The organism is Bacillus tequilensis KCTC 13622, assembly GCF_000507145.1.
In the GTDB taxonomy this organism is placed as follows: Bacteria; Bacillota; Bacilli; order Bacillales; family Bacillaceae; genus Bacillus; species Bacillus tequilensis.
The window spans coordinates 1-115,343 of record NZ_AYTO01000029.1 but is presented as its reverse complement, the minus strand read 5'-3'; the positions used below and the strand labels follow the sequence as shown (position 1 = coordinate 115,343).

At 40.8% G+C, this 115,343-nt stretch carries 127 protein-coding genes (1 of these 127 running past the window's edge); 53 read left to right on the top strand and 74 right to left on the bottom strand.

All coding sequences use genetic code 11. The annotated features are described in order from the left end of the window. From V756_RS0109150 to V756_RS0109015, 27 genes are all read right to left on the bottom strand, one after another. On the bottom strand, positions 1 to 1,014 hold the 5' portion of the coding sequence (locus tag V756_RS0109150; protein ID WP_024714404.1) for a DnaB-like helicase C-terminal domain-containing protein. Its footprint begins 276 nt before the window's first position; only the first 1,014 of its 1,290 coding nucleotides appear in the window; the start codon lies at positions 1,012 to 1,014; its stop codon lies beyond the left edge, outside the window. Positions 1,015 to 1,581: 567 nt separating this feature from the next. Continuing rightward, positions 1,582 to 2,046: a replication protein gene (locus V756_RS0109140; RefSeq protein ID WP_024714402.1), complete on the bottom strand. Its 465-nt coding sequence runs from the start codon at positions 2,044 to 2,046 to the stop codon at positions 1,582 to 1,584. 223 nt (positions 2,047 to 2,269) lie between these two features. Beyond that, the gene (locus V756_RS0109135; protein ID WP_024714401.1) at positions 2,270 to 3,040 is read right to left on the bottom strand and encodes an ATP-binding protein; all 771 of its coding nucleotides are present in this window, start codon (positions 3,038 to 3,040) and stop codon (positions 2,270 to 2,272) included. Further along, positions 3,040 to 4,116, bottom strand: a complete 1,077-nt coding sequence (locus V756_RS1000000123065; protein ID WP_024714400.1) for a helix-turn-helix domain-containing protein — start codon at positions 4,114 to 4,116, stop codon at positions 3,040 to 3,042. Before V756_RS1000000123065 ends, V756_RS0109135 begins: the two co-directional genes overlap by 1 nt. Before the next feature lie 114 nt (positions 4,117 to 4,230). Next, positions 4,231 to 4,617: a hypothetical protein gene (locus V756_RS0109125; RefSeq protein WP_142675231.1), complete on the bottom strand. Its 387-nt coding sequence runs from the start codon at positions 4,615 to 4,617 to the stop codon at positions 4,231 to 4,233. A gap of 31 nt (positions 4,618 to 4,648) precedes the next feature. Next, positions 4,649 to 4,774, bottom strand: coding sequence for a hypothetical protein (locus tag V756_RS1000000124365; RefSeq protein ID WP_255210025.1), 126 nt, complete (start codon positions 4,772 to 4,774; stop codon positions 4,649 to 4,651). Between the two features lie 42 nt (positions 4,775 to 4,816). Next, positions 4,817 to 5,179, bottom strand: a complete 363-nt coding sequence (locus V756_RS0109115; RefSeq protein ID WP_024714398.1) for a hypothetical protein — start codon at positions 5,177 to 5,179, stop codon at positions 4,817 to 4,819. 55 nt (positions 5,180 to 5,234) lie between these two features. Next, positions 5,235 to 5,546, bottom strand: coding sequence for a hypothetical protein (locus V756_RS0109110; protein WP_024714397.1), 312 nt, complete (start codon positions 5,544 to 5,546; stop codon positions 5,235 to 5,237). A 1-nt stretch (position 5,547) separates the two neighbouring features. Continuing rightward, entirely contained in the window at positions 5,548 to 6,315 is a 768-nt protein-coding gene (locus tag V756_RS0109105; protein ID WP_024714396.1) for a nucleotidyltransferase domain-containing protein, read from the bottom strand. A 43-nt stretch (positions 6,316 to 6,358) separates the two neighbouring features. Beyond that, a complete protein-coding gene (locus V756_RS0109100) occupies positions 6,359 to 6,577 on the bottom strand; it encodes a hypothetical protein (protein WP_024714395.1) in 219 nt (72 codons plus the stop codon). Positions 6,578 to 6,605: 28 nt separating this feature from the next. Further along, entirely contained in the window at positions 6,606 to 6,860 is a 255-nt protein-coding gene (locus V756_RS0109095) for a hypothetical protein (protein WP_024714394.1), read from the bottom strand. 86 nt (positions 6,861 to 6,946) lie between these two features. Beyond that, on the bottom strand, positions 6,947 to 8,659 hold the full coding sequence (locus V756_RS0109090) for a DEAD/DEAH box helicase (protein ID WP_024714393.1): 1,713 nt from the start codon (positions 8,657 to 8,659) through the stop codon (positions 6,947 to 6,949). Between the two features lie 82 nt (positions 8,660 to 8,741). Then, complete coding sequence (locus V756_RS1000000123860; protein ID WP_155906209.1) at positions 8,742 to 8,906, bottom strand: hypothetical protein; 165 nt, start codon at positions 8,904 to 8,906, stop codon at positions 8,742 to 8,744. Positions 8,907 to 8,964: 58 nt separating this feature from the next. Then, on the bottom strand, positions 8,965 to 9,489 hold the full coding sequence (locus tag V756_RS0109080; protein ID WP_024714392.1) for a hypothetical protein: 525 nt from the start codon (positions 9,487 to 9,489) through the stop codon (positions 8,965 to 8,967). Further along, positions 9,489 to 9,770, bottom strand: a complete 282-nt coding sequence (locus V756_RS0109075; protein WP_024714391.1) for a helix-turn-helix transcriptional regulator — start codon at positions 9,768 to 9,770, stop codon at positions 9,489 to 9,491. Before V756_RS0109075 ends, V756_RS0109080 begins: the two co-directional genes overlap by 1 nt. Before the next feature lie 18 nt (positions 9,771 to 9,788). After that, entirely contained in the window at positions 9,789 to 10,190 is a 402-nt protein-coding gene (locus V756_RS0109070) for a hypothetical protein (RefSeq protein ID WP_024714390.1), read from the bottom strand. A gap of 53 nt (positions 10,191 to 10,243) precedes the next feature. Beyond that, positions 10,244 to 10,807, bottom strand: a complete 564-nt coding sequence (locus V756_RS0109065; protein WP_024714389.1) for a hypothetical protein — start codon at positions 10,805 to 10,807, stop codon at positions 10,244 to 10,246. A gap of 174 nt (positions 10,808 to 10,981) precedes the next feature. Continuing rightward, positions 10,982 to 11,254 (bottom strand): helix-turn-helix transcriptional regulator, encoded by a 273-nt coding sequence (locus V756_RS0109060; RefSeq protein WP_024714388.1) that lies wholly within the window; start codon positions 11,252 to 11,254, stop codon positions 10,982 to 10,984. A 138-nt stretch (positions 11,255 to 11,392) separates the two neighbouring features. Further along, positions 11,393 to 11,674, bottom strand: coding sequence for a hypothetical protein (locus tag V756_RS0109055; protein WP_024714387.1), 282 nt, complete (start codon positions 11,672 to 11,674; stop codon positions 11,393 to 11,395). Then, positions 11,671 to 11,919: a hypothetical protein gene (locus V756_RS0109050; RefSeq protein WP_155906207.1), complete on the bottom strand. Its 249-nt coding sequence runs from the start codon at positions 11,917 to 11,919 to the stop codon at positions 11,671 to 11,673. The genes V756_RS0109055 and V756_RS0109050 overlap by 4 nt, the downstream gene beginning before the upstream one ends. Positions 11,920 to 12,071: 152 nt before the next feature. Further along, entirely contained in the window at positions 12,072 to 12,593 is a 522-nt protein-coding gene (locus tag V756_RS0109045) for a hypothetical protein (RefSeq protein WP_024714385.1), read from the bottom strand. 13 nt (positions 12,594 to 12,606) lie between these two features. Beyond that, entirely contained in the window at positions 12,607 to 12,939 is a 333-nt protein-coding gene (locus V756_RS0109040) for a hypothetical protein (RefSeq protein WP_024714384.1), read from the bottom strand. A 61-nt stretch (positions 12,940 to 13,000) separates the two neighbouring features. Continuing rightward, complete coding sequence (locus tag V756_RS1000000123855) at positions 13,001 to 13,138, bottom strand: hypothetical protein (protein ID WP_155906205.1); 138 nt, start codon at positions 13,136 to 13,138, stop codon at positions 13,001 to 13,003. 242 nt (positions 13,139 to 13,380) lie between these two features. Beyond that, positions 13,381 to 14,496, bottom strand: coding sequence for a M20/M25/M40 family metallo-hydrolase (locus V756_RS01000000122155; RefSeq protein ID WP_024714383.1), 1,116 nt, complete (start codon positions 14,494 to 14,496; stop codon positions 13,381 to 13,383). Between the two features lie 227 nt (positions 14,497 to 14,723). Continuing rightward, positions 14,724 to 15,965 (bottom strand): hypothetical protein, encoded by a 1,242-nt coding sequence (locus V756_RS0109025; RefSeq protein WP_024714382.1) that lies wholly within the window; start codon positions 15,963 to 15,965, stop codon positions 14,724 to 14,726. 163 nt (positions 15,966 to 16,128) lie between these two features. Then, on the bottom strand, positions 16,129 to 16,545 hold the full coding sequence (locus V756_RS0109020; protein ID WP_024714381.1) for a hypothetical protein: 417 nt from the start codon (positions 16,543 to 16,545) through the stop codon (positions 16,129 to 16,131). A 72-nt stretch (positions 16,546 to 16,617) separates the two neighbouring features. After that, positions 16,618 to 16,884, bottom strand: coding sequence for a hypothetical protein (locus V756_RS0109015; RefSeq protein ID WP_024714380.1), 267 nt, complete (start codon positions 16,882 to 16,884; stop codon positions 16,618 to 16,620). Positions 16,885 to 17,538: 654 nt separating this feature from the next. On the opposite strand from V756_RS0109015, the gene V756_RS0109010 reads away from it, so the two are divergent. The 6 genes from V756_RS0109010 (at position 17,539) to V756_RS0108980 (ending at position 22,497) form a co-directional block, all read left to right on the top strand. After that, a complete protein-coding gene (locus V756_RS0109010; RefSeq protein ID WP_024714379.1) occupies positions 17,539 to 18,900 on the top strand; it encodes a DnaJ-like cysteine-rich domain-containing protein in 1,362 nt (453 codons plus the stop codon). Positions 18,901 to 18,956: 56 nt separating this feature from the next. Continuing rightward, positions 18,957 to 19,403: a hypothetical protein gene (locus tag V756_RS0109005; protein WP_024714378.1), complete on the top strand. Its 447-nt coding sequence runs from the start codon at positions 18,957 to 18,959 to the stop codon at positions 19,401 to 19,403. 1,310 nt (positions 19,404 to 20,713) lie between these two features. Next, complete coding sequence (locus V756_RS0108995; RefSeq protein WP_024714376.1) at positions 20,714 to 20,929, top strand: hypothetical protein; 216 nt, start codon at positions 20,714 to 20,716, stop codon at positions 20,927 to 20,929. A gap of 78 nt (positions 20,930 to 21,007) precedes the next feature. Further along, positions 21,008 to 21,664: a hypothetical protein gene (locus V756_RS0108990; protein ID WP_024714375.1), complete on the top strand. Its 657-nt coding sequence runs from the start codon at positions 21,008 to 21,010 to the stop codon at positions 21,662 to 21,664. Positions 21,665 to 21,756: 92 nt separating this feature from the next. Next, the gene (locus V756_RS0108985; protein ID WP_024714374.1) at positions 21,757 to 22,170 is read left to right on the top strand and encodes a deoxycytidylate deaminase; all 414 of its coding nucleotides are present in this window, start codon (positions 21,757 to 21,759) and stop codon (positions 22,168 to 22,170) included. An 84-nt stretch (positions 22,171 to 22,254) separates the two neighbouring features. Further along, complete coding sequence (locus tag V756_RS0108980; protein WP_024714373.1) at positions 22,255 to 22,497, top strand: hypothetical protein; 243 nt, start codon at positions 22,255 to 22,257, stop codon at positions 22,495 to 22,497. Between the two features lie 49 nt (positions 22,498 to 22,546). Here the strand turns inward: V756_RS0108980 and V756_RS0108975 are convergent, their stop codons facing one another. The 6 genes from V756_RS0108975 to nrdE form a co-directional block, all read right to left on the bottom strand. Next, entirely contained in the window at positions 22,547 to 23,131 is a 585-nt protein-coding gene (locus V756_RS0108975) for a DUF5626 family protein (RefSeq protein ID WP_024714372.1), read from the bottom strand. 647 nt (positions 23,132 to 23,778) lie between these two features. Then, positions 23,779 to 24,867 (bottom strand): FAD-dependent thymidylate synthase, encoded by a 1,089-nt coding sequence (locus tag V756_RS0108960; protein WP_024714370.1) that lies wholly within the window; start codon positions 24,865 to 24,867, stop codon positions 23,779 to 23,781. Further along, the gene (locus tag V756_RS0108955) at positions 24,864 to 25,106 is read right to left on the bottom strand and encodes a hypothetical protein (RefSeq protein ID WP_024714369.1); all 243 of its coding nucleotides are present in this window, start codon (positions 25,104 to 25,106) and stop codon (positions 24,864 to 24,866) included. The genes V756_RS0108960 and V756_RS0108955 overlap by 4 nt, the downstream gene beginning before the upstream one ends. 270 nt (positions 25,107 to 25,376) lie before the next feature. Continuing rightward, positions 25,377 to 26,357, bottom strand: coding sequence for a class 1b ribonucleoside-diphosphate reductase subunit beta (nrdF, locus tag V756_RS0108945; protein WP_370444922.1), 981 nt, complete (start codon positions 26,355 to 26,357; stop codon positions 25,377 to 25,379). 18 nt (positions 26,358 to 26,375) lie between these two features. Next, positions 26,376 to 26,513, bottom strand: coding sequence for a hypothetical protein (locus tag V756_RS1000000123850; protein ID WP_155906202.1), 138 nt, complete (start codon positions 26,511 to 26,513; stop codon positions 26,376 to 26,378). Then, positions 26,501 to 28,603: a class 1b ribonucleoside-diphosphate reductase subunit alpha gene (gene nrdE / locus V756_RS0108935; RefSeq protein WP_024714366.1), complete on the bottom strand. Its 2,103-nt coding sequence runs from the start codon at positions 28,601 to 28,603 to the stop codon at positions 26,501 to 26,503. The genes V756_RS1000000123850 and nrdE overlap by 13 nt, the downstream gene beginning before the upstream one ends. Before the next feature lie 1,041 nt (positions 28,604 to 29,644). Between nrdE and V756_RS1000000123845 the strand changes: the two genes are divergently transcribed. The 4 genes from V756_RS1000000123845 to V756_RS0108910 are packed head-to-tail and all read left to right on the top strand — an operon-like array spanning position 29,645 to position 32,856. Beyond that, complete coding sequence (locus V756_RS1000000123845) at positions 29,645 to 29,797, top strand: hypothetical protein (protein ID WP_155906199.1); 153 nt, start codon at positions 29,645 to 29,647, stop codon at positions 29,795 to 29,797. Next, a complete protein-coding gene (locus V756_RS0108920; RefSeq protein ID WP_024714365.1) occupies positions 29,797 to 30,390 on the top strand; it encodes a hypothetical protein in 594 nt (197 codons plus the stop codon). The genes V756_RS1000000123845 and V756_RS0108920 overlap by 1 nt, the downstream gene beginning before the upstream one ends. A 1-nt stretch (position 30,391) precedes the next feature. Continuing rightward, entirely contained in the window at positions 30,392 to 31,165 is a 774-nt protein-coding gene (locus V756_RS1000000123060) for a thymidine kinase (protein ID WP_024714364.1), read from the top strand. After that, the gene (locus V756_RS0108910; protein WP_024714363.1) at positions 31,162 to 32,856 is read left to right on the top strand and encodes a terminase large subunit domain-containing protein; all 1,695 of its coding nucleotides are present in this window, start codon (positions 31,162 to 31,164) and stop codon (positions 32,854 to 32,856) included. The genes V756_RS1000000123060 and V756_RS0108910 overlap by 4 nt, the downstream gene beginning before the upstream one ends. Here the strand turns inward: V756_RS0108910 and V756_RS0108905 are convergent. Continuing rightward, positions 32,853 to 33,203: a BRO-N domain-containing protein gene (locus V756_RS0108905; protein ID WP_050585652.1), complete on the bottom strand. Its 351-nt coding sequence runs from the start codon at positions 33,201 to 33,203 to the stop codon at positions 32,853 to 32,855. The two genes, V756_RS0108910 and V756_RS0108905, sit on opposite strands and share 4 nt — an antisense overlap. A gap of 450 nt (positions 33,204 to 33,653) precedes the next feature. Between V756_RS0108905 and V756_RS0108900 the strand changes: the two genes are divergently transcribed. The 32 genes from V756_RS0108900 to V756_RS0108745 all read left to right on the top strand — a co-directional run bounded on the left by V756_RS0108900 (position 33,654) and on the right by V756_RS0108745 (position 79,353). Then, the gene (locus tag V756_RS0108900; RefSeq protein ID WP_024714361.1) at positions 33,654 to 35,114 is read left to right on the top strand and encodes a hypothetical protein; all 1,461 of its coding nucleotides are present in this window, start codon (positions 33,654 to 33,656) and stop codon (positions 35,112 to 35,114) included. 78 nt (positions 35,115 to 35,192) lie between these two features. After that, a complete protein-coding gene (locus V756_RS0108895; protein WP_024714360.1) occupies positions 35,193 to 36,629 on the top strand; it encodes a synaptonemal complex protein 1 in 1,437 nt (478 codons plus the stop codon). Between the two features lie 14 nt (positions 36,630 to 36,643). Beyond that, entirely contained in the window at positions 36,644 to 37,045 is a 402-nt protein-coding gene (locus V756_RS0108890; RefSeq protein WP_024714359.1) for a hypothetical protein, read from the top strand. A gap of 15 nt (positions 37,046 to 37,060) precedes the next feature. Then, complete coding sequence (locus V756_RS0108885; RefSeq protein WP_024714358.1) at positions 37,061 to 38,074, top strand: hypothetical protein; 1,014 nt, start codon at positions 37,061 to 37,063, stop codon at positions 38,072 to 38,074. Between the two features lie 98 nt (positions 38,075 to 38,172). Then, a complete protein-coding gene (locus V756_RS0108880; protein WP_024714357.1) occupies positions 38,173 to 38,637 on the top strand; it encodes a hypothetical protein in 465 nt (154 codons plus the stop codon). Between the two features lie 9 nt (positions 38,638 to 38,646). After that, a complete protein-coding gene (locus V756_RS0108875; protein ID WP_024714356.1) occupies positions 38,647 to 39,102 on the top strand; it encodes a hypothetical protein in 456 nt (151 codons plus the stop codon). After that, positions 39,095 to 39,718 (top strand): hypothetical protein, encoded by a 624-nt coding sequence (locus tag V756_RS0108870; RefSeq protein ID WP_024714355.1) that lies wholly within the window; start codon positions 39,095 to 39,097, stop codon positions 39,716 to 39,718. Before V756_RS0108875 ends, V756_RS0108870 begins: the two co-directional genes overlap by 8 nt. Before the next feature lie 4 nt (positions 39,719 to 39,722). After that, positions 39,723 to 40,340, top strand: coding sequence for a hypothetical protein (locus V756_RS0108865; protein ID WP_024714354.1), 618 nt, complete (start codon positions 39,723 to 39,725; stop codon positions 40,338 to 40,340). A 4-nt stretch (positions 40,341 to 40,344) separates the two neighbouring features. After that, positions 40,345 to 40,794, top strand: a complete 450-nt coding sequence (locus tag V756_RS0108860; RefSeq protein ID WP_024714353.1) for a hypothetical protein — start codon at positions 40,345 to 40,347, stop codon at positions 40,792 to 40,794. 6 nt (positions 40,795 to 40,800) lie between these two features. Continuing rightward, on the top strand, positions 40,801 to 41,892 hold the full coding sequence (locus tag V756_RS0108855) for a YomU family phage tail tube protein (protein WP_024714352.1): 1,092 nt from the start codon (positions 40,801 to 40,803) through the stop codon (positions 41,890 to 41,892). Between the two features lie 261 nt (positions 41,893 to 42,153). Continuing rightward, the gene (locus tag V756_RS0108850; RefSeq protein WP_370444921.1) at positions 42,154 to 42,543 is read left to right on the top strand and encodes a DNA polymerase III subunit gamma/tau; all 390 of its coding nucleotides are present in this window, start codon (positions 42,154 to 42,156) and stop codon (positions 42,541 to 42,543) included. A gap of 185 nt (positions 42,544 to 42,728) precedes the next feature. Continuing rightward, on the top strand, positions 42,729 to 42,875 hold the full coding sequence (locus tag V756_RS1000000124360; RefSeq protein WP_250635414.1) for a hypothetical protein: 147 nt from the start codon (positions 42,729 to 42,731) through the stop codon (positions 42,873 to 42,875). Between the two features lie 63 nt (positions 42,876 to 42,938). Then, positions 42,939 to 48,233, top strand: a complete 5,295-nt coding sequence (locus tag V756_RS0108840) for a phage tail tape measure protein (protein ID WP_024714350.1) — start codon at positions 42,939 to 42,941, stop codon at positions 48,231 to 48,233. 59 nt (positions 48,234 to 48,292) lie between these two features. Next, the gene (locus tag V756_RS0108835; RefSeq protein ID WP_024714349.1) at positions 48,293 to 48,910 is read left to right on the top strand and encodes an S-layer homology domain-containing protein; all 618 of its coding nucleotides are present in this window, start codon (positions 48,293 to 48,295) and stop codon (positions 48,908 to 48,910) included. A gap of 1 nt (position 48,911) precedes the next feature. Further along, positions 48,912 to 49,985: a hypothetical protein gene (locus V756_RS0108830; RefSeq protein WP_024714348.1), complete on the top strand. Its 1,074-nt coding sequence runs from the start codon at positions 48,912 to 48,914 to the stop codon at positions 49,983 to 49,985. Between the two features lie 11 nt (positions 49,986 to 49,996). Then, the gene (locus V756_RS0108825; RefSeq protein WP_024714347.1) at positions 49,997 to 53,485 is read left to right on the top strand and encodes a M23 family metallopeptidase; all 3,489 of its coding nucleotides are present in this window, start codon (positions 49,997 to 49,999) and stop codon (positions 53,483 to 53,485) included. An 87-nt stretch (positions 53,486 to 53,572) separates the two neighbouring features. Further along, the gene (locus V756_RS0108820) at positions 53,573 to 54,355 is read left to right on the top strand and encodes a hypothetical protein (RefSeq protein WP_024714346.1); all 783 of its coding nucleotides are present in this window, start codon (positions 53,573 to 53,575) and stop codon (positions 54,353 to 54,355) included. 3 nt (positions 54,356 to 54,358) lie between these two features. Next, on the top strand, positions 54,359 to 54,817 hold the full coding sequence (locus V756_RS0108815; RefSeq protein WP_024714345.1) for a DUF8551 domain-containing protein: 459 nt from the start codon (positions 54,359 to 54,361) through the stop codon (positions 54,815 to 54,817). 4 nt (positions 54,818 to 54,821) lie between these two features. Next, on the top strand, positions 54,822 to 57,371 hold the full coding sequence (locus tag V756_RS0108810) for a hypothetical protein (protein WP_024714344.1): 2,550 nt from the start codon (positions 54,822 to 54,824) through the stop codon (positions 57,369 to 57,371). Positions 57,372 to 57,386: 15 nt separating this feature from the next. Next, entirely contained in the window at positions 57,387 to 57,686 is a 300-nt protein-coding gene (locus tag V756_RS0108805; RefSeq protein ID WP_024714343.1) for a hypothetical protein, read from the top strand. A 12-nt stretch (positions 57,687 to 57,698) separates the two neighbouring features. Continuing rightward, a complete protein-coding gene (locus V756_RS0108800; protein ID WP_024714342.1) occupies positions 57,699 to 59,258 on the top strand; it encodes a hypothetical protein in 1,560 nt (519 codons plus the stop codon). Between the two features lie 160 nt (positions 59,259 to 59,418). Continuing rightward, positions 59,419 to 61,104 (top strand): hypothetical protein, encoded by a 1,686-nt coding sequence (locus V756_RS0108795; protein ID WP_024714341.1) that lies wholly within the window; start codon positions 59,419 to 59,421, stop codon positions 61,102 to 61,104. A 120-nt stretch (positions 61,105 to 61,224) separates the two neighbouring features. Beyond that, complete coding sequence (locus V756_RS0108790; RefSeq protein WP_024714340.1) at positions 61,225 to 63,360, top strand: hypothetical protein; 2,136 nt, start codon at positions 61,225 to 61,227, stop codon at positions 63,358 to 63,360. 22 nt (positions 63,361 to 63,382) lie between these two features. Next, on the top strand, positions 63,383 to 65,272 hold the full coding sequence (locus V756_RS0108785; RefSeq protein WP_024714339.1) for a hypothetical protein: 1,890 nt from the start codon (positions 63,383 to 63,385) through the stop codon (positions 65,270 to 65,272). An 80-nt stretch (positions 65,273 to 65,352) separates the two neighbouring features. After that, positions 65,353 to 68,979: a hypothetical protein gene (locus tag V756_RS0108780; protein WP_024714338.1), complete on the top strand. Its 3,627-nt coding sequence runs from the start codon at positions 65,353 to 65,355 to the stop codon at positions 68,977 to 68,979. Positions 68,980 to 68,991: 12 nt separating this feature from the next. Beyond that, a complete protein-coding gene (locus V756_RS0108775; RefSeq protein WP_024714337.1) occupies positions 68,992 to 70,116 on the top strand; it encodes a hypothetical protein in 1,125 nt (374 codons plus the stop codon). Between the two features lie 11 nt (positions 70,117 to 70,127). Further along, positions 70,128 to 70,859: a hypothetical protein gene (locus V756_RS0108770; RefSeq protein ID WP_024714336.1), complete on the top strand. Its 732-nt coding sequence runs from the start codon at positions 70,128 to 70,130 to the stop codon at positions 70,857 to 70,859. Between the two features lie 113 nt (positions 70,860 to 70,972). Beyond that, positions 70,973 to 71,419, top strand: coding sequence for a hypothetical protein (locus tag V756_RS0108765; RefSeq protein WP_024714335.1), 447 nt, complete (start codon positions 70,973 to 70,975; stop codon positions 71,417 to 71,419). Between the two features lie 77 nt (positions 71,420 to 71,496). Then, positions 71,497 to 71,988 (top strand): hypothetical protein, encoded by a 492-nt coding sequence (locus tag V756_RS0108760; RefSeq protein WP_024714334.1) that lies wholly within the window; start codon positions 71,497 to 71,499, stop codon positions 71,986 to 71,988. A gap of 43 nt (positions 71,989 to 72,031) precedes the next feature. Beyond that, positions 72,032 to 72,637: a hypothetical protein gene (locus V756_RS0108755; protein ID WP_370444918.1), complete on the top strand. Its 606-nt coding sequence runs from the start codon at positions 72,032 to 72,034 to the stop codon at positions 72,635 to 72,637. Beyond that, positions 72,622 to 75,456: a hypothetical protein gene (locus V756_RS0108750; RefSeq protein WP_024714332.1), complete on the top strand. Its 2,835-nt coding sequence runs from the start codon at positions 72,622 to 72,624 to the stop codon at positions 75,454 to 75,456. Before V756_RS0108755 ends, V756_RS0108750 begins: the two co-directional genes overlap by 16 nt. A gap of 144 nt (positions 75,457 to 75,600) precedes the next feature. Next, on the top strand, positions 75,601 to 79,353 hold the full coding sequence (locus V756_RS0108745; protein ID WP_217996153.1) for a DNRLRE domain-containing protein: 3,753 nt from the start codon (positions 75,601 to 75,603) through the stop codon (positions 79,351 to 79,353). A 63-nt stretch (positions 79,354 to 79,416) separates the two neighbouring features. On the opposite strand, the gene xerA is transcribed toward V756_RS0108745, so the two are convergent. After that, complete coding sequence (xerA, locus tag V756_RS0108740) at positions 79,417 to 80,274, bottom strand: site-specific tyrosine recombinase/integron integrase (protein ID WP_024714330.1); 858 nt, start codon at positions 80,272 to 80,274, stop codon at positions 79,417 to 79,419. A gap of 119 nt (positions 80,275 to 80,393) precedes the next feature. On the opposite strand from xerA, the gene V756_RS0108735 reads away from it, so the two are divergent. From V756_RS0108735 to hag, 5 genes are all read left to right on the top strand, one after another. After that, positions 80,394 to 80,747, top strand: coding sequence for a sbcc family protein (locus tag V756_RS0108735; RefSeq protein WP_024714329.1), 354 nt, complete (start codon positions 80,394 to 80,396; stop codon positions 80,745 to 80,747). A 1-nt stretch (position 80,748) separates the two neighbouring features. Further along, complete coding sequence (locus tag V756_RS0108730; RefSeq protein ID WP_024714328.1) at positions 80,749 to 81,060, top strand: hypothetical protein; 312 nt, start codon at positions 80,749 to 80,751, stop codon at positions 81,058 to 81,060. 15 nt (positions 81,061 to 81,075) lie between these two features. Beyond that, the gene (locus V756_RS1000000123055) at positions 81,076 to 82,281 is read left to right on the top strand and encodes a LysM peptidoglycan-binding domain-containing protein (protein WP_024714327.1); all 1,206 of its coding nucleotides are present in this window, start codon (positions 81,076 to 81,078) and stop codon (positions 82,279 to 82,281) included. A 140-nt stretch (positions 82,282 to 82,421) separates the two neighbouring features. Continuing rightward, positions 82,422 to 82,652: a carbon storage regulator gene (locus V756_RS0108720; protein WP_024714326.1), complete on the top strand. Its 231-nt coding sequence runs from the start codon at positions 82,422 to 82,424 to the stop codon at positions 82,650 to 82,652. After that, entirely contained in the window at positions 82,642 to 83,559 is a 918-nt protein-coding gene (gene hag, locus V756_RS0108715) for a flagellin Hag (protein WP_024714325.1), read from the top strand. The genes V756_RS0108720 and hag overlap by 11 nt, the downstream gene beginning before the upstream one ends. Before the next feature lie 43 nt (positions 83,560 to 83,602). On the opposite strand, the gene V756_RS0108710 is transcribed toward hag, so the two are convergent. From V756_RS0108710 to V756_RS0108685, 6 genes are all read right to left on the bottom strand, one after another. Beyond that, positions 83,603 to 83,893 (bottom strand): hypothetical protein, encoded by a 291-nt coding sequence (locus tag V756_RS0108710; RefSeq protein ID WP_024714324.1) that lies wholly within the window; start codon positions 83,891 to 83,893, stop codon positions 83,603 to 83,605. 1 nt (position 83,894) lies between these two features. Further along, positions 83,895 to 84,197: a hypothetical protein gene (locus V756_RS0108705; RefSeq protein WP_024714323.1), complete on the bottom strand. Its 303-nt coding sequence runs from the start codon at positions 84,195 to 84,197 to the stop codon at positions 83,895 to 83,897. Between the two features lie 24 nt (positions 84,198 to 84,221). Further along, complete coding sequence (locus tag V756_RS0108700; protein WP_024714322.1) at positions 84,222 to 84,593, bottom strand: nucleoside triphosphate pyrophosphohydrolase family protein; 372 nt, start codon at positions 84,591 to 84,593, stop codon at positions 84,222 to 84,224. A gap of 60 nt (positions 84,594 to 84,653) precedes the next feature. After that, positions 84,654 to 86,066, bottom strand: coding sequence for a PcfJ domain-containing protein (locus tag V756_RS0108695; protein ID WP_024714321.1), 1,413 nt, complete (start codon positions 86,064 to 86,066; stop codon positions 84,654 to 84,656). Positions 86,067 to 86,080: 14 nt separating this feature from the next. After that, positions 86,081 to 86,947, bottom strand: a complete 867-nt coding sequence (locus tag V756_RS0108690) for a sigma-70 family RNA polymerase sigma factor (protein ID WP_255210024.1) — start codon at positions 86,945 to 86,947, stop codon at positions 86,081 to 86,083. Between the two features lie 96 nt (positions 86,948 to 87,043). Continuing rightward, a complete protein-coding gene (locus tag V756_RS0108685) occupies positions 87,044 to 87,655 on the bottom strand; it encodes a host-nuclease inhibitor Gam family protein (RefSeq protein WP_024714319.1) in 612 nt (203 codons plus the stop codon). 170 nt (positions 87,656 to 87,825) lie between these two features. Here V756_RS0108685 and V756_RS0108680 point away from each other — a divergent pair, with 170 nt between their 5' ends. Next, on the top strand, positions 87,826 to 88,050 hold the full coding sequence (locus V756_RS0108680; RefSeq protein ID WP_024714318.1) for a hypothetical protein: 225 nt from the start codon (positions 87,826 to 87,828) through the stop codon (positions 88,048 to 88,050). 21 nt (positions 88,051 to 88,071) lie between these two features. On the opposite strand, the gene V756_RS01000000122130 is transcribed toward V756_RS0108680, so the two are convergent. The 26 genes from V756_RS01000000122130 to V756_RS0108515 all read right to left on the bottom strand — a co-directional run bounded on the left by V756_RS01000000122130 (position 88,072) and on the right by V756_RS0108515 (position 107,603). Continuing rightward, on the bottom strand, positions 88,072 to 88,371 hold the full coding sequence (locus V756_RS01000000122130) for an HU family DNA-binding protein (protein WP_024714317.1): 300 nt from the start codon (positions 88,369 to 88,371) through the stop codon (positions 88,072 to 88,074). Positions 88,372 to 88,447: 76 nt separating this feature from the next. Further along, entirely contained in the window at positions 88,448 to 89,230 is a 783-nt protein-coding gene (locus V756_RS1000000123050; protein ID WP_155906197.1) for a 3D domain-containing protein, read from the bottom strand. Positions 89,231 to 89,239: 9 nt separating this feature from the next. Next, the gene (locus V756_RS0108665) at positions 89,240 to 90,016 is read right to left on the bottom strand and encodes a deoxynucleotide monophosphate kinase family protein (RefSeq protein WP_024714315.1); all 777 of its coding nucleotides are present in this window, start codon (positions 90,014 to 90,016) and stop codon (positions 89,240 to 89,242) included. Between the two features lie 92 nt (positions 90,017 to 90,108). Beyond that, the gene (locus V756_RS0108660; RefSeq protein ID WP_024714314.1) at positions 90,109 to 90,435 is read right to left on the bottom strand and encodes a hypothetical protein; all 327 of its coding nucleotides are present in this window, start codon (positions 90,433 to 90,435) and stop codon (positions 90,109 to 90,111) included. An 18-nt stretch (positions 90,436 to 90,453) separates the two neighbouring features. Then, positions 90,454 to 91,191, bottom strand: a complete 738-nt coding sequence (locus V756_RS0108655; RefSeq protein WP_024714313.1) for a sigma-70 family RNA polymerase sigma factor — start codon at positions 91,189 to 91,191, stop codon at positions 90,454 to 90,456. Between the two features lie 79 nt (positions 91,192 to 91,270). After that, complete coding sequence (locus V756_RS0108650) at positions 91,271 to 92,005, bottom strand: ricin-type beta-trefoil lectin domain protein (protein WP_024714312.1); 735 nt, start codon at positions 92,003 to 92,005, stop codon at positions 91,271 to 91,273. Between the two features lie 12 nt (positions 92,006 to 92,017). After that, positions 92,018 to 93,049: a hypothetical protein gene (locus tag V756_RS0108645; RefSeq protein ID WP_024714311.1), complete on the bottom strand. Its 1,032-nt coding sequence runs from the start codon at positions 93,047 to 93,049 to the stop codon at positions 92,018 to 92,020. A 78-nt stretch (positions 93,050 to 93,127) separates the two neighbouring features. After that, on the bottom strand, positions 93,128 to 93,448 hold the full coding sequence (locus V756_RS0108640; protein ID WP_024714310.1) for a thioredoxin family protein: 321 nt from the start codon (positions 93,446 to 93,448) through the stop codon (positions 93,128 to 93,130). A gap of 1 nt (position 93,449) precedes the next feature. Next, complete coding sequence (locus V756_RS1000000124130; RefSeq protein WP_167330629.1) at positions 93,450 to 93,620, bottom strand: hypothetical protein; 171 nt, start codon at positions 93,618 to 93,620, stop codon at positions 93,450 to 93,452. Beyond that, positions 93,620 to 94,012 (bottom strand): hypothetical protein, encoded by a 393-nt coding sequence (locus tag V756_RS0108630; RefSeq protein ID WP_024714309.1) that lies wholly within the window; start codon positions 94,010 to 94,012, stop codon positions 93,620 to 93,622. The genes V756_RS1000000124130 and V756_RS0108630 overlap by 1 nt, the downstream gene beginning before the upstream one ends. 624 nt (positions 94,013 to 94,636) lie before the next feature. Further along, entirely contained in the window at positions 94,637 to 95,854 is a 1,218-nt protein-coding gene (locus tag V756_RS0108615) for a P-loop NTPase family protein (RefSeq protein ID WP_024714306.1), read from the bottom strand. A 51-nt stretch (positions 95,855 to 95,905) separates the two neighbouring features. After that, entirely contained in the window at positions 95,906 to 96,655 is a 750-nt protein-coding gene (locus V756_RS0108610) for a hypothetical protein (RefSeq protein WP_024714305.1), read from the bottom strand. 231 nt (positions 96,656 to 96,886) lie between these two features. Then, positions 96,887 to 97,423: a hypothetical protein gene (locus V756_RS0108600; RefSeq protein WP_024714303.1), complete on the bottom strand. Its 537-nt coding sequence runs from the start codon at positions 97,421 to 97,423 to the stop codon at positions 96,887 to 96,889. A 10-nt stretch (positions 97,424 to 97,433) separates the two neighbouring features. Beyond that, positions 97,434 to 97,820: a hypothetical protein gene (locus tag V756_RS0108595; protein ID WP_024714302.1), complete on the bottom strand. Its 387-nt coding sequence runs from the start codon at positions 97,818 to 97,820 to the stop codon at positions 97,434 to 97,436. Positions 97,821 to 97,822: 2 nt separating this feature from the next. Beyond that, on the bottom strand, positions 97,823 to 98,377 hold the full coding sequence (locus V756_RS1000000123045; RefSeq protein ID WP_024714301.1) for a crossover junction endodeoxyribonuclease RuvC: 555 nt from the start codon (positions 98,375 to 98,377) through the stop codon (positions 97,823 to 97,825). A gap of 544 nt (positions 98,378 to 98,921) precedes the next feature. After that, complete coding sequence (locus V756_RS0108575) at positions 98,922 to 99,971, bottom strand: hypothetical protein (RefSeq protein WP_024714298.1); 1,050 nt, start codon at positions 99,969 to 99,971, stop codon at positions 98,922 to 98,924. A gap of 322 nt (positions 99,972 to 100,293) precedes the next feature. Then, the gene (locus V756_RS0108565) at positions 100,294 to 101,151 is read right to left on the bottom strand and encodes a RecB family exonuclease (RefSeq protein ID WP_024714296.1); all 858 of its coding nucleotides are present in this window, start codon (positions 101,149 to 101,151) and stop codon (positions 100,294 to 100,296) included. Positions 101,152 to 101,162: 11 nt separating this feature from the next. Continuing rightward, positions 101,163 to 101,405: a hypothetical protein gene (locus V756_RS0108560; protein WP_024714295.1), complete on the bottom strand. Its 243-nt coding sequence runs from the start codon at positions 101,403 to 101,405 to the stop codon at positions 101,163 to 101,165. Positions 101,406 to 101,418: 13 nt separating this feature from the next. Further along, positions 101,419 to 102,072 carry an HD domain-containing protein gene (locus tag V756_RS0108555; RefSeq protein ID WP_024714294.1) on the bottom strand — a complete coding sequence of 218 codons (654 nt, stop codon included), beginning with the start codon at positions 102,070 to 102,072 and terminating at the stop codon, positions 101,419 to 101,421. Positions 102,073 to 102,096: 24 nt separating this feature from the next. Then, on the bottom strand, positions 102,097 to 102,513 hold the full coding sequence (locus tag V756_RS01000000122115; RefSeq protein WP_024714293.1) for a hypothetical protein: 417 nt from the start codon (positions 102,511 to 102,513) through the stop codon (positions 102,097 to 102,099). Beyond that, the gene (locus V756_RS0108545) at positions 102,500 to 102,898 is read right to left on the bottom strand and encodes a hypothetical protein (protein WP_024714292.1); all 399 of its coding nucleotides are present in this window, start codon (positions 102,896 to 102,898) and stop codon (positions 102,500 to 102,502) included. Before V756_RS0108545 ends, V756_RS01000000122115 begins: the two co-directional genes overlap by 14 nt. Positions 102,899 to 102,912: 14 nt before the next feature. Beyond that, positions 102,913 to 103,278: a hypothetical protein gene (locus V756_RS0108540; RefSeq protein WP_024714291.1), complete on the bottom strand. Its 366-nt coding sequence runs from the start codon at positions 103,276 to 103,278 to the stop codon at positions 102,913 to 102,915. A 79-nt stretch (positions 103,279 to 103,357) separates the two neighbouring features. Continuing rightward, entirely contained in the window at positions 103,358 to 104,035 is a 678-nt protein-coding gene (locus tag V756_RS0108535) for a hypothetical protein (protein ID WP_024714290.1), read from the bottom strand. Between the two features lie 46 nt (positions 104,036 to 104,081). Next, positions 104,082 to 105,167, bottom strand: coding sequence for an ATP-dependent DNA ligase (locus V756_RS0108530; RefSeq protein ID WP_024714289.1), 1,086 nt, complete (start codon positions 105,165 to 105,167; stop codon positions 104,082 to 104,084). Next, complete coding sequence (locus V756_RS0108525) at positions 105,160 to 106,167, bottom strand: DNA cytosine methyltransferase (RefSeq protein ID WP_024714288.1); 1,008 nt, start codon at positions 106,165 to 106,167, stop codon at positions 105,160 to 105,162. Before V756_RS0108525 ends, V756_RS0108530 begins: the two co-directional genes overlap by 8 nt. A 302-nt stretch (positions 106,168 to 106,469) precedes the next feature. Then, on the bottom strand, positions 106,470 to 107,603 hold the full coding sequence (locus V756_RS0108515; RefSeq protein WP_024714287.1) for a response regulator aspartate phosphatase: 1,134 nt from the start codon (positions 107,601 to 107,603) through the stop codon (positions 106,470 to 106,472). Positions 107,604 to 108,288: 685 nt separating this feature from the next. On the opposite strand from V756_RS0108515, the gene V756_RS0108510 reads away from it, so the two are divergent. Both V756_RS0108510 and V756_RS0108505 read left to right on the top strand, forming a co-directional pair. After that, positions 108,289 to 109,086, top strand: a complete 798-nt coding sequence (locus V756_RS0108510; protein WP_024714286.1) for an SMODS domain-containing nucleotidyltransferase — start codon at positions 108,289 to 108,291, stop codon at positions 109,084 to 109,086. Between the two features lie 11 nt (positions 109,087 to 109,097). Continuing rightward, positions 109,098 to 109,889 carry a hypothetical protein gene (locus tag V756_RS0108505; RefSeq protein ID WP_024714285.1) on the top strand — a complete coding sequence of 264 codons (792 nt, stop codon included), beginning with the start codon at positions 109,098 to 109,100 and terminating at the stop codon, positions 109,887 to 109,889. A 19-nt stretch (positions 109,890 to 109,908) separates the two neighbouring features. Here V756_RS0108505 and V756_RS0108500 read toward each other — a convergent pair whose 3' ends face one another. From V756_RS0108500 to V756_RS0108475, 5 genes are all read right to left on the bottom strand, one after another. Next, complete coding sequence (locus V756_RS0108500) at positions 109,909 to 110,112, bottom strand: hypothetical protein (protein ID WP_024714284.1); 204 nt, start codon at positions 110,110 to 110,112, stop codon at positions 109,909 to 109,911. After that, complete coding sequence (locus V756_RS0108495; protein ID WP_024714283.1) at positions 110,112 to 110,633, bottom strand: metallophosphoesterase; 522 nt, start codon at positions 110,631 to 110,633, stop codon at positions 110,112 to 110,114. The genes V756_RS0108500 and V756_RS0108495 overlap by 1 nt, the downstream gene beginning before the upstream one ends. 36 nt (positions 110,634 to 110,669) lie before the next feature. Then, positions 110,670 to 110,969, bottom strand: coding sequence for a hypothetical protein (locus V756_RS0108490; protein WP_024714282.1), 300 nt, complete (start codon positions 110,967 to 110,969; stop codon positions 110,670 to 110,672). 351 nt (positions 110,970 to 111,320) lie between these two features. Beyond that, complete coding sequence (locus tag V756_RS0108480; protein WP_024714280.1) at positions 111,321 to 111,725, bottom strand: hypothetical protein; 405 nt, start codon at positions 111,723 to 111,725, stop codon at positions 111,321 to 111,323. A 60-nt stretch (positions 111,726 to 111,785) separates the two neighbouring features. Then, complete coding sequence (locus tag V756_RS0108475; protein ID WP_024714279.1) at positions 111,786 to 112,604, bottom strand: methyltransferase domain-containing protein; 819 nt, start codon at positions 112,602 to 112,604, stop codon at positions 111,786 to 111,788. A gap of 137 nt (positions 112,605 to 112,741) precedes the next feature. Here V756_RS0108475 and V756_RS0108470 point away from each other — a divergent pair, with 137 nt between their 5' ends. Beyond that, positions 112,742 to 112,930 (top strand): hypothetical protein, encoded by a 189-nt coding sequence (locus V756_RS0108470; RefSeq protein WP_024714278.1) that lies wholly within the window; start codon positions 112,742 to 112,744, stop codon positions 112,928 to 112,930. A 27-nt stretch (positions 112,931 to 112,957) separates the two neighbouring features. Here V756_RS0108470 and V756_RS0108465 read toward each other — a convergent pair whose 3' ends face one another. Then, the gene (locus V756_RS0108465; RefSeq protein WP_024714277.1) at positions 112,958 to 113,188 is read right to left on the bottom strand and encodes a helix-turn-helix domain-containing protein; all 231 of its coding nucleotides are present in this window, start codon (positions 113,186 to 113,188) and stop codon (positions 112,958 to 112,960) included. 234 nt (positions 113,189 to 113,422) lie between these two features. Between V756_RS0108465 and V756_RS1000000124355 the strand changes: the two genes are divergently transcribed. Continuing rightward, positions 113,423 to 113,545, top strand: coding sequence for a hypothetical protein (locus V756_RS1000000124355; RefSeq protein WP_255210023.1), 123 nt, complete (start codon positions 113,423 to 113,425; stop codon positions 113,543 to 113,545). Positions 113,546 to 113,733: 188 nt separating this feature from the next. Then, positions 113,734 to 114,501, top strand: coding sequence for a hypothetical protein (locus V756_RS0108450; protein WP_024714276.1), 768 nt, complete (start codon positions 113,734 to 113,736; stop codon positions 114,499 to 114,501). Between the two features lie 24 nt (positions 114,502 to 114,525). On the opposite strand, the gene V756_RS0108445 is transcribed toward V756_RS0108450, so the two are convergent. Next, positions 114,526 to 115,056: a group I intron-associated PD-(D/E)XK endonuclease gene (locus tag V756_RS0108445; RefSeq protein ID WP_024714275.1), complete on the bottom strand. Its 531-nt coding sequence runs from the start codon at positions 115,054 to 115,056 to the stop codon at positions 114,526 to 114,528. Between the last annotated feature and the right edge of the window lie 287 nt (positions 115,057 to 115,343).

Below are 115,343 nucleotides of genomic sequence, written 5' to 3'. Positions count from 1 at the left end.
CCCTGGAATCCCTGTACCTAAAATCATTTCCCTGACTTCTGCGGAAACATCGAATAACCTTTGTCGAAGATCCCCGCCCCCGAATGAATTATTCAATCTGACTTTTGATAGCTGGTCTAAAACAAATCGGTTGTGTCCTTCTGATTCGAGAATACGCTGGATTTCTGCTACAGTGTACGGCCGGCCTCCGTTTCTTTGGACATCATAAACTACCATGTCCTTTTGCTTCTGTTTAAGACGGTCAAGAAAATCAACATATTTGTCTTTTTGTTCTTCCGACATAGTCCCACGCTGCATTGCTAAATTAGATACTCCGGCTAGGACGTTGTCCCAGTTTCTTGCGATCTCCTCAGCTCTTTGTTCAAGTGCAAAATATGCAGGGTAATCCCAATCTAACGAACTATTCCACTGTGATTGCAACATGAAGGAAGTCATCAAAGTCTTACCCATGTTAGAAGGGGCGAAGACTAAGAAATAATCTGTTTCCTCTCCACCGCTCACCATCCCATTGGTGGCTAAATCTAAGGGAGCAAAGCCTGTTGTGTAGCCTAGGATCTCATCCTCATTTCTCCCGTGAATGGAGAGGTATTTTTCTTTGCGTTGATCTGCCATTCCTATGTATGAATATCCTTTACCCTGACTGCCAACCAACTTCAAAAGGTTGGTGGCCTGGATTTTCATTTCTTGGAGGGCGTCAATGGTTTTCTTTTCTGCTACTAATTCAGCCGACTTTTTCAAGACAGGTTTATACTGTCTATGTAGCCAATCTTCTTTTAAAGAATCAACGACAACATCGATTTTCTCTATCTCGACAGGTTCAAATTCTTCGAACTTGTTCATAACAGTTTCAAGGGTCGGTAGCTGTCCATTGGATTTTTTAAAGCCATTTATGAAATTAAAAGCGTCTTTGTGGACCGGAAAATGTTCTTCATTAAAGCCATTCCTATCCACTACATCCCAATCTTTTGTTTCGAGGGAATAATTCAATAACTGTAATTCTTCAATACTCGGCATAAGGCTATCCTCACTCTCTAACTGTGATCACACTAGTTATCGTAGGAGGTACCTGGTTAGTTGCGAAAAATATATAATTTTTTTTTGTTCTTTTATTTTTATCGAAAAAAGAACGTACGTTTGGTTTTTGGGTTAAAAAGAAGAAGGTGGCCATTGTAGGCGAGAATTTATGTACGCACTGTGCCTCGGTTTGTATTCTTATGTAGTCCATAAATACAGTCTGATTTGAGTGGGTGTAACTCTCGCTATTTGTGCTACCTTCCATTAATAATCCTTTTAAATTGTACTAAGTCGGTCTATTAGCATATGTGAAATGAAGAGTCTGTTCGTTGAAGTGGTTCGTATACAGTTGGTGAAGTCGATCCAAAGATTATCTCTCCTTTGTAACTAACTTGATGAATTAATTATAACATATAAAAATAGTATTGTAAATACTAAATAGGTATGTTTTAATGGTTCCATTTTCCTACCTGTTCAATGCACACTAAGTCCATACCCTGTATTCAAAACTTGTCTTTACTATATGGGTTTCTTTTTTGGGAACCACACGTAAAAAAGAGAAGGCTCTTACCTGAGCCTTGATATAACTGTAGAAATATCAACTCCTGCGTGATCTAAGTTCTCTATAAACATTTGCTGGTACCTTGTATCTGAAACCCCTCGATTAAACGGGACCTCCCAATAATGAGGGTCATTTATTGAAAACTCTTTTGTTCCTTTATCCCATTCAATAACCCTTAATTCGGCTAATTTATCTAGTTCTTCGCTTATTTTTGTCTTGCTTACCCCACATAACTCAAAATCCTGCATGTTTTTTATAAGTGCGGCTTCTTTGTTGTAGGGGAAGGAGAACGTATAAATAAAAGTTATTATCTTTAGCTGTCTTTTTGTAAAATCTCTTTTGAGCATTTCCCTACTTACATGCATTTCCAGTGCCACGATATCAGGACTTCTGTTCATGTAGTAATCTTCTACAATTCCTTTATAGACCCGATCGATTTTTTCATAGGTTTCATATGACCACTTCTGCAATACTTACCACCCCTAAGTTTTATTCGTTGTTCTATCTAGGACTATTTGGGTGATACTATTGAACTAGAAGATAAAGGAATGACCCAATTTAAACAAAATTTCGAATATTTGTCAACTATAATTTTGAAAAATGTGTAAATATATTTAAACCCCCTAATCTATACAGCAGCTAGCTTTGTTTAGGGGCTTGCAGTGCTTTAGAGAAGGGGATCAGGGATATATTTTAAGGAATTATGATTGTTTTTTCTGTCCGTCTGTTTCGGCCACCCAACTGAAAAACAGTGGTATTGTATAACAGTCGGGAAGTGATAATATCTCCTAAACAGTCTTCGCTCTCCAATTGCGGGATACCTAAATTAGAAGTAAAGAAGGTGGAGAGTTTATTCTCTTTTCGATAATCAATAAGGTCATAGGTTAAGTCTCTCACGTATTTAGTGAGCCGGCCGCTGCCAATATCGTCGAGAATTAACAAGGGAACTTCTTTCATTTTTCGCATGTCCCTTAGAATTTTTAAACTGTAATCCTCGTCGTTCAGTTGGTATACCTGACGTAACTCATTGGCCCAGGTACCGTACTTGATGTAGAGGACAAGCGGATTTTCAAAATCAAACATTGAAGGATTCATCACATTGTTTAATAAAAATTCCATAGCGAATGAGATAGCTGTGTAGGTTTTTCCTGTACCTTTCTGAGGGTGTACAAAACCTATGTTGTTACCTTTGCTCACTTGTTCATTAATAGTATCGAAAACTCCTTCGAAGTATGATTTGAAGCGTTCATTGTCTTGGTCGTACGCAAACCTCCCACGATTTGCATTTCGGTATTCAGGAGGAATACCTGATAAGGAAAATGCTTGTTCTAACAAAACATACCCATTACATTCAGGGTTGACATCATAATCAGAGGGGAGGGGGGTTTTTCCACTTCTTCGGCCGCACCAATCCTTCACTAGGCAGGAAGCACATGTGGTATAAGGCTCTTTTTGTTGAATCATTAATCGTTTCCTCCTAACATCTTTTTAAGCATTTCTTCACTTGAGAGTGTCTCTGTAGGCTGTACTAGAACACTTTCGGTTTCTCGCTTTTTCGGTTCCTTCTTCTCGATATAGAATGGCTTCTTGCCGTTAAGTAGGTAGGTCTGAACCTCCCCAATCCGGTTAGATGAAAGGTAATCAAGAGTTAGGTTGTCATACCCAATATCAAAAACACCGTCTATATATTTTTTTAGAAGCTCTTTGCCACCAGTGTTTCGGATAACGTTTCTCATCATTCCGGTGTGTTTCTTTATATTACGTGGGTGGGCATGGCCGGTTTTATCTAAATACTTGTCGTAATAATATTCTTTAAACTGTTCGACGCCCCAGTCGGACACCGCCATTAACCCCCAATGGTTTTTCTTGTCTCCTACAGGGACATTGCGTTTTTTTCTTGAATTCTGTGCATTTTCTTCCTCCGCTGCTGTTGAAGAAATTGTTTGTTCTTCTTTAGCGGTAGGTTTTTGGTATTTCATGTTTCTAGGAAGTAGACCCACTTCTAAATCTCCCCCTCTCAGGACATGTTTTAAAAGCTCGATTAGCTGTTTTTCAGAGTCCTCATCCGTACTCATATCTTGCAACCGATAGTTGTTCTCCTCCATGAACTTTAGAATTTTATCTTTCGCCGGAAGGATTTTTCTCCAACCGTAGAGATGAGTCAGCTTAGACATGCTTCTCCAAAACATCTCAGACACGATTAGGAGGGGAACCTGGTGAACGTCCTTTACGTGATAGTGATTACTTCTCCCTCGACCACGAGTCTCTTTTTCGATTAGCCCTTTACTGACTAGTTCGTTTATATAAGAGACGACACTGTTGACGGAGCAAGAACTCGAAATAGCAAGCTTATAAGTGCTAGGAAAGGCGTAATGTCCTTTCTCATAAATATGATTTAGGATATTAGAGTAAACAGTTTTTGCGTCATTGCTTAGGTTGAGACAGTTCTCGACCATACTGGGTGTTTGAATATGCCCTTTATTAAAAGAGTCACGGTATATGAATTGTTTTTCATCAGATACGCTTACTTTGGTTGACAACAGTTTCACCTCCTCGATTTATTTATCGTGGTAGGGAGGGGGATAGTTGCGATTAAAGTCACCATATAAAATAAGGCACAGCCTATGGGCCGTGCCTTCCGATTAATTTCTTCATCAACTTTGTTGTACAACAGGAGCGGTTATTGGGTTGTATCTCTGCCTTGCTTCCTCGATAAGATCAAGAATTTCTCTCTTAGTCATATTACTGCTGATGTTATCGAGGGTGGAGAGAAGGGAGGACATCTCACTTAATTTAGAAGTCAGATCATAAATCTTCTCTAGGGCAAGATCTAGTTCGGATTTTCCTTTTTGCTTCCTTTGCCAACCCGCTGCTTGCTCAAGATCTTCAACGTAAAGAAGATCATGGTGGATTTTACTCAGCACTTCTAACCGTTTGCTGTCGTCTTCTCCTTTGTGTATCTCATATCGAATTAGTCCAAAAATATAGTCGATAAATTTTCTGCGCTCTAGATGTGTTTCGTCTTTAATCCATGCACCCAACAAAACCAAACCTTTCAAAAAGTGGTGGTAATTATTTAACAATAAACTGAGGATTCACTTTCACGTACGTCACAAGTGATGAATACTTCTCTCCTGCGCTTACTGGTATAGTAACATCCTCAGAACCGCAATTATTACATTTGATTAGAAAACCCATTGCTTACCTCCTTGAGAATTAAGTGGGGGAATGAAGAGTTATTTATTCAATCTTTTCCACGCACACCTTAGCCCCCTCATACAACCAAAGGTCTTTAGGTTCAGAATAGAGCAAGGCACCCTCTAGGTTATTCTTTTTGCACCAAGCTGTAGCAGCGTCCGCTTCATCGGTGGCCGCTACCGTAGAGTTGAGTTGTTTTTCCTGCCCGTTTATAAGGAACACTTTGAAGTTATGTAGAGGGGGTAAGCCACAACGTTTCCTAAACTCATCCTCATCTTCATAACCATCACTAAAATCCGATGTATGGTCTTGGATTTTATTAAGAAGGACACTAAATATCTGTAGTTCTTCTTTGTTGAGTGCGTCCTTAGCTTCATCCAAATCGATAGTGTAAGTTGTTTTCATAAATAGTGCACCCCTCTGCTAATTTGTCCGAAGAAGTTTTTCAGACCCTTTGTAGTCAACCTACCTCAGATAATTTTAACTCGAATGTGATTCCAGTACCGTTGATATCCAGGGGTTTGGCTCCACCCTTAGACATGGTAATCCAGTAGTCCATTTGCCAACCATTATAGTTATGCTCTGAACTCTCGTAACCTAGACTCTTTAGTAACTTCTCTAGCGTGTAAGGATTTAGGGCGGTGTCACTTAAATCGATTTCTAATAACTCCTCAGTGTCTTGTGGGTTAGCTGCTTCCACCTTATCTATAAACTCTTGAACAATTGGAGTATACTGATCCTTCACTTCATCAGTTAAAACCCACGTACTCATTTTAAATTCCCTCCCTGGTGGCTTTTTTGTTTATTTCGATAAGTAGGTTGTTAACCTTTCGGTAGTCGGGTTTATCGGGCAAAGGCGATCTTTTAGAAATTTGCTTTAAGTTACTGTCTAAGTCCTCGATCATTTCCAATGCTTCCTCAAAAGTATATGCTCCGTTCCTACAGTCCAAGAGCAATTTCCTGTTTGGTCGGTGGGTGCTGAAATCACAAGTTTCTAGAATTTCAATAGCGCTCGTTAGCAAGCGGACACTGTGCATAAAGAATTTTGTATCGTATCCAAACTTTTCGATTAAATCTTGCCTACCTACGCCATTTGAGTTTTTTGCTTTTAATTTCTGGATTTGTGAGTAGGCGTAACCACCGAACTTTTTCTGTATGTTTTTAGAGAGGAACAGGTGGCGATTATCTACTAGAAGTTCACCCAAAGAGGACATCTTAATATAATCCTCACGGTCAATAAAAAGAATTTCAATGTTGTTAGGGACACCTTGCATGGCGTCTCTAACAAATTTGTTAATGTGTATAATACTGATATCTACATCATCTTTTGTGTTTTTGAAATTCTTTCCTCCGGTATTGTTGTACTCGTTGAATGACTCTAAGCCGAAATAATACTCAATAGGTGGGACACAGATCCCTTTGAAATCTCTGTCAGAAGAATCGGTATTTGTCCCGTAAGCATGACTACCTGTAGGTGATAGAAGAATGGTTCTCTCCTCTAGCCACTTTAAGTTGGGTTGGTGTAAATCTACTTTAGTCATAATGGTCCTCCTTCTTTCGAGCTTAACGGTGCAATCAAATAGGTTATATTTTCACGGGTCTTGAAATAGCCAAATCGCCTTGAAGATAGAAATCTATACCGTCGTCAACTGTCTTGAATGGTGGTTTCATCTTATCTTCGATACCCCATAGATCAAGTTCTCCAACAGCTTCGACCATAGCAGTTATTTCATGGGGGGCATTGACAATTACAACTTCAAGGTCTTTCTGAAATCTATCGACAGCTACCGCATACTTACTCATAGTAATCTCTCCCTAAAGTAAATTCTGTTTAGTTATTTTGATTGGACCGCCTGACGTTAGGCACACTTGCAATTTCTAGTTTTCTATGGGACTTTCTAAAAATGTAATCTAGGTTTTCACCTTTCTTTATGGTCCCATCCTGTTCAAGGTGTTTGTTAGGTATCCATACGTTTTGGTTAGTGCCATTAATTAAAAATCGCTTCGCTTTATACTGTTTGTAATTACGCTTAATCAGTCGCAGCGGGATACCGTTATAACTCTGTTGTTCTGTATTCAGTTTCATAGTGTACCTCCGAGTGAAAGGGGAGTTAGCCCTGTGGTGAGTTGATACGGCCGCCTAAAGGCCTTTTGGTGAAGTGGATCGCCCGCCTAAGCGGAGGCACCATCAAGAACACTAAGGATTTTCTGTGTTCCTAACGGTTGTTCTACTGTGCTATCAATAACAAACTGCTTTTCCTCTAGGAGCTTTTCGATTCTTTCGTCGATAGTGCCCCGGCTAATGAGGGAGTAGACGTTAATTGACCCTGTAGCTCCTCCGGTTTGCCCGAACCTCCAGGCCCTACCAATACATTGAGAAATGTAGCTTGGAGACCAAGGCTTGCTAGTGAAAATGACATTGTTGGCCTTGGTACCAGTCCAGCCTTCCCGGCTTGCAGATTCAGTGCAGATAATTACTTTACAGGAGTCATCTTCTTGAAATTTATCGACCATCATTTGTCTCTCTGATACATCCTGATTGCCTTTAGCCTGGGTATCGACATCCCCGGTGATATAGGAGGGGTTATATTGAGAGAAGTAATCCACCATTACGTGAGTCATCCGTTTAGATCTTGTAAACACTATAGCTTTCTCTCCACGATCTGTAATTTCTTCAAGAAGATTTTCCAGCTCCACAAGTTTACCGCTACCTTTTTTGCCTGAATCTCCGCCAACAATTTCAGCTGATTCTGCAACCTGAGCTAACCGAGCGTGCTTGGCTAATTCAGACGGCACGTCTTCAAAGAACATATCCTCAAAGTCAATACCCTCATAATCACCTTTTTCGATAGCTTTATATAGCTTTCTTTGTGGGGAAGTCATCTCAACATAGATAGGTTTAGAGACAACAGGAGGGAGGTCTTTAAGTACATCTGTCTTTAAACGCCTTAACATGTTCGATTGCAGGATCGTTTTAATTTCCCAAAGATTTTTATATCTAGCCACATTACCCCAACCGTCCAACTCACAGAATTTATTTCGGAAGCGGAAGTAGTTGTACTGAATAGCCCCCATCCAATAAAGCATGTTATACATATCTATGATTTCATTTATAACAGGGCTGGCAGTTATTGCGTATCTTTGTTTGGGGCCTATTCTGTGTATGAGTTTACCTAAAGAGGAGTTAACATTCTTAATTTTGTGACATTCGTCGATATACATAATGTCAAAAGGCTTAGCTTTATTGATGGAGGTGAAGTGTTGGATGTCTGTGCGGAACGTCTCGTAAGAAACCACAACTAGTCCGACGCTATCATCTCTTTCTAATAACTCATACTTTTTGATTCTCTGTTTTGCCGAACCTTCAATTGTCACGACATTTAAGTGCGTAAACTTTTCTGCCTGGTTTTTCACATCGTAGATGAGGCCGGCTTTAGTTACATACAAACCCCACTTAGCAATACCGTTTTGAATTTTTGCGTCATGTTGGCAAAGTATAGGCGGTGTTTTTCCTACACCTTCTTGATCCGAGATTAAAAGAAAATCCCGTTGTAACATAAGATTAAAGGTTACGATCTGATGTTCTCTGAGAGGCAATTTTGGTTCATAGTCGACTATGAACTCGGTAGGTATATCTCTTGTGTCAATACCTCTAGCTAGTGTACCCATGCTATCTGCATGACTTTTCCAAACAACCATGTAATCCTTAGTCTTCTGAAAAAACTCACCTAAAGCGGAGTAGGGGAGGCCGTAACACATAGGCTCCTGAGCTTTGCCCCAACCATCTATCGACATAATTATGTTTACGATTTCGGGGTCTAACTTTCTCAACTTTATTTTTAAATAGTCTTGATCCTGGTTTGTAAATTTAGATACCTCGATCATATAATCACCTCACCTACAGTAAATGGTCGCTTTTAAGCTGAGCTGAGTTGCGATTTTTAGGTCTTATCACTATCTAACTTTTTTAATAAGCTTGTTGTAAGCTTGTTGTGACTGTTAGTATATCGCCTTCTGCATTACTATCTACATCAAACATGATCACTGATTCATTCTCAAATGTTCCATAGGACAAAAACACGCCCTTTCCTCTATTTTTGTGTTCCACTCGATCGCCTTTAACAAAAACCATCATCTAAATCTCTCTACAAGTAATTTTCTGTGAAAAATATTGAAATTATTGCAACGACTTATTCGTAATGGTATCCAAGTGTTTCAATATAGTCTTTGAAAGATAACCCTCCTTTTTTTGCCTGGTGGGAAATAGCCATATAAAGTTTTTTATCACGCTTATACAGCCCTGAAATTTTTTGCTGTCCCTCATAAAGTGCGCCTAATAGCTCCTTGAAATGGTTTGGAGAAATGGTGCTGCTATAGGTATAGTCAAGTCCCCAACGAAGGAGGACCTCAGAAGGTGGGCCGTAAGTTTGCAATTTCCTATACCTGCTCGGGTAGTCTTCTTTTAAGATTGAAAGATTAATCCTAAGTCCAAACTTCCTCTGTAAAGATCTTTTGAACTGCTTCTCAGGATTATCTACCTGTCTAGGCACCAGTAATTCCAGTTGAGGGTCGATGTCAGACAATGCAGATCGTATCTTATGGTTGATTGTCTTGTCCGTTGCTAGACGGCGAAGAGCGACATCTAATATTTCGTCAGCATGTATGACTTTATTTTTGTCAGCGTACCTGACAAGGCGACTAGCAACGTGCTTCATTATTCAGTGTCCTCTTTTTTACGCTCAATTTGGAATATATCTTCAACAGCTACTCCAAGGTATTCAGCAATTGCCATGGCAACAATCAGAGATGGATTGTAGTTTTCTGACTTGATAAAAGCCATAGCGCTACGGGCAACACCTATGTAGTCAGCCATTTCTTTATGCACCTCTTGCAGGGTAACGGGCTTGTCTCTTTCGATTGTCAACTGTGCTTGTTTGATTCTTAGATAATGCCCTAATTTGTTTGATAATTTGAATGGGTATTCTTTTCTAACCAATTTGACTTCCTCCTATAGCTATTCGAGACTAACCGACCTAACAAAGTCAATTACAGCTTCGTTTAGTTCTTCGAGTACAGTCTCGCCAAACAGCTTTATGGCTGTTTCGTTAAATATAAATTCTTTTTTGCTATAATAACCTAATAATACTTGAAGGTCGTATTCATAACCCCAATAATATTGTTCGCCGATTTGTCTATCGTTATATACACTAGAACTTATGTAATCGTAATAAAATTCTCTGTGGTAGGGGTTCTTTTGGGTAGCGATTACATCTCCTTCTTGGCTGACGATAACAAGGATGTCATTTCCTTTTAAGTCTTTAATGTCACCTTCTAGAGCGAGCACGGAACCGCCAGCATTGACCACACTTAGTCTTCCTTTGCCGGCTATGCCGAATACTTCACCTTCTAATGTCATTCTGTATCCTCCAACGAAAGTTAGTCTGTAGGTTGAATCAGATAATCGAATATTTACATAGAGCTGTTTGCTTTGTCCGACTCACTTAAAACGTCTGTACTGTATTCATTATCCATTAGCTCTTTTAAATGCAACATCAAAACAAGTCCCAAATCACTTGCATTTTCTAAGTTGCCTATCATCCTAGTTACTTTGATGATTCCATACTTACCCATGAGATTTTGAATTACACTGCGAGCCTGGTGCTTGACTTCGAAACCAGTAACCTCTTGGAAATAGTCAACCAACTCGTCTTCTTCCTGATTGGGGAGGTGTCCGAACCCGTTCTTCATCCAAGAGCGTAACATACCTACGCAATAAGCAAAGGTACGCTTTTGTTTCTCTTTTTTGGCGGTTACATGAAGACACTCAGCGATCCAAATATAAGCGTCCAACTCACGACTACACAGAATTCTGTAATATTCTGCTATACCTTCCTTAACTTCCTGTTTTGGAATTTCATCAAAAAGGTCTCTATACATGGCAACTAGTTTACTGATGGCGTCACTAGGGCTTGTAGGTGTTCCGTACTTCTCAGTGTAGTAAACAGACATTGTTGAAATTTGATCTTTTGTCATAACTTTTTTGCACCTCTTAAATTATGGTCTTTTACCAGAGTAATTATCGTTATGGGACCGAGATTAGTTGCGACCCTAACTGATAATTTTATTATACCATATGATAATAGTATTGTAAATACTATTATTTGTGAAAGATTAAAGGAGAAGGGCGGGCCTTCTCCTAAAGATCGATCATTCATTGTCTTTTAGTTCAAATATCTCTTCGACAGGTAAGTTTAAGTATTCGGCTATTTTCATGGCTACTTCGAGGGATGGCTGGTTCACGTTTCTTTTGATTAGTCTAATCGTATCAAGAGATACCTCGCAGTATTCAGCCAACTCATTTTCGACGTCTGCAATCTTAACCTGTCTACCGGTCTCCAGTGCTTTTTCGGCTTTTCTGATAGAGATGAAGTGTTTTAATTTATTTTCAGTTCTATAGCTGTATTTTTTTATTTTGGGCATGTAAGTTGACCTCCTATCGTCAATAGGTGACTTGTAACCATCTTTATATGTTTTAACATACTTTAATAGGTACTGTAAATACTACAAAGTAAGGGAGATCTGATTTTGATCTCCTTACGGCAAAAAAAAGAAGGGCAGTCAGCCCTCGGTTTTAATTAACTCTTTCCTGTAAGTAGCTTGGTAAGCCTCAAACTCTTCTACTGTTGAAAGGATGGTCCTTATTTGATTGCATAGCAGGTCGACTTGCTGTCCTCTACCTTGAATCTCGCCTGATGAGTTGATTCTATCCAATGCACCGTCAGCGATATATTTCCTAACACGTACTAAGTCTTGCACAAGGCCTTCTACCTTTTTGTCAAGTGTTTCAGTCAGCAGATTCACTCTAGATTTTTGAATATCAACAAAAGACATTTCACTCACTTTATTACCACCTTTATTATTCCGTTGTATACCTGCACCATGCGAGCGGCCTTAATTTCATTCTCCCCGTCTGTAAAAATCTGATTAACTGGGTCGAACATTACACCGGTCCCGTCACTGATGTTCAAACGCTCTACTTCAATAATTCCCTTGTAACGGCCTTCCAAGGTAGGGAGGCCGCCAATTAACTTGAAATTGACATTATGTAAGTAAACGCCGACGTTGTCTTGTAGAGTGTACCCCACAAGGTCGCCTTCTTTATTTATGATTTTGTAAGGTGGTTCGTTAGTTACCAAGATGTCGACCTTTGTATCTCGTTTAAGCTTTGAGCGCATAGGTTTGCTCATCCTCTCTACCTCAATTTTTATTCGCTGCTAAATGTCTTCATTAACACGACCTAGTCCATCAACCCCATTGCCTGTTTCTTATCCATCTCAGTTAGGATAATACTCAGCAATTCGTGGCCTGGTTTTCCGGTATAGTATTCAATATCATTTAGGCATTCTTCAATGTCCATTGGTTTTTTACGGATAAGTCTCATGTGTTGATATGAAGGGTGTTTCTTAGGGTACTTGTTTTTCGTAACAGGGAGGAAGAGACGTTCATGGTATAGACGACTAAGGTCAATCAATAACCCTTTACGTTCCTTCTTATTAACTCCGTGTATCCAAGCGTGGTTATATTTAACTTTCTTCCCGTTAACGATGTCGGAGAAATCACCGTCCCAAACCGTCCAGGTATACTCAGGCAGTAGGTACCGAAGTATGGCGGCCCCGAAGATAGCTGTTTGACGACATGCATTACCGCCCCATTTTTTATAAGCTTGTGGGTTAGCCTTTTGAAGTATACTGTGAAGAGTGGGTACGAATAATTTCTCCATTAGATTCTTTGTCAGTAATTCTATTTGATTTAATTTCACAAACACCACCCCCTCAATCTTCGAAGAACTCGTCATGAGCTTTTTTAAGTTCTTTATAGATATGTGCAGGTAAGTGGGGTTTGAAAAATTCTACGTCCATTGTATCACAGCTAAGGATTGTATTTTCATGCAGGTTTGCCCAATCTTCGTCAATAACTAGGTCATCCAAGTGATACGCCTTTACTGAGATAGGCTCGACGGAGAAGTCATCCATGTATATTGTCAGGGGTTGTCCTTCGTGTATGAAGGTCTTTAAGTATACCCAATAAGCGTCTATGTGTTCTAGATGGACCCAGCCGTTAGGTAAGTAGGTTACCTCTGTGTTTTGATCGTTATTTTTAAGCATAGCTACCAACTCCAAATTTGAATTTAAACAAGGTCTATTTGATATAATATTGGGAATGTTGTTATGAGGTCTTTATGGTCACTTTCTTTGTAGGCGGTAGATCGTATTCAATACCTTCCGATAAATCCTTACGTAAACCTTTTAAAAATACTTGAAACTCTCTTACTGTTCCTTTAAACGATAAGATACCTTGCTTCAAATCAACATTCCTCCACACTAAAGTAGTATTTATAATACTAAAACCCGCCGTATCCCTGACGCTTACTGCGTTCGCTTGTCAGGGATACCATCTTGTTTGGGTACTTTGGGTAGGTTTTTTGTTGCACATCCATAGGAGCGCCTAATAAGAGGTTCAAAAGCAAAACCATAACAGATAGGACAACACAGCTCAGTCCATTAGAAAGAATATTCAGACTACTGTTGCAGCGGAAGTGTTAGGGATCAAAAAGTTCCTATCTTACCGTGCTTTTCGATTACTACTTTCTCCGCTTCGCTTAGTCCACCAGCAGAAGGGAGGGTATTATCTGTGAGGTAAGAGGTGTACGAATTAGCTACCTTGTTTCTTTCGTAGGCTCTTATGATTTTTTCAAACGTAGCTGTGGAAATGTACACTTCATCTAACGCCTCACCTACACGTTGAGTAATACAGACGTTTCCATCAACTATAGAAGAGGAAACCGTTCCGTATTGGTCTCTTCCTTCCCATAGGTCTTCGTAATCGTCGGCGTAGTCATTCCAATCATTGTAATACGCCATACCATCATAACCTTCTACCCAATTGTTACTGAGCGGCACATCTCCGAAACCTCCAGCGAAATCGTTAACTGACGCCAGGACTTGAAGGATCAGTTTAACGGTCTTCTGCATGTCCTTGTACACTACGTACTCTTTTTCTGTGTGTTCATTTTGGTAGCCGGCTGAGAGATTCACAGCATTCACATTTAACTCGGCGAATGTACAAGCGTCTGAGATCCCGCCTTCGGTTGCTTGCCAATTCATATCCTGGAGGGCGGAACAGTCTTCGAAGAATTTTCCCACTTCGTTTGAACAGAAAGCCTGACTGTAGTTGCCTACTACAATATCGTTGTTCCCTCTGCGATCCACTACAATAGCCAAATCAGAACCTTTAATCCATTCAGGATCAATTTTTTGAGACCCTACGCAACCAATCTCCTCTTCACGAGAGAAAGCAACTTTGATGGTCCCTTCAAAAGCTGTTTTTTCCACGTTTCTAAGTACGGCCAATAAAATTGCAATCCCGGCTCTATCGTCGGCCCCGAGAATACCTTTAGTGGAGTAAAAAGTTCCGTTTGATTCATAAACAACCCGGTCTTTAATTATGTTGCTGACACTGTCCATGTGTGCTGATAGGATGATTGTTGCGCCTTTGCCTGAGCCTACTTTCTTCTCAGCAAGGAGGTTTTTATAGTCATCTAACCAAACTTTATCGCAGAGACTTTGCAAGATTGGTTTCACGTACTTTACAACTTTGTGCTCTTCTCCCGATGGGGCCTGGATGTTTAATAGTTTAACTAGTTGTTTTTTCATTTTTTTCATTGAGCATGTCCCCTTAAACGTTATCTTATCAACTATATTAATTATACCATATAATAATAGTATTGTAAATACTATTTTATTGTTATATTTGTGGGTTTCGTAACCCTTGGAATATCGATCTCTCCAATTCTGAGAAATCTACTGATACAAGTCTTGGGCCTGATGGAGGGTTAGGTCTTGAGGCATTGAACCTAAATGTCCTTGTCCCTTGAAGGCTGTATGGTTCCTCAGCTAGCGAGACTTGCTGTCGAGGGTGACACCTCTTTCTTAGGTGCTTCCATATAACCTTTAGCTATCAGGTACTCTTTTGGTAACGATATCTCTACACGATCTTCGAAGAATTCAAGGAATTCAGGATCATCTACGTAAGGATAGAAAGGGTCGTCGTCGTAACTTGAGACGTAGCCTGTTCCCTCACACGTACTGCATTCTTCATCGTCCCAATCAGTACCGTCTCCGTCACAATCATCGCAACTAACCTTGATACCTGTATGAGACCACCCCACCTCAGTGTACATTGAGAAAGAAGACATATGAGACCCGTACAAATCAGAATATTCACTTCTAAGGTCGTCGCATTGGACGAAGTTATCGAACTTGGCTTTAAGACCTTCGATTAAATAGTTTTTAGTTGTATTATTCGTATAGAAGGGGCGGAACCCGACCAGTAAGTAATCATTATCTGTTACTTTAATAACACGCACAAGAAGTCTTGCCTCATAACGAGGAGAAAATAGTTCATCATTTTCAGACGTAGTAAGGTACGCAACAGCAAGGGTGGAATCGAGCAAGTTAGGCGGTAACTGGTTAATGCAGTCACCTGAACCGTTTCTAGATGTGTCCATGCAAGATGTGTTGCGCCAGCCGGTAACCCATTTCTCGCCACCCCAGTTATAGGGCGCATAGTAAGACATACCTGCAATATGGTGCGGTAAGATCGAAAGGTGAACTTTATAGTTTTTGATTACACCTTTCTCTAGTTTTTTAGGGCATTTATTTGTATACCACTTGACAACTTCACTAGTTTCGCCAAAAATCTTTACGAGTAACTTTGAAAGTTTTGGAGAAGACAGGCCTTTTATATCCCTTCTTTTGATGAACGTAGTTACCTCTCCTGGAATAGTGTTGTTTAAAAGATGTTCGTTCGTTACATCATCCAACAATTTACTTGCTATCGAATAATCGTTATAAGCTCTTCTTTCTTCTTCATAACGGTGTTCATTCAAGTAAATATCATGTTTTTGTGAAACCAATGGCTGTGCTTGTTTTTGAAAGTCTGCTGTCAAATCTTTTTCGACGTTGGGATGAAAAGAGATATACCCTTCCTCTCCTAGCAGGTCTTTAAGATACTGCTCCCGCTCTACATAAAGAGATGAGTCAACACCCGCTTCACGGATTAGTCTGGATTTATTAAGGATTTTGATTGCTTCTTCCATTGACTGTTCCATAAGATTATTAGTAAGTATCATGTTTAAATTTCCCCTCTCAGTTTATCCTTCGATCACTCTAATGATCGTGGCAACTTCTGAGATAGTTGCGAAGTTTTTAAATAGTTTTTATAAATGGTATTTTAAATACTATTTAGTGAACAAAAAAAAATCCTCCCACTTGGCGGTGAGGAGAGGGAGAGGCCTAATGGCCTCTCAGCACTTTGGATAAACCTGTGTTAAATTTTCTCCATGATTCACCTATAGCTAACATTGTTTTACGATCAAATACATCATTAGGGAGAGGTTCGATAACTTCGTTGTCATCGTCGTCCCAGGAGATGTCATTAGATGTGAGGATAACCTGTTCGTGTTTTTTGAAAGTTTCGTCCTCATCCTCAGCCATTAGTGATTCATTTAATCGGTGATAATCCTCTTTCGAAAGATATTTGCTATCATTACTGTAGACAATGACTGCTTCTTCCCAAATTAATACCCCAGCCAGACTTCCATCCTTTGAGGGGAATTCCATGAATAAGTTAAAGCAATTTCCGCCAGTATCTAAAAGAAGACCCTGAGGGAAAAGTGATTGAAGACGATTAAAGACTGTTGTCGAACTCATTTAATTACCTCCGATTTGATTGTTGTCCGTATATTAATATATAATAATGGTATTTTAAATACTAATCTAAACTCACTCGATATCGTCAGCATAGATATGGATGAATTCGTTGATAGCGTTAATGTCTTTGCCTCTTTCAAACACTACAAAAGTTAAACTATCAATTTGGTGGCCGAGTTTGTTCAGTAGATTGGATAGGCCTACCCAAGGCAGTGAATTTTGAGGTACAAACAAATCTGCAATCCCGGCTTCGCATTCTTCGTTACTTGTAACCTTATGGTTGTTATAAAAATAAATGCCCTTTTGATCCTTGAATAAACAAATAAAACTATTAGTCATTTTAATTCCTCCTTGGTAGCCGTCCGGTAACTTTATCTTTAAGTGGTAAGGTAATTCTATTATAATAGATTACAGGTGAGTAATTATTAGGTCATTACTGCACCATTCGCTCATCAGAGTGGCGTCTTACCTTCCTACCCAAAGACATGAAAGATATTAGCGGTCACCTATTGGCGGGCTATTTGACCCGCCTAATAGGTATCTCCTGAATTTTTTGTGGTAACCTAAACGGCCCGCCTAATAGGGTATGTGTAAGAATTGCTGCAACAGTCAGGATCATGAAATTCAAGCTGTTGTCATGGTTAGTGGAGGAAGGATATGATCCTTAAAACTAATAATCTATATCTTAAAGACTTTAATTAGTTATCCACAACCATACATAAATTATAGCATATTTATCCACAGGTGTCAAGGTTATCCACAACCCTGTGGATAACTGTAGACGTTCGGCAAATCGCTGAGCGTCTTTTTTTTTACCCTTATATAGAAGGAAAAATAAATCATAACACCATATAAAAATAGTATTGACAATACTATTCTATGGGTTTATAGTAGATGACAGAGCAAGACGAAAAACGTATTTACTAGTTTTCCCGCACGGGTTTTGTACCCCTACAGTGCTAGACCAAAATAAAAGAAAAAGAGGTAAGAAAAATGAGTATCGTATCTATTTTAGACTGGGAACAATCATTGCAAAATTCAAAATCGATGTACCGTACCATACTATCTCACAAAAGGGATGTTCTACACCGTATCAAAGAGTACAAACGTTTAGGGATTTTCAACGGCTCGGATAGAGACAATTTACTCTACTACTACGAGCGGGACAACTTGAACATCACACACCATAGAAAAAATGCGTTAAGGTATTCAATTAAATTAAGTATATTCAATTCTATATTTTCAGGCGAAAAGGTTAACCGTGCAGTCGTAGGAAAAAGAATCCCTTTAACTGTTGAACAAGACTATTCGGAAGCTGATGAAATTTTGGAGAGTGGGGACGTTACCGCCCAATATGCAAATAGTGAAATTTATTACAGTGACAGAGTTGAAAATGATTTTATCGGTACTTACCCCGTAACTATAGAACGTACGGAGGATTACGGGGACTTCTTGAAAATTCTGGTGGACGATATTGTTTTAATGGATAAGCCTATAAACTTTTCTATTAGTTACGAGGAATGGAAAACAGGTTACAAGATGGACGGAAAAAGACACGTAAAGCTAAATAAATTTTTAAGGAAACAAGGGTTTTCCCAGTACACTCTAGACTATTATAGTCAACAAATTAAAACAGAAAAGTGCCTTTATTTAACGGTATCCGATAGGGTTCAACATATTACAGGGATGGCTTTCTATAGTTCAGGTGACTGGCATAGTATGAGCGGAACATCATGCCAAGACCCTCGAAACGAATATGAAGAATGTCTCGATTTGCTACCTAGCTTGTATGATAACAAGTTATTTATAGCCTTTCTCCACGAGAATATGGAGGACGTGGAGGACACAGAGGAAAAAATGTTAGCCCGCACAATGTGCAGACTTATAAACGTAAACGGAAAAAAATTTTTAATAGGTTCACAACTTTATGGGAATAATGAAACTAAAGACGAACTAGACAAGGCATTAAGTCTATTAAATTCATATAATATTTTTAGTTTGCGCCAAATGAGTGAAGGCACAACAAACCACAAAGAAAGAACAAACGGACAGTTTTTACTAGAAGAAGAGGACGAAATACATTTATGTAATGATTTTGAAGAGCTTGTAAATTGTGAGTGTCCGGCTTGTGGTGGTAGTGGTGAGTATACAGTGGAAAACAATAGAGGAAGGAACATAGACATAAATTGCCCAGTTTGTGGCGGTAGCGGTGAGTATGAAACATTTGTTTATGCTTCTGTAGATACTTACGTAACTATTGACGATGGAAAAGAATTAGAACCATATGACGAAGGGTACACCCATTACGGAGACTTTATACTAATTCGGATAGATGAAAAAGTATTGGGGCTTTAATAGCCCCGATACCTTCAGTAGATAAAGAAAACAAATGATAAAGGATGGTAAACAACATGAATAAATTAACATTAGACCAAGCGGTTAAAAAATGGGTTTGGGAATTTAATGCGCTCCCGTTACAACTTATAGAAAAAGCTTACCCAAACTTTATAGATGAGGTTGAAATACTTACCACAAATAAAGTATGCGGGCATTGTGAAAGTGAGGATATTGTAAAAAATGAAGACGGTGAACCATATTGCCAACATTGTAACAATGATGATATATACGATAAGTATGGGCTTCCTATGTGGGGTACTATGTGGACGTTCGGGGACAGTCTTGACAATGATTGGATAAGAAACAATATTGATGTTGTGGCTGACTGTGGTATCTGGGTTTATGAATCAGAGGAACTAGGCATATTCTTTGGAATTGACGGGGCGGGCTATGATTTTTATGAGCAACATTGGAAACCTCTCTATAAGGCTAGGGGCTTAAAGTGGCATAGTGAGGAATAAACAAAGGAAAGAGGAGACAAACATGGATACTATAAATGATGGTTTTATATTCCCTATCAGTTCGGGCGGGAGTGTCACATACTACATGACAGACGCCCCTATAAGTGTATTAGCTCAAGCAAGGAAGGTAATACACGAACTAACGGACTTTATAGAGTACGTAGAAGGACACGGATATTATTTACAGGAATACAATGCAGGTTTTACAATAATGTTTGATTGAAGCCCTCCAGGGGCTTTTTATTTTGCCTTCTTACCTTATCCGGCGGGCTGTCTCCTCCTGGACTCACAATAACACTAATAGTATAAGAGATAGTAATAGTAGTATAGGAGAACAATACACAAAGAACCCTATAGACATATACGAATAACCCCATAAATAAACCCCATACAAAGAGATATAAACAACCTCATACAAATACACCTATACACTTTAAGACCCCTTAAAACGAATATAAAGCACTTTAAAATAGATGTCCTATAAATAAGAAGAATAAACACATACACCAAAACAATACAAGTGCAGACATAACAAGCCCTTTTTATTGTATTCGATATGGTTAGATACCTTTATTATCTGATGAATTTTATATACGTTCGCCGTCCCTCTTTGCTCCGATAAAAATAAAACATTGCGTACAAATACGGAACAAGAAAAGCGAAGGACAATAAACACCGCAGAAAAGGGACAATAATAAATAATTTTAAAGTCGGTGACGTTGTGCAGCGGAACTAGGGTACAAATAAAATCGCATATCATGGGCTGTCACCCACTTTATTTCTTTTGGTTGGTTGGATGTGGTCAATTGATCGCATATTGAGGGGAAATACACGCCTTTTTATACTGTTTGACTTAACATAATTAATTATTATGATAAGTCGGAAGGGGAATAAACCCCTACCCGGTGCCGAATGAATCGCATTTTCACCGCTGAGCGCCGGTATGGTTCGTAAGATCTGCGAGAAATTTTTTCGAATGTTTCTGTGCGTACATGGACTGGCTGCTTATGGCGTAAGTGCTGGGGAGAATAAGGTCATCAGGGCTGCCTATGTGGTGGTCTTCTTTATTGGGAGGGGGGTTCTGATACATGGAGCTTTAAATCTAATAGGGGAGAGGTTGCTAAAAAATTCCTGAGAGATTTTTTGTGAATACTTAGTGTGCGTACACCGGGGAAATCGCAATTCTACCAAGGTTTAAAGCGATTACTACATTGGTTACTTATATTATCAAAAGAGAGGTGATTCAGAGATTTTGGGAAAGAGAGGCTTACGGGCCATTAAAAAAAGTGTCTACTTAGGAGGAGATTAATATGGAGAAAAACTATGATCCACGTCCACTCGCTGAGTTAGGTGACTTAATAGGTCAAGCGATCCTCATTGTATGTGAGCACGGAGCTTTTGAAGGTGGTCTAAAGGATATCTCCAAGGAAGATATTCATATCGAGGTCGGGGAAGGCCGGGTTATTGCTGTTGACCGTTCAGTATTAGATGAGGATTTAACCGAGCTTTATGCTGTTGAAGTCTAGATCCTCTATTCGGCAGAACCTCTCATCGAGAGAATTACGCACGGTAACTTTACTAGACAGTCAGGAGGTGAATTGTTTATGACTATGCCAGCATTGACTGAGGAGACCATTAGTCGCATAAGTGTTGAAGCTGCTCCGCTACCTGGTCCTCATCCTGACCCTAACATCGGAAAGAAAGCTAAACCCCTAAATGGAGTTTATTCCTCACTAACTGGGATAATTTATCCACCAGACGAGAGGTATTCAGGTTTATCTGTAGACCCTAAAAGTGCTAAAGACTACTTGATTATGTTCTTTTATGACGATGGATCATTATTTTGTGCAATTGAGGCAGATATCAGCGATATGCATGTTTTAGACGGTGTGCAACCTGTACCTAGCGGTGAAGGGACTCCCGCAGCTCCGTTCGGCTGCAATTTACTAGTTTCGAACAACACTATCGATGGGTTAGGTGATAGTAGTCAAGTTATTTACCACACATTACCTAATCAAGTAGGTACTGTGGTAGTAACTTACGACTTTTATGATCAACCTGACTCGATGTCTATTTATTGGAGCGGAAAAGAGGACACTCCAATAGCTTCGACAAAAGGTAAAGTCTCTAATAAAGGGGACCTGATTTTTTATTACGACCCGGCGTATAACCCTACTAAAGTGGTTGTGAAAATCAATGAGGAAGGTGCGATTAACACCACTAGTTGGAAATATATTATGTCATGTCCCCGGGAGTTGTAATTAGGTTTTGATTAGGTAGCGCCTTGCTGATTAGCAGAGAAAAAATTTTTCGGCAAGGCGTGTTTTACATACATTCGGGGAGGTTTACTGAATTGAGGGATTGGAATAAATACTTTATGGACTTAGCGATCCAGGCGAGCACCATGGCTACCTGCGATAGACTACATGTCGGCTGTGTGTTGGTAAAAGATAAGAGGGTAATTTCCACCGGTTTTAATGGCAGCATTAGCGGCCACCCGCATTGCGATGAAGTGGGTCATCTCCTTAACGATGAAGGGAGATGTATAAGGACGGTCCATGCCGAACAAAATGCCATCCTGGATTGTGCCAGGAGAGGTGTTGTAACTGAGGGTGCTTGTGCCTATGTTACCCATGAGCCATGTGAACACTGTACTAGATCTCTCGCCCAGGCGGGAATAAAGACTGTATTCTTTCAAGAAGGTTATGAAAATAAATGGAATGCTAAATTTAATACAGATATGCACTGGATACAACTGGAGAGGTGATAATACCTCTCTTTTTTATTGCCGTTATTCCTTGCTGCTTTGTCCTTATAATGTAGGCACATTGTTGTTAGGAGGAATTAAAAAATGAATTTCGATAACCTTTTTACCCTTATTGATGGGATGATAGGGGATAAATCTGACTTTAAGGGTCTGACATTCAGTCTAGACCAAGGGATTTTCAATATTGATTTACATGAGCCAGGGGAAGGAGACCTTCCGGCCTTTATTTGTGAATTCATCCCCAATAACGCCATCGAGCCTATTTATTTCTCTGCTGTAGGTGAGAACGAATTAAAAGAACAGATTGATTATTACGTACTTAAATAAAAAAGCACCCACGAAGGGTGCTGAGGGCCTATGTAAGGCCCTTTATTTTTTATCCGAAACTAGAAACAGAGGTATACAAATAATGCTTACTTACTCTTGATTTCAAATCATAGTGAATAGAACCTTGACCGAGCACACCATATTTCAGTCTATATCGTGCAGAAGCCGACGCTTTCGAAGTTTCTTGCGCCCTCGTAATCTTCAATTCGTCATCTTGAACAGTAAATGGCGGCGCTACGAAATGCCATTCATCCCACGCCTTTGTGATTTTACTGTAGGAAATTACTTTCTTTGGTTTTGGTCTATTGACTTTGATACGGTAGCTTAGGTTTACTACTCCAGTATTCCAGTAGATTTTAAAGGTTGTTGTACCAACTGGGACAGGGTATGTACCCATAGTGCTGAATTCATCCTCAGTTTTTTCTGGAATAATCCCCATAGTTCCAACATACTTTCCATTATCGTCATAAATTTTTTGCTCCTGAGGTTTCGTCGAATCCATATCAAATGCGACTTCTTTCTCAGGTAAAACCGGTTGCTGCGGCATTTCCGCAGCCTTTGATGTGTTTTCAAATGTTGTTGACAAAACGAGAGCTAACACCGTGGCAATAACGACTGTCACAAACTTTTTCATGCTACTCCTCCTATCAAACTTTTTCGAAACAATACCATATTAACACAAATATACAAATAAATACATACATTACTATATTTATCCCTACAAAAAAATATGTACAATGACACTTGAAATCTACAACAGCTTATAGGTTACACTAGGGGAAAGCTTAAAAAGAAAGGTTGATGGGTTTGAACTTGTATTTAGCAACAGCCCTTGTAATATCAGTAGTATTAAATGTAATCTTATGTATTCAACTAGGAAAGTTCAGAACAAGTCGAATATCCAAATGGAAAGAAGGTATGGGAATCAATACGCCATTCGCTGCGTTAGTCTGGGCTTTCCTTGCTATAACAATTGTTTTGAGTCTTATAGGTTTATTGGCGGGCATTAGCGATTTATAAAAAGGGGGAACTAAAGTGGAAATGTTTCTGACTTGGGTCACAACTATTATACCTTTTATCTTTTTGTTTATAGGGATTAGCGTTGTTTGGTGGGTAGTGAAATATTTAATGACGATTAGGAGAAATTCTTTTAAGAAGATTGATCAAAATAATGAAATCATCAGTATACTGAGGAACAGGGAATAACCTTCCACAAAACAATGAAAAATTAATTGCCCCTTACAGGGGCAACTTGGCACCCGTCATGGGTGCTTTTTAGGTTTAATTGTACGCTATACCGGCTTCCTCGAATGCTATTTTTATTGCCTGAGCGTCCGCTCTTATTTCTTTCTGTGCATGGTTAGTGTCTCTTAGGTTTAGGAAGTGTTTCCATTGACGTAATGGCCGGCAGTTGATTATTTTGGTAGTCATAGCGTTAGGTAACATAGAACGAGCTATCTCTTTTGCTCGGCTTTTACGAACACCGAAACTTACAAGTCTATCCCTCAATTCAGCATAATCGGAAATAGACCCTTCGATGTTTGAGTACACTTCTTCCACTAAATTGTCATAAGCAAATTGAGCTAGTCGATCTGATTGTCCTGTAGCAGCAGTGAATTTTTCTTTCAGGTTCTCAGGATAAATTCCTTTTCCGAATCCCAACATTTTGCGGTATTCTGCATTTGTACGGTCGACATAACGTTGAGATAGTTCAGTCCCTCCGGCCATATCTGCATGACGCCAAATCTGTAGGCCGGTTGCTCTATCGACCTTCAAGTTCATCGTCACAGTAGCGTGTACGTCTAGCTCATAATCTGTGAGACCTTTTTCTTTTAATGCTGTATAATCTTCTGTAAGGATGATAGGTTTGTAAAGCTGAGGCTCACCTTTTGCAGTGAACTGATTTTCTTTAGGTTCAAGTTTTGTCTTATCATTGATGAACCAACCCATTTCAGGTACACGGTTCACAAGTCTTTTGAATAACTCAAACAGGTTAGTGTTTAGTTCATAGTCATTGGCCTGATTATTAATGTCCAGGAAAGTAAGCATGTTCATTGAGACGATTACGCCAATCTTACTATCGGGGTTTTTCTTAGGATCGGGGGAAGTCCAACGGATGTAGTTATTAATTTCCTTCATGGTCATGAGGTCCGACATAGCATTCATATACTCTTCTACACCTGTAAATCCAGCTATACCGAATACGATGTTCCCTGTGCTGGCGATTGATATGTGGCCAGCTGCCATTATACCTTTAATAAAAGTATGAGATTCCTCACCAAGTTTGTGATATGACTGGTAACATTCTCGGGCCGCCATCTCAACTAACTTGTGATAATCTTCCGTATGGTGGATCAATCCGACTTTCATTTCTTATCACTCCCATGCTCTTTTAGCCATTCCGAATACTCGTTCTTTGCTATTTCAATCCTCTCTATGTGGGCTTTCAGCTGGATTTCATTTAGTTCGGAAATTTTTTTATGGTTGTCAGATAGATCCTGATGGTATGTGACCGCTCTCTCTAATTGTTTTTCTAACATTTCTTGCTCTGTTAGCCAGCTCTCCATCTGCGAAATGTAGAGATCTTCTTCACTACGGTTCATGCTCATTAAATATCCCCCTTGAATGTTGTGTTTGAGACAATAGCTAAAGTTACCTTCTCATCAAATTTGTCAGCCATATGCATGACTCCTCCAGCTAAGAACTTTAATGTATAAGCAACAGGAGTCATCCATAACTTTGATATAAATGATAGCTTACTTACCCGGTGCCTACTTGAGAAAAATACCATTTTATTCACTCCAAATCTTAGTTTCGGTTTACACAATAATGATCGTACTACCTTGTATGTTAGTTGCGAAAAGAAAAAAGAGCAGAAATTAAATCTGCTCTTTTTTGTCAATGAAATAGAAATCTTCATCTTTAACTGGCTCTACTGTTGCTTTCTTATAACCGTTACCCTTCATTGAAAAGAAATCATGGGATTTGGTTTTTGTGTTTAATCCGTTGAGGACAATTGGGTTAATCTCCTCCTCTTCGAAGTATGGGTCAAAGCCTAAATTCATTAGAGCCTTATTTGCGTTATAGCGGATAAACTTCTTTACGTCACTTGTTAGGCCGACCTTGTCGTAAACATCCTCAGTATACTCTAATTCGTTTTCATAAAGAGTTAGCAGAAGATCTTTTGCAAACTTATTTAGTTCCTTTTTTGTCTCTTCATCCTGCTTGTTGTATATCTCTTGAGCGAGAAGCCCTACATATACTCCGTGGATGGCCTCATCCCGAATAATCAAGTTTATGATCTCGCCCGCTTGCATGAGACGTCCCTGACCATAGAAGTAAAGTGGATAGTAAAATCCACTATAGAACAAGAAACTTTCCAGATAGGTGGAAGCAACCATTGCTTTGTAAAGGGAGAGTTCATCACCTTTCCTTATGTTGGTATAAATCCCCACAATTATTTCAGCCTTTTTCTGCAAATACTTGTTATCTTTAACCCACTCGAAAACATCATTAATTTCTTCGGTTGTCGCTAAAGTCATGAAGATATTGGAGTAAGACTTAGCATGGACTGCATTTTCCATCATAGCCATGAAATTCAGGACAGCTTTACGTTGATGTCCGTCGACGTTCTCCTGGATTAGTGGCATACCTGTATTACCTTGTTCTGTATCTAAAAGAGTGAGTCCAGCTAATACCTTCATGTAGGTGTCCTGCTCATTCTTTCCGAGGTATTTCCATGTAAGCAGATCTCCGGTTAAAGATATTTCTTCGGGCAACCAAAATTGCTTTACGTTTTGGTTATAGAACATTTGGGTAAAGTCGTCTTCGTGTCGAGACCAATCAGCCGCCGTGTAGATTGCGTTAGCCTTCGTCAATTATTCGTCCTCCATATCTTCTATATTTTCGCATGCGATATCGCAGTACGTTCCTTTTTCGCTGATGATTACGTACGTCGGGTTATAATCTAAATCCCGACCGCACGTCTTAAATGCCATATCACTTAAACTACGCATGATAAGCACCCCTCTTGCGTTGTGTCCTTTGTCCGCGCATAGTAAATTGTCTTGATACCCTTATGGTGGGCGTATAGGTCAATTTTGTTGAGGTCACGTGTTGTCATCGTATCTTTTAAGAAAAGTGTTAGGCTAATGCCCTGATCGACATGCTGCTGGATAGTGGCAATCATGTCCACCACTTTAAACATATCCATGTCATAGGCTTCTTTATATAAGAACCAGTTGCTAGGTGACAGTCCCGGCATTGGATAATAAGTTTTTGAATTACCGTAAGTTCTTTCTTCGATACGCTCCATGATAGGCATAACCGAAGCTGTTGCAGATTGTACGTAAGAGATTGAACCGGTAGGGGCAATACATAGGCGATAGCTATGGTACATCCCGTGCTGGCTGACGAAATCCTTCAACTCTTTCCAATCACCCTTCGTAGGAATTTCCATACCGCCGAATAATTTTTTGACCTTGTCTGACTTCGGAGTGAAATCATTTTCAAGATATTTATTAAAGTATTCGCCCGTTGCGTAGGTCGAACCCTCATAACCATGGTAGGTCTCACCTTCGTCCCTTGCAATCTCGGAAGATCTTTGGATAGAGTAGAAGTTAACCATCATGAAGAAGGTATTGGCAAAGTCCCTGGCTTCTTCACTCTCATAAGGGATACCGTTTTTAGCCAGGTAGCCGTGAAGATTCATTGCCCCTAATCCGATAGATTTCATAAGTTTATTTGCACGTCTGACTGCTGGTGCATTTCGGATGTCTGTAGAAGTTGCTACTTTTGTTAGTGCGTCTGTAGCTAACCTTACCGCTGATTTAATCGACTTTCTCTCCATTACGTTGAGGATATTCAGCGACCCTAAATTGCAAGAAATATCTAAACCAATCTCGTCTTCTTCGTCGTAGTCCGTGTAAGTAGAAACATTGGACGCTTGTAATACTTCCGAGCACAGGTTTGAAAACTTGACCTTAGAAATATGGTTATTAGCGTGTTCTCTGTTCACATTATCTTGGAACATGATGTAAGGGTAGCCCGACTCATATCTAAGCATGGCAAGTTTCTCTAATAATTTACGAGGGTTGATTTTCTCTTTTTTGACCTTAGGGTTTTCAACAAGTTTTTCGTACATCTCGCTCATGTCCATCTCGTCCATATGTTGACCATACTCTTTATAGACTGTGTGGGGATAGAATACGTACGTTTCTTTATCTTCTCTCGCCAATTCAACGAACTTGTCTGGAATGACAACTCCAATGGAAAGAGTCTTAACACGTACATCCTCATCGGCCGATATTTTCTTAGTATCAAGGAAATCGTTAATATCTCTATGGAAGATGTTTAGGTAAGCGGCACCCGAACCTTGACGTTGCCCCATCTGATCTGCATACCTAAAGGCATTATCTAGAAGCTTCATTACCCCGACGACGCCTTTTGTCGCATTCTCCACATCTTTAATTGCTTCACCTTTTGCCCTTACTTTCGATAGGTTGAGGGAAACACCTCCACCTAACTTAGACAGTTGCATTGCTGTTTCAATTGCTTTTGAGATATCGTTAAGTGAATCTCCAACCTCTAATAAAAAGCAACTGACTAGTTCACCACGTCTTGTTCTTCCGGTATTGAGGAATGTAGGTGTTGCAGGTTGATATTCTTGGTTGATCATTAAGCGGACATAGTCTTTTGCTTTTTCAGCGTCACCGTCTGCAAAAAATAGTGAGACAATTACGACACGGTCCTCATAACGTTCTAAAATTTTCTTTTTGTCATTAGTCTTGAGAGCATAGTCGTTATAGAATTTGAACGCACTCATAAAAGAGGGGAAGCGAAACTTCTTTTCATAGGCTAGGTTGTAGATATCAACCAACTCATCCTGCGTATACATTGAAAGTATGCTTTCCTCGTAGTAATCGTTTTCCACTAAAAAGTCGAGCTTCTCTTTTAGATCGTGGAAGAAAACAGTTTCTTGGTTTACGTGATCTACGAAATAGCTTCTCACAGATTCTTCATCTTTGTCGAATTGGAACCGTCCATCCTTCTTGACCATAATCTCGTTGTTGGATCTAATCCAACTAGGTACTTTATCTTGCGTCAACTTAATGCCCCCTTTGAAATTTAAGTACCAATATTATAAGAAAGCAACACGTAATATTAACAAATTAACTGCAACTTGTCTTATACGTTGTATTGATCGTTACGTGTTGGCTGTTTGTTGCGGTAAATAAAAATGCTCTATTACAGTAGCTGCGAGCAACACTGTAATAGAGCATTTTCTTTGTTTATTGAAAGGAGGGGCAGACAGCCCCTTGAGAAGGGAAATGGTGGTTAGATGTGGAGTCGAACCACTTGGCAGGGAAGCGAACCACACTTTAAACGGAATTGAACCGTCACCCCTGCTTTACACCGTTGACTAACCAGGAAACAGTGCACTAGGGTGAAAGGAGTAAACCCCTAGTGCACTCGAAAATATAGGAGAACTTTTTGAGAGTTACACCCCTCACTCAGACTCCCCTCCAAGGGCACCTCAGATAAACCGTTAACGGTGCTTTCGGAATCGAACCGAAGGACTGAGGGAATATCTATCGCCGTACCCCGTGCACTTTAACGGATTCGAACCGCAAGCGATAGCAGAGCCTTAGTCAAGGGTGAACACCACTAACAACCTTTAGATAGGTTGTATTTATTGGTATACCACCCTGCATTTCTTTTACCCAATTATTTCAGATTTTTTGTGAAAAGGTTCAGGTAATATGCCGAAGAACCTACAAGGATAGCAAATGGGACAAGTGTTAAGTCAAAACCAAATACGATCAGGTATCCGAATAACCCTGTCCAAAAGCCGTTACAGAATGGGCAATCCAAGAAAATCTCAAATAACTCATGACTCTCACGAAGTAAATTCCGAGTATATTGAAATTTAATTTCGAAAAGGAAAGCCCGAACGGCCAATGCTATAAGTAACAAGACCACTAACTCTAACCCTAAGTTCAAACTAATCACCTCCCACAACCTAGTTATCGATGTATGCCTGGCCAAAGTTGCGGCAGTGACGTACAAAAGTTAAAAAGACGCACAATTTTCTTATATTGATTGTGAATAATCATTAAAGTAATCTAGATAGGGGGTTTTGGTGGCAGTGGGAACTAAGGATGAAAGACTCTATATCCGAACAACTGCAACAAAGAAACAGTTTGTAGAACAGCTTGCAGAAAAATATACAAAAGGAAATGTTAATGCTCTTTTTGATAAGCTGGTCGAAGAACTTATGGAAGAAGAAGGTGAGGATTGATGGGAGAGCTAAGAAAACGTGGAGCGCAAAGTAAAATTGAAAAGTATGGTCTAGTGACCCATGCGATCAACCTTCTAACAGTTACTCCGAAAATGAGTTATAAGGCTGTTGCAGAAGAATTAAATACTATTGGCGATGTGCCTGAGAGCGACCTCATCTCCGTCCAAAACGTTTCAGATTTTGCAAAGAATTACCCGGAGGTAAGAAAAGAGATTCTTTTAGCTAATCGCCAACATATGAGAAAAATGGTTATGGAAAGTGCTGAATTTGACATGCTAGGTACGCTAAAAGACATGGCTGCGAGGTTGACTTTTATGATCGACTCTGCGGAGATGATGGCATTAGAAGAAGGTATGCTCCCTGACCCTAAAGGATATAAGGCCCTTTCAAGTGAATTGAGAGAGACCTTGAAGCAGATAGAGGGAATTCATAAAGAAGTGTATGACATGGAGGTAGTTAGAGAATTTCTTGTAGAAGTGATCAAGACTTTGAAAGAGGTTTCTCCCGACGCTCTCCCCTCTTTTATAGCTAAAATGAAAGGAAAACGTGAGAATAGCCACATCGTAAGTGAATTGCTTAAAGGAGGATTATAGTATGGCGGGAAAACTAGTAACTACCGTAGGTGTAATGGGTTCAGGAAAGACAAAAAAATTGATTCATTTGTACAGGAGATTGAGAAAGAGTGGGATGGAGGTCAAAATTTTCAAACCGACTAAAGACATCCGTTCAGGTAATTTTAGTGTTGAGTCAAGGGACGGAGAAATGGCACCAGCCCAACCAATACAAAATATTGAAGAGATTTTTGAGTATGGAGGTGACATGCAGCAAGCTATCCTCATAGATGAAATTCAATTCTTTGATCAAGCGGACTTGGTACATTCCCTGGTATCTATTTGTCTATTGGGGATTGATGTTTATTGCTTTGGATTGGACCTTACATCCGAGGGAACTACGTTTGGGTTAGTTGGGGATGTTATGGCTAAGTCGGATGAAGTCATTAAATTAAAAGGGAAATGTACAAGATGTGGGAGACCAGCTAGGATATCTAGATACAAAGGTCAGGACAAGACTACCGATATCAGAATAGGTGATCTAGATGTATACGAACCTGTTTGTATGGATTGCTTTTATTCATCGGATGTCAGATGTAAGAAAGGTAGCGATACGGACTTTAATGACCCTATTTATTCCTTTAAAATTGCTGACGAAGAATCAGGGTTTTCGATGGAACTGCAAGTTAAAAAAAGTAGGTTGGAAAAGGCGGGCTACACCTACGAAGACGTAGCTGACATAGTTACAGAAGAGGGGGCTGACAATCTGCTTGTTGATCTAGGGATTATAGATGAAGGGGAGGTAGGTGGCAGATGAGTGATTTTCTAAGCGGTCTTTTCGATGACGTCATTGCAATGGCCGAGTCTGAAAACAACTCTATGGGCCTATGGCGTGAAAAGCCAGTAGGACTCGTAGAGTTTTTTATAGATTTTCTAGGAGAAAAACCGTTCGACGGTAAGCAGACTGAACTCTTGCATACCGTGGAAAAGATACTGGCTAAAGACGAATTGCCGGAGAATGACAAATTAAAGAAAGTCACAGAAATTGCAGCCATGTGGGGCAAAGGCTCAGGTAAAGACTTTATCATCTCAGGGATTGTCTCTTATATCCCTTACAGACTGAACTGTATGAATAATCCTCAAGCGTACTTTGGTTTCGGACAAGGGGAACCAATCGATATAATCAACCTCGCAAAGAACGCCAAACAAGCAGAGAATGTATTCTTCACTAAGCTCAAGGCTCGACTCAAATCGTGTAAGTGGTTTAAGAAGGTCGACCGCAAACCTTTAGCCTATAACGAATACCAAGAGAAAAAGGATACAATCGTATTTTACAATGAAATACGGGCTTTCTCAGGGCACTCAGAAGCTGGTTCTTTTGAAGGTTTCAACCCCCTCGTTGGAATTTTTGACGAAGTGGGTGATTTTGAATGGGAGCTAGCGGAGTTCTGTTATGACACTATTAGATCGTCTGCCATGTCACGTTACGGTAAAAGGGCACTATTGATGTTCATCTCTTTCCCTCGGTCCAGTGAAGATTTTATGATGTATAAGTACGACCAAGGACAGGACGATGATTTTGAAGAGGTAATTTCATCACGTGGGGCTTCCTGGGAAATTAACACTAACATTAAACGAGAAGACCTAGAGATGGATTATAAAAAAGATCCTGAAGGCAGTAGAATGCGTTACGAATGTATCCCTCCTAAACAACGGGGAGGCTTCTTCCAGTACCCTGAACGAATTGACGATTGTGTCAAAGTCGGTAAAGGAGATCCATGTATCTTAGAACAAACTGTTCTTACAACTACATTAGATAATGGTGAGGAACGTCATTTTGTCGGATACAATGTAGAGCTGTTTAAGGGAACGCTGGAGTTAGACCAATCAAAAACATACTATTTAGGTCTCGATGGCGGTATAGATAAGGATATGTACACACTTTCCCTTTTCCATGCAGAAACTATCTACGATGAAGTGATAGAGGGTGGGGAGTCTGTCCTTAAACCAAGAAACAAACCCGTAGAGGATTTACTGATTAAATGGAAACCAGACACGGTAAACAAATTGCCTGTAAATGTACAGAATACTATTGACGTTGTTGAAGCCATTTGCGAGATCGTATATGTAAAAAAAGCACTCATGGACAAATTCAACTCAGGAGCTATGGTTCAAAAGTTAATGGAGTTTGGAGTTGAAGCTGAGGATAAGGTGTTCTCCAATCCGTTCCAACTGGCTATATACACCCAGCTGAAAAATCTCGCCTACACAGGTCACTTGGAACTTCTTGATTTGGATGAAGAAGGTAAGGATAAAATGGATAATCCTAATGATAACCTAAAGCACATCCTACTAGTAAACGGTACGAAAATAGATCATGAAAAAGATCGTGAAAAAGATACATGTGACGCTCGGGCTACAGCGGTGTATCTATGTGCGACTGATGACCCGGCCGATGACACGAATTATTCAATGCCTGCAATAGCTGGAGCAAGTAGAGCGTATTAATTTACGCTCTTTTGCTTTACCCAATTGATAAAATCTAGCCTGTTGACCTCACTGCTTCTTGCCCTGTAAACCATACAACGCAAGCCTTCAAGATCCACTAGGATATATCTTTGTGGGTTCTGTCCCTCTGTAAAAGTAAGCACTAATTCTACTTTGCTCCTGTCGTCAACAGACCTAGTTAAGCTGAATGGGTTACTGACTCCAAGTACGTGTTTTGCAATATCGTGGGCAAGGAATAAAACGGAGCCGTCGACAACCTCTACTGCCCTTATAGAACGGACCTTTCCACACTCGCTTTCGTAAAAAAATTCCCCAACCTTAGATACCTCTAAATTTTCCGAATTCAAAGTCATCGCTCCTTCTACTCGAATTACCTAATTAATGATCGTTACAAAATAGCAAAAGTTGCGAAATAGACATTTTAAGTTTAAAGCAGTTACTGAATACAAATTTTTTGGTACCTACTTTTTAATTTAAAAGCAGTAGCTGATTACAACATTTTTGGTACCTACTTTTTAAGCTTAACTTAATTGCAGTTACCCAAAATTTGAGGCCGAAGTATATTAATTAAATAAAATATAAAAAATTAAAAAGATATAAATACTAAATAAACAATATTACAGACTTTCTAGGTTAAACGTAAAAAGTGTTGGCTGCGCCAACGAGACTTCGCTTCGCTCGTCTCTTTTACGTGTCTTGTTAATTTGTACGTCATCGTCCTTATAATGAACTCTGCCAAGTAGTTTACCGATTAGTATTAAACTTCTAGGTATTTGTAAGAAAGGTGGTGGAGAAGTTTGTCATTTTTAAATAGAGTAAGAAATTTCTTTTCGAAGGCTGCTACTGTAGTTTCCGCTCCCTTTGTGTCTAATTTATATAGTTCTAGTCAAGAGAGTTCGACTACAGAGAGGCCTACTCCAAACAAGGCGTTTGGTGGTAGCAGGAAGACAGAAACTCTAGATGAGGGGAGCGTGTACAGGTACGGTAAGTACACGAAGTTAAGCGAGAGCGTTTTTACAAGATACTCCCCCAAGCGTCTTTTGTCTATTTTAAAGCACAATCACCCTGACGTATCCCAAGCGATTTGGAACTTTAAAATTATAGGTAACTCAGGATACACTGCCAGGGTAACTAAGCTAGACGGGAGATCGGAACATGAATCAGGACAAAAACTAATTGATAATTTCATAAGAAAGCTGGATTTCTACAGCAGTGATGGTTTTGAAAAGTCTAGGAGCTTAGATAGGCTTATCGATCAAATGTTTGATTCCGCTTTAGTTCGAGGGGCAATCTCCTTGGAAATGGTAATGGACAGTGAATTTACAGATGTGATGTTTTTAGCCAACGTCGACCCTGACACGATTGATTTCAAAGTGGAACAGGGCAGACTTATTCCGTACCAAAACAATGTAAAGCTAGATATACCTACCTTTTTCCATGAAGGTTTAGATGAATCTGAGGTAGATCCTTACGGAACGTCCCCCTTTCTATCAGTGATACAGACTTTAGCTTTTCATCAGCAGGTTATGGAAGACATAAAAATGGTCATCCATAATCAAGGTTACGGGAAATATGATATAAAAATCGTTGAAGAGGTTTTATTAAAACGAATGCCTATCCAGATCCGTAACAACGAAAAGAAAAAGCAACAGTGGCTTAATGAGCAATTAGACTTGATCATCAACATGTACCAAGAATTAGACCCTGACGCTGCATTCGTTCATTTTGATAGTGTTGAAGTTGATATGGTAGACGGGGCAAACGCAACGCTTGATCCTCAAAAAATAATGGCTGTCATTGATACGCAAATCCTTGGTGCCTTGAAGCAGTATTCAACGTTGATGGGTAGACGATCCCAGGGTCAGACGGAGCAATACGCTAAACTTGAAATTAAAATCTTCATGAAGTCAGTAAAACGAGTTCAATTTATGATTGAATCTATTCTATCTCGTGCTTTGACAAAGCTTATTAACATCCACGGAATGCAGGGATTTGTATTCTTTGAGTTTAATGACACAGAGATCCGCACAGAGCTGGAGAAGGTTAATTTCGAACAGATAGCGATTCAAAACGCACAGAAAAAACGGGATAACGGATGGGTAACTCAAGACGAGGCCAGTATTGAAGTGACCGGCACTAAGGCTGCGTCAGATCCTGATAAAGAAATGCTGGGGGTCACTACATCGGAACCTAAAGGATCTCCTGATGAGCGGCAACCAAATGATCCGCAGAGCGGTGACAACACTTCTAGCGACTAGTACGCACAGTTGTTAGAAGTGTTTTATTTATTCCTTATAATTCTGTCAGGTCGGTGACAAATACCAGGAGGTGTTAAAATGCCAATGCCAACAAAAGAGCAGTTGAGGAAAATTAATAAACTTTCTCATTCTGCTTTAGATGAAGACCAAGTATATGTTTTCCGCAGTCTGTCCGCTGACACGTTACCTGTACAGCGCTTCGGATGGTTCGGAGAGTATAGTATTATCATGAATGGTAATATGCTCAACTCCCTAAAGAAGGATTATAAGGCCGGTGTGGGTTTGCTGGCTTCTCATGATAACGGTAGGTTACCTTTCGGACGTACTTTTGACGCTGAGGTGACGGTTGATCATGTTAATGGGGAACCAGTAGAGACTATGTATGTCGATCATTACATAGTGACTCATGTGAAAGACGGAGAAGGAAATAAAGTACCTTTGCGAACAGAGATCAATGGAATGACTACTCAAGATATAGTTAACCACATAGATGTGGGCCATACCTTCGATACCTCGATAGGTTTTGCTATGACAGAGCCTAAATGTTCAATTTGTAACCATGACATACGTGATTACGAAAAATGTTCTCATTTGCCTGGACGAACTTACGATGTTCAGGTGGGGGAGGAAGTTGAGCAACGCCGCTGTGACATTGTAGCCAACAAAGGTGAAGGTTTAGAGAATTCCCTAGTTTATGCAGGTGCAGTCAATAGAGCGATAATCACACACGGCCAATTTGCTGCGGAGGGTCAAACATTTTCAGAAAGATTACAAGGGTCTGTTAAAGAAGATGAAACTACTTTCTATAATGTAGATGACATTAAGACAGTCCCTTTACATTCACAGATATTGTGTAGGATGTCAAAAGGAAATATGGAGTTGTTTACTACGACTTCCGAACGTAAGGATATTAACTACCTGAAAGGAAGTGAAGAAATGCCTACTAATAACCAATCATTATCGGTGGCGGACGAGTCAAAAGATGTTGTCTCACTGGCTGAGTACAACAAAGTTGTAAGTGAAAAAGAGGATTTATCGGTGAAGCTGTCAGAGGCTGAGGGCAAACTCACTAAATTTGAAGATAAAGTTGAGGCTTTAGAAGAAAAATTGAGCGCAACTGAGCAGACGAATGTCGAACTAACGGCTAAATCTGAATTAGCAGATAAATTCACTAAAGATTTGATTGATTCTGTAGTTGAGGCTGGAGTTAAGGCACGAGGGAATGCGTTTAATAAAGACCGTTACCAAAAATACGCTGAAACTTTAAGTGTCGATGAGCTAAAAGAAGAACTTACAGCTTTTCAATCGGAATTCCCAGGTTCTGTTGAAGAAGCTAGAGTAACCTCTGTCGAACTTCAAGAAAATAACGATCAGACCGAGATTCTCTCTAAAACAAGAATGCGAGAATTAGCGGCCAAGAACGCTATGGAGATTTACCGAACAAAAGGCGGTAACTTAGAAGAACTGACTCGAAACGAATTAGCTAAGTTGCAGACAAAATCACAATCAGAGTGAGGGGGAAATAGGAGATGGCAGGTAACGTAACTGGTTTTCAGAGACCTTATACATTCCGTGCTAACGAGACATTTACAACAGTTGGCATTGATCAAGCTGTTGTTTATAGTGGCAAAATGCGTGAGGTAGAGGTCCCTAAGGAAGATAATTTAATCCCTGTAGGGATTGTCTCTTATCAATATGAGGACCGAGATGGCGGGACAGTAGCTGTTCAGTTAGACCGTATTGCTCAAATCGAAGCTGTAGAGCCAATCGCCTTCGGTGAAGAGGTTATTGTAGCCGCTGGAGGAAAAGCAAAACGGGCCGCAGGCCTAACGGAAGGAACTGTCGCAAATATTCTAGGTGAAGCACAAAATTCAGTGAATGCGGGGGATAAAGTCCAAGTCTTGATTCGTCCTCGTGCTAAAACTGTTTAAGGGAGGTAACAATTAATGCCAACACATGGTCAGCATAATATTAAGAACACACACTACGATCAGTTTTTGACCAACATTTCTGTTTCTTATACAGATACACAGAACTTTATTGGTGAGCAGGTAGTACCGATTGTCGAGGTCCAGAAACAATCAGACAAGTACATGGTTTTTGATTATCAGGACCACATGGTTGCGGATGACGACATCCGAAGAGCGCCTGGTACAGTCGCTTCTGAAATGCGTACTGGATGGAGTGAGGACGCCTACTACGCAGAAGGCTATGCAAAACGTTACGCACTATACGATGAAGAGATCGCAAACGCTGACGAAGACGCTATCTTCAACTTGAAAGAGATGGCCGCAAAACAGGTTAAAGCGAAGTTGCTTCTAAATAAAGAGATTAATACGGCAAATCTGATGACAAATCAAAACAATTTCCATAAGGACCTTAGGGTATCTGTTGGTGAATCCGCAACAGCTGACTTGATTAAATGGTCTGACTATGAAAATTCCGATCCAATGAAGGATGTCTTTAAACTTCGAGAGAAGGTAGAGCGTCTCGGCGGTATGGACATGAATACACTTGTATTATCAAAACCTGTGTACAACATTCTAAAATTCCATCCGAAGTTGAAATCTACCTTGGCTGGTTTTACATCTCCTGAGATGGTATCTGATGAAGCTATCAAACAGTTACTTGGGGTAGACAACCTAATTGTAGCTAATGCCCGTAGAGCGACAAGCAACCAACGTCGAGTTGGGCAAGGTGGTATGACTAACTACATTTGGGGCAACAATGCCGTTCTTATGTACTTACCGAAGGGAGCAGCACGTGATATCCCTGCCGCTGCCTATACGTACCAATGGACAAACCCGCAAGCCAATGTTGTAGGTAATCAAAAGACTCGTGAATACTACTCAGAAGATTCTAAAACCCTATGGATTGAGACTGAGGAATGGTACGGTCAAAAGATTACATCCGATCTTGGCGCTATCGTACTACCTGACATCGTTAACCCATTAACGTAATAGAATACGACATTCTTTTGGCATGAAAGAGGTGGGCAAAGGGTAGACTCCCTACCCACCTCTTTTTTTAATAACGATTGAATAAGGAGGCACAACAAATGGCGACAAAAACAGAAATGGTTGAAGAGCTTTATAAAGCGGGAGTAGATACTAAAACAAACCTAAAGAAATTGGAGACTGAGGCTTTAGAGGAAATGGTGCAGGAGCTAGAGTCGTCGACAGAGGTTGGTGATGAATCAACTGAAACTAAAGAGGTTTCTGAAATCACCGAAGACGCCCCTGCGAGTGAAGAAAGTGAAGAATCCAATGACAAGGTTGTAACTGAAACAGTCCATCAGCTGGGTATCTTTACAGAATTTATTTACCATGCAAAAAACGAAAATGTCTCATTGAAGGTTGAAAACTTAGGTAATGGTGATGTTTACGTAAATGCAGGTGAAGTTCAGGTGGGAGACAAGGACCAACGCCTTCTTAAAGGTGAGGGGAAAGTCTTCAAAGATGTTGCTGTAGTCAATTTAATGGCCGCAAGTCAACCTGAGGTGAAAATTTCCGAATTAGAGTAGGTGATTTAGATGGCTTTAAACATTGTCATAGATCCCGTGACTGATCTAGCCTTCATCGAATCGGTCCGTAGGTTGTTAGGAGGAGTAGATTCTGAGACTTTGTCTGATGAAGATATCTTAGATCCGGCATTCTTCGATTTAGCGGAATTGGAGGTTCTAAGTCTAGTCCCATGCCTGGACCGTACTGATGTACCCAAGGCCGATAAAGAAAAAGCACGAATTGCCATGATCCACTTAATAGCTTCAAAGCTATGCTCTACTGTCAAAGGTCGTGTCGAGTATGAAGTGAAGACAATAGACGTTACCTGGAGACGATCTCCTGTTAAATATGACGATTTACAGGACGATCTCCTTACTACAGCGGACAGTCTTTTAAATAGTATTGAATGCTACACAGGTGCCGGAACCACCAATACGTTTGTGGTTGCTCCTTCAAAAAGGGCGGTGAGAGAACGTTATGAGTAAAGGTTATAAGTCTACAATAATTCGAAAATACGGAACCGCTGTTCAAGTTCAACGGTATATTGACGGTTCACCTGAAACACTCATGGAGACTAAAGCGCTTTTAGGGAGAGCAGCACGATCAAACTCTAATTTGAAGATGTCTGAGAGCCAAAAAGAAGGAATTTTTCTTCCTGATTTTGATATTGATTCAGGAGACTTCGTCCTTAATAAAAACCACAGAGAAGATTATGTCGTAGTCACTACACATCAAGAGTACGACGGCAACAGGTCTTTATCTGTAGTCGCTAACCTCATGAAATGTAATCACAAGATAACATTGAGAGGGAATTCTAAGATTGCTGATGATAGAGGGAACATTAAGACAAGTTTCGGAGAAAAATACACGGACATACCGTGTTACCTAGAGGATGTGGGGAGTGAGTTAAGACAGTTTGACCCTGGACTTAATCCTGAAACCGAACATCGTATATACACGACCGCTTTAAATATAGATTTGACTGATCAAATTACGATTGGTTACAGATCAAAGACCCTCTCACTAAAAGTAGTGTCTTTAGACTACACCTCGTTCCCTAATTTAGTGGTCATTGAAGTTGCAAAGGATATTAGGAAGTGATTGTATGGGTAGGTTTGTAAGTTTCAACCAAGCTGATTACATCAGAGCAATAGAAGCGGCCGTAAAGCTAGCCTTAGATAAAGTGGAGAAAGAAGTATTTGAATCTATCCTAATGAATTTTGGGGCACTTACTTTTAGGGAGCTGGATTCGAAATACGTAAGTGCAATGAAGAGTTCTATTAGATTTGCGTCTGTTAAAACCTCGCACTCAATAACCTCTCAATTTAGGGCTGGCTACGAAAGCCAGCCCAATCAATCTTTTAGATTAGTTTACTACGAATACGGTACTGGCTCCTTAATGAACCCTCCTAAGAGCTACAGCCCAACTGATGATCCAAATTGGAATATCGCTCGTCCTAAGCGAGTGGGCGAGAGAGTGTGGACACGACCTTTCGGAAAGTGGAAGGACGCTGGAGGAAATGAACACTTCTCCAAGACGAAAGGGAAGCCCAAACCTTTATCTGCCATGTCCAGAAGAGGGGAGCCGGTAAAAGCTAGCCACTGGTTTGAACGAGGTTTTTGGACAGGTGCTAAGCATTTGGATGAGTATGTTCTCGAAGCTGTTAAATCTGTGCCGATCTCTTCTTATATTAGTGTTGCAAACATCTACAAAAGGATGTGATTGGATGGCCTTCTTGTACATCTCTGATGTCTATGCTTGTATCCATAAGACATTGAGGGAGGATGAAGTCATTCGGAAATTGATGGGGTTTGATGAATCAACCACCTCTACAGACATGGCTTTACGAATTCAAAAAAGAAAGAATCCTGTTGAACTGGTTGACGGTAAATTACCATTAATCACGTTTTACAAACTGCCGGGGCAAAGAGAGTTAACGAATTACTTATCTTACGTTACTGCATTTGACTTCGACATTTACACAAATGATGACGTAGAGTTAGCCATCGAGATAGCAGATCGAATTAACTATCTCTTTGATGGCAAATACCTACCGTTGTCTAAAGGAAGCAGTTTCAAAGGTCATTTTGTAACCTCAGCGGAGGATGAGACTGACCTTGAAAACACCTATAAGTATTTTACACAAGTAGAATTTACATTCGGAATTGAGGGGTGAGACAAATTGTCACAGTTTGATAAGTTCTCCGGTAAAAATAAAAAGATGATTATTAAGGGTGCAGGTAAATTCATGGCTAAAATCCCAGGTTGTGATGACTTAATCACATTGGGGCACATGACTAATATGCGATTAGATATTCAGTTAGACATGGTCGATGTTGAAGGTGGAGATACATCCGCTCCAATCGACACACTTTTGCGTAAAAAGGTCATTGACATTACAGCCGAAGACGCTAAATTTGACATGAATATGGTCCGTCTGGTGTTAGGTGCCAAGCTGCGAGAAGGTGTAAGTGGCCTACCTTACGAACTTAAAAACGAAGCTGTTACAGCTACTGACGATGGAGAGGGCAAAATCACAGTTACCGTGTCTAACCCTATCCTAACTAGCTCAGGGGCACCAAAAGTACAGGCGTTCAACCAAACAGCAGGATCTTTTGTATCAGAGAGCGATGTTAAATCTTCCGGCTCTACAGTTACACTGTCTAGTGGTGCTGTAGCAGGTGATGAAATTGTTGTTTATTACCCGGTATCTGCTTCTTCTATTGATCCTGATGGATTTGTGTGGGTCTTAGAAGAGAAGCATGACGTCAAAGGAAGCAAAGTTCAATTGAAACACCCTTTGTTTGGTGGAGCATTAGGGTCTGCTTCAAGTAAAACTGAGCACGTCTCTATCCGCTTAACCAAAGAGAACAAACTACTAAAGAAAGTAACAGGTAACCCTGGTGAAGGAGAGTACGTCATCGATCCATCGACTGGTGAGGTAACCTTTAATGACTACTTGGATGGTGAGCAAGTATACGTGAACTATAAACGTCCTGAGGTGGTCGACGTAATGGCTATTGGAGCGAAAGATTTTCCTCTCACTGTTTCAGTAGTGCACGATGGTCAATTTGAACAGAAAGACGGTTCTATTCAAGGGTATCAAACTGAGTTGTACGCTTGCCGTGTAAAATCCAACTTTACATTGGACGCTGCCCGACAAACTGCTGCTACTCATTCGGTAACGCTAACAGTAATTGATCCCGAACGTTCTGATGAACGTCTTGGTTCAATGAAACGTTATCAAATCAATGCGGATGGGGACATCTGCTAAAAATAATCAAACCCTGCACTTGGTGCGGGGTTTTTGCTTTTCTTGAGGGTGTTACGATTTGTACGTACTTCCTTATATTGATCCTGAGAGCATTTGAGATTCCCCTGCTTTTCGCTCTTTGGTGATAGATAGGGGATTAATTAATAGGAGGGAATAGATATGGCTGAACATCGTAATATTGCAATTCCTAACAGGGCCGGAGAACAACCGGTTGTAGAAAGTCAACAAAAAACAGTTGATATACAGAATCAAGAAGGCGACATGCAAGCAACACAAGTTAAAGAAGAGACTCCTGCGCCTCTATCCAAAGAAGAATCAGAGTTCATCGAAAAGGTATTCTTTGAGGAAGACGAATCAGTACGACTTAGGGACGGTATCAGTTATAAAATTCCTCCGCTAGGGCTACTTGACGCTAAAAATTTAATGAAGAAACTAAACACTATCGATACAGGTGTGATTATTGCTAACTTAATTGCGGACGATGAGGGGAAAGATAGTTATGAGGAACTGCTTGATGTACTGCTTATGGCTTTTAAACCTTACTACCCCAACATGACTGCTGAATATCTTGGGAAATATGTTGACATTGTTTCTGCTAAAGAGATTATCGACATCATGATTGGTCTGAATGGGCTAAAAAAGTCGTTATAGACTCTGAGGAAGAAGAAAAAAATTATGATGAACAAGCCCATGTCGACTGGGCGGAAATATTCTTCAACTTAGGTCATTACTTAGGTTTCAAAAAACAGGATGTTTGGGAGCTAACCCTACCTCAGCTGAATTACTACCTTAAAAAGTGTCGTAAACATATTGAGTTTACTGTGAAAGTCAACTCTATGGCTTTTTCAGGACTGTTTGGTGGAGGTTCTTCAAACTCCAGCGAACAGACAGGAACGTATGTCAATGAGGATGGAAAACAAGTTATTGACGGGTACGAAGTAGCTGATGTCGAGGACATGGAGTGGTTAGCGAGTATCTTGTAATTATCCCTGCTTTTCTAGCTACTGGAAAGGCAGGTTTTAGTTTATAAACAGGGTGGTGAGGAAATGAGTGATGAAGTGCAAGGAAAAGGAATGGGTATTGGGGCAGATGTTGTCCTCGAGTTCCATAAGTCTATTGCTAACATACAAGCATTTGGTGAGCAGATGGAGTTGCTTGACGCTCGTTTCGGAAGACTAGACCAACGTATCGACTCCATGAAAAATTCCCTGTCTGCTCTTTCTACTCAGGCCTCCAAATCTACAGGGAGTAATCTTAGGAAGCAGCTTGAACAAGAACTAAGCAACATCGTGTCCACTAACGGAGCAGCTTTATCTTCTATAGGTACAGCACCTCTCAAAATTAGGCAAGACACAGTCCGTAACTTGTTTGCGAGAGTGGACGCTGAATTGAATCGGGCAATCCTAAAACAGATTGGGAACATAAATGTAAAAATAGACCCGAACTACAACACTGGAACAATCCCAATTGGAAAAGATGAGTTCGATGAGTTAAATAAAGAGATCGCTAGGTTAGTGAAGATCCAAGTTAAAAACCTAGTCTCGTCACTTCGGAAGAATGGCGGGGAAATGATCAATAAAGATCATTTATCAGGTCTTGAATTGGACGTTTCCAAAGAGACTGTTAAACATATTATACTTAGTATAAAGGAACAGCTAAAGCCTTTGTTGCTAAATCCTGATGTAGATATTGATGGACAGACATTGAAGATCTCACAGCGAGACATCTCGCAGATGGTTTCGAAGATAAAGGACAAGGTTAAAGAATCTTTGAATTTCAACTTTGATGGGGTCGGTAAGAAGGACAACAAGATAGAGGATGAGATTCTAAGGACAACTAAGAGAATCGACAATGTCGTTGAGAGCTACGCTAAATCCATGCGTAGTGGTATCGAAAGAATTGATCCTCGTACAGTAGAAGTCCCGATGAAGACTCTGTCTAAGAGATTGCAGCAGTATATTGCTGATGACTTGAAGGTGTCGCCAGCAGAGTTAAATAAGACACTGGGGACAATCGATACAGGATCTGCACGCAGCTACGAGTTGCAGAGACAGTTTGGGAGTTTGGAGAAAACTATAAACAGTAAGATAACATCAGGCACTAGTAAACTGATGAGTCAATTAAAGCAATCAGTCCGTGCTGTAGAAATTGAACCAAGCGACAGCATTAAACATTATCTGATCCATGAGATTAATAAGTTGAATAACGACATTGTCAAAAAGATTAGAGAGTCTATTGACAAACAATTCGAGTACATGAGATCTGAGGTAGGTTCCGTTACTGCTGAGCCAAGAGCGATTAACCGGAATGGACGTTTACGCTCTATGTCTAACAGCGGCAGTGGCGGCAATGTTTACAATAACACGGTGATAAACAACAACAGCACTAAGAAGGATTCCGCTCCGACATATTCTGACCCATATGCTCGTCGGGACGACCACTTTAATAATTTTGGTTTAGAGGGGGCAGTGACAAACACTGTTCGTCACATAGTAGCAGGTTCGATGGTAGGTGCTCCTATGATGGCGATGTATCAGGCTGTTGAGACATTCCGAACATCCCAAGAAGAGCAACTTAAAATCATGCAGAACATGTCCCTAAAGGACGCATACACAAACAGTAATGGACAAACAGACTGGGGTTCAGTTGACACGGACCTGAAAGAAATGATGGGCGACGTCAAACAAATGTCTAATTTCTATGCGCTTGATTATGGGAAGATGTCTCAGGTAGCGGCGGTTGCTTCTCGTCTAACAGAGGATAAAGAAGAGGCCAAAATGTTTACTGACCAAGCAGCAAAAATTTATCGGTTAGATAATGAGTCTGATTTGGTTGGGACTATCGCACCGGGTTTAGAGGCAATAATGGCACAGTTTAAGTTGTCTGTGTGGGAACTTAACGATGTCGTATCAGCTTTTGCAGTCGCTACAAATAAAACTAAATCTACTTCCGACGAAGTAATGAAAGCAATGACACGTTCAGGATCTGCTTTAAATGCTTCGGGAGTATCCGCAGATCAAGCGGTAGCTTTAAATGCCATTGCTATTCAACGGTCGGGACAAACAGGTGAAGTAGTAGGTAACATGTTTAAAACACTTGCTTCTCGTGTAACATTGCCTACTGTTGTAGACGATTTACAAGGTAAAGGTATTGACGTCTATAAAACTAACGATCTCGGTTTAAAAGAACGTAGAAGTCTTATTGATATTCTTAAAGATACTGCTAAGGTGACTAATGGTGGCCGTACCGGTGAAGATGAAATTGCTAAGATTATGCTAGACGAAGGTGGCGGTTACCACTACTCCAAAATTATGTCATTTTTAGATGATATGAATGCTATGGGTACGGGTGATTTGAATTTCTTCAACATGATGAAGCAAATTGAGGATTTTCAAAAGAACCCTGATAAGCTAGCAACCATGTTATCGAAAACGATGGACGCCCCTACTGTAAATATGGAACGTGCCGGAATTTCTATGGACAACGCTTTAACTTCTATCCTTGAGGAGATGAGTCCTGAAATTCAAATGTTATCAAAAAATATCACCAACTTGGCACACGGATTGGAAGATAATGCTGAAACTATTGCTAATGTAATAGGTGTTTTAACCAACGCTCTTATTGGCTTCGGTGCTATGTACGGAGTGAAGAAATTAGGGCAGTGGGGGAAATACGATGAGCATAAAACCAATGCAGAGATGAGACGTAACTATTTTGGTGAAACTGGGCTGTCAGGTAGACAAAAGTACGGTGCGACCCGGTTTATGGATGAATACATTCTGGATAAGTCTGACACTGGAAAGAAAGCCTCACAAAACATGTCAGATCGAAAATTCTTTAATACTGCCATGAAGAATGATACCTTACGACCTTATTTCGAAGAGCTGGCTAACTTGGATAGGGATAGACAAAGGGAGATTAGGCAGTATGTAAAGGATAAGGGCAGGGCCGGCAATGTAACGGACCTGTTAAGTATTATGGATGAATCAAGAGGCTACCGGCAAAACAAACCTGGAATGACTGTGGATGAGGTACATCAACGTTCCTCATTCAATGCGACCAATCTGATGAATTCAAGGGCGTTAGAGGCTGTCTTCGATAGAGAGTTTGCAGCTGAGTTAGTAAATTCTCTACAGGATCGTAATAAATTTGACAACCTCGACAGTAAGGATCGAAACACTGCTGGGAAACTGGCCGATATGGATGACAATAAAAGAAAAGACTTCGAGTCATTCCTTAATCAAAATTATAGTGGCACAGGGAAAGCTATCAAGGACATGGATGAGTTGAATCAAGCCATGCAGAAGTATGAAGAAAGGACCCGGAGAAATGCCTCCGCAACTAGACAGGGTACAGAATCCTACAGAGATCTTAGTCGAGCAGTTCGAGATGTAGGAAATGAGGCTGAAAGAGCTTCTAGAAATAGAATGGACTCTTTCTTGAATTTGCTTGATTCTATTCCCGATAGAGCAAGAGGAGCCGGTGGCGCAATTATGGGCATTGCCCGTAATATCGGAAGCTTTGCCAAACAGCTAGGTGTTGCTTTAGCAGTCGGAGATGTTATTGGAGAGATTAGTCAGAACTCTCTGCTTACTGATGGTCAGAAAGACATCCGGGATTACAGGAACTCGAAGAATGAGGCAGCAAAGGAGTATGCTTCCTTTGAAAAAGGTGGCGGGTTGTTGGGAGAGTTTACGAGTCTCCAGCAATTTAGTAAAGGTACCGTGTTGTACTGGAATCAACTAAAAGATATGTTTCTTGGAAACACCTCTGTAGGTATGGACGATGTCCAAAACTTTAAAGGTGAATTCGAAAGTTGGATGAAGGAGAAATATGGGACATCAGACTGGAAAAAAGCCGTCAATAAAGCGAATGAAGAGGCGAAAGCTAAGGACAAGTATGCTGATCCTGTCACTCTAGACGATTTGACTAAGAACTATTTAGATGAATCCGGTTCGAACAACAAATTGCAAAAGATGGAAGAGAAGGAGTTCATAAAACAGTACAAAGAGTATGCTATTTCAGAGGCAGAGCAAGCTGAGCGAAAGAGGAAAGCTGAGGAAGCCAGGAAAGCATGGGAAAATCAAATGTACGACGACGGCCAGTTACAATGGTTCTCTGTAGATCAGATGAAAACTCGGATAGAAGAGAGGGTTCAAGATGTACAGAGCCAAAACTCTTTAACTCAGATGAGTGCGCTACTTAACGGGATGAAGTCTGATTCCGAAGAGTACCTGCAAATCAGACTCGAAGCTATCCGCAAAGAGAGAAAAGCATACCAGGAAGAGATTGACGCCCTTAACCAATTCGTTAAAGAGCGGGAGGAAGCCCTTCGAGAACTCCAATCCAAAGGAAAAGGTAAGGGGTCTAAGGAGTACGCATCTGCAAAAGACGCTCTTGATGAGGCCAAGTCTAAACAAAAAGAGGTCAATAAAGAATTTGAACCTAAAATGAAGGAGCTGGCCCTTGAAGAACAACGTACAAAAGTTGATGGGTATCTAACTATTATGCAGAACAATGTGTCAAGATCATCGGCTCAAAAACAATACATGGATACCTTAAACAGTATCTCTATGAATACGGATACGCCGCAGTTCTATGACGCTCAGATTGGAAATGACCAGTCTTTAATATCTTCCTTACAATCTGAATTGTCCAACTTAGAGGCTCAAAATATGGCCGATCCTGACAATAAACTTGGTGACGCAATGCAGAGTTTACGTCAACAAATTGCAAGTGCTCAATTAGAAGTGAAAAATCTAAGACTCCAAAGGCTACAAGCTTGGAAGAATCCGTTTAATAACTCAATGGATGACATGGAGATCAAGTACATGCAGGAACGTGTCAATCTTGGTCCAGGTGTGTCGGACGACAGTTTCTTGGCTAGAGATTTGAGAATTAGAGAACTACAAGAGCGGAAGTCTCTTGTGGACAAGACTCTTGCACAAAGAAGGGCAGACCTAGGAAATTATTCAAAAGGTTCGTCTGAGTATGAGCAAGTTATGAAAGACATCAGAGATCTGACAAAACAGTCACTCCAAGCTCAACTCGGTATCCATCAAGAGCTAAAGTCTCAAATGGGTGGGACATTTAACCTGCCTGACGGTGTCAGCGCAATGTCCCAATATGATTACATGGCTCGTAAAGGATCTCACTCTAACTTCACGGTTCAGTCAGGAGATATGTACGTCAACATAACACTCCCTAATGTAACTGACAAAACGGGTAGCAAGCAGCTGTCTGATTTAGGTCGTTCATTGGGTCAGGGTTTAGCTGACGGCCGGTCGCAAGCCTTGCGTACACAGTTGAATAGTGGCCCTTTAGGTTACAGGAGTTTTTAGATTACAAGACCCCATCTAATTTTAGGTGGGGTTTTCTTATAATGCTTAGGGGTGATTTGATGGCTCAACAGAAACCTAATAAAACAAATGACGATGTTTTTAAGCGAAAGCTATTTTACGATAACGGGGTTCGTTTCATCCAGGTTAGAGGTAGACCTACAGGAGAGTACAAACCCCCAGTACCAACAATGCTTTCAGGAGTAAACACGAACGTACAATCCTCAGCAGGTTTAGTGGGAAAAGGGACGTCCTATTATCAGACAACATTGCAATTCCTTTTTTACAGTAAAGAGGAATTTGCTGACTGGTTACAGTTCATTGGAGCAGAACACAAATACTATGATGAAAAAGGAACAATATATGTAGGAGTGGTGACCGGAGAGCTTGACATAGAATCAGTCGAGTTTGAATCAAAGTACCTTGTGACTGTCAGTTTAGCTCTTATTAGAAAACAAGACTTTGAATTTAGGCATGAGTATCCATATATCGATATAGAGAATCATTGGGCGCAACAGTATATCGATGAAATGCAGCAAAGGGGCTTGATTGCTACTTATGCTAGTGACGGTACAGAGGTCCAGTTCTTCCAGCCTGAGGTTTGGATAACAAGGGCGCAAACAACCGCCTTTATGACAAGGACATACAAATATATAGAGAAAATTCTTAGGGGGTACTGATGTGACAAAGAAATGGTTAGATGTCAGCCCTAAAGATTGGTTTTACAGATCAGTGTTGGAAGCTGACAAAATATTCTTAGATTCCAAGAGAGAAGAGACTTTATTTACTCCGAAACGGTACAACAAGTTTGTTACAGGTAAATCAAGAAAGGTTTATAACTTTACCACTACAGGTGGGCAGACGAAGTTCCACATAAAAGGGTACAAGCCTGATTCTAGAGAGACTGTCGTTGTTTATGTGGACGGCATTCCATACAACCCGACTAAACTGGAAAAGGACTATGTCCATGTTGGATTCCCTATGGCAGGGAATAAACAGGTGAGTATTTGCCTTTCAGGGGTTGTGCAAATGCACCAGGGAGACCACACACCAAAAAACTGTCAAACGTATCCACTGACTAGCACTTGCTCTTTAGCATACCCGAGTAAAAAACTTGAAATGTACAAAAAATATGTTTTTGATTTGCGGTACTCACTTAATGAAGTGGCAGTCTGCATGAGTAAAAAGTTAACAAGAGTGAATGTCGATAAGGCTGAGGGAGAATCAATACAAGCAGCCCTTACTCGAACAATAGGGGACCAGGATGATTGTTTTACAATCATTAACGGGGTTCTCTACGTCTCCTATAACCTTAACCAATTCCCGATCTATGTCAACTACAACTATAAGTCGGGTGCTGTAGTGAAAAATAGACAGAAAGAGAAGGTAGTCCCTTCTTCGAAATGTGTAATGAACAGTGATAGGTTTTTCCCAAACATCACTGTTTCAAGAGCAGAATTCTTTGTCATTCTGCAACGAATGAGAAAAAGCCTTTATGGGAAATACACAGACCGTGGGTATCATCCAAATAGTGTAGATAAGACAGAGAGGCACATTTCGGACAGGAAGAAAATTGTCGGTAAATGGTACTCAGAAGATGTTTTAAATATATTAGATGAGAAATTCAACGACGGGTGTTACGTTTTTCCTCTATATGAGGATAATTCTTTCCAGCCCGAGGTCTGTGTAACTAAAGCGGAAGCTGTAGTTTATCTCCATAGATTTTCTGAGTGGGCTTTAGAAAGATTCAGATAGGGGGAATTTAAGTGACAAACGTCTTCGATAAAGATACTCCTGCAAAGCAGTTATTGCATGATGTTATGAGGAAAGTTAACGCACTCGGTCATGAGCCGAGAGTTGTAATTGAGTTAGATAAAGTATCGTACGTACCCGGTATGCGAAGCAAGTTCGAGGTATGGGATAGAATACGATCAGCCTCTCTTGAAAAAGTGCAATCGAACGCTGAGATGACATCCCCCTTAACAGAAGAACCTACAAAAGTTACCTCAGGGGGAGAATCAGGAGACCGCTTCGAGTACATTAAATGTGCTTTTAATAGGTGGGCGAAAGCATACAGATTACCGACTCAAGCCTATTACTTTTTTCTAGCTGTAGCTAAACACGAGACAGCCTTTGGAACATTAGGTCAAGGTAAACCTGAAAAAGGTAGTTTCATTGTGGGGTATGGGTGCCCTGGTGCTTGCGACTACACTTATTCAGGTATAGATACTCAGGCAAAATTTGCAGCTAAAAGATATGCTGACGCAATGGGTAGTAGATTTTCTAAGATAAACTCCAGCAATAATATGACGGCAAGTGACATTGATTACTTTCATGAAGGTGGGGATAAAGGGTACGGGAAATGGGTATGGTCCGCTGACGGAGCAAACTGGAAAGTAAGAGTAAAGCAGTATTACGACATAATCAGAAGCCAGGCTCTACAAGGTTCGAGTAAATGGAACTGTAGAGAAGCTGGTTCAATAGGGTCTTCTAGCAGTTCTTCTATAAGTGCTAATATAGCTAAGGAAGAATGCTCGGCATGCGGGGAAGAAGAGGTATATTCTATAGAAAATAAAGGCATAGAAATCTACAATTCTACATCTGACTCGTCCAAGCCAGTGTTCCCTATTGAGGGTATGAGTTTCTCAGGAGACGCAAAGCTTTCATCTCCACATGGACTTCGTGGAGGTCGAATGCACAAAGGAATTGATATTACGAGTAAAAGCAGCGGATCGGCAGGGGTAGATGGCCGATGGGTAGTGGCGGCCTGGGATGGTACTGTCCAAAGAGCGTATAAGAGTACCACTTACGGGAATGTCGTAATGATGAAGCACCCCAACGGATATGGGACAGTCTATGCACACATGAAGGATGGCTCTCTGCAAGTACGTTCAGGCCAAAAAATCAAGGCTGGAACGAGAGTTGGGAGAGTAGGTAATACGGGTGGGTCTTTTGGTTCTCACTTACATTTTGAAGTTTGGAAGAACCAATGGGTCTACGGAGGAAACGGACACCTTGACGGATACCCTATACTAACGGGCGCCCAGAAAATTGCTGCGGGAAGTTCGGGATCTTCTACAGTAGAAAAAGAAATTGTCCATAACATTAAATTTAATAAATGTTTTGATAAGAATGCCGACCTTAGCAGTAATTGGATTGGTAAAGAAAATATAAAACACTTTACATCGCTTACAACAGGAGAAAGGTATATAGGTTTTAGCGGGAACATAAAAAAGGGACAGGTTAAGGACTTTGGTTATAAGCATAATTTCTCTGCGGACGGATACTACGAGTACGCTTATTTTGCAAACTTGAAGGACGAGGATTCAGTAACCGTCACCTATGATGGGTTGGTTGTCAAACGGTATACCAAATCTAACAATACGGTCAAACCAACTTACGAGTCACCTATTTACGGTAAATATTCAGTAAGTGACCAGGCGGGAGTGAATTCCCACATTCTTGATTTCACCATAGATAACGTAAGTGGAGAAGCAGAGTTCGGCATTAAGTGCTTTAAAGTGGTCGAGGTGGAAAATGCGTATGTAAAAGAAAGCATTGTTGCTCGCAAGAGAGACGTGTGGTTAGATACTGGAGCATTTGTATATGAGACCACCTTTGCTATAGAGAAAGATATTACTGAATGGGAAGTAAGCACCCATTTTGACAGCAGGGTAGGTACGGCGAGATTTACGTTAGATAACAAATTAGGTACGTACTCCCCAACTTACACAAGAACGACAGTATTCCCTGAGAACAGAAGAGATTCAGACATGTCTTATTATGAACAGGGAGCGGTAAGACACGTTCTAAGTGAAGCAACTCCTGTACGGATCTATGCTGGATACGGTGAAAACTTAGTAAGGGTCTTTACGGGACGAATTAAGGGGGAAATAGAAGAAGACTCAGAAGCAAGTACAATTTCAATAAATTGTGTAGATATGTACGATGAGTTGGAGGAACACGTCTTTGATAGGATTTTAACATTTCCTAGGAGGGATGAAATCCACGGGGATGAAAAGGAGCCTGTCGTCATGTGGGTAAAATCTGCAATCGTGCATAACATCGTTAACGAGTCAGGACTCATAGGTTGGAGGGTAGTTGAGGATGACTTAGAGTACCCGGACGCAGTTATAGAAGAAACCTACTATATTGATATTGATCGTGGAGGTAAAACTGCCGTTGTATGGGACTCTAAGAAAAAAGAGTACGTCAAGAAAAAAATATCTACTGTCAAAGACGCCTATGGATATAAAAATCCATACGTACAGGCGATAGACTTTACAGAAGGTACAAGAGCCTCTGACGCTATTCAAGAGTTGATTGGTGATCTAATGTACCGAGCTTACTGCGATAGGTATGGCACATTTCGTTTAGAGAACATAAGAAATCTAACAGCTGTAGACGCAAAGTGGGAATTTATTGACAGTGAGAATCTTCACTCTCTAACCTCTTCTGTAGACCATTCTCGTGTACGAAACCATCTTATGATTGTCGGTAGTGGGGGGCAGATTGAGCATTTTGTTGACAAGGATTTGTTAATATCAACAAAAGGTAAGATGAGAACTGCAAAGGTAGTCTCTGAATGGGTAGATGAGAGCTATGGGTCTAACGCAAGAGGGATGAAAGAGGATATCGCAGAAAAATTGTTTTTTGATATGAAACGGCAAGCTAGGACTTACAATGCTGTAGTAAAAGGTAATCCTATGATCGAAGTGTTAGACGGGGCCTATGTGTACGATCAAACAACGTCAACCGCAGGGTACTACATCGTTAAAGGTAATAGGCTTGTCGGCAATAAGGAAGGTATGGTCAACTTTTTAGAAATGACTTGGCAAGATACAAATTCCTATTATAAGGATAAGCCGATTTACAATATCCCTCCTGAAACTTCTCCTGAGGATGTAGAAGGTGAAAACAAAGTCGCATGTGGTCAGACTGTAAAATCGGGCAACGGTTCTTCCTCATTCACACACAAGGTGACAAAAGCTGGCTATGTTTATGTTGAGTGGGAGATGTATGAAGCAAAGGATAGAATAGCTATCTACACCGGCAGTAAGAAAAGATTTGCACTTGATAAACCTGTTAGTCATGGTGACGGTGGACCAATCGGATTTTATTACAGACCGTCAGATGGGGAAATTAAAGTTAAAATTAATGAAGGAGGCGTCAGTTACGGGACCGGGTGGAAATACACTTTGTATTGCCCTGGGACTGCCCCTAAGAGTGTTGTAAGTAAAGCAAGGATAGTTTAATAAGGTACTGTCTAATCAGGTATTCCTACATTCTGTTAGGAATACCTTTGTTTTTTCTTATAATGCTTGGAGAAAGTTGGTGAGTAGATGACTCAAAGTAACTACATGAATGTAAACGATGTGTACCCGATTCTGGACTTAATAAATAGAAAGTTAAATCAAGGTAAAGGGGTATCCCATCAATTTGAAAGCCCTCTGTTGAAAGGAGAGGTAGACGGAAGTATTTCAGATTCAGCGGCCTTAAATCCTTATCAATGGCAAGTAGAATCATTTCAGGTTGAACGGGATACTTCGAACATTATTGACCCTAGGGTTATAAAGAAAGTGTTCATAGTATACCGAAATGGGGCAATTGATACCATTTCTTTAGTTCGTGGGTTAGATCCGCCTGTACCTGAAACAGTCCCTGATCATGAATACATCAACAACTTAATGATTGTCCAAGTGGATATAGCTACGCAATTCCTGGAGAGGACTCAGGGTATAACTGCCAACATTGTAAGAGAAGGCGGCTACGGAGATTTTAAAAAAGTTGACCTAACATATTACGAAGATAACCAGTGGATCGATTTAGATGTAGAACAGGACTATACTGAAACATTCGATGATCCTAACGAGTTTTATGACGGTGGTGGATCTGACCAAGGGTATGATACAGAAGTCGATGAGGCTGAGGATTATGCAGATACAGAATACCTCCCCGAAGACGACATCGAACCTCCTGAAAACGGTTGGGCTGACGGATTCGATCCCTCTGAACCCGAGGACATACCTTTAGATGTCGAAGTTGAGGTGACTGAGGATTTTGCTGGTTCTGAGTACGAGGAAGACCTATACGAAGAATTCGATGAAGAAGAAAGTGAGGTGTAACCAATGTCCTTTGGTGCAAATATAGTTGTTGGTGGCGAGTTAGATAGAGTAGGGCAGGTCGGACACCTTAATGGAGGACGTTTAGATTACCCATTCATGCCAACAAAGACTGTACCCTACACTGAGGGGATTTTACTGGAGATCCCGGGGCAAGTTGGGGAATTTGTTGCAGAATACACACCTCCAATGGATATAGAATTGACTAGCATTGCAGTAGGTGCAAATAGATACCATCCGACCGATAGTTGGAGTGTTTTTGTTAAGGATGATCAACCTATCAATTACATCTGCAAGAATATCTATACCAAAGATGTACCGGAAGGAATTCAGCTAATGGCTGTAAAGTCAATTAAAGCGGGTGAAACCATAACTTTTAAATTCAATAATCGTGGCGGGCAGTCTAAGTACGCTTGGGTCAATTACCAAGGACTCAGAGATAATACAACCGCACAAGGGGGTTAATTCTATGCCTTTTGTCGAAGAAACACTTAGACATGATAGTTTCTTAGATGACTTGTTTGATAAAGTGTTTAGACGCTTTAAAGATAAATCAGGTAACTATTGGTGGCAAGACTTCAATAAGAACGCTGCTAAAGTCGACCTTTATAAAATCAGCTTTGAAAAAGGTCTGTTTGTAAAAACAAGTAAAGGATACACTTCTCCTGAACTTCCGACCGAAGGAATGCTATGCATAACAAGACACCTTATTTTTAGACGATGGGACAATCAGTTACTTGCTTTTGCTCAATCGACAGGAGCAGTGAAAATTTCAACAAAGGACCTACCAACAAATAAAAAGGATTTACTTAAATGGTTTGTTAATTTTTATAAGGACTTTGTAGACTATACTACCGTTTATGCATACACCTTAGATAAGTATGAGGGTTATACCCATTTTATTAGCGGAGGAAAGGCAACTCCAGTAACTGTTTTAGGTGATGACAGTGGTGTTGGGGTCCATAAAGCAAGTTTAGATATTGAGTACCATAACAAAAATGACTACCACCCTGATATGAAACAGTCACCTATAATCACTATGAAACTAAAAGGAGATACTGGAGAACATGTAGCGTCCATCGGTAAATTGAACTACAAGACCAACACAAACTGGTGGGCCGATTCTTTAATACAACTTAGAGGTGTTTTTGATGAAACCAGTGCCTTCTTTACATTGAAAGTTGACTCTGCACCAATGTGGGAGGATAACGGAGTAACCTTAGTCCCTTTCTTTTTCGGAAACCTTGTAACCAAAAACACAACTAAGCCAAATGAAACTCCGATAGCTATGTTAGGGGGTACGCAAGTCGGGAAATTCTTCGACTTCGATAATGTAGAAGAAAAGACTGATACGCTACAACCTATTACTCGCAATTACGTTCACCATCCTTCAAACGGAATTGATTCAGTGATGGTGAAAAAGACAAAGTACGGTTCTAGATACCAGGAACATTTTCTTCGTTGGAATGCCCCACCTAACCAAATGCCTCCTACTAGAGAAGAGTTAAGAAAGGTCAAAAAATCTTTAGGGACTGACAAAGAAGAAGAGTTTGCAAGAAAATACCCTAGAGCATGGAACTACCTGCGTTACGGTTACTATAACTACGGCTTTCATCCGTCAAGGTATAGTGAAAAAATCCACTCATCTAGGGCGACAGTTATGCACCCTGAGGACGGCGTCATAGGGTATATACCTAATATTGTATTAATCCCTCTCATCAATTTAATGGAAGGAGATAGGCTGAAATTCCCTCACTGGTGTGGGGATTGTGATGAATTGCCGTACAATCCTCAGCCGCCCACCGAATCTACCCGAAGTCCTTGGAGTCCCCAGCCGAATGATGAAGAACCTACCGACGATCAGGGAGACCAGCCGGCGGAATACCGGTTCAATTATTTATGCGACGGGTCAGTGCCAGTAAATACAATCAGCGATGTTTATTGGAAACCTTCCCCCGCTACTCAGGAGTATATGCTAAATAATGAGGAAGGTATTGGCAGGGAATTGAGCGTCACTTTTTGGGAAGGGCGAAACGATTGGCTAGACTTCTTTTATGACGCTTCTTCAAAGTACAAGCTTACCAACTCAAAAATAAACGTAGAAGATTATCACAAACTTCTATGGAAGACCATCTCCGACGCCCAAGCCGGAAAAATAAATCTAAATAAGACGTGGACAGAATTTAGAGACTGGTCTGCTGATAATTTATCGTGCTTGTCAGATCTACAAAGAGCCTCGATCTATATGTCAGTAAAGCTACAAAAACCAGTGAACTTTTTCCCTGGTTCGGAGGGATTTTTGTCAGGGGATACATTAGATAAGATGATCCCTCTAATCAGCAAAGTACCGAGTGAGGTTTACGACTGGATGGATTTCAACAACGTATATGAAGAAGATGAATCTGACAGTGGGGTAGTAGGTGCTTGGGTTTTGGATAATGTAGTAACTGTTTCTTACACAGATGGTACAAAAGAGAACATTCTTTCTACATTCAGGTCACTAGTTAATTTCGAGCCTCAACTCTTAAACTATTCCTTATCAGCAGCCAAGGCACACAGACCTTATGACTACATCAAATCGGCAAATGGTTTCGGGAATCCTGTAGTTGGTGGTGAGTATTTAACCTACTATAAAGAAGAGATGACAGACGATAACTTTGTTCCGTATGTAGCAGCAGAGGTAGCAATTCACGAGATGGGCCACGCTGTATCCAACTATGGCTTTGATAAGTTAGGAGTCAAGCTGCACGAAATGGAAGAATGGTTAAATATCAGCGGTTGGGTTAGAAAGTCTGATGGTACTTTCGATGAACTTACCAAAAGCAGTTCAGGGACTGTTTTAGACAATGGCAAGCTAGCTCCCGTATCTGACTATGGTTGTTTTGGGCCAGCTGAGGATTTTGCGGAGGCATTTATGATGTACGCTATCAACCGTCCTTTCTTACGTGACAAGTTCACAGCAAAGCATGACTTTATTATGAATCAATTAAAGGCAATGGGAATAGACCCTAACCTTTAGAATAGGGGGTATACGATGATACTTAAAATCACAAGAGGTAAGAACTTCGCTTTCATTGACAATGATGGCGAAGTCCTACATCAAGTGAAGATAAGCGGTAATAACGATGTGATTGTGAAGTCTCTGAATAACATTATAAATGTAAAGACGAGTGTTCGATTTAAAGGCGAGCTTGCGGGAATTCCCGATGAACTGGTTTTGAGAAAGGAAGGCCAACCTGTCGAAGTAAATAAGGCGAGTAATACCTATTTATCGGAGTATTTGACGAGAGATTTAAAGTTACAGGGTTTTAGTGTAGAAGTAATAAAAGAATAGAGGTGGAAATCTATGGCGATTACTCCAATCCCTGATTTAACTATTCCGCAAAATGTAGGGTATACAGATACCGACCAAAACCCAATCATTCATTCCATAAGATGGAGACATCTTCCTTCAAGACACATATTCCCTGATGTGCATGATGTAATAACTTACCATCAAAAAGGTCCGCTCGTAATAGATATACAACTTCATAGTGTATCGTACCTTGATATTTATTGCTTAAAGAGTGCGGGAATTGTGTCTGCTAAGGCCTTCTTGCGATTCGTTACAGAAACAGATAATACATTGGTCGAAGAACCCTACCTCACAGGAGAGGGTGGTAAATCAATTTCTCTAGAGAGTGACCCCAACAATCCCGACCTCCTTGTAATGAGAGGTATTGCCTTTACTCAGAAGGATCTAGGCGACGGTACCCCGATGTACGACTTCATGAATATGACCAAAGAAGGTATATACGAGGTATGGTTAAAATGTGTTACAGACACAGCCAAGGAACTTCACGTCCGAATCCCATTCCAATGGGCTAACCTTTATGGTGAAGACCCAAGTACAGGGGGAGAAGAGGTTCCGACAGAACCAAAAGATCCACCGAAAGTAGAGGGACCTCTTCATGTACAATATGACGAATACTACTTAACTATAGTTGAGGGAGACTCCCCATTTACAAAAAGACCGTCTACGCAATTCAGGATGGCTGCAATCGGTGTTTTGCAAAACGCCTATTGCTACGAAAGGATTTCAACACCTCCGTTGGAATTTATAGATAAACCTGCCGAAGTCCCTTTAATTGGCGATGAACCTTCGGAACCATGCGGATTAAAGATATCACCATCTCAGTATTTAGAAGTCAAAGTCGGGGAGAAAGGTAAGTTTTCATTAGTTCACTCAAACACATCGGGCGTTCTGAAAATTGCTGTCAAAGTTGATGAAACAGCTATAGATGACCTAGGGAATGGTGAATTTAAGGCTCTGCGGATCGGGACGTTTCCGATAAAGTATGTTGTAACGTATGAAGATGGTCAGCAATGTACGGTAACTTCAACTGTTGTTGTAAAATCCAAGCCTACCGGAAGTGATGGTGACGGTGGTAATGGGGGAACAGGCGGAACAGGGGGAGATGGTGGATCTGGCGGATCTGGCGATACTGGAACCGGGGGCACCGGTGGAGATGGAGGTACCGGCGGGGGTGGCACTACAGACCCTGAGCCTGACCCAGCACCTAATGACCCGGCTCCGACAGCGTATTGCAGCGATGTTATTAACGGGGACTCGGGGTACAATAGCAGAAAGTTTGATGTCACTGAATCAGGAGTATACTACATTGAGTACAATTTCTTTAGCGAACCTGACGAGATGTTTATTTATGTGGGGGGAGTATTAAAACATAGAACTGGATTCCATGCGTACTCAGAAAAAAGTCCGTTCGGTTTTAAGTACAAACCTTCTGATGGGAAGCTGAAAATTGCAATGAACAGGAAAAATGAAGGAACTAGGTGGTCTTACACACTGTATTGCCCTAGTTCGGTACCGGATGAGGTTAAAGCTAACGCCCCAATCGTATTTTAACGAGCAGTCGTTAAACAGTTCCTTATGGAAACTATAATGATTGAGGAAGTTGCTCGCAACTCGGGGTTAGTCCATAACGATAAATATTGGTGAAAGGGGGCGAGGACACAACTTCCTCGCCCTTTATGTATTACAAAAATTACTGAAAGTAGGTGTGTGTATGCCTTATATCGATAACGCTCCTGCTCTCTCCCCCTACAAAATTCGAGAAGGGGAGTTACAAAAGGGCTTCAAAGACCTGCTGCTAAAGCATGGTTGGACTAAGGCGTTAGAGTTTAAAAAAATGGTTACATCCGTCCATTTTGTAACAGAGCATGACGTAGCAGGTCGCCATGATGACAGATTCCTAGTAGCCAATCATGTCATTCTAAGGAATGCTAGAGGAGACTTGTTAGGGTTAGCTGTAGTCGCTGACTGGGGAGACTATACAGACCATGCCAATGGATTCCCGTATTACAATGTCTTTAATTCAACTGACTCAGAAAAAGAAGCCCTAACAGCCTACATGTCAAGAGAATTCTACAAACGCAAAGAAGAAACCACCCTTTATTTCTATATGTTAGATAGGGTACCTAACATTAAAGAAGGGAGTAACGTATTCACCCCTTGGGGAACTGAATCAGAAGGTGAGAAACGGTTAAGGATGGCGCTCGACGTAGAGGTTACAAGTATAGATTTTAAGTCGACAAATGCTGGGTCAGAGTTTGTGAAGTCCGCTGATCCTTTAGTCATGCAATCCCCTATTGTAGAGTCTTCTCTTCGTGCAAAGTTTTTAGAGAATCTTGAGTTTCCTTATATGGACACTAATTGGTGGGGAGATTCTGAGATAAGTATTAGGGGCCACTTGGATAGCAAGAGCATGTTTTTGATTCTACAGGCCGATGTAACGCCGATGTGGGAGGACAATGTTGTTCCATCTGTACCTTTCTACTTTGGTGACATTGAAGCAGTGGATGAAGGAGATCCAGCAGTTGCGATGTTTGCAGGGACAGTGCCGATGGGTTCTTCGTCTACCGAGGTATCCCACTATGATTTTGACGATATTACGTTAGAAGGCGGGAAACGTATAATGCCCGTGCTTAAAAAGTATCCGTCAAACCCGTCAAATGGGATAGATTCTGTCATTATAAACAGAACCAAGTTAGGGGCAAGGTACCAAAGCTACTTCCTTTCATGGAGTACGGCGGCTCAAGACATGCCTCCAACCAGAGATAACGGAAACTCTGATGATTTGAAAGATTACCCACGTGCATGGGGAAGAAACGGATACCAATTCAATCCTTCTAGATATTCGGGAAAGGTTCAAACATCTCACATTTACCTTATCCATCCCGAAGAAGGGCTGCGAGGACATCTAAGTAAAGCAGTTGGATTAAATGCAACAAACCTAAATTCTAGTGAACTACGTATCCTAAGAGACGGTTCATCTGAGACAGTGTACGACGTGTACCAGTGTGTCTCTATAAGCGCAGTATCCCCACTGACAAAAAGACCAGCAACTCACTTCCGGCCTATGGGTTTGGGGATTTATAAAGAAGGATTAAATCAGAATGGGAAGGTTAGACCTAATCCCACAGACGAAGAGGCTCCTGGAAACGTCAACGAGCTTAAACTGAGCAATCCTCAGCCGGGTCAAGTTAAATTGTCGTGGGTTGACCCTAGCGATACCGATTTAGCAGGGGTAGAGATACTCCTTAACGGTGAGAAGTACGTAGAGGGCGTCACAGGTGTTACTGAATACGTCTTCAAGGGGTTAAATGCAGGAGAAGTTACTTTTAAAGTTGTTTCTGTAGATTACTCAGGGAATAAATCAACAGGTAGCGAAGTCACCGGCGATGTCTCATAGCAGACAACCAATGGTTATATCTAGACAGGTGTTTCCTATAATAGGTTTACCTGTAGTGCTAGAGGTACCTCAATTTTAATGCCTCTAGCATTCTAATAATTAGAAGAGAAGGTGAAGTTAATGCCGTATATTGACTCGACCCCGAAGGAATCTCTTTTAAAATTCGAGGAAGACAATTTACAGGATGTTTTCGGTAAAATGCTTACTGAAAATGGGTGGGTCAAAGCCAGGTCTTTTTATAAAGCTGTAGTAGACGCCCGAGCTTATGTCTCAGGCACTAGCAAAGCAAACTATGCCATTGCAAAACATGACATTTTTAAGAATGCTGACGGTAAGTTGCTCGGTTTTGCGACAGTAGCTCAGTTTTATTTATCCTACTTGACTGATAAAACAGATCCAATCAGACGGATAAATGATGAACAAGATCCTAAGGACTCGAACTTTGGTAGAACACCTTCTTGGGAAGAGTGGGTCAAACAGAAATTTGCAGAGGCGTCCAGTAAAACCAACCTATATTTTTATATGCTTGAGAAGTTACCAAACTCTAATTATGCTTCTAACGATAATGTCGTATCCATCATCACTGCCCCTGGTATGGGAGGAACTGCGTACAATTTATCCCGGGACAATGATCGAATTAATTGGTATGAGTGGTGGTACGGGTATTCAAGTGAAGATAGCGTAAATGACCCGGAAGGATCAGACATGGAGTTTGACGGCCATTATACATCAGCGTCTCCTTACCATGTTATCCGATCTGCTTTAGATATCGAGGTGTTTGGTACCGAATTTTCTAGGGTACCTGAATCATCTTCGAGAGAGCTTGCAATTACAAAAGCGGACCCTCGTGTTATGCAGTCACCTATGGTCAAGACGACCTTGAGAGCACAATTCCTAGAGCATATAAACAATCCGATTTGGCACACGAACTGGTGGACAGATTCAGAGATTAGGGTTCGGGGGTATGTGGACAGCAGAACAATTTTTCTCATCTTGCAAGCGGATAACGCACCTGCGTGGGAGAGTAACTTAGTCCCCACCATCCCTCTTTATTTCGGTAGGGTAAATTCTACTGACGGGGACGGTGACGAAGGATACGCATTATTTGGAGGAACTGTCCCACCTGCTAGTAAAGTTACTTCTGCAAATGAGGCCACTTCTTTAGCTAGAGACATTACATCAGAAGCAACTCAGATTCTAGTAAATGATGGTGAAAAGTTACCCGAAGCACCAACGTACTTGATTATAGGAAATAAAGGCACTGGAGAAATTGTAAAGCTACTTCAAAAATCTGGTAACCTACTACTTGTTGAGAGAGCGCAACAAGGTACCACAGCACGTGCAATCGATACTAAAAACACTCTTGTTCAAAGGCTGACCACGAATAGTCAAAATGCGGACAACGAAACGATTGTCTCAACTTTCGATTTTGATGATCCAGGGTCAAAGGTTGGTGAAACGATACAACCTTTGTTGAAACTTTACCCGCACCATCCTTCAAATGGTGTTGATTCTGTTATGGTATCTCGTTCTCGTTTTGGTGCCCGTTACCAAGCACATTACTTATCATGGAGTGCTCCACCTAATCAGCTACCTCCTACAAAGATGACGGATCGAAACAAAAAGTACCCTAGAGCTTACGAGTCTATGGAAAACACTAAAAACTATAAGTACCAGTTCAATGCTTCTAGGTACTCAAGTAAAATTCATTCTTCTAGGATCGCTGTAGTTCATCCCGAAGAAGGTATTCGTGGGTATCTAGACAAGGCCATTGGTTTCAATGCGCAAAGTGTCAACGCAGCCAATTTGCGAGTCAGAAAGACTGATTGCCCTGAAAAAGTTTACGAAATGTATAGGTATTTGAGTATTGGAGCTGTCTCTCCATTGACAAAAGTTCCTGCCACACCGTTCCGTCCTGTCGGATTAGGGATATACGCAGAGGATTTCAACCCTAACGCAGTACCTCACGATATTGAAAACGATGTGACACCTCCAGATGAAGTAGTTATTACTAATACAAGTAGCCCCCAGGCTCAAACAATCGACTTAGCGTACACATTACCAACTGACGCAGACTTGAGTTATATCAACATTTATGTGGACGGATCTCTATATGCGAAAGGCATAACAGGTACGAATCAGTATAGGTTAACAGGTTTGACCACGGGATTTTCCCCTGAAATAAAAATTACAACCGTAGACCTTGCTGGCAATGAGTCAGTGGGTGTAGTAGCACCGACAGTGACAGTTGCTTAACAACAAAAAGAGGTGATTAAGAATGTCGAAAATTAATGTAGATGGGTTCTTTGATATTGATCTATCGGTGCAGTTGCTTCCGACTGATTTAGAGGCGCTATTTAATGCGGGAGGGTGGAGTACCCTAGGTAAATACCGATCATTTGCCCAGTTAACTGATAAAAACGGAGTCAAGGACCCATACCGTAAAACTTTTGCTGAGACATACCTGTTTGAATCGCAGGGGAGTGATAACCAACACCGGTACTTTGGCTTTACAACGGGGTACGGAGGAAAAGTAACCCCGTTTGGAGAAGAGCCGGTTATCTCAAAAGACACGTTTCTAGGAGAGTTAAAGGACGTTACGCCAAATGGGGCAACAAAACTAAATACAGTTTTTGAAGTCAAGGTTAAACCGATAGTCCCATCAAGTGTCATCGTGTACCGAGAGGGTGGGGAGATGGTGAAACCTACCGAGACTCCGTACATTGTAGATGGGGAAAAAGGGACAATAACCTTTGAGGAAAGTCAGTCGGGCGTACTTAGAGCTACATACGCACTGACTGACAATGCTCCTGACGTTGTTAAACGATTGTGGTTTTTTACTTTTGAGGGATTTATCCCAACTAAGTTGATACTTCGATCAGAAAACCCGAATCAAGCTGAACTGTTGGACGAAGCGGAAAGAGTTTTCAGATTTAAAATCCTACCCGGTAACCAGCGAATCAGGGAAAACTCTTACAAATTTTATGAAACCGTCGATGGTACCGATCCTATCGATCCTGCTGATTATACGGTCAACCATGATGAGGGCACTGTAACATTTAATGAGGGGACAGAACCTTTAGCTTTATACGCCGATTATGAAATCGAAGCGATTAAAGATTCTAACGGTAGCTATGGTGACATAGAGGTATTGCCTTTCAACCCATCAGTACCGACGGAATTGATGGGTGCCGCTTATAATGCAGTTCGTTTTATTTATCCATCTGTACCAACAGCAGTTTCCTTCATCCCCCAGGAAGAGATGGGATTAGGGTGGGGACGTGACTCTCAAGTTTATTTTTGGGGAAATATCACAAAAGACCGTATCGTGTCTTACTTTAGATTGGACCCTGCCCCTGATCCTGAGAGCACTTACTTTGCACCGTTGTATATTGGCCGTCTCTCTACAATTGGGAAGACCCCTAGACTAAATAATGTGCTTATTGGAGGAGCGAGATCCGAAGATGAAATAGGGTACAGCTCAGGGTTGAAGATCGGGAGAAATAAAGTGGATTACGGAGTCAATACATCTAATGGAAACAGCTCAGTCATGGTGCAACGTACGGTAGGCGGGGCAATGTATCAAAAACACTATCTCGCATTTATTACACATGACGCTGACGTTGACCCAAGTAACGAATCTAGATTTAACCCATCGGTATACTCAGGTAAGTACCATATTTCACCGATGTATATTGTCCATCCAGCTGACGGGTATGTCGGAAGGTTAGATGAAGTTTACGCTATCCATCCTAAGAATATCGCTCAGCTCGATGAGTTAGAGGTTAAAGAGACATCGAACAGTGAGCACGTTGGTACAGGTGACGGATTCACTAAGGAATTTCATCTATTCCATAAACCAGTAATAGATGGTGACATTGAGATTCGTCTTGTCAGTGACACAGGATGTACAACCCTGACTCAAGCTGAATATGTAGAGTTTGATCCTAGCACCCCTCCCGAGGAAGGAAAGTTTACAGTAGACGGGTCTAATAAAAAACTAATTCTAGGGGCAGCGCCGATTGACGGCATTGAAGTCATTATGGACTATGACTACGAACAGACTTATCGGTACACCTTAGCAGATACCCCAAGAACGCCGTTTCTGTTGGCAAATATGACTCCTTATGCACCGATTGGGCTTGGGTTTTTGAAAGAAAATTTATAATAACCTCAACAGAATAAACGTTTGCTTCGACCACTAGTGTGGAGGCAAGGGATATTCTTTGGAAAGGTGGGTGGTGGACAATGAGTAAAAGCAAGCGCTATTTACTCAGTTTCACTGCCCTTTTTTATACTAAAAAGGGTTATGTACTGATGTTTAACCGCCACGAAAACATCCCCAATACTAACCAAGTACCTGTATCTTTCGAACCTTGGAATAGGTATAGCGCTTGGGTGGCGAGGGACATCAAGCTAGGTACTAAAGTGAAACGAAAGGTAAATATTGAATCCGCAGTTAGCGTTGAAACGGAAAGTGTAATTGAAGGGTCTCAGCCTGCAATACTGAAACTTGGGAACGCATACTCTATAGCAGATACCGACAGTGAAATCGAAAAGGGAGCCAAAACCTCCCACGAAGGTTCTTTATTTAAGCAGGAGGTCAGCCATCCTCTTAATGAGAAATATGCATTACTCGCAGACCAGGCAGCTGCGAAGAACATAAAACAAACTTCCTTAATGGGCCTACAGACGGAAGGTGTTAAACAAGGTAACGGTCAGATAATTGAACAGGATATACTTGACTATCTTAAATTTAACTTGGAAGCAAGATTACCGTCGGATTTGAAGGGGTTCAGTCCAATGCCCTTTTACGGCATTGATCAGTCACCTGACACTGGAGTATCAGTGTTTACTGGAGATAAGCCCCAAGAAGTAAACGATCTACTTGTGGTAAGGGTTGGTGAAGTTCAGGCAGATACAGAAAAAACTGTACTTGTCGTTGCTAGAATGGAGGCGATTACTCACCGGTTATACAGTAGTAACCTAGAGGCCAGTTACAATGCTGGGGCAAGATTTAATACCATAAAGACGGAGACTGCAAAGGGGGTTGAGAAATCTGAAATAATTGATCTGAATATGGCCGACTCAAGGGGGATTCTCTATCAATCGGAGATACAGGAGTTAAAGGGAGGGGCCAAGGCCATGCCTATAATTCCAAGTAGTGTGAGTGAAGTGGTTAATTCAAGGATTTCACCCCTATTGGCCTTTGAGGATAAAAGTTCTTTCTCCGACCTTGTTAAAGTTGCGAGATTCAATGAAACATTCACCACGCCAATAGGAATGACCTATGGTTTGGGAGAATCAGAGCAACAACAATCAAGTTTAGTGAAGCAAAGTCAGAGGCTTTACACTGAGGATTTAGATGTTAATGTAGTCAACTACACAGGTCAACCAAAAGACTTGAGTGAGTCACAAGCGACAACTCAGGTTTTGTGGAGTGAGCAAAGGTCGACAAAGTTGGAGAACTCTTCGGCTCCTATACAGCAGTCCAATAGCTCGAACATATCGAAGAGCTTTGAATATAAAAACATCTCATTGGGTAGTGGTGGGGCATTAGATAAAATCCAACCTAAAAGGGCGGGTTCAATAGAAGGCGCTTATTCGATGAGTGGAAACCATGCCAATAAAGGTGAGATTCTCACTGGAAGTAGAGGAGAAAATAAAGTAACGACCGGAGTAGTCTTAGAAGCAGAATATACAGAGCTTACGGATAATTTTCAAGATGTGGAGCTGTATACCAGAGAGGCAGGAGACTCAACAAACCCGTTTGATGTAACGATTGAATCCTCTGAGCGCATGAGTCAAAACTATTCTGGTGATGGGTCACTTGAGTCAGGGATTATAGGGGAAGCGGCAAGTAGGGAAAACGAAGTTCTTATCGACCAAGGTGAGAATTTTAATGGAGCTTTAGAAAAGGAAAGTAAAATTGAATACGGTTCGTTAGTGGAATATACGGTTGAAGAACACGCAAGTGAAGTAACCGCAGAGGAAAAGGCCTTTCCTCAAACAAGGGTGTTTGATTGGGGGACATTAGAGCTTAACTCCAGCTATGCTGCTGATAGTTATTGTGGGATAGAAATTGAGTCGGGTTTGTCATCTGTAGTAGACGAACAGTACCTCGAAAGTGAGCTGAATGGGTGGAGTACACATAATAAGAGAGAATCATCTGTCGACGTTGTTATTCAACATAGAGAAAAAAGTGAAGAATCGGAGACCATGTCGGAAGCACCTCTGTTCTCGCAAACCTCTGCGTATGCCGTTGAAGACTCTCAGGATACCTTCACCACCGATATAGAGGTGAGTTTAGTCTCGAACAATGTACTTGATACTTCGCTGTTTGAGGTAGATTCTCTCAATAACCGACTGTCCGATTTTTGGGTTGAGCTTGAGAGTCAAGATCAACTTTACTTAAAAAGATACTCAGATGAAGCACAAATAGGTAGACAACTTTTAGCGGAAACTAAGGGTGGTAGCGATGTTCTTGTTGAAAACGCCAAAAATGCAATACTGGGCTACACGGAATTTGAGGTAGCTGCTGAGTCTCAAGATATACCGTCCCCTGGAGAAAGTGTACTCATTACCGTGATTGAGGGTTCAGGGAGAGGTTCAAAACAAAGCACGACAAAGGAAACGATAGTAAGATCTTCCGTTGAAGCTGAACCATCCAAACCAGGTGGAGATGTGCAGGTGGATGGAGTCGATGTAAGTACCGTGAACCAACTAACTTTAGTTTCGAGCATGGAGAAGGATGAAACTGGAGCCCCTCATGCAAGCAGTTTAGACGTCTTCAATGAAGAGCTGGATAGCGGCTATTTAGACGAAATCGAGGAAACTTTATTAGATCCTACCCCGGAGGCTGTTTCAATACAAGACTGCACGGACATCACCTTAGACAGCTACAAAAAAGCAGAGGGTAAGAAAGGTGTTGTAGACCTCTACAATCAATACCACTTAACGTTATCCAAGTTAGAGGGGACAGAAGACTTCACCCTTGACTTTGGCACTCTAGGTCAGACTAAAAAGGATTTAGATTTTGTGATAATGAATCCTAATCACGGTAAAACTGAATCCACATCTGACATTACATTAGAATTAGAAGACAGATGGACACGAGGGAGTGAAAAAGTAGACCTTGTAGTCGAAGGGACTGATAGATCGGGTACAACAAAAGACGAGGAAATTGAAGTGGTAGACTTTAGTTTATCAGTTTCAAAGAAAGAGTCAGAAGTAACTCTAGTCGTACAAGATAACGCTAACCCTAGTATGGAATTAGACTCGTTTGTTGAAGAACATTCTCTGTTTACATCGTCTGAGACATTTGATGATGGTGTATTAAATAAAGATGAGATCGTCGAAAAAGGTAGCCGCCGGTTAATAAGTATTACAGAAGAGGAAGAGTCTGAGAAAAACTCTGAACGAATCTTAGAGCTTTACGAAGATGACGAAGCGGATAAGAGTAGGTCGTCTATAATGTCTATGGATACGGAGAGCACAGCAAATAGTTCTTCATCATACCGTATTACAATTGAGGATGAAGAAAACAGTAAACGAGAATCCGCAGGGGAAATCCATATAAATGTTGACGAAGTAACAGACAAAGCCAAATCATTCTTAATTTCTGTCTCTGGTGAGGATGAAGGTCAAAAAGACCGTCTAGCTATCCTAGAGTTAACTAGAGAAACTTTCTCAGAAAAACCAAATAGGGAGTATTCAGTAGAAGAAATTGATGATGATTTAGGTATTGGGTTATTACCTCCTGAACCGCCTTGGAAAGATCCTGGAACTGACTTGAATAAAAAAGGTAAGGTTTGGCTGCTAATGGGTAAGAACTACCCAGCGTGGAATAATTGGGACAACAAGAAAACTAGATAGGAGGAATTTGAATTGAGTATCCATAGAGTACAGAGTGGGCTTATTTTCGACGACAATTTTGAAACACTTGACACACGTTGGATTGTGTCCCCCTCTGACTCCTATGATTACAGTGAAGTGGATAAACGGTTAACTCTAAACCACAACCCTACCGACAGAAGTACCAATGCTTTATTCTCTTTACCTCAAAACGAGTCTGAACTTCTAATCCAGGTCCATGCGAACTATAATCCTCAATATTTGGGAGATGAGGGAGGATTAGTCATTTGGAAAAATGCTCTTGAAAAAGTGGAGTTCTTAGAGAGTGAGGATAGCGTCCAGTCGGGAGCCTACAACATTTGGCGTGCCGTAAAGAGGCAGAACCTCTGGACGTTTTTCGCAGAGAAGAATAAAGCATGGGAACTCTTCGACTCGACAATTTGTATTGACCCATCTATGGCAGGGGTAGTGTTGAAAGGCACCCCAAGAACTGGATATACTCCCCTCTCCATTGATAGGGTCATTTTATGTAGGGGTACTCACATTAGCATAGGAAACGTTAGTAGTATGTGTAAGGTGGAGTTGCTTGACGCTGATTCAATGAGTCCAGTAAGTAAGCAGATTGTTCCGCAGGGGTATTCAGGAATAGATATTGAATTGCCTAGCGTACCCTTTAAAGGGAAAATCAACATCTATGACAAAGACGGAAACGGAAATTATGTATTGGTTGACGAACAGGCAGAAGTAGCGGAAATGTACGGGGGAGACGTATTCCTTAGAGGTACAGACCTAAAAGTTTCTTGGAAGGGACATGACCTAAGTGAGATTAACCCGACTAACATAGGCCCGCTTAAAAACGAAATTAATGAGCAAAAGATGACGATCATTAATGATACCACTGGAAATATTGCAGAAAATGTACGGATAAGTATAGCAGCTTATGGAGAAGAGTTTGGTTGGGAGTGGTGTGACCTTGCACCGGATAACTCCGGTACTCCGGGGACTTATGAGGACTCTTCTCTTACAGTAGGTACACTAGCGGCCGGAGAATCAAAAGATTTTTGGGTGAGAGTAGCTAAATCAACGGCAGCGGTCGATGAGGATATAAAACAGAGTATGCGCCCGACGCACTTCTTCTTAGAAATCAATAACGATTAGGGGGAGAGGATATGGGTACCAAAATGACATTACACAGGTACAGCCCTGTAACGAAAGACTGGGAGGAAACACTTCTATTTGTGGATCAGAATTTCCTTGATACTTACGGAAAAGTTAATCCCACCATACCTACAGGGCACACTTATGAGATAAATAAGGGACTTCTAAAAGTGTACCTAAACGGGAGACGGTTAAATGAAGGTATTTCCTACAATGAAGTTGATGATCAACATATCCGGTTATTGCTAGATGTTGATGAAAGTGGGAACCCGCTCAACCTCAAAATAGGCGATCAGATATATATAGAGGTGTATAAAAACCAATATTGTAGCAGAGGACAGGCAACAGTCAGCGGCACCGAATTCTACGAGTTAAAGAAGGAAATAACAGACGCTCGTAGATTTAAGGATGGAGATGAACCGTCTAGAACTCTTGATGAACGGTTAGATGAGATACAGAGACAACTAGAGGTCGTGTACGGAGGAACTGCCGAGGTAGACATAGCCTATGAGCACAATTCAAGAGATCAGATCACACGTGAAATAATTACCGGTGACTACTCCCTTGTCCGGGAATTTACTTACTACGAAGATGAAGACCCACACATAAAAGGTGAGATGAAGACCGAAACCATATACTACACCGATAGCTCAGGAAGCCTTCTAAACAAGGTAACTAAAGGATATTCATATGATCCAGCCACAAGGAGGTTATTACGTACATCGGTCAGAGTAGACACTTAGAAACGAAATAAAGTAATTTAAGCCCTCCTTCTTAGGAGGGTTTTCTGTTAAGGGTTAATGTTGTCAGTTTCGTTCTTATAATGTGCATAACCCATCCGAAAGGGGATGAACTAATGGATTACATGGGGTATAACAGGGCACAACTCAACTCAAGAAGAATCAGCAAAGTATCAAAAAAAGTAATGGTTTTTATTATCCCTTCCCTTGTGAAAGCGGGACCTGTTCAGACAGAAGTCCGTTTTCCTTATAGGGGGAAGCTAGTAAACTCCTACGCCTCGTGTGGAACCTCAGGAGCTACGACTACCACAATCGATATCGAGAAATGTGATCAAGTGGCTTATGATACCGTCCCTAGATGGGAGAGTGTATTTCAAAACAAGATCACTATTGACGCTAAAAACAAATCAAATAGGACTTCTACAGAACCTTACTCTTTTAAACCCTCTCTCGAAACTGTGAATGAAGATGACCATTTTAGGGTTAATGTCATTGAAGCGGGAGAAGGTGTAAGGGATATAACGGTTGAGTTAGTTGTTGAATTAGACGTGGAGGAAGAATAGCGATCCGCAACTATAGAGGTGTGTGCAGCGATCATTAGGCTGTAGACACTATATTTTAATTTAGGAGGTAATTATTTATGGCAGCACCGCAGGTCAATTGGCGAAAACAAGATAACTCAGGAGCAGTAAGTTCTTGGAATATTGGAACGATAGACGCAGGAACACCCTCATCAGATTTTGGAGTTTTAATCTGGAACAACTTTGGCGGCACGACAGACCTCTCTACGATGACTAATTGTACTATTACTACCAAGGATAGTGCTGGAGGTAATACAGGAGAACTTGTAACTAACCAGTGGGTTCAGGTAACTGTAGTTTCTGCGGGAGAGACAGGCCGTACAAACATTGGTGGCCTTACAACACACCCAATCCAAGCAAGCGGAAATACCACAAACGAAGACGGGACATTTTCCCCAAATGCTAACGAGATTTTGGGAGTGAAAAATAATGGAAACAAGGAAAGTGCGAAAGGTAACTATGCAGAGGTTATTTTACGTGCAGATGTTCCGGGTAACGCAACAGCAGGAAACGTAGCCTTCTTAACACGTGTGGCTTACCAGTACGTTTAAGATCAGACTTCAATGCAATGAGGTAAGGGGAGATAAAATGTTTATGCAGAGTGAACTATATTCAAAATCTCCAGTGGCACAGGACTTTATTTGGATGGCTGAGTACCCTGACGGTACTCACCTATCTGAATTTGACTTCGCTACTAAGGAAGAAAATAGTTTTTATGAGATCGACAGAGACAGGCTCTTTCGCTTTGGACTCGTAGGGCATGGTCAGAAAATCTACTTTGAACGAGATGGGGTTCTAAATGTAGCTGGTCGTCGTATTCACGTGTCTTATGAAGTGAACGGCAAAAGGCTGCCCTTGAACGGAGATTTTAAATACGATATTGACGATATCATAACTTATAAGGACGCTCAGGCGTCGGGGCTAACTTCGGGTTTTAAAGGACAAGGTACTTTTTCTAACCGTATTCTACAGTACAATGTAGGTTTTAAGACCAACTTAAATATTGACGGTGTCTCCTTCCATTTTAAAGCTATTGTACACCTGCCTTTAAATGAGCCAGCCTACATTACTTTTTGGCTTGTAGCTGACAAGGAGATGGACGGTAAATTTATTATCGTCAGCAATGGCAGGGAACTTCTAGAGACACAGGCACCTTTAAAACCAAATGTCGGGGGTGAACTTAAATGGGTAGTTCAGTAAAACTAACTAAAGAAGAATTACTTAATATTATTTACGGTGTTAACTACAACTTGAACGGAAGTATCGTCAAAGACTCTGAAAAAATCCGCAACTATACTATAGAAGTAATTGATGGTAAAACTCACCTAAAGACATACAACTACCCTATACAGATATTAGTGGACGGTAATTGGGAAAACATATCCGAAGTAGTCCATCAGGAAGACCTAGGATTGCTTTATGATGTATTCCAGGAAACCCACATGGTCAGTGAGATTATCCTCGATACTGATGACCCATCCCCAATATCGGTACGTAGTAGGGAGCGTGTAACCAGCCTCTCAGACCAGCTGGCGGAAGCGGGAATCCATTACCCTCGTGAATTTACTTGGGTAGATGGGGCGTCAAGCACCAGCGGAGTCATCATCCTTTCGAAAGATGACTATGACAAAGTCTTTATTGCTACGGACCCCGATAAGAACGGTAACCCTGAAATATTGTTCGTTGAGCCTAAAACACAAAATGACCAAGAACGGCCATTTTATTTGAAGTCGGAAGGTAAGACTTATATCTATGTGGATCACTTCTCCGGCGGTGGCGGGACACAGAGCAGCCCATACACCATTTCAACAGAAAGTGATCTTTCTCTACTGAGCACCTACCCGACTGCGTATTTTATTCAAGATCGAGATATAATAATGACCGCTCACCAAACAGGTTCAGGATTTAGCCCAGTGCAGAATTTTTCAGGATACTTCGATGGCCGAGGTTTTGAAATTAAAGATCTATACATTAATTCGTCAGGGGATAACGTTGGTTTGTTTGGTAACCAAACGGGTGGAGTGATTAAAAGAGTTAAACTAACCAATGTAAACGTCAACGCTAGTGGGAATTATGTGGGTGCATTAGCAGGACGGTGTGACGGAGATGTGTATGACTGTGCAGTTATCTCAGGTACGGTTGAGAATAAAGGCAAAAACGGAATGTATACTGGAGGCTTAGTTGGTTACAAGAATTCAGGGAATATTTACAGATCCTACTCACATGCCCAAGTAAAATCTGACGGAGATAGCCTAGGTGGGTTTATCGGCAGGTTGGAGAATGGAAATATTTATAAGTCTTTTTCGACCGGTAAAGTTGTTGACACGACTATAGCTCAGAATTTATCAAATAAAGGTGGATTTGCAGGGTCATATAAAGCAGGGGTTCTCGGGGACGACAACTTCTACGATACAGACAAGTCAGGATTTACAACCTCAGCTGGTGCGGCTCAGGGTAGAAAAACTTCTGATTTGAAAAGAAAGGATACATTTGAAGGGAAAGGTTTTGATTTTTGGAATGAATGGCACCTTGGTGACTATAAGGTAAATGGCGGATACCCGGAAAACAGACGATTTATTAGATATTCAAAAGGTAAGGGTACGAAAGAAGAACCATTCCTTATCCAAAATTCGTTTGACCTGGAGCAGGTAAGGCATTACTTGTATGCTAACTTCCGATTAGAGACAGACCTGGTGCTTGAGTATCCTGCTGTTGGGAAAGGGTGGCTCCCTATAGGTCACGAAGGCAAAGAGATTGGATGGGCAAATCAAGCCTTCTACGGTACTTTTGACGGTAATGGGAGGTCTATCGGAAATCTCTATATTAACAGGCCTGATGAGAGTTACTGTGGTTTGTTTAGGTACGTCAATCAAGGGATTATAAAAAACCTAGAGCTGGTGGATGTGACTATTACTGCTGGAGGACCATCGGGTGCAGTGGTTGGATCTCTCTCTTCATCTCAAACCGGAAACGGGAGAATTGAAAATTGTAAGGTCACTAAATTCCAAAACTTTAAGTTAGACTTTAAAGGTATCGGTGGCGGATTAGTAGGTAGTTTGGAGACATATGCAGAAGTAAGGGATTGTACATTTAATGGACCCTTGACTATGAACGCTGATTATGCCGGAGGCATTGTAGGTCAGATGGACAGCTATGCCAAGATATACAGAAGTTCCGCAAGGGGGCAGTGGGTTCAATATGGCGGCGTTTTTGGAGGAATTGTAGGTAGATATGTGAACTATGCTACGGGTACCGTTATCGAAGATGTCATATCAGCAGCGGACATGGCAACGCAATGTTCTAAAAGCGGAGGGGTGTTCGGCTATTCCTATACCTATGTTACTGACTCCACATTTACGTTTAGGCGTGTAATAGTTCTTGCTAAAACTGTAGCAGGTAATGCGATGTATTACGCTGCCAATGCCAGCTACACTTACAAATATAAAGTGACTAGAGAGCAGTTATATTACGATCAACAACGGTCCAGTGGCGGCATGTTGAAAGAATTTGAGATGACCCCTAAATACACAGCTGAGATCAGGCACCCTGGGACATACCAGTCAACTGACTGGGACTTTAGGGATACTTACTTCTTCGATGAAAACTACGGAGGGGACCCGAATCTATTAGAATTCAAGGAACCCGAATTACCTATACTGGGATTTCGAAATCAAATCGGTAAGTATTATACCGACGAGAAAGGAAATGTATTGCGTTATCTAGATTATGGTACGTTGGTGGCCGGTGAAACATCACGTTCTTTCCCTGTATGGTTGCAGAATAATGCGGATTTTCCAGTCGTCCAGCTAAAGACTTGGGTTAATAGCGAGTCTGTAAAAGACGGTATTACTGTTGAGCTTAGCCTAACAGATAACCCCTTTGTCCCAACGAACGATATCGTTTTCAGCGGGACGGTACCTATTGGAGATTCTAAAAAGTTCTTTGTTCGCTTTAGCTCGAATGTGACTGTACAAGAAGGCGGGACTTTCGATTTGAAGGCAAAGGCTAGTCCTGCTTAACGAGAAAGTCGTCTCAATACAATGGGATTGGACGTGATATAGATGTATCCTTTGAATGGGTTAATACTACATTTACATGCTGCTTTAGCGGACAACGGTAAGAGTCAGGGTTTGAATAGCCGTCCTACAGAGACATGGTTTGACTTGACGTATAAAAATCATAGCGCTACTTTAACAAATTTTGATTTTTCTACGGACAGGGGTTGGGTCGGAGAGAATATAAATGGAGACCCTTACTCCCTTAGTCTAAATGGTTCGTCTAACTACACGACTGTTGATAGATTTGAAGAGCTAATACCGAGAAATGAAGGATTTACCCTGGAGGCTTGGATTAGACCGTCCAACACAGGGTATATCCTTTCTTTTGGTAAAGAAGATGAACAAGGGTTCTCCCTGTACTACGATCAAAATTCCAATGAGTTTAGGGCACAGATTACAACGGAGTCGCAAAACTGTCGCTTTACTTTTAATGGGGTGGCGGTTAAAAAATGGACGCACATCGCATTAGTATTTGACGGTGAGAGGCTTTGGGGATTAAGAAATGCAGCTCCCGAGGGGTTCAGTTTACCTGAGGCAGGCGACTATAAGGCTGACTCTTGTGACCTTGCGGTTGGAAAATATTGTGCCGGAAACCAATCGTATTTCGAAGGACAGATATCCGTCCTGCGTTTATACAACAGACCCCTAACGTTCGACGAGATATCCGATAGCTATGACCAAGGAATGCTAAGTGGTGGACAGGAAAGTGAAATAAGAGGCAGGGGTTTAATCCTTTACAGGGATGAACTGCAAAGTACACTCCGAATAGGTATAACTGGTTACCTGGAAAGTAAATATAGAATAATAAAAAAAGAGTTTGACGATTTATCTTCAACTGCAAACGTTAAGGAATGTAGGGATGTAAAAGGAACAGTAGTTGTAAATCCCATTGTCTCTATGCGGGGCAAATACGGGATTGAAATTTCTACAGAGGATAATCTACAAAGCTCCCTAAGGGTAACTAATCACAATAACCTGCTTTCGAGTATATCCGTCACATCGATTGCAACGTTTAAGTCAAGGTACGGGGTTAACCCGCTACATGTTGAGGATTTAGAGTCTACCTTGAAAGTTGTTTCGCCTAACCTGCTTTCGAACATTACAGTAAGCTTGCAAGAAATAAGGATGTCTGCTAGGTACGCTTCTCAGCAGGTAGGCGGATCAGATTTGGGTGGGGAAGTCTTAGTTAAGACCGGAGCAGACTTGCCATCGGTAGTCGGTGTAAATCTAATAACGAATAGGCATATGGAAATAAAGTACGCTATTGACGGCATAGCCAAAGACGACATGCTGTCAGACATTACAGTTTATTCCACTAAGGATATGCTGAGTGTTGTTAAGGTTAATACAAGAACTTTAGTCACAGCGACTTATCAGATTCAAGGCATACACTTAGATGACTTAAAGGGAGACATCACTGTACCAGCCAAAAGTGATATTCTCTCAACGATCTCAATACCGACCCAGTCATCGATGGGTGCTAAATACGAGTTAACCCCTACTTACTTAAATGAACTCCCAACATACCTAGGTATCAAGGAGTTTAGTGAGCTTCCTTCTGAAATTTTTATAAACCTAAAAACACATTTACAGGCCGAGTACGATATAACCCCTATCTATTTTGGTTGGCTAACTTCTCAGCTTAGCATTAAGGAAGTTTCTGATCTAAAATCTATGATCAGATTGACGCCAAAAGGCGGTATGGTGGCTAGGTACGACTTGAGAGAACGACCAAAAGTTATAAAGACTCTTTATTCTGTGAGAGACGCTTTTGTACGATCGTATCTCCCTAAGATTAATTACGGTACCGAAACGCAAATGTATGTAGGAAAGGTCCAATCACCTTTTCCTGAGACGTTTAGGTCTCTTGTTGGATTCGATATTAATGAAGTGCCACAGGATAACACAGAGATCGGTAAAGCAATCCTCCGTATCTACAATGACGGGAGAGGCGTAAGTCAAGCAGTTCAGATAAATGAATTAATGGACCAGTGGAATGAGCTTAGTGTAACCTGGGATTCTCAACCTAGGGTCGCTAAAGAAGGGTTCTCTACGACTTATGTGCTCGACAATACGACCGGAAAGTACACAGAAATTGATGTAACTCCTCTTGTCAAGGATTGGCATAGCGGCAAAAAAGCGAATTTCGGTTTTATGCTAAAGGCAGTTAATGAGCTAGGAAGCCTCATGAAAGGCTTCTATACTAGAGAAAACACCGAAAGACGGCCTGAATTGCTAGTCGAATATTATGACATGGTTGTATACACAATCGACGATAGCCACCTATTATCCGAATTGAGCATTAGGAATTCAACAGAAAAGGATTTAAAATCTCAAGTAAAGGTCAAGCAGTACAACTTTTGGGAAGATGTCCCGGGAGACATGTATGTCAAGGCTCCAGGAGACATAACTTCACGAATTGTAGTAAGCCGTCCTCAATTAAGTGGATCTGTAACACCCCGATTCGGTGGGCATTACGATTTTAAAGATGGGTATATTTCAATTAGACAAAAGAGTTCGACGGATCTATCGAGCTTTATTGCAGCCAATGAGAAGGATAAACTAGGTGAAGTCTATGTCCTGTACAGAAATGATCTAAAAGGTAGTCTACAGGTCAGGGTGTGGGGAGACTCGGATCAGGACGGAGGGCAGCTAGTTTCAAATCTCAGTATATCTGAGACGAACAAAGATTCAAGTATTTATGTATTGAATAGGGAAGATTTCGATTCACAGTTATCGGTACGGGTAACATCTAACGGAGAAAACACTAGAGATAACCTAACTGCTGGTTTTAGGGTAACAAGAAATTTTGAACTCTATGGGACACTGGAGATAAAAGAGAGTGCTCAGTTTATTTGTTCAATCGTAGTACGGGCAGAAGGTAAAGGGGATCAACAATCTTCCGTTTATGTCCGTTATAGAAATGATCTTCCTGGGAAAGGTAACATAGGAAACCCTAACTTAAAATCGTATATTAAAGTATACGAAAAATCTTTACTAGGCGGGCAAGTTGTCGTTCGAAGAAGCCTCTCTAACGACTTGGTTTCTGCAATACATGTTCCACAGGGAGACCGAGAAGAGCTACCCTCAACTGTAAATCTACGAATGAGTGCTGATAAGTATTCTACGGTTACTATTCTCTCAGGTAACCTTCAATCTTCGTTGACTGTTCCCAACAATGGGCTTAAAAACTTAGTCGGATCGCTGTCGGTGCGGGTGAGACGTGTATCTGATTTTATGTCTTATCTAGGGATAGCTTCCGGTAACCTAGGATCTAGTGTCGGCGTCCGTGTCAATATGGGTCACGAGTTACCTAGTAACATTATTGTTCGGTTAGCTCAGGACTCTAACCTGTCGATCGATGGGTTTATTAGATATACAGATAGTCTACCTTCAACTGTGTCTGTGAATAAATCTAGGTATCAAGATAAATTAGGCTTAATTGATATCAGAAAATCAGATTCTTGTGATGTAGCGGCTTCCGCAGAAATCAGAGCATGGAATGACCCTTGGATCGATGGAGGCCAATTAAGTGCTTCAATTTCAGTTCGTAATTGGGGTACTGGTGACTTACCATCCCATGTGTCTGTTCGATTCTTTGAATCTCTTGATATCTATGGCTCCCTTACAATAAACCAAGTAAGTGAATTAACCGGATCAGTAGAAATTCAGTCATTTGGCGAAGGGGATCTTGTTAGTACAATTAATATATATGAATACTCTGAATTAACCGGCGTAATCAGAATCAGGGTTAGTAACAATTCTGATCTTAAAGCGATAGCTGTGATAAAAATATCTAACGATTTAAGCTCCGGTATCGAAGTAATAACAGCTTACCCTTACGCCTATATTATGTAAATGGAAATAGCCTTACCCTTCGTGGGTAAGGCTATTTTTTAGTTCGATTAAACTATAATGCTATCAGGCAAGAGGGTGGAATTTTTTATAATTATTTGATTTGTTTCCTCTTGTAACCTTGGCATAAATCTTAGTTGTTGAGATGTCCTCATGCCCTAAAAACTCTTGGACAATGGCCATGTCACATCCATTATCCAACAAGTGTGTGGCAAAACTGTGCCGGAAGACGTGAGGGCTGACGAGGTTTCTATCTATACCGGCTTTATCAGCAATATTTTTTATATTGAGGAATATCGCTTCCCTTGTTACATGTCTTGATTTATCGAACCTATGCGGGAATAAAAATCCTGAGGTTATCCCTAGATCTTTGATATATTGCCGTATAAGTTGAATACAGCTTTCGTGTATTGGGTTATGCCTTTCTTTATTTCCTTTACCCCTCAGACGGATATAATTACCTTCAAAATCTATGTCTTCGACACGTAAGGCAGCAACCTCAGCGACACGGCCACCCAATCCATACAAAAGCTCTACGTAAAGGCGGCTTCTTACTCCTTCTCTGCTGGCAGTTTCCAAAAGACGTAACACATCCTCTTTTGAGAGAAATTTAGGCAACGATTTTTCACGAGAACCTACCTTTATCCCATCAGTGGGGGTAGCTTGTATGACTCCTTCTACCTCCTTGAGGTACTTATAAAAGGATTTAAGTGAGTAAAGTGCCCGGTTAATGGAGTTGCGCTTTAAACCATTTTTGGAGAGGTGTGAGATAAAGGTTCGTACATGGTCCGGGGTGACATCTATCAGATCGACATCTATGTAGTCGGTAAATTTGCCAAGGTCCCTCATATAGTTGGAGATTGTGTTATCAGATAAGTCTTTTTCTACTCTCATATGTGTTTCAAATCTATTAGCGTAATTCAAGGAATCATCCCTTTCGACTTAACATAACACAATTATACAAGAGATTATGTTAAGTGTCAAGTGTTGGTAGGATCGGCGCACGACTCTATATTTAGTGGTAAAGGTAGGTGACGGTTGAGATGAAAGACAGCTTTATTTCCGCTATTGCTTCTGTTCTAGGGATGTTTGTCACAGGGGGGTTCGGTTACCTGGTAGCCCGTAACTCTAGCAAGAAGGATTTGACTATCAATGATCGTCAGTTACTTTCTGAGGACGAAAAGCAGTTTAGAACTGAATTAAAAGAGATGATGTTAGCCTACCAAAATCAAGTTAAAGGGCTAACATCAGAGGTGGAACGTTTAACAAAATCTAATCTCTCTTTAGAGACTCAAGTACAGCAACTAACGACTCGGAACGAAGCGTTGGAGAGACAAGTACACTCCTTAACTATGGTTAACAACCAACTAAGGGAAGAACTGCAAAGGAGGGGATAGTTTGAAGAAGGTTAAAAAAGGTAGCTACTGGAAAGATGGGTTGTCAGTAGACGAGACAAGATTTTCAGTATTGGTTGTGATGGCGTTAGCCGGATTCGGTTACGCCCTCTATTCACATTTCAATAACGGAGATATTACAGCTAATTTACTAGACTTAGTCAAAGTCTTGATTTTTAGTATTGTCGGTATGAATGTGGCGAACTTTGTCGCAGAACCTTTCCGCAGTAAACGAGAAGAGGGCAAGACTCCAACTTATAATGTGACTGCGGATCAAGATGGGGATAATTTTGATCCTGAAAACAACAAAAAGTAGAAGGGGTTATGCCGTATGAGTTTTAAGATGAAATACGATATTATTTCAGATTTATTGCCTACAGGCACTAAAAGACGTCCTGGAGGAAAGATAAACGTAAGATTCCTTGTAGCCCACGACACTGGAAACCCAGGATCTACAGCGAAAGGTAATATTAACTATTATCGAAACTCACCAACCATTGCAGCAAGTGCCCAAATTTTTGTCGATGACGAGTGTATCAGAGAGTGCATTCCAGCGGTACTTGGAACGCCTGAACGAGCATACCATGTTATCTACAATGTAACAACAGATAATAGAATGTTTGGTGCGGACGCAAATGACGCAGCGATCGGAGTTGAGTTATGTTGGGGAGGGAACATCGATGGAGCAAAATCTTATGCTCGATATGTTTGGATTTTAGCTTATCTTTGCTATAAGTTCGGCTTAGACCCTAAACGTGATATTGTGGGTCACGAAACTTTAGACCCTAAGCGTAAAATTGATCCATCTAACGGTCTGAAACATATCGGTAAAACTTACAACCAGCTGATAACTGATGTGGCCGCCGAATACAAAGAGTGTTCCGGTAAATCAGCAAAACCACAAACAGCGTCTGTAAAAAGTGGGAAGACACATAAGGTGGTTTCAGGAGATACTCTGTATAAAATTGCAAATGAGTATGGAACTACAGTGGCAAAACTAAAAGCATTAAATCCTGAGATCGATGTTCTTGCTCTTCAAATTGGAAGCACATTACTTATCCAGGAGGAAAGTAAAACCACAGATAGTGGTAAGAGTCCAATCTATGGGACAATCTCTAAGAATAGTCCAACACTTTCACACTTAGCAGTCGACTACAAAACCACAGTAGCAAACATTGAAAAGTTAAACCCAGGAATTAATCCACTTAAATTGCAGGTTGGTCAAAAAGTCCTTGTTGGGTATAAGAGTGCAAGTACACCATCTTCCAATACTGCAAAGAAAACATCAATGAAAAAGGTAGACGCTCGGCTAGCTGAGTACCTTAAACATAAGCCTGTCAGACCATACCCAGGCTCTCCTGTAAAAAGAGGGGCACACGGCAAAGACGTTGAAGCGATTCAAAGAGCATTGAAGATTAGTGTAGACGGTGACTTCGGTGCAGCGACAGAAAAGGCTGTAAAGAACTACCAATCTAAATTCCCTTTCTTGGGAGTAGACGGTATTGTTGGATACAATACATGGAATGTGATGTTTTAAAGTGGGACATTAAACCGCCTTTACGGGCGGTTTTTATTTGTTGAAAAATTTTTTAAAGAAAATCTATAAACATTTAATACCCATCGTCGATATATTAATTGTCAGGGATGAATGACAAGCTCAAGGAGGAGAAAAATAGCATGGCACTTGTAATATCTAGACAATACGAAGAATCTTTCATTATAACAGATTCAATAGGGAATGAGATTAAGATTACGGTCCTCAAGATCAAAGATAGAAAAAATCAAGTGAGAATTGCTATAGACGCTCCAAAAGAGTTTCGAATTCATCGGACGGAAATCTCGCCAGATAAGGATATCGAAGAGGTTTCCAAAAAACATTACACGGAGGTAACAAAAAATGAGAATTAACCACAATATCGCAGCACTTAACACATTAAACCGTTTAGGCGCAAACAACGGTGCGGCACAAAAGAACATGGAGAAACTTTCTTCTGGTCTTCGTATCAACCGTGCGGGAGATGACGCGGCTGGTCTTGCGATCTCTGAAAAAATGAGAGGACAAATCAGAGGTCTTGATATGGCTTCTAAAAACTCTCAAGACGGAATCTCACTTATCCAAACAGCTGAGGGTGCATTAACTGAAACTCACTCTATTCTTCAACGTGTTCGTGAACTAGTTGTTCAAGCTGGAAACACAGGTACACAAGATGGTACAGATCTTGGAGCGATCCAAGATGAGATCAAATCTCTAGTTGAAGAAATCGGTGGCGGAGCAAACGCTAACGGTATCTCCGACCGTACTGAATTTAACGGTAAAAAACTTCTTAATGGCGATTTCTCGCAAGCTGGCGGTAAATCATTAACATTCCAAATCGGAGCTAACAGCAGTCAACAGCTTTCTGTCAACATTGAAAGCATGGCAGCTACAGCAATTGGTGCTTTAGATACAGACGGTACGACACTTCTTACTGGACAAGCAGTATCTGACATCGACGTAACAAAATTCAAAGATAATGCGGCTGACACTGCTACTGTAGGATTCAATGCTCAACTTAAAACAGTTGATGACGCAATCAATACTGTTTCTAAACAACGTTCAAAATTAGGTGCGGTACAAAACCGTCTTGAGCACACAATCAACAACTTGAGCGCTTCTGGTGAAAACCTGACAGCTGCTGAGTCTCGTATCCGTGACGTTGACATGGCGAAAGAAATGAGTGAGTTCACAAAGAACAACATTCTTTCTCAAGCTTCTCAAGCTATGCTTGCTCAAGCAAACCAACAACCACAAAACGTACTTCAATTGTTACGTTAATAGCTATAATAAAAAAGACTACCGACATGGTAGTCTTTTTTGTTTACCGTAGGATTTCAAACCGTTTCAAGAATCCGTTCACGTAGTTTGCACCACGGCTAGCTATAATCCCCATAAGAACCTTACTTACAATCACACCAACGCCTTCCAACCCAAAAGGCTCTAAGTCAAAGATGAATGCGAGTAAAATACCTACAGCAATGGAGAGGATATAAGTGACTTTATCCTGCACCAACCCCTCAGGGAAGAGGTTTTTAATCACCTCTGTAATTGATTCAGTCAAGATTGCAACAAACAATAGAAGAGTAGCGCTTGCGAAGAGAGTTTCTACCATGTTATTTGACCTCCTGTTGGATAGAATTAATTAAGTCTTGTACTTTTTGACCTTTTGCCTGGAACTCAGTTTTTCGAGATCGGGCCTTTTCCTGAATCTCTAAGTGACGCTCTACGATCGCAGCAGAGGATCTCTCAGCGTTCTCTAATTCAGACACCCCATCTTCAATACGTTGAGATAATTCAACCAGCTTATCTTCGGCTTCTTTGATCTCTTTTTCGGCCCAATCCACACGTTCAACAACATCACCTAATGTAGTGAGATTCTTTTTCTTACCTTTGATTTTAGAAATGACTTTTTTCATCACTCACACCTCCAGTGGGTTTGTTTAATTACTGATATCTGCACGCTTTACACTGTCCGCAGAGTTAAAACCGTTAGGGAAACGCTTTTGTAGTTTTTTGATGTTTTTATCTAAGATCGTTTCCATATCGAGGTCTAGAAGCGTAGCAAGTCCTGCTACGTAGTGCATTACATCGCCAATCTCTTTTTCAGCCTCCTCCTTGTCTAAAGAATGCCCATGAAAGACGCTCTTCTTAATAAGGTCAGTGACCTCACCAGCTTCTCCCGCAAGACCCATAGCGTAATTGGCTGTGATGAGGTGCTTTGTCATTGTCACCTCATCACCTTCGACATTTACTTGAGAACCGATAGTGGGCATGGTTCTTTGGGATAACTCTTGAAACCTTTTGATGTCCATTTTTTAACATCCTCCTTCCACAATAGTGATCGATCTTAGTTGGTGAATAGTTGCGGTATTTTAGTGACATTGTATTTCTAAATTCTTTTTCTTCGCCCATGATTCAATAAAGGCACTTTCTTCGGTTGTGGGACGTCTGTTGAATTTTCCTCGAACTTGGCGGACAACGTTACCACGGACTTCCACAGTAACTAGGGATTCATCAGGCTGTTTAGAATCCCGAAGAAAGAGTATCTTACATTTCCTTTTAATAATGTCATCTATATAAGAGGAAACACAGTGGGATAGGGATTCACCTTCTTTTATTACCTCCCTGACATGAGATGGCCGAATAATGGAGAAGAACTTGCCGATGAAGGACAAGTCTCTGTAATCCTCGTACTCAGTTACTTTTGCAAACTCTTTTTGTTTGAACTCGCTTTCTCTTGTTTTGTAGTTTGCCAATGCCACGTCATGGTCCTTTTTCAAGGATTTAGGGTACTTGGTGAACGATTTTTCCATAGCAATATTCATTCGTGCTAAGTCACGTATGAGAGTAATAGCTTCGGATGGATTGACGATACCTTGCTCAAGTTTGACCTCTCTTGTGATATAAAGAATGGTACGTCTGAGGTCTGAGTAGCCATAATCCCTATGTACTTCGACTAAAGTTTCAGCTATATCGGGAACTTTGTCTATGTCACTCTCTTCGTCGAAGATCTCCATAATGAGTTTGAGGCTATTTCCGTCAAAATACTGACACAACTGCTTTAGGCGTTCATGTTTATAGGTGGGGTATGTTCTCATGCGGCTTATATAATTAAGCATGAACTTCGGGACCCCTAGAAGCTTGTGAGGTGGCATAGTTTCTTTTGACCTTGTGAGAGTTGTATGAAATACCCAAAAGTCATTAAGGTGATTGACCAAGGGGCTTAGCCCTATTGTTTCAATAACAGGGTAGGTCTTTAAACGTGTAAGACCTCTTCCCCACATGTTGTTACGTTCATATCCCATACAGCTTAGGTGGTTATAGCAAAATCTATATAACTCTTTGTTGCGGTCGGTAGAAATTACGTCCAGGACTCTTTCTATCGGCGCTCCTTTAAAGAATTGGTTTATATTAGAGTCTGAAACTGACATTATTTGCCCATTCTTGGATAGTTGAATTACCTTATCCTTTAGCTTAAAGGATAAGGTTCTAACATTTTTCGATTCGATTGTAAATTTCTTCTCAGGTAAATCAAATGAGATAAATAATTCCTCTCCTTCTATGTGAAACCCTTGATCAGTTTTACTGATCACTTTGAATAAGGTGTCTATATACGTGTAGTTCGTACGGATGTAGTTGATTTTCTTTGTCTCAGTTACCCCACATTTAGGGCAACGTCCTGCTTCTTCTCTGTACTTTACTTTCCTATTGTAACCACACGTGCAGTAGATATCTTTGTCTGCTGCATAACCGTTTGAAATAACTAGTTGTATCCGGTAATCCAACTTCAACCTCTCCTTTAATGCTGGTTTCCACATTCGACTAGATTCTCATTTACACGTATCATTGCTTTTTGTCTAATGTAGTAAAGAATGCGTGGGGTGTAGGTTTCGATGGTATACCCACACACATCCAAAAGGTCTTTGATATCGTCGATGTGCATTATGCAACTTCGTTCTTCCATTTCTTCTGCAATTAATTCAATTTCTTTTTCGTATTTCGATATCCGACGGTCATTGAAGTCATTTGCTACTTTACTGCGAATGCGTTCTATTGCTCTGTTTATCGTCATAGGGTAAACGCCGAGAGCCTCAGCTATCTGAGAGTTGTTAAGCCCATCCATGATGAGATCAGCCACTTTAGACTCAAACTCATCTAAATCTGATTCCTCTAGCAGACTTTGTACATAGACTTTGTCGTCAACCTCATTTTCAAAGTCGATTTCAGAGTCCTCTAGATCGAAATCTTGAAGTGAGTCTATATAAGTAAGATCTTTAGCAAATCTCAGAACTTCTTCGATCTTGCTTGGAGGAACCCCTAGAATGCTGGACATCTCATCAGGTTTAGGGAAATAACCTAACTGGTTTTCTATCTGCTCCATTTTTTTAACTAAGTTGACAGCACTTCTACTCAACCTAACTAAACGTGAGTCGTTATACATGAATTGATTGATTTCCCAAATGATGGGGCGATAAGCGAAAGTAGTAAAACGGACACCTCTTGTGAAATCAAAGTCTCTTAGAGCTGTGAGTATACCAATGTAGGCGTGTTGCAATAACTCTTCCTCTGAAATGTTGAAGCGCTCTTTAAGGGATTCAATGTTACCCTTGTAATGGGTGATAATGGAGAAAATAAAATCTTTGTTCCTCTGTAGTAATTCTGCCAAGAGGTCTGAATCTTCGAGGCACGCCTTTAAAAGGGCATTGTTATGGAGGTCGGGAAGACCTTCTATTCTAAGTTGGTTATACTTGTTTGAGGGCATTTACTTCACCTCAAACTTTCTCTCTTGCGGGACAGCCTTAACAAAGTCCAAAAACTCTCCGGTGCTTTTGTCTAAGACTCTACCGTCATCACTTACAACAAGATTCTTTTTCAATTCACCCCAATTTACATCAGGCTCTACTACCGGTTTTAACAAGTTGTTTTCTTTGGCGTACGCTCTATAAGTCGGCACATCGTGCACTTCGAATTTATCAGCTTGAGCACGAGATTTTAGAGTAACCCCGTACGGTAGTTTTATCGAGGTGAGTTTTTTCTGCTCTTTCTCTGTTTTAGCGGAGTTGAATTGATTAATGTGGTAAAGCTGCAAGTGCGTAGCTAGGTGCTCCTCTTTTGCTTTTAGAGGGGTTAGAACAGCCTCTAACCATTCTTCGACTTCTGCAATTTTAGACCGCCATTTGTCGATTTCTTTTTCAGCGACTTCTTGAAATTCCTTAATAGACTTCCTTGTCTCTGCTAAACCGTAGGCGTAGCGAGTAGCTTCATCTAAAGTCGAAACTTTAACGTTGTCCTGACCTCCTTCGGTCAATCCATCAATATCTACAACATCCGGTGAGCTGTAGATTTCTTTGACTAACTCTTTACTGTTAGACATAAATATCTTCCCCCTAAGTATGGTGTGTTACTTTCCAAACTAGTTATCGAAACGAGGGGGTAGTTAGTTGCGGAATAGAGAGAGGTACTACATTTGACTTTCTATACGTACTGGTTATAATAGGGAACAAGGGAAAGGTAAGGAAATAATACAGTGAGGAGGGGATTGCAATGAAACCTAAGAAATTAAAGGAACTACTAGTATTCTCGATAGTACATAGGTCACCTGAGTTAAGTGTTGCCAGGAAAGAAAAATTAGAAAAAGGGTTAATGAAGCTCAATACAGATGAGCTTGAAGTGGTTGAAGAAATCGTATCTGAGTTGACAGATCAAAATAAAACTTCAAAACAAAAGCATGTCGAGGATGAAGAAAACACAATAGAAGAGACGGCATAAAAAAGAGGGCTTCCGCCCTCTTTATTTTTCAAACTTGGATTTGAGTTTTCTTTTCATTGCCTTAGTAGGCTTGCAGAGGATGGTGCGGTACGGAGCGATGACCATAGGTTCACCGGTTTGTGGGTTCTTTGCTTGCTTTGCTGCATAATCTTTCGGTTCTAAGTTAAGGAAATCAATAAGATAAACTTTATCCCCGTCAATGGCAACTTTGTTACCGATTATGTCGAAAGCAGTACGTAAGATATTCTCCACACTGTCTTGTGTATAGTCGAGTTTCTCCGCAACATCTTTCTTCAAATCTTTAAGGAAATAGTCTGCCATAGTAGTCACCTCTTTTCATTTGACATAGACATTATAAGGATGTCAGCACCGAAAATAACACTTCGAGGTTGTCCTACTATTTTCCGTAGCGAATTATTTCAACTTTTTTGACCTGTCTCCCCAATCGGTTCGCTTCTTCGACTGAACCAACAAGCATGTCTATTTTGTTTCCTTTGATATAGCCGCCTGTATCCAGCGCTATTGCTCGGACTGATTGTCCACCCATATCGAACTGTATGACTGACCATGTGGGGATAACGTTCGGATCAGTAGCTACTATACGCATTCCTTGATAATAGACTGTGTTTGTAACATCTATACCTGTCGCCGTTTGACCTGTGCAACCTGAATCACACATTGCAACATAATACGAAAATTCTATGTTTAATGTGTCTTTACTTGTTGCGGGGGAGGTAGGTTTGCGTGGCTGCGGTTCTCTTGAAGGTTGTTCGCTAACTGGGGTTTTCTTTCGTTTTTCGGCCAGCTCTGCCTGACGTTGTTGCTCTGCTTTTACCGCAGCAAGTTGTTGTGCCCTCTTTTCAGCAAGTTCTCTTTGTCGTCTTTCTTCTTTAACTCGTTTGCGTTCCCGTTCTTCTTGCTGTTTTCTGAGTTCTTTACGTTTGCGTTCATCTTCTCGTTTTTTAAGATCATCAAGTTGTCGATGGAGTACATTGTAATCCCTCATCTCTTTGTTATTTTTCAGAAACGGTAAGTCTTTTCTTGTGTCCTTATTAAAGACAACAGGACTGTCAGACGAGTTATCGTCAATTTCCTCGTCTTCAACTTTATGTTGTGCAAATTGGGCGGAAGTAAGTCCAAGGCTTGTAGCCATTACCCCAAGCAACAAAAGGTTCTTCAAAGCTACCAACTACCCTTCGTTTGTTAGTCTTTTGAGTACCATGCCGAAGTCTTCGAAATACTTTTGATCGTACCCGTTGTAAAGAACCATATCTGTATCAAAACTATCAACATAGGATTCTGTCTTGTCGTCCAAATGATTTAAGGCCTCTTTTCCATCTTTCCTTGCAATGACTTTTCTTCGTCCTTCTTCGTCGGCCACAATACGGACGCTAAATGCCCCCATAGACTTAAAGAAAGTAAATTCACTAGGCTTTCTTACGTCTGAGATAACAAATTTCTTCTTATCACTCTTTGTAAAGTGTTTGAGGGCTTCTCGTAACCAAACTTTAATCCAGATATGCGGGTCTTTTTCGCACATGGTCTCGCCAATCAATATAAGCCCTGATCTATCTTTTATATCGAGTTGGCCGTAGATGATACTGTGAACTTGTTTTATGGGGGTTGCTAAAGGAAGTTTCTTATAACTCCTTGAATTAACGATCTCGTCGGCTAGGGTATCCTTTCCGCTGCGGGCTTTACCCGAAATAGTAACTATGGGGGTCTTTAACATTGCTCTTAGGATCGGGTAGTAGTGCGAGAAAGTCTCTAATTGTGTTTCGCTTAAATCATCAAAGCTTCTTATCCGATACGCATATTGGTTAACGCTGTCAACTTGCCCGGTTTCTAAGTTAATACCTATACCTGATTGTTTCTTATTCTCAAAGGGGTCCGTGTATTCTGAAATACCGAAAATTAAAACAGCTCTGTCACCTGACTGAAAAATCGATCCTACTTTTAGATCCATTACAGCACTTCCTTTCTTTGTGGTTCACTGTAGTGATCGGGATGGTGTACTGTATAGTTGCGGATTACTGAAAGTAAAATAAAAAGACAGCTTTAGCTGTCTCTTCTTTGCTTTAATTCGTATGCCCATTCAAAATCCCTTATATCAAGAGCGTAGTCCATTAAATCATTAAGATCCTCTCTAGTGAGGTTCCGAGTTTGACTTGCTTCGATGGCCTCATTGATGACCTTGTATTTGGCGGTGCCTGCCCTGGCTTTTAGAATTAGGGAAGAGGGGAGGCAATCAATTAGTTCTCCATGAAAATCTATAGTTATTTGAATATCAGATTTTTTGACAATTTTACCGATACAGCCATGGTATTCGTGGGCATATTCAATGACCTCAACAAGATCACCGACCCTACATGTGTGAGGTAACATTATCTAACCTCCTTATCACTATGTGGACTGCAATCCAATTCTTTTACCAAAGTTCTCAGCCTTTTCATAGACTTTTTGTATAACACGGCTTACTTGGCTTTGGGATATCCCCATGTAATCGGCTATTCTTGTCTGACTTAATTCTTCATGATTATACAAATGCCAAACGCTCTTCTCTGTGCCAGTGAGACCACCCTTTAGGTAGAAATTCTCAAGCAGTTCTTGATTCGAGACTTCCTCCTCTAAATCGAAGTCGTCAAATATATTTTCATCGTGGGTTGCTTCTCTGTCATTACTGTTGTTTGAGGAGATTGAGCCAAAATAGAGATAGTTAGGTGAGTATTCCAAAGCTTTTTTAATATCGTCCTCGCTAACATTGAAACGGGTAGCGATAATAGGTATCGGGTCGTGAAGCATATCAGCTTTAATTATTTTTTGTTTTAGGTCATGGGTGCTCCGACTTATTTTAATTTTGCAGTTATCCCTTAGTGCTCGTTGCAACTCACCACGGATTAGAGGTATGGCGTATGTATTAAAGGCATAACCATACGAGGGTTCAAATCTATCCCTAGCTTTACATAGACCTATGAACCCGATCTGTACTAAATCATCATAATCAAGGCTTGTATTACCGAATACCATGGGCAGCGCTCCAGGGGAGAATGTTTTCTTAATAGTGTAGGGAACGAGCTTGCCATACTTGGTAATAAACTCGTCATCATCAAATGTTTTAATGTTCTCATCATTGTTCTTCATTACACCACTCCTTGTGCACTAGTTATCGTTAGTAAAAGTGCAAAAGTTGCGGCATTAAAAAAGACAGGGGAGGCCTGTCTTAAACAAAGATTTGAAAAATCATTTCCACTTCGGATTTTGTTGTTTTTGCGACTTTCGGGTAGGTTGTGGTTTTACCATCAACAGCTCTTGTGAGTGGGGCAGAAGAAGTCATCGGTGTGCGTGAAGCAAGTAATACTTTACACGCCATAACTTTTTCTTTTTTGTACTTCTTCTGTGCCGGTTCATTAAGTACCACTTCCACTTTGCTGATGTTTCCAAAGTTAGTGACGGTTCCGCCAGGATTTGTATTAAAGCCCTTGATTGAAACCCCTTTTCGATAAGAATCCCAAGTGATTACATACTTTTCTTTGTCTTTAGTCTTAATCGTGTAAGGCATAGCGCTTTTAACAAAATCATAAGAGGTCGCTTTTGATGAAAATTCATGTACAATAACTCGCTCAATGTCACCCAAGGATAGTTGCACTTTTTTATTTCCGCAGGTGCTGGCTACAGCAATAGGGGCAGGGGCGAGGTCAGAGAAATTACCTGCAAATTCAATACAGTGTAGACATCTCTCTATAGACTCGACAATCGATACAAAGTTAAGTTTTTCGAAATCGAACTCTGTTAGGCTAAGATCGTAGTATTTCTGCTCCAACATCTCTAGTTCATTCTGTAGAATACACTTCGTATCTGAATCACAGTCAGCATTTTGAATGTCTACTTTCATTCTTTCAATAGCTTCCTCTAAGGTCAGCATTTCTTCGTAAAGGTCTCCAAATCGAATAGCCATAAATGACCCTCCTTATTTCTTTTTAGGTGCTTTTGTTGGATCTAGTGTCCAAGCTACCCAATCCTGAATGTCTGATAATTTACTGGCTTTGAAATACTCCCTACATTGACGAAAGAATTTCTGAACATCTTTGTTTTGCTCATGACCTAATTTTCCCCACTTACCTGTAACATACCTAGTAGGTAAACGAGTATAGCCGTACTTCATTGGAATAAGCGCATAACGGTTTTGGATCTTTAATTTGTCGAATTTACCGTCTAATTGAGCAAGAGTTACCTCATTCGGGAAACGTGGGTGGGGAGGGTATTGAGAGTTCTTCATTTTTTGGCGTTCGTCAGAAACCAAGATTATAGAATTCTCTACAGGCTTTCCGTTCACTATACTTTTGTCGATAACTTTATCGATTGTTTTATACATACAAGTCATCCCAGCCTCATGCCAGTCGCCGCCTCGTGCCCACTTACCTCGGTTGATTTTACTAATAGCGCCATCTAGTTTACTAGGGGCGGCTTTATTTAGTTCAACCGTGTAGTAAATAGGCCTGTTCTTTCCTCTTATATCGGTAGGGTCAGTGTAAGTCACTAAAGATACTTTACAAGGGATCTTAGCCATCTTTGCATAACGTTCTACCTCACGAGCAAAAGCAATAAGTAATTTACGAACTCGGCCGCCTTTCTCAAGACCCCCGCCTTCAAACATAGAATCAGAGATATCACAAACAAGGATAAGATTTACCCCGGTAACAGTTACGGGTGGTTTCCAAGGATCAGGTACAGGTTTAGGAAGCACCTGTGGTTTTCCTGAATAGGATGGGCGCAAGCATTCACGGACACACTCTCTTAGTTTATCCATAAGCCTATCAAGATTCTCTCCTGACTCCAGATCAGAGTTCATTATCGTGTCACGAGCATATTCTAATTCATCTAAATGATAACGAAGAGCGTCAACGGAGTAGGGGTGGCTGTGCTGCATACCCTTCCGCAAGTCTTTGATAAAACCGTCAACCTCTTTAACGTACTTCATTACAGTCCTAAGTTGAGCCATTTAGTTACCTCCTATCTAGCAATTTTGCAATGACATTATAAGAAAAGGTGTACCGTAATGGCACACCTCTTTGTACTGTTATCCAGATACCGTAATTGCGTTTTTTAGTTTGTCCTCGAATACATTACTGGGCTGGAAGCCAACATCTTCGCTGAATCTTTCTCCATCTTTAAAGGTGAGGACAGTAGGGATGGTGGAGACATTCAACATAGTTAAGATGTCAGCACCTGTTTCTGAATTGACTTTAAGGAATTTGACGTCGGGGCATTGTTCTGACAGATTAACCAAAGCAGGTGAGATTAGTTTACAAGGGCCACACCAAGGGGCGTAAACATAAACAAGAGAAACGCCTTCTTTAATCTCTTCATTGAATGAATCCATGCCAGTAACGTCAATCATGTTAGCTCCCACACCCGCAGCCGACTTTTCGAGCGACAGTATAAGTATTGCCATCGTCCCAACTTTGAGCAATCTTTAATGCTTCACGGGCACTGGACGCCCAAAGTTCACCTTCAACGTAGTCTCCTTTTGGGTCATGCCCTGATACATGGTATTTACGTTTTCCTAACATTACTTTTCCTCCTTAGATTTAAGTTCTGCAAGTTCAGTTTCAGCAGTTATGAGACGATCAACTAAACCATAAAAGTCTAGGTCATCCATTATAATGAAATCCCGTCCATCCCCGAACCCGACAATGTACAGCGGTATTTTGTTTTCCTCTATAGCTTCTAATTTAAGTTTATCGAAGGTATTTTTGTGAATGGTGCGCTGCTTTGATGGGGTCGCCTTATCCTTGGCCTCAACCAAGAACATACTGCTAATGGTATCTCCTTTGGCGTACCACTTAGAGCCTGAACCTCTTCGGCGGTGGGCTAAGTCACCCACATTGCTGAGATTAGCGGCGATACGATTATTCTGGACTTTATCAATATTCCGATAGTTCATTCTAGGTCTATTGTTCATAAGCCAAGTTCCTCCGATAGGATTTTTACGCACTCTTGCTTCTTGTGCGGAGGGTAGTTGTGCCATTCGTATAAACTAAGAGAAACCCCTCTGCCACTTTTTCTTAGACGGAGAGTTTGGGTTGAGTCCTCACCATATATTAAGTTACATCGAACACCTAGTCCCTGGAAGTATGACAGTAACTCTTTTATACTCATGCAATCACCTCAATATAGCTTTAAGTCCTCTCACAGGCTGTTGTATTTCTCCTGTCTTTATAGGGGACTTGTAATCAGTTAGACAACGAACACACCGCTTTAATATCGAGTTTTCAACTAAGGTTGCTTGCTTACCTTCTAAAGAACACTTGGGGCACCAATAAATGAGGGAAGCACTGAACTCTTTCTTCACCCTGAACCCTCCTTCTTATAGAAGCAGAACGCCATTTTGTCGTTGCCATCCATCACTTCGGGACCTCCTGCTTCGGAGGCCACCACCCACGAACCAAGTACCCGCTGACAGCCGCGGTAACTGACACACAATTTAATCTCAAACTCGGATTGTTGAAATAATACGCCAGAATTATTCCTATAGAATCGGCAACGGCCGACATTATGAGAATTATCAACACTCTAAATGCAAATTTCATTCCGTTAGATTCTCCGCCAAACCATTATCTTCATCTAGATTAAGCTCAGTTGCTTTTATTTCTTCCCACTCGTCTATTACAGACTTTGGTTCAAGACCTCTCATTGCATAGGTCAACATATAGTCAAACTTGGCGTATAAGTCCTCGTCTTCCAAAATCGCGTTTTTTAAGTTGTTGATACCCTGCTTTTTGATGACTTCTTGTCCTGTCCCAATGTCTATCATGGACATCCAACTGGTCCCAACAATGATGTTGTATTGTTGGCCAACTTGAATAGCATTAAGTGCTAAATCCAGTCCATGGTCATAATAGAAGTTAACGGAGGCAGTTGCTCCAAAGCGGCCACCGACTTTTGATTTAACCTGTTTAAATTTAATCTTCTGACCAATAAATTGTGCTTCCCCGGCATTTTCGTTGTTAGAGTTGTAGTTAGGGTTTTTGAAGTCTTGTCCCATAGTTCGTTGAACCTCTACACGCTGGGAGGCGACATGCTCCAATTTATATCCTCCAGGGGTACGGTATGGATTCCACTGATCCCCGATATTTGCTCTTACCTGATTCAGTAACATCAAGTGTCCCATTGACTCCTGCAAGAGGCCATTATCAACAATATTTTGTAGGAATCGTGACATGATACCTGAAATACCACCAACACGTGCAGATTTATCCCAACCCTTTTCGCCCTCATCTTTTGCTACTAAGGCACCTACTGAATCGATTCCGATAATTCCAATACGTCCTTTCAATGCAGGGTTACGTAGTAAATATTCAATACGTTCGAAAATATGTTCTGCGTACATTGGCTTCCCGTCACTAGGGGCAATAATATAAACTTTACTCACGTCGACGCCTAGTTTTTCCATATGGGCTTTAGCGTCAGATGAAGAGTTTTCAGGATCTGCGATGATATGGAAGTCGTGATAACCCTCGGGATGGCGGCGCTGGGTTTCAGCAATTGCAGAGTAGAGGGAGGTAGACTTCCCGCAGTTAGGTGCGCCAAAAAATTCAGATACACGTCCTCCTGCAAGTCCTCCGGCCAGTGCCTGATCCAGCGTCATGATTCCTGTAGAGTACCATAGCTTCGGAATATCCTTACGGTAATCCGACAACCTCGCGCCTTGGTGGTCTCTGAACTTTTTAGACATTTCTTTTTCCATTAATGACATTAAGTCATCAGTGCCTATAGACTCCCCTGTACTTGGTTTTCTTGACATGTTATAGCCTCCTTAAAATCAGCCCCTCAAAGGAGGGGCCGTAGTGTAGATTTATTCACTTTCACCTGTATAGACATAGTGATAGTTCCTTGAAACGTAGTATCTAATGCCGTCATCGTCATGAGTTTTGATGATGACGACGTCTTTGTATACGTCTGTTGCAAAGGAGTTAAGCGGAACATAGACATCTTTCATTTCTTCAATCATTTCATTGATCTCCTGGTCAGTGATCTTATCGTCGGGGTGGATGATAGTTGCCACATCTGAAAATGTTTCAGGGAAAATCAAATCTTTCTCAGGGACATGGAACTGATCACCTAATCTCAGTAGGTCCCTGAGTGCGCTAGCGACAGCCTTTTGTTCTTCAAACTTCTTAGACATACGGTCAACGAATTCGTTTTTGTTTTCTAGTTCTTTCTCCAGTTGGTTGATACGTCGAAGTAGGTCGTCTTCCTTGCGGGTATCGGCCATGCCTTGCATTTTCTCCGGTTGTGGGGAAGGTTTTTCGGTCTTTTTAATTAAGTCTTTAATAGCGGCTTCGTCTACATTGAGCTTTCCACCGTCAAAACTAACTGCATTTCTAATTCCGACTGCCTCAGGACTTTTTCCAATCTGAGCAAGCAAAGTAGATAAGGTAGGATCGTTAAAGCCTTGCTTTATAACTTCCAACTGATCCTCTTGGCTAAATTCAACACCATTAATCCCCACAGATCCGTTTTCTAAGTCGACGTTTACTTGGATGTCGTCATTGTTAAGCAGAGTAGTGGCTAGTTTGTTTACTTTGTCTGTAATGTTTTTCATTGTGAGTTCCTCCACATCAATTGTTGTTATTACCTACACTTTAGTAATCGCTGCATAGACCTGAATCGTTGCGATTTTCTTCATTTTCGTCGTAAACATCGACCCAAGACATCAACTTAGAGAAAAGAAATTCATACCTGTCGGCACTAATTGCGTTATTCTCGAATTTTTTGTTTAGGTTAGATATGTACTCTCTAACCCTGTAATCGAAAAAGTCGTTAAAGATGTCATTCATCGTGAGGGCCTCCCGGCTCTATTGGTAATTGCACGAGAAATAGAGAATTCAATCTTCTCCCACTTATATATCATTCCATTTAGTGTGTATAGCTGTTCCTGAGCTACTGTCAATCTCTCTAAAACCGTTCGGTAAAGGGGATGGCTACCTGCAACAGCAGATTTCTGCTCACGTCCGCCTTGGGCATGAGCAAACACGTAATCCTTCACATAGTTAGCGCAGCGTTCTAAGATGTTGAAATTGGCCTCTCTAATACCTCTGACCCAATACGCATATCCAAGGAGCCTTAGCCACTTCTCTAGATACTTAGATAACTCATGGTCTTCTAAATTAACGATCCCTTGGTTCTCCATCATTCTGTCCCATTCGTCCGGTAGAGTATCCCACTCGTGTGGGAGTCGGTCAGGGAAGAGTACCCCTGAGTTAGTGAGGTGATCGAGATTAGGTTCATCAACTTTTGAAAACTCGTTATCAATGAAATTTTCCAGTAGAGCATACTGCTCATCAGTTAGACATTCGAAGGGGTTACTCATGACATCACCCCTAGGCATTGACTTTGCGTACTTGAACTTGTTCGGATGTTTCTTCGTAAAGGTATCCAAGGAATTGATTGTGAGTTAGTCGACCTTCTTCGACTTTTTTGATTAGGACATCCTTTTTCCCCGCTGCTTCGGTGGAAATACCTAAATCGGTGGCGAGTTCCTCTTTATCAACCTTTTTAGTTTTTCGTTCATTCAGGCTGATCTTCAAATCAGAGTTCCCGTCAAGAGGGAGGAGGTGTTCCGCTATTTTATTTTCCTTCATTGCTAGTTTAATAGAGTTCTTTAGGAGGGTTTTCTCTTCTTCGGCCGCAGCCTGTTGTCTATTGATTTCAAAGATACGAAGAGCTTTCTGTTCGATAGTTTGCAATGATTGATTATTTTCTGCCATGGTTATTTATCTCCTTTTTTAACGTGTTCTAAGTAGCCTGTATAAACTACACCTAAAGCGTCACTTACATCGAAAGTTTCAAAATGATCCAGAGATATACCGAAAATTTCTGCTAAGTGTTCGGCAACTTCTTCTTTTTCAGCTGACCCATTTCCGGTAATAGCTTTCTTAACTTGCCGGGGAGGGTACTCTTGAATGTAGTTACCGACAAGTTCGGACTCTAATGCACCCCTTGCACGGAATACAGCTTGCGTATCATTATTGAAAGGGCCAGTATGTCCTCGTTCTAAGAACACGATCGGAAATATAGGATCGTATTTTGCTCGAAGTTCCTTGGCCTTTGCTTGAATAAGAGCAAGCTTAATTTGATAAGGTGTTCCGGCAGGCCAGGTTTTAGTTCTCCCTTTTACAGCACCCATCTCGGCAATGCGGGGCATTTTATAAAAGGTATCTAAAACTGCGTACCCTGTGCCGGAAAGGGAGGGATCAAACCCGACCATGAATCGATAATTCTTCTGTGTGTCAATACTCGGTGGTTGTTTCTTTTTGTTAGCCATTCTGCACCTCCTGTACAGTAGTGATCGCTTTATGGGAGGGGCTAGTTGCGGTGATTTTGTTTCTTCTTTAGTGAACGGTAGAGACCTAATGCATTAATACTAGCGGCAAGTAAATACACCACAAACCAAGGGTAATTAGTTTCTTTAAAGCGTATGAGTGCAAAAAGCGAGAGTAACATAATCCAGTAAGTGTAGTAGGGTACTGGAAAGACTTCCGAGAATCTTAGGTACTCTCGGAAATCAGCAACTAGTTTTTTACCGATTCTTTTAAGCATTATCTTCGATCCTCCATTTAAGTGATATGTAGATCCGTAGTAGAGTCAGATCTGTTACAGACAAAAGCACAAGTAAGGCTGAGAAAACCGGGTGCCTTCCATGCAGGGAAAATGCAGTAGCCACGCTAAGTAAGGTTAGAATTAAAGACATAGTAGGGATACTTGTAAATTTCATCTAGTCACCTCCGTTACAAATTATTGATCGCTCTGCTGCAATGTATAGTTGCGGGCAAAAATAAAACCCTCGGTATGACCAAGGGTTTTAAGCACTATTCTGTTGTCTCGATTGGAAGTGGGGTGACTTCTACTGCCGAAGATTGCTCTGATTCATTACCGCTACCGTCGACTGCACTCAGACTAACTAAGTACGTTGTTTCTCCGTCAGCTGGCACTAATTCGGTAGAAACGGGGTTACCGTCATACAAGACACCTGTTACTTTTTGTACACCATCGACATAAATGTTATAGGAAACAACGTCGGTAGACGTGCTCGGGTCAAATAAGATCTCTGCGCCTCCGACCAACGGAGTTATTGTTTCGATACTTGGCGGCTCAGGCGGAATCGTGTCTACAATAGTTAGAGGAACATCTACTAATTGCTGCCCGTTTCGGACTGTTATAGTTACCTCTCCGCCACCCAATGCAGTCACAACCCCTGACTCGTTAATACTTGCTAAGGAAGTATCATCAACCTCATAAGTTGTACCTGTACCGACTAAATAAATATCAACCAACCAGTTATCCCCAACGGCCTCTTCTCCGTTAGTTGTAAATTTAATCCCGATTGGTGACCCTCCTACATCGACAACCATGTACTCATTTGAATTTGATGTCGGAACTACTTGAAGTCCTTGTGTATCCGAGCTGTCATCTATATCGAATCCACCGCTAGTTTTTACAATTTCAAATGTTTTGTCCTCACCTAAGTAACCCGCTATATCTACAGATGTGATAAACCCCTTGTTGTCAGCCAATTCATTAAAATCTCTAAAGAACATTACGGGCTTTCTCGGAGAAGTCACGTCTTTAGTGGTTCCGTCACTGTAGGTGGCGATCACAGATAGGGGAGAGGTGTCTTCTGCGTTCATTGATAGGGTGGAGGGAGTCACTGTCAGGTAAAGAAGTGTGGCGGCCGGTTCGAATTCAGAGTTAAGAAATGTCGTTAGTTTTTTATTATTCTTTTCTAGTCCCTGTTGTAGAACAATCTCGGCCGCCCCTAATTCCTTTTCTTCTGTTGTAGCCTCGGACAGCACGGATTCAATGTCATCCCGCTTCTTCTCTAGCTTTTCTAACTCTAAAAGAATATCTGTAACTTTCATTATGTTTCCTCCCTTATAAAATAGTCCCTACCATTATAGGCAGAGACCGTTGTTTGTTATTTGCGTGATGAACTTATGACATCTAAGGCTGATAGCACTAATCCGACAACAACAAAAAATAACCAATAAACATTAATTGAATAGTTAGTGTGAGCCACCTCATTGAACCCGCTTAACAAGACTTGGTCTAAATCAATCTTGGTAAGGAGCCAGGCTGTAAGTAAAGTGTAAATAAAGTACATCTGTTACTTGGTCTCCTTAATGTAGTCTCTAACAAGCTCGCCTTTATCGGTTGGCCCGTTAAGTCTCTTCGTCACAAGTGTTAACCTCCGTTGAATTGTTTGTATCTATCGCAGAGCCTATTAAAACCACAGAAATTCTTACAATAAAAATCTTGGTACTGTGCAGGGAAGGAACCTTGACGTTGATATGCAAGCATTTGCATGTATTTGAACTTAATGACGTTCTTGACTTCGGTTAAACGCTCTATGGGTATCTCCACTTCAACGACTTTCCCAAACCTGACAAAGTCATAGCGGTACTTGTAAGGGAGTTCACCATACATCAAAAAGCAAGCCATGCCGTAAATAGGAAGTTGAGGCTTTGCCATTATGGCGTTATGACTGTAGGGTTTAGATGTTTTGTAATCAGTAACTATAAGACCCTTGTCATCTCTTTCGACTTTATCAATAAACCCTTTTAAGGGGACGACTCCGTTTTGTAAGTCGATCTTGAATTTTGCTTCTAGGCCGACCACTTTTGACCAGTCCATTTCAGGTATGCTGTTTATATAGGTCAAGCCTTGCTCATAGTATTCATCTCGTTTTTCCTGATTGGGGAAATCAATCATGGGGAATAGTTCCTCATAAATAATCAGCATTTGTTCTAAAGTAAGCGGATCTTCTCGCTCCATAAGTTGGTTCGAGAAACCGTTAAGCACGCCATTAATATCTCCATCGCTAACAAAGTTGCTAGGTTTAAATGGGAGGGAGTCCTTATAGAAGTTAGTTCTTGGATACATCTCAACCAAGAAGTGCATTAGAATCCCATAATCAGCGTAAAAAGATTCTACACCTTCCTGTCCCGGTCTTTCCTCATTCACGTATTGGTGAAAGAAAGAGAGGGGGCATTGGGTAAATCGCTCCAATGCCGAGTTTGAGAGTTTGCGTATCTCTCTCATGATAACCCTCCTTATTTTCCGTCATCTTCTAAGGCTTTTCTGTAATTGAATTTCTCCTTACTTTCCAGCTTAGACATTAAGGCAGATAAAATTGTAGCGGGAAGAAAAGAGAAGACAGTTAACCCTAAGTAAATAAGTGCTACGTAAAGAACTTGAATATGGGTTAGCCCCACCTTTTTTAGTAGCATGATGGAATAAAACCAAGCTATTAAAACAATAAACGAACTCAAGAAAAGTTTTATTAGGTTTTTCATTATAATCACCTACTTAGTATTGGTATCCGCTGATGAAATCTGTGTGAACTAAGTTCTTCCTACTGGCAATGTAGTCAGCTAAATGCACTACATACTGTAGAGGTGTCTCAGGTTTTACCCCTCCAACAGAAGTCCATTCACCGGTCATAATATTTCCCATATGTCGCTCAATGGCAGACATGATTGTATCGAATTCCGGGGTTTTAGCATAATCACCGACATAACCGGCAGACTTGTAGTGTCCGTAGTATGACCGTGGCATAAATGGGTGCATGTCCATATATCGATCATCAAAGTCTAAGCCGTATTTGATGATGTCGTGGCCTATCATCGCTGCAAGTGCCATATCAGTCTCTTTGTCATTTAACCCAAATGTCCGGGATAAATCGTAAGCTACTTGACAACCCATTAGGACGTGCCTGACTAGACCGCCTTTGTCGGTTGACCAGGGGGCGTGCCATTTTCCCGAAACTGAGGCAGGGACGATGAAGAAATAGTCGGGGGCTTTCTCCAACATAAATCTTGCGAAATTCTTAATTTCAGAGCTAAGAGACATTAAATCTAGATACTTTTGGAACTGTGCCATACCTTTTTCACGATAGTCTTTTAATTCGGTAGCGGATACCTCTACTTTTTCACCACGAACCATGATTGTTAAGTTTTCCATTCTAACTCTCTCCTAATCTATCGGTTATTTTTTATATGCGGGATGGTTCTCAATACGGGTCCCTTTTTCATTTGGTGGAGAAGGGGGATGAGGAGGGAGAGGCAAGTCCTCGTAATATTTCTGATCTCTTTCACCCTCTGCGGTTAAATTGTCTTCGCCCAGAAGTTTGACAGAAACTGTCGCATACTCTACACTTGAAAACGGAATTACTGAGGTTTCTTTTTTAGCATTTTTACGTACGATAGTTTCACCTTTATCGATCCATTCTTTAAACCTGCTTTGAAAGAAAAGGTCAGCTTCTTCTAAAGTAAGTGGTTGAGTTACCTCTTCCGTCTCCTTGTCAATCTTCTTTACTAGACGTTCCTCAACCCAATCGATTTTTTTAGAGTTGCCACTCTTAAAGTAGAGGATTGTAGAGACTTGAAATTTATTTAACTTCATCGTTTACCTCCTTTTTGACCTTAGCTACACCCTTATAGCTGATGTTTGCTCCAACTTTTTCAGCAATATCCAAAAGCTCAAGTGCGTCAACCGAACCTCCGTAGTTCTCCTCTATTTCCTGGATAATCTTTTCTAAAATAGGCTGGTTTTGGGGGTGGGTGGATTGTTTCCCGATCAGTACATACTTATAGGTTCCTTGAGTTACCCTCTGAACCAATATTCGATAACCTTGCTCTACTAGCTCATGGATTCTTCGCTGGTAAGACATTGCGATTTTTGCCAACTCAAAGTTATAAGCTCCCCTTGAGTCCCTTGCTTCCAACAATCTCAAGATTCTTTTTTGCTGTGAATCAAGCCGTCCTAGCGCTGCTTTATATAATGACATTTAATTTCACCCTCCTAGCGAATAGCCTTCCGCTTAAAGCAGATGTTATTTTGTTTCAAAATAGAAAGAAGTTGGGAAGTGGAGATTTTATCATGTTCTGCTACCAGGTCGAATAATCTCTCATAAGCACTTACATGGTGCCCTGGCTCTTCGAACCCAACTAAGACATAGCTAATTTGACCTTGACCTTTTTCAACCAACTCAATTATGTGACCGTCTTTACGGAGAGAGTGTAAGATACCTGAAAATCTTAAAGCCACTTTTAATAGTTCGGAGTTTTTAACTCCTTCTTTTCCAGCTTTTTTGAGCATATCTAACACCAAGTTTTTCTTGAGAATTCCGTAAGAACTTCCTGTTTTATTTAATCCATCACTACTCATGTCGCAGCCTCCTTTGTACTCCTTACAGCCTAGTAATCGAAGGGACGTACGGTAGAGTTGCGATATTTTTTTAGAAGTCTTAATTTGAATTCACGGTTAAGAAAGAACCAAGATCAAACGTCTCTGACACTTGTACTGCTAAGTCAGATACTAGCTGTGTTTTGTCTGTTTTCCGCACAGAAATTGAGCCGGCAATGTGAGCGGCATTGACAATACTTATACTGCCCTGCACCGAGAGTGACCCTGATTTGCGGGCGGATATATTACTCGGGAGGTCTGATTCTGCTAACATCCTCACATCAATAGCGGAGTACATTTCGCTTGTTCCTGGATTAACAATCAGAGCTTGAGCCACAATGTCGGTAACCTTTTTGAAAGTACCGTCTTCATGTTCATCGAAATTATAAATACCTTCTATTAGCTGTGCGTAGGCTGATCCTCCAAGTACGTCTATGTCGTGGTGTTGCTTGGTATCCGTATGTTCGAAGACCAGGACAGTTCTGTTGTTTTCATAGTCGTGGATTCCCCCGAGCTTACAGATAAGTGGGGTGTGTTTGGAAGATAAAGCTTCTGTAATCATGGGAGGGAGGTCGCTGTAAAACTGGTCATGATTAGTTAGGTATGCTCCTGGAAGTAGGGTGATTGAATATCTCTGTCCATCCACTACGAACTCCAATGTTTCTTCGCCTGTAAGTACAGCCTCAGAAGGAAGTTTTTTATCACAATAAACCCTGGAACCATTGGGGTATAAAGCCAAACTGAATCACCTCTATGAAAAAGGGCCACCAAGGCAGCCCTTATAATTAATCCTCATTTATTACACAGTCTTTCGCATTCTTGTCGGGACGTAATCGTAAAAACTGAGGGTGGCGGAAATAACCGTCTTTAGTCCGTTCCATTGCAGAGATCTCCATACACGTTCCAATATACTTATCGGAATTTTCTGTCATGTCTTTGCGTAATTCATCTCTAATACCTGAGCAATGCCCCACATGTTTAAGTTCGCCCTTATCATCGTATTGAGCAAACTCAATTGCTCCAACCCAACCATAAAAATAAAACCTGGTTACTGGGCTTACTTTTATACCGTTTGACCAACATTCTTCCTGAGCTTCTTGTTGCCCGTTTAAGGTGTATAGAATCCCATCCTCAGCCTCCCAATAAGGCCAACTATCTAATTCTTCGCCCGTATATTCACGGACTGGTTCTTTAAAGCCAGTGATAATTACATCGGAAGTAATCTCTTGTTTCACTTTGATCCAATTCCATCTAGGTTTCTTATCAGGGTGGTACTTACCGTTAATGTTTTTCAGCATAACTCCTTCACCACCACGTCTCATAATTTCTGCGTTGTATTCCTTTTTATTATGTTTGACGTACTTTGATATTGAGATATGAGTAGTGTCAGGGTGGTCAGTGAAAATCAATTCCATCTGCTCTTCTAAAATACCCCTACGATCAATCCAGGGAAGGTCAGTTAACCAATTACCATCCATATCACGTAAGATATCATAGGCCACAAAGTTCACATAACCACGCTCTTCTTGGCGTGCAGCTGCTTTCTCAGGCGACGAACCCATAATCGATACAACATCACTGGACTTACCACCCTCAATATAAACTTCTCCGTCTAAGAGCAATAGAGGATAGTCAGACAAGACTTTATTTAAATGAGGTACATTCGCAGTTTTTTCAACAGGCAGTTTAGTGACAACTGAGACATGACGAGAAAAGAAACGACCACCAATAGAAAGGTAGCGGGAACCATCGTACTTTTCTTCTGCGATATAATCATCGTTCTCCCACAGCTCGTCCATTTTACGTTGATCTTTTACAGTAGTACCGCCCATAGGTAACAAGATCTCATCTAGTGGATATTCATTATTCATCTTTAGCACCTTCTCTAAACAAGTTTTTGAAAATGTCCTCAAGTACATTAACGACAATAGAATTACCTGCCATTATGTAGATTGTTGACTTGGAAATACCGGCACTGATTAGCTTTTCGTAGTCTTCTGAGTCAAAGCCCATTAGTAATAGGCACTGTTTCGGAGTGATTCCGCCAAGTTTTCCTTTATGGGCCAAGACAGTGAAATTCCCTCCGCCAGTGCCGTAATAAGAAGTGATAGTGGGGTGGTGTGGGTTTGATTGAAATCGTAAGCCGGATGTTCTGTGGCTAATAACCGTACGATCAAAATTAATCTCGCCTTCGATTTTCACAGAGGGGTCTTGAATTTTCCCTTTTGCGACATCGATGGCCCGCTGCTGACGTTTTGTAATATTTCGGGTGTTACTGACATCTAAAAAATTCCACCAACACGAAGCCCCCTTTAAATCAGGACGTGGAGAAGGAAAGGAGAAGCTACCGTCATCTATGTCTTTTCGAATAGATACTACAAAAACTCGTAGCCTTTCCTGAGGAATGTTAAAGTCCTTTGCGTCTAGAACACTCCAGTAATTGTTGTAACCCATCTTTTCTAGACGTCTAAGCATGTCCTCAAAACCTTCTCTGTGTTTCCCGATAAGGTTCTTTACATTCTCAGCGATCATGTACTTGGGTTTGCTGAACTCAGCGATACGCAAAGCGTCAAAGAGAAGACTAGATTCCTCTCCTTTGAGTCCTTCTCCACGAACCTTTGCAACAGATACGTCTGTGCAAGGGAACCCGTAAGTCATGAGATCGAACTCAGGAAGTGAAGAAGGGACAACCGACTTAATATCCCCTAAATTCTTTGATTCAGGTATGTTGTGCAGAGTCGAGTAAGCTTTAGCAATTGCGGCTTCTTTCTCGCAAAACCTAACTATTTCGAAATTGGCGTGGACTCTTCTGAGGGCCTTCTCAAATGCACCAAGACCTGAAAATAAGCTTAAAACTCTGATTTTATTCAAATAATGACAACCCCCTTCGCACCGTAGTGATCGATCTATGTGCGAAAGGAGTTGCGATATGGTTAGGTGTAGGAAAAGATTTGTTTGAAGAGAGGGTGTAAGGTGGGTACCTTAAAGGTAAGAACAATTAGACAAAAAAAATAAGAGGGAGGCCCTCTTATTTTTGGTATGTGTATTTGATATTAAATTTTGTTCAAGTCTCCATTCTTTCAGCGACTTTGTAAGTTGCGTTTTCCTGATGAAGATAGGATGTTCCAACTACCCCTGCGATACCCAATAGCAGGACTGCACTAAGTAAAAATTTAGATTTCATGTAACAGCTCACCTCGTTGGATTTTTATACGTGCGTCAATAGCTTTTCGGTAAAACTCAGTCGCACCTTTGAGTTCATTCTTGGCGGACAAGTAGTCACCGACGTACACCCCGTACCACTCCATGTCCGGGTACATGCTTGTTTCTTCGAAGAACTGGAAAGTTTCCCTTACAAGATCCAAGGAATTTGATAAGTATAGGCCCTCAACCATTTTTAGCTTAGCCAATACAATTTTTTCATTGCACTTTAAGGCTTTTTGTTTAGACTTATCATAGAACTCCCTAGCTTTTTTAGGGTTTTCCTGCTTCCCTTCGTTAAATGCGAGCATGAAATAAGCTCTAGCTTCATAACTCAGATTCTCAGGTTCTTCAATTTTAAGGGATTTAGTGTAATAAAGGGAAGCTTTTGAAGGTTCTTCAAGTTTATCATAACATATTCCAATGTTAAAAAGTGCCTTGCGTATCAAATAATTTTCGCCAAGTTTTTCAGCGTCCTCTAGGGCCTGTTCGGCGTGTTTTAATGCCTCTTCATGCCGCATGTTATCTAACCAGTTACCTGAAATAACGAATTGACAATGTACTTGTCTTATACCGTATGTCGGATACTTGCAGTATATGTCATAAGCACGTTTCGCATAGTTCATGGAGAAGTATGTCTGCTTCATGTGGTAATAAACTTCGGCCAATTTAAAATAAGCTTCCGCTTTTTCAACTTCTTCTCCTTCAATTGTTTCAAGACATTTTTCAGCTTGTCTGTAACAGTTTAATGAGAAGACCAATTCATGCTGCCTGAAATAGTACATCCCCATAAAAAAATAAAAATAGTATTCTAAAATTCCTGTGAGGTTCTGGTTGTTACTTTTCAGTTCCCTTAGCCTTTCATACTGTTTCTCTATATCTCTGACATTGTCAGGATGGAGATAGTCCAGCATTAATTCATGACGGAATTTCAATAGTTGGTAGTAAACGACGGCGTCTTGGTTTTCCTCCATAAGCTCGATTTCTTCCTTGACTTCATCCCTCATCTGCTCAGCCTTGGCAACCCAGTTATTCTTTAATGCTACATACCAGTGATTCATTTTAGTTGCCACTAAGTCATAAGGGATTACTTTCTCAGTACCCAAGTCGCAAACCCCTTTCTTGTCCTATTTATTTATATAGTTACATTGCAGGAAAGAAATGTAAAGAGAAAATACTCACACATTGTCGGAAATTTTAAAACAGTTAAAAACATAAAGTGAGAGACATTGTGTGAGGTTGTCACAAGCAATAGGTTTTGTAATTATTCAACTACAAATTACTGCTGACTGATGAAAAGAGAGGCGTTCATAGAACCCTTTTTATTTTCTTGCTTAGCTTTTATAAAGAGAAATTGTTGAAAATTAAAATAATTTGCTGTAAGATAAAGACGTCAGGGTGCTACCAACACCCCGGCTATGTACAAAAAGCTGCCCATCTAAGGGCTTGCTCATTGGTTCTTAGTTGAGATAGACCATTCCCTGAACTTTCTGAGGGCTCAAGGGAGGTCTGTTTTTTTTTTTGTTTACGGGAAGAAAAGGAAGAGATTGAATCTTAGGCCATAAATATGGTATAGTATGGATAGACTAGAAATCTCGTAAAAATTGCCAAGTTTATCTTAGATTTACCGTAAGAGGCAGTTAATCAACGGAGTTGTTTGAAGATTTCTGAAACTGGTTTTTGCGATAAATTCTCAATTATAGCTCTAAGTAAGATCGTCTTTAATTAGGCGATCTTATTTTTGGGTTATTGGCGGTAAACGAGAAAAACAAAACAATTAGGGGGAAAGGCATGTCAGTAAATACGTATTTAACAACACTATCAAGTAATCTCGTACTATCATCGATCGAAAACGAAAGTATAAAGAAATCGATCAACACCTTGAGTAAATATCTCAACTGGTACTTTGACAGCAATGATTTGCATGAACATTTCCGATTTGGGTCAAGTACAAGAGGTACAATTCTCCCAAGGAGTGCAGACTCAGGGTCTGATGTAGACTACATGGTTGTCTTCAAGAATCCGAATGGGTACAAACCTCAAACATTATTAAAATACCTCAAGGAATTTATGGAGAAATACTACTCTAGGTCTGAAATTTACCAGAGCAGCCCTACTATGGTGCTTGAGCTAAACCACATTAAGTTTGAATTAGTTCCCGCAGTAAAGGATGATTGGGGAAACCTTTCAATCCCTGCCCCAGCTACTGACTTTTTAGAATGGACTTCAACAGACCCTGGGGGATTTAATTCAGACCTATCAACTGCGAATGTCCACAATAATTATCAATTAAAACCGTTAATTAGGTTGATGAAATACTGGAATACTAATAAGTTGAAGGGTTACTACTCGTCTTATTTATTAGAGAAGTGGTTAGTGAATCGATACAGTTTTTTCACTAAATCGTCTTTAAAGGAATATGTGTATGATAGCATTGAAGGTCTAAATTATAATTATAACGATAGTCAGACTTTTAAAGATCGGTTAGATTCTGCCAAAAAGGCGGTAAGTAACTGCAAAGCATATGAATTATCGGCCTACCCTGGATTAGCAGAGACCGAAATCAAAAAACTATTCCCTGAGCTATAGGAGAGTAATTCATGAGTGACCGTATTGATTCCTTGGATAGACACTACAAACCTATAAATAAAATCGACTTATTATCGAAGGTCCTTTTTTGGATTAACGTTGTTTTAACTGTAGCTGTGTACTTTTTAGATAATTATGATTGGGCCAATAGTGTTTTAACCGGCTTAGTCATAATTACTACACTGCTTTATTTTGCAGTGGACAATTATTTGGGGATAAGTTTAATCCCCTCGGTAGAAGAGAAAAGAAGAACCCACACACTTACAAACTCTTTCGGTGTCCCTTTAGACAACGAAAGAACAAATAAGTATTATAACAACACCTTAGAACCGTCGCTGCTAAAGTTGGGGGCAAATATCCTTGAAAGTTCTCTGTTCTCCTCTAGGGTAACTGCTGAGATGGCTAAGCAAGAAAGATGGAAAATGATTCTCTTAGGATTAGTTTGGGTGGTCTCCCTAATGATTAGGAATACTGATATAGAGTTTATTTCTATAATTGCTCAGACGCTTTTTGCCAGCACATTACTTTCTGCATATTTTAAGTTAGAGGTTCTTCGTAAAAAGCACGAGGATATCTACAATTGCTTGTATAATATTTTTCTACAGAGAGGGCAGGACGGAACTAATGAAAAGAGTATCTCCGCCCGAATAATTGATTGCTTTGTTAAGTATGAGTCAGCAAAAGCATATTCAGGTGTTAAGCAGTCCACTAAGATCTTTTCTAAGATTAAGCCTGAGGTAGACGAAGAGTGGGAGCAAATCAAACATAACCTAAAGATTGAAGAAAGAGGTACCGAAGAGTAATGAAAAAGAACGCCTTAAACTAGGCGTTCTTTTTAATGTCGATATAAAGTTCGTATTCAGCGTTCTTTCCTGTTAAAGGGATGGTACGCCCTCTACCAACAATGAGCTGCTTAATCCCGTCTTTTTCTACTACTTCTCCGTCCCATGCACCGTTTACCACATAAAATTTAGTACCTACCTCTAGGGTGCTTATCTTGGTTAATGTATCTCCATACCTGTTCATTAGATCACCCCAAAATGTGCTTTAATAATTTCAAAGTCAATTGGACGGTAGTCGGTCAATTCAACTGATACACATTTATATTTGGTTTGGTCAAGTCCGTCGATTTGAGAGTGGACGTGGCCGTGAACATTGCCTTTAATTAGCCCGGTGAATGATAGTTTGGCGTGTACTTCCTCATCAAGGGGATAGTGTGATAGGCATAAATCGTCAAGCAGGATATCATCCTCGTAAACTTCATCGAAGTATTTAAGCCATTGGGGCTTAGAGGTCCGGTAGTCATGGTTTCCGAGACGAAGTATTTTATATCCGTTTAAATGGGGTAGGATACTGTCACGAATAGCTCTTCCTCCAAAGGATACATCCCCTAAATGGTAGACGGTGTCCTCAGGGGCTACCGTTTCATTCCAGCGTTTGATGAGTTCCTTGTTCATCTCATCATTGTCTTTGAAAGGGCGGTTCTCATAAAGAATGATGTTACTGTGATTAAAATGTGTATCAGCTACAATCCATGTTTTAGGCATTTGAAGCCCTCCCTTATTTACGTCGTATTCTTTAAGTTATCTGTGACCAGATCTTAAAAGTTCCGTGTACATGCGGACAAATTCGTGATAATCAATTTTATTGACTAAATCAATTAAATCATCCAATGTTTTCCTTGAGGCTCCAATATAATGGACAGTATCTTTTTGGTTATTCCAAGGGTATGTCTTGATAGCTAGCCCATCAATAATGTATTGGTGGGTCTCTGTTTCCATACTCACGTGGTTATCTAACCAAACATAGGTGTGGCCATCGACCACAACTTCATTGCCTGCACGGAGAAAATCAATAAATACACCTATCCGATTCCCAACCACCTTAAAACCTCCCAGCGTTGTATTCGTCCCACCAATCCTGATACATATCATGGATTTCTTCATGGCAGCAATCACACATCCAATAATAGTTGGAGAGTTCGTCCACATATGCACAATTCTGGTGAATCAATTTTAGATGTCCTCTATGTTTACAGCGGGGGCACTTCCGGGTGAAGAAATACCATAGGTGTTTGCCTTTAGACCTCTTGGTTACAAGGGTGTGAAACTTAAACCAAATTTGAATATACCGCTTTTTATGTTGCCAGGCATAAGAAGAAAAGAATCCAGTTGTGTACAAAGCTAGAAGTAACCCAGTAGCACTTATACCTGAAATCCAAGAAAATAGCTTTATTAACAACTGAGCCCCTCCTCGTACGAATCAATAATTTCTGGCACTCGTTGAAAGAAAGTAATAATACAACCCCTAGTGTCAAAAGGATATTCGCAATCAATTTCAGCACTAGATATATAAATTTCATATTCTATGCTGGATATTAGCTGTGGACTAGAAGGTAGCTCGCATTGTAAGTGCCTCCTCAAATTAGGGAGTTGTTCATTGACAAAATTCAAGAACAACTTCTCATAATCAGGGACCTGCTCATATAGTTTGTCTACAAGCTCTTCAATTGTGTTTTCTTGCACTTTGTAGAGGTTCTCGAACAATGCTTTATTTATATCTAATAGATCACTTAAAACACTCACTGCTTTATGGTTTCCAGTTAGGGTAACTCCCCACCACTCAAAATATTTATCCATTGTTGGTTAACCACCTTAGTTATTCTAATTCAGTAACTCGCTATTCTTTGTATTAATCGCCTACTTTTGAAAAACTAATAAGATGTTGGAGTCAGGAAAACGAGTTCGGCGCCCCTTCTCATCAAATAGCTCCACCTTTCTAGATAAGTGACGATTATGCCCTTCTTGTAAATAGTGGTTGTATGTTACCAGCTCTAGATCGAGTAAATCCTTAACAGCTGCTATATACTCTTTAGGTGTAAAGAGACCGTATTGCTCTTTAACTTCACGTTTATAATCCTTGTCTCCCCAAGTGTATGTGTAAAGGAATTCCATAGCGTCGTTCATCGGCATAGTAACTGAATCGTAGTCCCCTATGGTCAATTCGATCTGTCTTGCTTTAAAGTCCGTTGCGAATTGTGCCGCTTTTTGCAAGTCGTTCGGGTTTTTAAATTTAATTAGGACTTTGCTGTTGTCTTCCATTTTCACACCATCTCTGATGATAATACGCCCGCCCTTAGGGATAATGTTGTATGCACTTTTTAACGCTTCGTATACCGCTTCAATGGAGTAGCCGTTGTATGAAAAAACCTCATGGAGTACGGATGAGAAAATAACCGTATCCACTTCACCGACTTCAATTTCCTTTTGAAGATCACGTGCGTCAAGTTCGAAAACATCGTGGTAGAAGCTTAGCCTATCCTCGGTATGGCTACTTATCTTCTTGTCTACGCCAATCACGTTTATACATGGCTTGCGGGAGCGGATTAACTTACCTAAAACACCCCCACCAATACCGACATCCAGGACGGTATCCCCGGCGATGTACTGAATCATTTGAACCTTGTCATTAGCGCTTGCATTCATCTGCTCTAAGTATTTTTTCGTAATGGCAATCATCTGATCTCCCCTCTCACGAATATTGATCGCTACAGGGGGATAGGTAGTTGCGAAAATGTTTGACGGGTGGGTATTGACTTTGAACTGTTTGCTGGTTAAATTGGTAGCGGAATTGAAAGTTAGGGGTGGATGGACTCATGAATGACTTTGAAAGAAAACTTTATCAGATAATAGTTAACATGCACCTATACGGGAAAACACCATCATTAGAGGACTTAAAAAGAAAGACAGGAAAAACAGAAGAGGGGATAAGGGAGGCAACCAAAAATTTAATTATAAAAGGTAAGCTGTCATGGGATAAAGATAAAAAGGTTTGGATAATATAAAAAACCCTTCTCGGAAGGAGTAGGGCTTTATTGGTCGTAAGGTCGGTATTTTTTTCGATTGGCCTCCGCTTCTTTCTTTTGAGCTTCAACATGACTTCGGAGGTATAGGCTTATCAAGCCTACTTTTTTAACTGGTTTGAGTTTGCCTGAGTCTACAATCTGACTCAGGCGTTGTTTTGAAATATCAAGTAACTCCCGGACTTCGACTGCGGTTAAAACCTCATCCTGAATAAACTTTATTTTTTCATCCTCGGTCATTTTTCCTCTCCCTCCATACAAGGATAAAACCTTTCAGTATAGTGGTAATTACAGCGAGGTATAGGAGTACACATGCGATCTTTCCAATAGTGCTGACTTCTCCAATATTAATTGCCACAATACCTGCTATTATTATAATCAAAGTGAATATATCTGATGTACTGTAATGTTTAAAATAATTTTTCATACATACCGTGGACGTGGTATAATATTTGAGCAAGGGGATTTCTCCCCTTGGCTCACTTTGTATCAGCGCTTCTTGCTTTGCCGGCGGGAGCGCTTTTTCTTGTTCTTTTCTCGCTTTTCATTCTCCTTCTGCCATATGTCGTAGATATGTTTTATGATGGAGACGATTGAAGCGATTATTAGAACTATGTTCCTTAGATCGTCCACTCTAGCACCTCCTTTCTATACTATTATTATACCAAACCTCTTTACCTAGGTCAAGTGATTTAGAGTTAAAAAATTAAATATTTAGATATAATTTCCCTGCTGACCTTCTCAAGGATATATAATAAAAAAAACAAGGAAAGGTACGAAGGAACATGAAACTGAATAAAACAAAAGGTTTTTGGTTGGCTGTTTTGGCCGCTGTGCTGCTAGTCCCTTTTATCTTAAACAGCACGCTATTTCAATTTACTACCCCGCTTACATACCAAGGAGGGGATTGGCTTTCATTTTGGGGTAACTACTCCGGTGGGATACTAAGTGCTGTCGTCGCTTTTATTGTGGCGAGGATGACGATGAATGCTGAGATAAGTAAACATAGTTACGATACAAGGGTAGGGCAATTACCTGGTTTAGTTAGGATAAAGATGGAGATGGAGAAGATCACACGAAATGTCGAAAAAGCCTACAATGCTAGGGCTAATAATATTAAGAGCTGTGCAGGAACGGATGTACATCCTGAGGAAGTTAAAATTGAAGTAGATCTGCTTGATAAGGATAAATGGGTTTATCTAGACAGAGTACAGAATATAGATCTCCAAGTGAGGCTTATCGAAATACAAGAATTCTATGAAAAATGGTCCAGTTCTCTACGGTATGACGCTATCACGGAGAAAAAGAAATTTGCTGAGCTTGTTATTGCTTTAGGTATACACCTTGGTGGGGAACCTGGGACACCGATAGAACAGTTAGAGAAATCCTGGCAGTTAGAGAATGAACTTAATTACCATCACCATATTAGGGAGAAGGGGTGGGAGAAACTTGATGAAGGGTGCCGCCAAACTATTAAAGATACTCTCCAAGAAGTGCAAGTAATTATAGATGGTATTAAAGAAGAAAAAATTCGTTTTGAAAAATCAAAATAAATGCTAGACATAAAAAAGAGAGTGTCATTTTTTGACACTCTCTATAAGAGTAGCAGCAGTAAATTCACCTTCTAATTCTGCTAATTTTTTATCTAACTCGTACTCGTAAGAGTAACGTACCTTTTGTTTCTGACCGTTTAGTGTCTCTGATGTCCTCATGAAAAACTTAGTGGAGGGGACTTCACCTACCCAAGCCAAGTAAACCTTATCTAGTTCCAAACAGTAAGCTAAAAACCCCTCAATTTCCTCATGTCGGTATCTTCTTTCATAATAACCTTTAGATTTAGTTGAATTTGAACTCACTGTTTTAAACACCATTAGACCATTTTCTTCGGGTTTGTAGAGTATCGTCTTGACCTGCATACGGTAAAGTTTCCCGTTGTAATCCATTACTAAGTCGTATCTCTTGTTGTCTGTTGTCGGTACGGCAACGCTTATCCCTTTCTTAGTTAAAGCTGCTATCACACATGCCATCGAAATGTCACCTTTTATATTACTATCCATTGTCGCCATCGTCGCCACTCCTTTTTTAGATGTAGTTCTTGTCACCGCCATTTCATCACCCCCTTTCAAGGGGATTAGCGAAAGCCCTGCTGTATCAGCATTGTAAGGGGTGTTTTGTGGCGACCAAACTACATACTTGCTTTGGCGACGAGGTAAAACAGTGGCGACCAAATTGGTGACGATATTGGTGACCTGTTTGGTGACGATCTTTATATAAGGTACTACCTACTAATTTTTAATTTCGACAAATCCTTGATACCACTGACTTTCTCGCATTTTCTCAGGTATCTCCTAGATAAACTAAACCAGCTAAAATACCTTGTCGCTACCTTGACAGG

Excerpts from the sequence above, each read along its gene's own strand:
- hag (WP_024714325.1), top strand. The coding sequence starts at position 82,642 with ATGAGAATTAACCACAATATCGCAGCACTTAACACATTAAACCGTTTA.
- V756_RS0108500 (WP_024714284.1), bottom strand. The coding sequence starts at position 110,112 with ATGAACAGGTATGGAGATACATTAACCAAGATAAGCACCCTAGAGGTA.
- V756_RS0108770 (WP_024714336.1), top strand. The coding sequence starts at position 70,128 with ATGGGTACCAAAATGACATTACACAGGTACAGCCCTGTAACGAAAGAC.
- V756_RS0108820 (WP_024714346.1), top strand. The coding sequence starts at position 53,573 with ATGACTCAAAGTAACTACATGAATGTAAACGATGTGTACCCGATTCTG.
- V756_RS1000000124360 (WP_250635414.1), top strand. The coding sequence starts at position 42,729 with ATGGCTTTTTCAGGACTGTTTGGTGGAGGTTCTTCAAACTCCAGCGAA.
- V756_RS0108990 (WP_024714375.1), top strand. The coding sequence starts at position 21,008 with ATGACTATGCCAGCATTGACTGAGGAGACCATTAGTCGCATAAGTGTT.
- V756_RS0108445 (WP_024714275.1), bottom strand. The coding sequence starts at position 115,056 with ATGGCGGTGACAAGAACTACATCTAAAAAAGGAGTGGCGACGATGGCG.
- V756_RS0109040 (WP_024714384.1), bottom strand. The coding sequence starts at position 12,939 with ATGCTTAAAAATAACGATCAAAACACAGAGGTAACCTACTTACCTAAC.
- V756_RS0108875 (WP_024714356.1), top strand. The coding sequence starts at position 38,647 with ATGGCTTTAAACATTGTCATAGATCCCGTGACTGATCTAGCCTTCATC.
- V756_RS0109005 (WP_024714378.1), top strand. The coding sequence starts at position 18,957 with ATGAATAAATTAACATTAGACCAAGCGGTTAAAAAATGGGTTTGGGAA.
- V756_RS0109115 (WP_024714398.1), bottom strand. The coding sequence starts at position 5,179 with ATGAAAACAACTTACACTATCGATTTGGATGAAGCTAAGGACGCACTC.
- V756_RS0108995 (WP_024714376.1), top strand. The coding sequence starts at position 20,714 with ATGGAGAAAAACTATGATCCACGTCCACTCGCTGAGTTAGGTGACTTA.
- V756_RS0109090 (WP_024714393.1), bottom strand. The coding sequence starts at position 8,659 with ATGATCGAGGTATCTAAATTTACAAACCAGGATCAAGACTATTTAAAA.
- V756_RS0108650 (WP_024714312.1), bottom strand. The coding sequence starts at position 92,005 with ATGGCTATTCGATTTGGAGACCTTTACGAAGAAATGCTGACCTTAGAG.
- V756_RS0108530 (WP_024714289.1), bottom strand. The coding sequence starts at position 105,167 with ATGAATAATGAATATCCACTAGATGAGATCTTGTTACCTATGGGCGGT.
- V756_RS0108790 (WP_024714340.1), top strand. The coding sequence starts at position 61,225 with ATGCCGTATATTGACTCGACCCCGAAGGAATCTCTTTTAAAATTCGAG.
- V756_RS0108575 (WP_024714298.1), bottom strand. The coding sequence starts at position 99,971 with ATGAAAGTTACAGATATTCTTTTAGAGTTAGAAAAGCTAGAGAAGAAG.
- V756_RS0108910 (WP_024714363.1), top strand. The coding sequence starts at position 31,162 with ATGAGTGATTTTCTAAGCGGTCTTTTCGATGACGTCATTGCAATGGCC.
- V756_RS0109095 (WP_024714394.1), bottom strand. The coding sequence starts at position 6,860 with ATGAAACTGAATACAGAACAACAGAGTTATAACGGTATCCCGCTGCGA.
- V756_RS0108465 (WP_024714277.1), bottom strand. The coding sequence starts at position 113,188 with ATGACCGAGGATGAAAAAATAAAGTTTATTCAGGATGAGGTTTTAACC.
- V756_RS0108645 (WP_024714311.1), bottom strand. The coding sequence starts at position 93,049 with ATGGCTCAACTTAGGACTGTAATGAAGTACGTTAAAGAGGTTGACGGT.
- V756_RS01000000122130 (WP_024714317.1), bottom strand. The coding sequence starts at position 88,371 with ATGGCAGACTATTTCCTTAAAGATTTGAAGAAAGATGTTGCGGAGAAA.
- V756_RS0108780 (WP_024714338.1), top strand. The coding sequence starts at position 65,353 with ATGAGTAAAAGCAAGCGCTATTTACTCAGTTTCACTGCCCTTTTTTAT.
- V756_RS0108720 (WP_024714326.1), top strand. The coding sequence starts at position 82,422 with ATGGCACTTGTAATATCTAGACAATACGAAGAATCTTTCATTATAACA.
- V756_RS0108510 (WP_024714286.1), top strand. The coding sequence starts at position 108,289 with ATGTCAGTAAATACGTATTTAACAACACTATCAAGTAATCTCGTACTA.
- V756_RS0108785 (WP_024714339.1), top strand. The coding sequence starts at position 63,383 with ATGTCGAAAATTAATGTAGATGGGTTCTTTGATATTGATCTATCGGTG.
- V756_RS0108810 (WP_024714344.1), top strand. The coding sequence starts at position 54,822 with ATGCCTTTTGTCGAAGAAACACTTAGACATGATAGTTTCTTAGATGAC.
- V756_RS0108885 (WP_024714358.1), top strand. The coding sequence starts at position 37,061 with ATGCCAACACATGGTCAGCATAATATTAAGAACACACACTACGATCAG.
- V756_RS0108555 (WP_024714294.1), bottom strand. The coding sequence starts at position 102,072 with ATGGAAAACTTAACAATCATGGTTCGTGGTGAAAAAGTAGAGGTATCC.
- V756_RS0108615 (WP_024714306.1), bottom strand. The coding sequence starts at position 95,854 with ATGTCAAGAAAACCAAGTACAGGGGAGTCTATAGGCACTGATGACTTA.
- V756_RS0108705 (WP_024714323.1), bottom strand. The coding sequence starts at position 84,197 with ATGAAAAAAGTCATTTCTAAAATCAAAGGTAAGAAAAAGAATCTCACT.
- V756_RS0109010 (WP_024714379.1), top strand. The coding sequence starts at position 17,539 with ATGAGTATCGTATCTATTTTAGACTGGGAACAATCATTGCAAAATTCA.
- V756_RS01000000122155 (WP_024714383.1), bottom strand. The coding sequence starts at position 14,496 with ATGAAAAAAATGAAAAAACAACTAGTTAAACTATTAAACATCCAGGCC.
- V756_RS01000000122115 (WP_024714293.1), bottom strand. The coding sequence starts at position 102,513 with ATGAAGTTAAATAAATTTCAAGTCTCTACAATCCTCTACTTTAAGAGT.
- V756_RS0109015 (WP_024714380.1), bottom strand. The coding sequence starts at position 16,884 with ATGACTAATAGTTTTATTTGTTTATTCAAGGATCAAAAGGGCATTTAT.
- V756_RS1000000123860 (WP_155906209.1), bottom strand. The coding sequence starts at position 8,906 with ATGGTTTTTGTTAAAGGCGATCGAGTGGAACACAAAAATAGAGGAAAG.
- V756_RS0108840 (WP_024714350.1), top strand. The coding sequence starts at position 42,939 with ATGAGTGATGAAGTGCAAGGAAAAGGAATGGGTATTGGGGCAGATGTT.
- V756_RS0108980 (WP_024714373.1), top strand. The coding sequence starts at position 22,255 with ATGAATTTCGATAACCTTTTTACCCTTATTGATGGGATGATAGGGGAT.
- V756_RS0108600 (WP_024714303.1), bottom strand. The coding sequence starts at position 97,423 with ATGAGTAACCCCTTCGAATGTCTAACTGATGAGCAGTATGCTCTACTG.
- V756_RS1000000123055 (WP_024714327.1), top strand. The coding sequence starts at position 81,076 with ATGAGTTTTAAGATGAAATACGATATTATTTCAGATTTATTGCCTACA.
- V756_RS0108805 (WP_024714343.1), top strand. The coding sequence starts at position 57,387 with ATGATACTTAAAATCACAAGAGGTAAGAACTTCGCTTTCATTGACAAT.
- V756_RS0109100 (WP_024714395.1), bottom strand. The coding sequence starts at position 6,577 with ATGAGTAAGTATGCGGTAGCTGTCGATAGATTTCAGAAAGACCTTGAA.
- V756_RS1000000123060 (WP_024714364.1), top strand. The coding sequence starts at position 30,392 with ATGGCGGGAAAACTAGTAACTACCGTAGGTGTAATGGGTTCAGGAAAG.
- V756_RS0108750 (WP_024714332.1), top strand. The coding sequence starts at position 72,622 with ATGGGTAGTTCAGTAAAACTAACTAAAGAAGAATTACTTAATATTATT.
- V756_RS0109025 (WP_024714382.1), bottom strand. The coding sequence starts at position 15,965 with ATGATACTTACTAATAATCTTATGGAACAGTCAATGGAAGAAGCAATC.
- V756_RS0109080 (WP_024714392.1), bottom strand. The coding sequence starts at position 9,489 with ATGAAGCACGTTGCTAGTCGCCTTGTCAGGTACGCTGACAAAAATAAA.
- V756_RS0108685 (WP_024714319.1), bottom strand. The coding sequence starts at position 87,655 with ATGTCTAACAGTAAAGAGTTAGTCAAAGAAATCTACAGCTCACCGGAT.
- V756_RS0108765 (WP_024714335.1), top strand. The coding sequence starts at position 70,973 with ATGGATTACATGGGGTATAACAGGGCACAACTCAACTCAAGAAGAATC.
- V756_RS1000000124365 (WP_255210025.1), bottom strand. The coding sequence starts at position 4,774 with ATGGGTTTTCTAATCAAATGTAATAATTGCGGTTCTGAGGATGTTACT.
- V756_RS0108565 (WP_024714296.1), bottom strand. The coding sequence starts at position 101,151 with ATGAGAGAGATACGCAAACTCTCAAACTCGGCATTGGAGCGATTTACC.
- V756_RS0108665 (WP_024714315.1), bottom strand. The coding sequence starts at position 90,016 with ATGGATCTAAAAGTAGGATCGATTTTTCAGTCAGGTGACAGAGCTGTT.
- V756_RS0108975 (WP_024714372.1), bottom strand. The coding sequence starts at position 23,131 with ATGAAAAAGTTTGTGACAGTCGTTATTGCCACGGTGTTAGCTCTCGTT.
- V756_RS0109065 (WP_024714389.1), bottom strand. The coding sequence starts at position 10,807 with ATGACAAAAGATCAAATTTCAACAATGTCTGTTTACTACACTGAGAAG.
- V756_RS0109020 (WP_024714381.1), bottom strand. The coding sequence starts at position 16,545 with ATGAGTTCGACAACAGTCTTTAATCGTCTTCAATCACTTTTCCCTCAG.
- V756_RS1000000124130 (WP_167330629.1), bottom strand. The coding sequence starts at position 93,620 with ATGTTAGGAAAACGTAAATACCATGTATCAGGGCATGACCCAAAAGGA.
- V756_RS0108475 (WP_024714279.1), bottom strand. The coding sequence starts at position 112,604 with ATGATTGCCATTACGAAAAAATACTTAGAGCAGATGAATGCAAGCGCT.
- V756_RS0109070 (WP_024714390.1), bottom strand. The coding sequence starts at position 10,190 with ATGACATTAGAAGGTGAAGTATTCGGCATAGCCGGCAAAGGAAGACTA.
- V756_RS0108835 (WP_024714349.1), top strand. The coding sequence starts at position 48,293 with ATGGCTCAACAGAAACCTAATAAAACAAATGACGATGTTTTTAAGCGA.
- V756_RS0108795 (WP_024714341.1), top strand. The coding sequence starts at position 59,419 with ATGCCTTATATCGATAACGCTCCTGCTCTCTCCCCCTACAAAATTCGA.
- V756_RS0108895 (WP_024714360.1), top strand. The coding sequence starts at position 35,193 with ATGCCAATGCCAACAAAAGAGCAGTTGAGGAAAATTAATAAACTTTCT.
- V756_RS0108450 (WP_024714276.1), top strand. The coding sequence starts at position 113,734 with ATGAAACTGAATAAAACAAAAGGTTTTTGGTTGGCTGTTTTGGCCGCT.
- V756_RS0109060 (WP_024714388.1), bottom strand. The coding sequence starts at position 11,254 with ATGCCCAAAATAAAAAAATACAGCTATAGAACTGAAAATAAATTAAAA.
- V756_RS0108680 (WP_024714318.1), top strand. The coding sequence starts at position 87,826 with ATGAAACCTAAGAAATTAAAGGAACTACTAGTATTCTCGATAGTACAT.
- V756_RS0108880 (WP_024714357.1), top strand. The coding sequence starts at position 38,173 with ATGGCGACAAAAACAGAAATGGTTGAAGAGCTTTATAAAGCGGGAGTA.
- V756_RS0108735 (WP_024714329.1), top strand. The coding sequence starts at position 80,394 with ATGAAAGACAGCTTTATTTCCGCTATTGCTTCTGTTCTAGGGATGTTT.
- V756_RS0108865 (WP_024714354.1), top strand. The coding sequence starts at position 39,723 with ATGGGTAGGTTTGTAAGTTTCAACCAAGCTGATTACATCAGAGCAATA.
- V756_RS0108505 (WP_024714285.1), top strand. The coding sequence starts at position 109,098 with ATGAGTGACCGTATTGATTCCTTGGATAGACACTACAAACCTATAAAT.
- V756_RS0109135 (WP_024714401.1), bottom strand. The coding sequence starts at position 3,040 with ATGATTCAACAAAAAGAGCCTTATACCACATGTGCTTCCTGCCTAGTG.
- V756_RS0108660 (WP_024714314.1), bottom strand. The coding sequence starts at position 90,435 with ATGTTACCTCACACATGTAGGGTCGGTGATCTTGTTGAGGTCATTGAA.
- V756_RS0108890 (WP_024714359.1), top strand. The coding sequence starts at position 36,644 with ATGGCAGGTAACGTAACTGGTTTTCAGAGACCTTATACATTCCGTGCT.
- V756_RS0108655 (WP_024714313.1), bottom strand. The coding sequence starts at position 91,191 with ATGAAGAACAATGATGAGAACATTAAAACATTTGATGATGACGAGTTT.
- V756_RS0109105 (WP_024714396.1), bottom strand. The coding sequence starts at position 6,315 with ATGACTAAAGTAGATTTACACCAACCCAACTTAAAGTGGCTAGAGGAG.
- V756_RS0108860 (WP_024714353.1), top strand. The coding sequence starts at position 40,345 with ATGGCCTTCTTGTACATCTCTGATGTCTATGCTTGTATCCATAAGACA.
- V756_RS0108955 (WP_024714369.1), bottom strand. The coding sequence starts at position 25,106 with ATGAGCATGAACCGTAGTGAAGAAGATCTCTACATTTCGCAGATGGAG.
- V756_RS0108545 (WP_024714292.1), bottom strand. The coding sequence starts at position 102,898 with ATGTCATTATATAAAGCAGCGCTAGGACGGCTTGATTCACAGCAAAAA.
- V756_RS0108960 (WP_024714370.1), bottom strand. The coding sequence starts at position 24,867 with ATGAAAGTCGGATTGATCCACCATACGGAAGATTATCACAAGTTAGTT.
- V756_RS1000000123045 (WP_024714301.1), bottom strand. The coding sequence starts at position 98,377 with ATGGCTAACAAAAAGAAACAACCACCGAGTATTGACACACAGAAGAAT.
- V756_RS0108700 (WP_024714322.1), bottom strand. The coding sequence starts at position 84,593 with ATGGACATCAAAAGGTTTCAAGAGTTATCCCAAAGAACCATGCCCACT.
- V756_RS0108920 (WP_024714365.1), top strand. The coding sequence starts at position 29,797 with ATGGGAGAGCTAAGAAAACGTGGAGCGCAAAGTAAAATTGAAAAGTAT.
- V756_RS0108495 (WP_024714283.1), bottom strand. The coding sequence starts at position 110,633 with ATGCCTAAAACATGGATTGTAGCTGATACACATTTTAATCACAGTAAC.
- V756_RS0108850 (WP_370444921.1), top strand. The coding sequence starts at position 42,154 with ATGCAAGCAACACAAGTTAAAGAAGAGACTCCTGCGCCTCTATCCAAA.
- V756_RS0108540 (WP_024714291.1), bottom strand. The coding sequence starts at position 103,278 with ATGAGTAGTGATGGATTAAATAAAACAGGAAGTTCTTACGGAATTCTC.
- V756_RS0108480 (WP_024714280.1), bottom strand. The coding sequence starts at position 111,725 with ATGGATAAATATTTTGAGTGGTGGGGAGTTACCCTAACTGGAAACCAT.
- V756_RS0108470 (WP_024714278.1), top strand. The coding sequence starts at position 112,742 with ATGAATGACTTTGAAAGAAAACTTTATCAGATAATAGTTAACATGCAC.
- V756_RS1000000123850 (WP_155906202.1), bottom strand. The coding sequence starts at position 26,513 with ATGCGTAGTTTAAGTGATATGGCATTTAAGACGTGCGGTCGGGATTTA.
- V756_RS0108610 (WP_024714305.1), bottom strand. The coding sequence starts at position 96,655 with ATGAAAAACATTACAGACAAAGTAAACAAACTAGCCACTACTCTGCTT.
- V756_RS0108640 (WP_024714310.1), bottom strand. The coding sequence starts at position 93,448 with ATGATTGACGTTACTGGCATGGATTCATTCAATGAAGAGATTAAAGAA.
- V756_RS0108710 (WP_024714324.1), bottom strand. The coding sequence starts at position 83,893 with ATGGTAGAAACTCTCTTCGCAAGCGCTACTCTTCTATTGTTTGTTGCA.
- V756_RS0108800 (WP_024714342.1), top strand. The coding sequence starts at position 57,699 with ATGGCGATTACTCCAATCCCTGATTTAACTATTCCGCAAAATGTAGGG.
- V756_RS0108760 (WP_024714334.1), top strand. The coding sequence starts at position 71,497 with ATGGCAGCACCGCAGGTCAATTGGCGAAAACAAGATAACTCAGGAGCA.
- V756_RS0108755 (WP_370444918.1), top strand. The coding sequence starts at position 72,032 with ATGCAGAGTGAACTATATTCAAAATCTCCAGTGGCACAGGACTTTATT.
- V756_RS0108870 (WP_024714355.1), top strand. The coding sequence starts at position 39,095 with ATGAGTAAAGGTTATAAGTCTACAATAATTCGAAAATACGGAACCGCT.
- V756_RS0109110 (WP_024714397.1), bottom strand. The coding sequence starts at position 5,546 with ATGAGTACGTGGGTTTTAACTGATGAAGTGAAGGATCAGTATACTCCA.
- V756_RS0108560 (WP_024714295.1), bottom strand. The coding sequence starts at position 101,405 with ATGAAAAACCTAATAAAACTTTTCTTGAGTTCGTTTATTGTTTTAATA.
- V756_RS0108630 (WP_024714309.1), bottom strand. The coding sequence starts at position 94,012 with ATGAACAATAGACCTAGAATGAACTATCGGAATATTGATAAAGTCCAG.
- V756_RS0108595 (WP_024714302.1), bottom strand. The coding sequence starts at position 97,820 with ATGGCAGAAAATAATCAATCATTGCAAACTATCGAACAGAAAGCTCTT.
- V756_RS0108815 (WP_024714345.1), top strand. The coding sequence starts at position 54,359 with ATGTCCTTTGGTGCAAATATAGTTGTTGGTGGCGAGTTAGATAGAGTA.